Source organism: Pontibacter chinhatensis, from assembly GCF_900113285.1.
In the GTDB taxonomy this organism is placed as follows: Bacteria; Bacteroidota; Bacteroidia; order Cytophagales; family Hymenobacteraceae; genus Pontibacter; species Pontibacter chinhatensis.
This window is the reverse complement of record NZ_FOOT01000002.1, coordinates 115,343-230,685: the sequence shown is the minus strand read 5'-3', so window position 1 is coordinate 230,685 and position 115,343 is coordinate 115,343. Positions and strand designations below refer to the sequence as shown.

Sequence of the window (115,343 nt, the reverse complement as noted above, 5' to 3'; positions counted from 1 at the left end):
ACGCTGTGAAGCAGCTCACAGACCAGGGACACCGCATTCAGATCGAGGCGGGGGCCGGTAGCCCTTCCAAGTACTCCGACAACGAATACTCCGAGGCAGGAGCAAAGATTGTTTACTCCTGCGAGGAAGTATACCAGGCCGATATCATCCTGAAGATTGCTCCCCCGACCTACGACGAAATTGAATACCTCCGACCCGGGCAAACACTGATATCAGCCCTGCACTTCGGCAACCTGACCTCCGATTACATCAATGCGCTGCTAAGGAAGAAGATTAATGCTATTTCCTTTGAGCTGATCCGCGATAAGTCTGACTCCAAGCCTGTGGTACGTGCCATGAGCGAGATTGCTGGCAGTACCGTGATGATGGTGGCGGCCGAGTACCTGAGTAGCAGCAGCGAGGGAAAAGGGATTATCCTTGGGGGTATTACGGGGGTGGCCCCTACCAAGGTGGTTATACTAGGGGCTGGTTCCGTAGCTGAGTTTGCCGCCCGCGCCGCCTTGGGTTTAGGCGCCGAAGTACGGGTATTCGACAATCACATCTACAAACTCCGCCGCCTGAAGCACAATGTGGGGGCACAGATCTTCACCTCTACGCTTGATAAGGCCATCATGTACCAGGAAATCAAACAAGCCGATGTGGTGATTGGTGCCTTTGTAGCCGACGAGGGGCAAATTACTTGCGTGGTGGAGGAGAGCGTGGTGGCCCAGATGAATCCTGGCTCCATCATCATCGACGTCTGCATCGACCAGGGCGGCTGCTTCGAAACCTCGGAGATGACCACCCACTCGCGTCCAGTCTACCGCAAGTACGACATCATCCACTACTGCGTACCCAACATACCGTCCCGGGTACCACGCACAGCCTCCCAGGCGCTTTCTAATATTTTTACACCTATCTTTACGGAGTTCTCCAAGTATGGCGGCATCAACGAGGTGCTATTCATGAACGAGCACTACCGCAGCGGCGTCTACATCTACAAAGGCAGCCTTACTAACGCTCATATCGCCAAGCGGTTTGGAATGCGGTACAAGGAGTTGGGGCTGATGATTGCGGTGAGGAATTAGTATTAGCGTTGATAATTGCTAACTATATTTGCTCAAACTGATACAGTCCAGACAGAATCTAAGTATTTGGCGAAACTCATATTGCAACATTATAGAACTGCAATTTCAATTTACAGTTCTAATTGCTGTTTATGATGAGTATATAAAGCTATGATTTGAACATTAAGCTTTTCTTCGCCAGATATGACTCTTCATATTTGTATCTTTAAAGCATGACTTTATTTTAAGAAAGATTGAAATAGCACTAACTTGCATCGTGGATTATGTATCTATAATTGTTGAGGTTCCCAAGGCAATGGTTGGTTTGGGAAGCGTTTATTCAAAAGAAATAGAACGCTAAGAATAATAGCATAAGGGGCAGCTTACCGTTACTTTATAAAAATTACAAGTAGGTATATATAGCAATGGGATGATATGTTTTCTAGGTAAATGAAACTATTCAATCTCGAAGGAAGCTAAACTCCATATTGTACTAGAACAAGGCATGTTGCTTGAACTTCAGTAATACCGCAGCTATGGGGGATTACTGAGAGTGGAGAATGGTAGTTAGAAATAGTAGAGGCTAAAATAGGTCACAATAGTAATTAAAATTTGGGGTGGAATAACCTCATTATATTTTTTTAAAGGATGAATACTAAAACCCTTAAGGGTAAAGTAGTAAATGGCGTTTTCTGGAATGCTGTACAACTTATAATAAATAGAGGGTTTGATTTTATAATCAAACTAGTATTGGCAAAGCTTTTATTTCCTGAACAATTTGGTTTGGTTGGAATGGCAGCAGTATTTACGAGCTTTGTACAAGTATTCAATGAATTGGGGATGGGTGCCGCACTAGTGCAACGTAAAGAAGAGGATTTGCGTGAGGAGCACTTTCAAACAACTTTTTGGACGGGAGTTATTTGGTCTTCAGCTCTTTATTTAATTATAGTTTTTGTGGTTTCGCCATTAGCAGCTGGATTTTACAAGGAACCAATGCTTAAACAAATTATTCCTGTACTAAGCTTGGGTGTATTGTCTAGCCCAATAAACATTGTGCATAAGGCTCAATTAACAAAGGCAATGAACTTCAAAAAGCTTGCTTTTATTGGTAATGCATCTAAATTATTTTCGGGTACTATATCTTTGGGTTTAGCATTTTATGGGGCTGGAGTATGGTCATTAGTCTTCAGTTCAGTTGCCTCCTTTTTAGTTGCTATGCCTATGTATTTCAGAGCTACAGGTTGGAAACCCAAAATGATATGGGATAAACAAGCTTTCTATGAAATTTTTGGTTTTGGGGTATATACAACTGGAACAAATGTATTTAATAACCTAACATCTAAGATTGATTACCTTTTAATAGGTAAACTTATGAGTGCTTCTGCTCTCGGTTCTTACACCCTTGCATTTGTTTTGACGGATACCTTCAGAAGCCAATTGATGAGCTTGATGAATCAGGTGATGTATCCAGTTTATGGGCAGAAGCAAAATGACCCTGTCTCTTTAAAGAGATATTATCTAAATGTTGTAAAATATAATAGTCTCATTATTTATCCCATAATGGTTTCACTTTTTGTATTAGGGGAGCCATTTATTTTATCTTTCTTTGGTGAAAAGTGGGTAGATACAATAGAGCCTTTAAGAATTCTGTCACTATCAGTCATGGTACACATGATGGTTAATAGTAATACTTCATTAATAAGAGGACTAGGGAAACCAGGATTAGAAATGCGTATTCAACTTTTTAAAACATTGCTACTTTATGTGCCATCAATCTCATTGGGAATTTATTGGTATGGCGTTGTTGGTGCTGCATACGCGATTCTTTTTAATAAAATTATTAGTGTATTTATAGCTCAATATTTCTTGAAAAAGTTACTAGGTTTAAGTTTTATTGAATTATTTCAAGAACTTAAAGTCCCATTAATAGCATCTTTAACTTCTTTCATTGTGGTATATTTGTTGAACAGCTATGGAATCAATTTTATAATATGCGCTATGATCCAATTTGTCGTCTATGTACTGGTAACGTGGTTAATGATGGGAGATGAATTAATAGCACAAGTAAAAAGTGTAGGTTTACTCAAGTTAAATAAATGATAAAAAAATTGATAAGACGAATTCAAGCCTACAAAGTAAGGGCTATTGAAGACTATTTACCTAGATTATGCTACAAGTCTAGGTTACTCTCTAATCTATATTATATTTTGAATTCTAAATTCTCACGGGAGCATCAAGCAGTATTAGCAGGAAGAGTCAAACATATTAAGGAAGCTAAGGAAACCAAAGCTAATTATTATCTCCTTGTAAGAAATACCCATCGGATAGAAAAAGGACTACTAATGAAACCGAGAAGGGCAGTGTTTGGGAAAGAATATATTACAGAGACAATTGATTCTTTTGAAGGGGTATGGAGTGTTTCTAAGAAAGATAAGAGTAATTCGCAGATAAAGTGGTTCTATGATGTGCTGTCCGAGTATTTTGGTACATCTGGAGAAGATGAACTAATCAAGCATAATCACAAAAGGTTTGAAAAAATAATTAATGGAGCTCACACTAATTTTTGCACATCCACAGAAGTCAAGTCAATTCCGTATTACCGAAATACGATGAACAAAGTTAGTATTGACTTTGAATCATTTTTTAAGCTAACTAAGTATCGTAGGTCTGTACGCTGGTTTTTAGATGAGAGAGTACCAAGGGAATTAATTGATAAAGCAATCCTTGCAGCTAATCAGTCTCCTAGTGCCTGTAACAGGCAACCTTTTGAATTTAGAATCTTCGATGACCCAGAACTTGTAAAGAGGGTTGTAAAGATACCTATGGGCACCAAAGGTTATGGGCAATCAATTCCTGTAATGATTGTAGTGGTAGGGAATTTAGATGCTTATTTCGACGAGCGTGATCGCCATATTATTTATATTGATGCCTCTCTTGCCTGCATGTCATTTATGCTAGCTTTAGAGACGTTAGGTCTAGGTAGCTGCCCAATTAACTGGCCTGATATTGAAACTAAAGAAATTGAGATGGAAAAACTTCTTAACCTTAAGAAGCATCAGCGTCCAATTATGTGTATTGGGTTGGGTTATCCTGATCCGGAAGGTATGGTTGCATTTTCTGAGAAACGGCCATTAGATCAAATAAGGCAATATAATTAACAATATGATAATAGAATTAAGAGGCGTTGAGTTTGTAAACAAAGGCGCCGAACTTATGCTTTATTCAATTCTTTCGAAATTAAGGAAAGATTTACCTGAAGCCGAGTTTGCCATGGAAATTAGCTCGCGAGCACCTGAAGACAAACTCAGAGAGTTAAATATTATGAGAAAAGCTAAAGGGCGCAAACAAGCACTTCTTCTCTATATGATGCCCAAGGTATTAAGACAAAGACTAGGAAAAGTTCTAGAGAAAGATGTGGATGTCATTATGGATGGTTCTGGATTTGCCTTTGGAGATAAGTGGGGTGCAAAAAAAGCTGGTGTAAGATTAGCAGATCATATTACGAAATGGAAAAGTGCAGGCAAAAAGATATATGTTTTACCACAGGCTTTAGGTCCTTTTTCGGATCATGCACTGAGTAAGAAGATGCGGGTTATTTTAGATAATGCTGATCTTGTAATAGCTAGGGACCATATTTCTAAAAAGTTTATATCTGAGATAAAACCATCTGCGAAGAATATACGATTGGCGCCAGACTTTACAAATCTAGTAGATGCAATACATGATGAAAAATATAAAAGTTTGGATGGCCAAGTTGCTATAATACCGAACTTTAAGATGGTAGAAGGAAAAGCTGTGGGCGATAGAGAAAACTATTTCGAATTTCTCAGAAAGAGTATAGAAATAGTACAGAAAGGAGGGTTACAAGCTTTTTTCTTATTACACGAAGGAAAAGATGACGAAGACATTGCCTTACAAGTAAATACCAAACTTCAAGTGGGTCTGCCAATAATAAAAGAGAGTCATCCCTTAAAAGTGAAAGGTATTATAGGTAAATCAAGAGGAATAGTTAGTTCACGATTTCACGGTTTAGTTAGCGCTCTTAGTCAAGGAGTTCCATGCGTTGCTACAGGGTGGAGCCACAAATATGAGATGTTACTAGAAGATTACGATTTTCGCGACGGACTAGCTGATATTAATATCGATGAGACTTTATTAAAGGAAAAACTTAAATATCTGATAAACCCTGAAGAGAATACGATATTAGTTGCCAAGTTAAAAACAAGAGCAGAAGTGCTAAAACTTAAGAGTGTGTCTATGTGGGCTGAGGTAATAGAAGATATCAGAAAGAAGAATGTTTAAAGTATCTGTAATAATACCTGTATATAATGCTGCTGCTTACTTAGTTGAGTCAGTAGAATCTGCTGTTAATTTGGAAGAAGTTGGAGAAGTAATACTTATCGAGGATAAGTCACCTGATAATGCTTTAGAAATATGCTTGAAGTTAGCAGAGGAAAATAAGAAGGTTAAAGTATTACAACACCCTAATGGTGAAAATAGAGGCGCAGGAGCATCAAGAAATCTAGGTATAATCAATGCCAAATATGAATTTATTTCTTTTCTTGATGCAGATGACTGGTATTTAAAGAACAGGTTTCATGCAAGTAAAAAGATATTAATGAATAGCTCCGATATAGATGGTGTTTATGGGGCAACGGCTTTTTATAGTGAATATCAAAAAGAAATAATAAAGGAAAGACTGACCGCATTACGTAAAATAGTTGCTCCAGAAGATCTTTTATTTAATCTTCTTATGACTGCTCCAGGCAATTTCCATACTAATGCAATAACAGTGAGGAAAAAGTTGTTTGACAAAATTGGGCTCTTCAGTACAACGCTCAAGCTACATCAAGATACACATATGTGGCTGCGTATGGCTTATGCTGGAAGATTAGTGCCTGAAAGTCTCAATGAACCAATTGCAGTTAGAAGAATGCATGAAGACAATAGAATAGCAAATAAAAGTATTGAGTCAAGACAACAATTCTTCAAAGAAACATATGAATGGTTTAAGAATAAAAATGATGTAGATAAGAGAGCTTTAAAGATTATAGCGAATCGTTATTTTTTTAGTTATTCGAGCAGTAACAAGCTTAACTCTCTTAAACTCTTTACTAAGGAAATACTAAGTCAACCGAAATTGTTATTAAAATTAATCTAGTTAAAATATAGGTAATGAAAATATTAGTAACTGGTAGCGCTGGGTTCATAGGTTTTCACTTGGTAAAGAGATTGTTAGATAGAGGAGATGAGGTTCTTGGACTAGATAATATCAACGATTATTATGAAGTTGAGCTTAAATACGGGAGATTAAATGAAGTAGGTATTTTAAAGGAGGATATTGAAGAGGGAAAGCTAACACAGAGTAGAAAGTTTAGTAATTATAGGTTTGTTAAGGAAGATCTAACGAACAAGGATTTCTTGCTTTCTTTATTTAAAAGAGAAAGCTTTGATGCAGTTATAAATCTTGCAGCACAAGCTGGTGTTAGGTATTCTTTAGAGAAACCTGATGAATATATATCTTCAAATATACAGGGCTTTCTAAGTGTATTAGAATCATGCAGACATTACCCTGTAAAACATCTCGTATATGCGTCATCTAGTTCTGTATACGGGACTAACACAAAAGTTCCCTTTTCAATAAATGACAAAATAGATACCCCTATCTCACTGTACGCTGCCTCTAAGAAAGCGAATGAATTGATGGCTCACGCATACAGTCACCTATACAGTATTCCCACAACTGGAATTCGTTTTTTCACTGTTTATGGGCCTTGGGGCAGACCAGATATGGCCTTGTTTTTATTTACTAGGCAAATAATTGAAGGTAAACCCATACAGGTATTCAATAACGGTGAAATGAGGAGGGATTTTACTTATATAGATGATATTGTTGAAGGAATAGTGAGAATCCTTGACAAACCTGCAGTACCTAAAGTATTATTATCTGATTATGAAGAGAATACACTTGAAGCAAGGGCGCCTTATAAAATATATAATATTGGAAATTCATACCCTATTTTACTAACATCCTTTATTGATGCATTAGAAGAGGCAATTGGTATAGAAGCACAGAGACAATACTTACCACTGCAACCTGGTGATGTGTTATCAACTTGGGCTGACGTAGACGAGTTAATCAAAGACTTCGACTATCAGCCAAAGACTGATTTAAAGACAGGAATTGGTGAATTTGTAGCATGGTATAGATCTTTCTACAATATTTAAAATTAAAATAGCGTGACTTTGATTATTATAAAATGAGCGAGTTAAGAAACAAAACAGTTCTGGTAACTGGGGCTGATGGTTTTATAGGTAGCCATCTAGTAGAACGCCTTATAGAAGAAGGATGCCAAGTAAAGGCATTTGTATATTACAATTCTTTTAACAGCTGGGGCTGGCTGGATAATTTTCCAAAGGACAAACTTTCTCAAATAGAGATTTTCTCAGGTGATATACGCGACCCTAATGGAGTGCGAACAGCTATGAAGGATGTTGAAGTAGTGTTTCACCTAGCAGCACTTATAGCAATCCCTTTTAGCTACCACTCTCCGGATAGCTATATTGATACTAATGTGAAGGGAACGCTCAACATTGTTCAAGCAGCTAAAGAATTAGGTGTTGAAAGAGTGCTAGTTACTTCTACCTCTGAGGTCTATGGTACAGCGCAATACATCCCAATAGATGAGAAGCACCCGCGTCAGCCTCAATCTCCCTACTCTGCCTCTAAAATAGGAGCTGATTGTATAGCAGAGTCTTTCTATAGGAGCTTCAACCTGCCGCTTACCATTGTGCGGCCTTTTAATACTTATGGCCCTCGTCAATCTGCAAGAGCTGTTATTCCTACTATTATCACGCAACTTCTACAAGGTAAAACTGAGATCAAGCTAGGAGACCTGATTCCAACTAGGGATCTGCTCTTTGTTAAAGATACTGCCAATGGTTTTGTAGAGATTGCGAAAGCCGATAGTCTAATTGGAGAGGACTGCAATATTGCTACTGAATCAGAAATATCAGTTGGAGATCTGGCTCAAAGCATAATTAACCAGATTAACCCAGAGGCTAGAATAATTCAGGATGAGGTTCGTTTAAGGCCTGAGAAGAGCGAAGTATTCCGCCTATATGGAGCTAATGGAAAAATTAAGGAGCATACGAATTGGGAGAGGAAGTACTCGCTCGAAGAGGGGCTCGCAGAAACTATTGAATGGTTCCGCCATAAAGAGAACCTGCGTCAGTACAAAGCCGATATCTACAACATTTAAGCATCAGCACCTCTATGGGGCAGTCAAGTAAGTACAGCCATATTATAAAATACATTAAGTCTCTCTTTCCCCATCATGACTTTATCCCTCTGCATGAGCCGCGGTTTATTGGCAATGAGAAGAAGTATGTAGCTGACGCCATTAATTCTACATTTGTATCCTCAGTAGGTGCTTATGTTAACCAGTTTGAGGAAATGATGCAGCAGATAACCGGTGCAAAATATGCTGTGGCTACCGTAAATGGAACGGCTGCTTTACATATGGCACTACTAGTAGCAGGAGTTAAGCAGGGAGATGAAGTCTTGTCTCAGGATTTGACATTCATAGCCACTGCCAATGCTATAAGTTACATTGGAGCTTTACCAGTTTTTTTAGATATCGATAAAAAAACGCTTGGTTTATCTGCTGATAACCTTGAAGGCTTCCTGCAAGAGCATTGTAAAAAAGAGGGGGGAGCCACCATTAATAACAAAACTGGAAATCGCATAGCAGCCTGCGTACCTATGCATAGTTTTGGCTTTCCATGCGAAATAGATCGAATTTCTTCCATCTGTAAAAAGTGGGGCATTCCGCTTATAGAGGATGCTGCTGAATCATTGGGGAGTTATTTCAAAGGCAGACATACAGGTACTCTGGGCTTGCTTGGTACTTTTAGTTTTAATGGTAATAAAACTGTCACATGTGGCGGCGGTGGGGCAATTATTACTGATAATGAAGAATTGGCTAAGCTCGCTAAACATCTCACAACCCAAGCAAAGGTGCCTCATGCATGGGAGTTTAACCATGATCATATTGGGTATAATTACCGAATGCCTAACCTAAATGCAGCCTTAGCTTGTGCTCAACTGGAGCAACTAGAAGCTTTCGTCGAAAATAAGCGTGAGTTAGCTGCTCAATATAAGGCATTCTTTCAAGAGATAGAAGGCGTTGAATTTGTGACAGAAAGCTTGAATACAAGAGCGAACTATTGGCTAAATACCCTCTTGTTAAATGATAAGGAAGAACGCGATACTTTCTTGAAAGAGGCTAATAGCAGTGGTATTATGAGCCGACCAGCTTGGACGCTTATGCATAAGTTACCTATGTTTAGCACATTACCACATGGTGACCTTACTGTAAGTAAATGGGTGGAAGAGAGACTGGTAAATATTCCAAGTAGCGTAAGAATTTAAATATGAAAGGTATTGCGCTGTTTGGATATTCGGGTCATGCTTATGTAGTTGCAGATGCCATATTAGAGATAGGAGGTCAGATTATTGGTTATTTTGATCAGAATAAAGCAAGCTCAAATCCATTCAAGTTAAATTATTTGGGAAATGAACAGGACCAATTTTCACTAGATAAACTTAGTGTGCTGGAGGAGGCTTTCTTCGTTGCAATAGGAAATAACTTAATAAGAAGAAGGCTGACAGAACTACTTACAGGAAAGGGATATACCAGTATCTCAGTAATTCACCCAAGAAGTATAGTTTCAAAATTTGCTATCATCAATTGTGGCACTTTTGTAGCTGCCGGTGCTATGGTAAATGCAATGGCTAATGTTGGTCAAGGGGTTATAATTAATACAGGTGCGGTTGTTGAACACGAATGTGAGGTTGGTAATTATACGCATATAGCTCCAGGTGCTGTGCTTGCAGGAAATGTGCGGGTAGGCGAAGGAAGTTTTATAGGGGCAAATGCTGTGGTGAAGCAGGGGGTATCTATTGGCAGAAATGCAATAGTCGGAGCAGGAGCTGTTGTTTTAAAGGATATTGCAGATAACCTAGTATGGGTAGGAAACCCAGCCAAAAATATAAGAAATGAATAAAACTATCATTATAGCAGAAGCTGGTGTTAACCATAATGGTGATATAACATTAGCAAAACAGCTTATAGATGTTGCAGCTGAAGCTGGAGTGGATTATGTTAAATTTCAAACTTTTAAAGCTGAAAAACTTGTAAGCAAATCAGCTAAACAGGCAGAGTACCAAAAAAAGAATATAGGCAATATTAACGAAGCTTCTCAGTACACAATGCTGAAAAAAGTGGAGCTTTCAGAAGAGATGCATGAAGTACTGCTGAAATATGCGAATCAAAAAAAAGTCAAATTTTTGTCAACAGGCTTTGATGAAGAAAGCATAGATTTCCTAGAAAACCTTGGTATAGACCTTTTTAAAATTCCATCTGGAGAATTAACAAATTATTTATATCTAAAACATATTGGTTCTAAGGGAAAACCTATTATTCTCTCTACAGGAATGGCATCCTTAGGTGAAATTGAAGCTGCATTAAGTGTACTGAGAATAGGAGGAGCAAAGTTAGAAGATATAACAATATTGCATTGTAATACCGACTATCCAACAAAGTATGAAGATGTAAATTTAAATGCTATGCTAACTATACAACAGGCATTTAAAACAAACATTGGATATTCGGATCATACTTTAGGCATAGAAGTCCCCATTGCTGCTGTTGCACTTGGAGCAAAAGTTATTGAAAAGCACTTTACGCTAGACCGAAATTTGCCAGGCCCAGATCATAAGGCATCCTTAGAACCCAAAGAACTGAAAGAGATGGTTTCTGGGATTAGAAATATTGAGAAGGCTCTTAATGGGCATGGGCGTAAAGAACCAACTAAATCTGAATTATTGAATAAAGAGGTAGCCCGCAAAAGTATTCATATCAAACAGCCCGTTTTTTCTGGTCAAGTATTAGAAGCTTCAAACTTAGAAATGAAAAGGCCTGGTGATGGGGTATCTCCAATGGATTTACCTAAAGTCATTGGTAGGAAAGTAGATACTGACCTTGAAGCAGGTATGAAATTAGAATGGAAACATCTTCAGTAATGCGTATTGGGGTATTGACCAGCTCGCGAGCTGACTATGGTATCTATAAGCCACTCCTGAAAGCCCTACAAGAAGATACTAAATTTGATCTAAAAATTATTGCCTTTGGTACCCACTTATCTCCGTTTCACGGAAGTACGGTTGATACTATAATTGCAGATGGCTTTGGAGTAGATTACAAAGTAAGATCTCTGCTCCTAAATGATGATAAAAATGCTGTGTCTACAGCATGTGCGCTAACTTCGTTAAAGTTTGCTGATTTTTGGGAACAGCATACTAATGAATTTGATCTTGTATTTTGTCTAGGTGATAGATTTGAGATGTTTGGGGCAGTCTCGGCAGGTATACCTTATCATATCAAGTTTGCTCACATACATGGTGGAGAAACTACTTTAGGAGCTATAGATAATATTTACCGTCATGCAATAACTCTTTCTTCAACTCTACATTTTGTTTCTCAGGAAGTATTTGCTTCAAGAGTTGCAGAGATAAAAGGTGACAATGCAAATATTTATGTGACAGGAGCATTAAGTTTAGATAACTTAACGAATACCCAACTACTTTCTAAAGATGAGTTTGAAGACAAATGGAATATTAATTTAAATATACCTACAGTTTTAGTAACTGTTCATCCAGAAACTGTTGCTCCTGAAATGAACGAACGACATCTAACAGAAATTTTAGATGCGTTACGTTTTATAGCAAAAGAGTATCAGGTGGTAATAACTATGCCAAATGCTGATACAAATGGTAATATTTTTCGTGCAGGATTCTATAAACTTAAATCCGAACTATATGAAAAATTGCACTTGATAGAGAACTTCGGAACACAGAGTTATTTCACTTGTATGTTTTATTCTAAAATATTATTAGGAAATACTTCAAGTGGAATTATTGAGGCTGCTTCTTTTAAAAAGTACGTAATCAATATAGGAGATAGGCAAAAAGGAAGAGTTGCTGGTGGTAACGTTTTTCATGTTCCTTTTGATTCACAAAGCATAATAAATACTCTGAAAAACATAAGTACTCTCAGAGAATATAAAGGTGGAAATCCTTATTTCAAGAAAGGAGCAGCTCAAACTATTATTTCTATTCTAAAAGAATTTGACAGTGATAAGCTTTAGAAAACATATTATTGAGACAAAATCTCCCATCAAAATCGCGCTTGCTCAACTGAATGAACTCGCAGCAGATGCAATTCTTTTCGTTGTAGATGAAAAAGATAAGTTGATTGGTTCTTTAACAGATGGAGATGTAAGGAGGGGGTTTTTAAAGGGGCTTACACTTGATGATACAGTAGATAACTTTATTCAGCTCAATCCAAAGTTTTTACAAAGGGGAACTTATACCATCGATGAAGTAATAAGTTATAGAAATTATGACTATAAAATAATCCCTGTTTTATGTAAAGAAGGGAAAATAGTGAACGTAGTCAACTTTAGATTCCTTAAATCATACTTGCCAGTTGACGGTGTATTGATGGCAGGAGGAAGAGGTGAGCGTTTGCGTCCTCTAACAGATTCTACTCCAAAACCATTGCTGAAAATTGGTAATAAGCCTATCATCGAACATAACATTGATAGACTCAGAAATTTTGGAATTGATGATATATGGATAACAGTCCGATATTTAGGTAAGCAACTCCAAGATTATTTCCACGATGGAAGCTCAAAACACATAAATGTAAAATATGTGTGGGAAGATAAGCCTTTAGGAACATTAGGAGCATTAAGTAAAATTCAAGATTTCCAACACGATTACATATTAATTTCAAACTCTGATTTATTGACAAATCTTGATTATGAAGACTTTTTCTTAGACTTTATAAAAAATGATGCAGCACTTTCTGTCGTCACAATACCATACACAGTTGATGTACCTTATGCTGTACTAGAGACGGAAAATAATATAATCAAAAGTTTTAAGGAAAAGCCAACTTACACATATTATTCTAATGGAGGAATATATCTTGTAAAGAAGGAAATTCTTCAATACATACCGAATAACTCTTTCTTCAATGCAACCGATTTAATGGAGGTACTAATTGAAAAAGGGCATAAAGTAAATTCGTATCCATTAAGAGGTTACTGGTTAGACATAGGGAAACATGAAGACTTTAAAAAAGCGCAGGCAGATATACATCATATTAAATTCTAAATGAAGGTCCTGTACGTAATTCCTGCAAGAGGAGGTTCTAAAGGCTTACCTGGCAAAAATATAAGGCCATTGAATGGGAAGCCATTGATATATTATACTATAGATGCAGCTAGAGAGGTTAGTGATGATATAAACATATGTGTATCTACAGATGATAAAAAAATAATTGAGACTGTAGAGCAGTATGGATTAAAGATACCATTTGTTAGGCCTGCTGAATTAGCAACAGATTATGCAACATCTGAGCAAGTATTAAAGCATGCAATTAAATTTTATGAGAGCAACGGGCAATATTATGATTTCGTTGCTTTACTACAACCTACTTCACCATTGAGAACTGGACAACATCTTATTGAAGCTTTGCAGCTTCTTAAGGAAGAAACCGAGATGATTGTATCTGTAAAAGAAACAGACTCTAATCCATATTATGTTCTTTTTGAGGAAGGCCCAACTGGAGTTTTACAAAAAGCAATTAGTGGCAACTATAGTAGGAGGCAAGACTGCCCAAAGATTTATCAAATAAATGGCGCAATCTATATTATTAACATTAAAAAACTTCAATCTAGAGGGATTTCTGACTTAAAGAAAAAGAAATATTTAATGGAAAAGAGAGATTCTATTGACATTGATGACGAAGTTGATTGGAAATTAGCTTCAATTCTTATGTCCTAAGGGAGTAATTAGCATAATGCCTCAGATATTTCTATAAAATAATAATATGAACCTCCTGTATGAGTACCTTCTTGCTTAATCTTAACCCTATCCAAATTTTAAACGCTTTTGAGGCAATTCATCACTTTAGCATTGAAGATAAAGACTGTCAGTTCCTGTTTAAATCTCAAATTGGTAAAACTGAAGAATTAAGAAAAAGCAAGGCAATACAGTTGTTGCATGAAAGACCTGATATAAAATGGGAAGTAATAGAGACAGATGGTAGTTGGATTGGAAAAATAAAACAGTTTAATGCTTTCATTCAGCTAATCAAAAATCATAAATCTAAATACAAAGGTAATAATGAATATAGGATTTTTATAGGTAATTACTTCACATCATTATATAGGGCAGTCTCCAATAGGATAGGTGGCCAACTTATTGTTTTAGATGAAGGTACCACTACTCTTGTGGTAGATTTATATAGGAACAAACCAATTAGCTTATCTTCTAGGTTAAAGCTCTTATTTAATTATGATGAAAGATTTAGAAGTCAACTTACTTTTTTTACAGCCATGGGTAAAGTCAATGAAATAGACACTTGGCTAGAAAATACTTATTCTTACTTCAAGAAACATCTGTTGGTTCTTAACAAGAATGAAGAAATTTGGATAATTGGTACACCACTTGCAGAACTTGCTTATGTCTCTCATAAATACTACACAAGTTTGATTAGGAATGCAGTTGAACCATATATCAACTTATATAAAATAAAATATTTTCTACATGGGGGAGAAAATTCTCAACTCAAAAAGAAAGCTTTCGAGGGGTTCGGCTTTGATATTATAAATCTTAATTATCCCATTGAGTTATATTTACTAAAGGGTCGCAGTATTCCTTACCAAGTCGTTTCTCCTTTTTCATCAGTTAACTTTTATTTCTCAAAGATGCTTAGCGAGAAATCTAAACTTATTATACCAGAAATAGATGAGAAAGAGGTGTCTCCTCTTTTCATAGAGAAATTTAAGGTAATTAAAGAGCAGCAAGCTAGATTTCTGTGTTCGTAGATTCTGCTTTAATATTATACAAATTGTAATTATTAAGTTAAAGCTAATACGCCTTATAAGCTTCTATTAGCTGAGGTGTTTTTAATAAACTTTTATGAAGGTTAGCGTCATTATACCGACTTTTAACAGGAGCACTTTGATTGAGAAAGCTGTCAAGGATGTTATAAAGCAAAGTTATAAGGATTGGGAGCTTATTATTGTTGACGATGGATCTACCGATGATACTGAATGGGTAATTCGCAAGTATATTGATAGCGATAATCGGATAACTTACCTGAAGAAAGGGAAAACAGGTGCAGCTGATTCGAGAAATTATGGAGTAAAGCATGCAACTGGGGAAGTGGTAACATTTTATGACAGCGATGATGAACTTGCTGATAATTGGATGGAGTTGATGATCAGTGGATTCTCAAATCCAAATATTTGTCTAGTAAGCTGTGGAGTATCTACTAAGGATGTTATTAAAGACAAAGAGATTAACCGTGAATTACCACAAAAAGTATGGCATTGTAAACGGGGTACAACAGCCATGTTTATTGCAGCTGCTTTCTTCATTAAAAAAATAGTCTTTGAACAAATAGGAGGATATGATATTCAACTACATTCTGATCAGCATACTGAATTAGGATTCAGAATAATTAAGTACATGGGAGAAAATAATCTACAGGGAAATATAATTCCTCATGTACTAATGCAGATTAATGTACATGGAGGTGCACGGATTAGATCTAATGATAAAGCAGTCTTTTTAGGGACTAAAAGAATTCTTACTAAACATGAAAATATCTTAAGGACTAAAAAGAAGAAATATATTGAGTACTTAGAAATAAATGCCTATAGGGCAAGTAAATTAGGGCTAAAGTCAGAGGCTTTATCTAGTATTAAAAAAATTATTATTTATAAACCATATTATTGGAAAGCTTGGGTTAAGTACATATTATATAATTTTAGATAAAACCTATAACAGTTAATATAGCTGTTGTAAATAAATTTAATGATAATCCCCAATTTATATATTGCATTATGCAGCTTGAAGAACCATTGGTAAGTATTATAATTCCTGTATATAACAGAGCTGCAGTCATTGAAAGAGCCTTGCAAAGTGTGCATGAACAGACATATAAAACCCTTGAGGTTATAGTCATTGATGACTGTTCTACCGACGCAACACAGGAAATAGTTAAAGGATTTGCCGACAAAAGAATAGTATACTATAGGCTTAAAAAAAACAGCGGTGCCGCAACAGCAAGAAATAATGGAATTCGACTAGCAAGGGGAAGTTATATCTCTTTTTTAGATAGTGATGATGTACTAGAGCCTCAATTTGTCGAGAAATCATTAGCAAAAATAGAGAATTCGTCTCCTGATTGTGGTTTTGTTTGGACAGGATGTAGACGAGTTAAAAATGAGCATGGAGAGCTAAGTATTAAAGAAGAAATATGGAGGCCACAAATTATAGAAAGCCCATATATAACTTTTTTACATGGCTTACATATTGGTATAGGCTGTGGCCTAACATTTAAAAGTGAAGTATTTCATAGAAGCAAATTTTATTTTGACGAGGAATTAAAAGCAGCTGAAGACACAGACTTTTTTTTGAGGGTTTCACAGTCATATTCCTTTGATGTGGTACCTGATTGTCTTATAACTATTCATCAAGAAGCAGAAGATCGTTTATCATTAAGTTATGAGAAAAATGCGAAAGCTTATGAAAAAATAATATCAAAACATGGCCACAAAATTGAAAATTATAAAAGCCTTAGATTTAAATATAATTATAAAGGGATGTGGTACAATTTAGCTGCTGGATGTAGAAGCAGTGCATTAAAATATTTTTTTAAATTACTAAAAGTTGAACCATTTAATCCTAAAATTTGGCTTGTTTTGTTATCTTATTTTCTGCTTGGAAAAGAATTAGCAAAGAGGTTGCACCTAAAACATTCAAAATAAGTGAAGATTATTTTTGCCATTGATACTTTACAGACAGGAGGAGCTGAGAAGAGTACACTAGATATAGCTTCAAGACTTCCAAATGACATAGAACCTCTCATTGTTTCTTTCTACAATAATCTAGAACTTAAAAATGAATGTGATAAACTTGGATTAAGAAATATCAACTTTGCCATCAATAATAAATATGATTTTGGTAAAGCAATTAATCTCTTTAAAAGTTTATGCATTATAGAAAATCCAAATCTAGTAGTATCGACATTATTTAGAGCTGATATTATTACCAGAGTTGCTTGTCACCAATTAGGAATAAAGAACATTGGCACCTTTGTAAATGATACCTATTCCAGTCATGAGCTAGAGGATCTTTCATTTTCCATGAAGTTAAAGGTGGGCCTCTTCTGGATATTAAATAGGTGGACAGCTAGATACTGTTATAGGTTTTTAGCAAATTCTGAAAGTATAAAAATTAGTAATTCTCAAAGATTACTGATTGACAATTCCAAAATCGATGTTATTTATAGAGGAAGAAAAGTATCAAACTTTAATTTCAAAATAGCTAACAGATTTACAAATGAAGAAACTCATTTTTTAAATGTTGGGAGACTTCTGAAACGGAAAGGTCAAGCTGAGCTGATAGAAGCTTTTGCAAACTTCAACAAGATTTACCCTAATACTAAGTTATCAATAGCTGGAGAAGGAAAATATAGAGCACATTTAGAAGCACTAATTAAGAGGTTAAATATTGGACATAAAATTAAGTTGTTAGGGAATGTGAAAAATGTCCCAGAACTTCTTGCGGAATGTGATGTATTTGTCTTCCCTTCATATTATGAGGGGTTCAGTGGAGCTTTAGTTGAAGCTATGTTAGGTGGTGCACCGATTCTCGCCTCTGATATACCTATGAATAAAGAGGCTATAAATCACCTAGATACAGCATACCTTTTTAAGGTAAAAGATGTCGTTTCCTTGGAAGAAGCATTAGTATTCTCTATTGCTAATACTGACAAAATGAAGGAAATGGCCCAAAAGGCTAGAATGATTGCTGAACAAAAGTATGATATTGATCAGATTGCAAAACAACATGCAGCCATATATAGAAATTATATTGAATGAAGGTAATTCAACTTGTACAGAAGCCTCAACTTAGGGGAGCAGAAATATTTGCATCTCAACTTTCTAACCACTTGGAGGATGCTGGTTTAAATGTACACTTAGTTTCGATTTTTAGTGGACCCTCAGAGCTACCCTTTAAGGGTAAGATTACTCATTTAGATAGACCTTTGGCTAAGAGGCTTTGGGACTTTAATGCGTGGCGAAGATTAGCGTATATTATCAAAACTGAGAAGCCAGACTTAATTCAGGCGAATGCTGGAGATACATTAAAGTTTGCTATACTTAGCAAACTTTTTTATAAGTGGAATACTCCCGTTGTTTTTAGAAACGCAAATAAGATGGGAGATTTTATAAATTCAAAACCTAAGTACTTATTGAATAGCTTTTTTGTGAAATACGTTGATGCTGTCGTATCCGTAAGCCATTTATGTGAAAAAGATTTTGTCGAGACCTTCAAATTTCCTGCTTCAAAAATCAAAACTATACCAATTGGAGTTGAGAATCTGGAAATTCCTTCAGAGCCACCAGCAGATCTTCGAGAGGTTTTTGATAACTACAGAGTACTTGTAAATATTGGAAGCCTAGTTCCAGAGAAGAATCATGATGCCCTGCTAAAAATCTTTGAAGCTGTTGCACAAAATGATCCTTCAATCTTTCTGATCATTATTGGGGACGGCCACCTGCGCGCAGAGTTGGAAAGGAAGGTCGCAGAACTACCAAATAAAGAAAGAATACTATTTGCCGGCTACCGTAATGATGTATTGCAGGTAGTGAAACACGCTACAGCGTTTATCATGCCGAGTTTAATCGAAGGACTTCCAGGAGTTATTCTAGAGGCTATGTATTGCCAAACTCCTGTTATTGCTAATAATGTGGGGGGGATAAGTGAAGTTGTAAATAAGGATACTGGATGGCTAATTGAGAAGGATAACTTGGTGGAATTTATTAAGGCTGTAACTGAAGTTTTGGCAGGTGGTGTAGGTGTTAGTCTAAAAACTGCTAATGCACACAGATTAATTACTGAGGAGTATATGAATACTCAAATATCAATTAAGTTCAAGAAAGTATACGAGCGAGTTATCGCAGGAAATAATTTGTCTTGATTTATTATCGTTCGACCCTCTAAATCAACTTGAAAGTATAGAGGGTGGGTTTTAAGTAGAATTCTAATACCTCGTGTCAAGTAATAAAATCAAAATTCTTCATCTAATTAAATCGCTTGGGAGAGGCGGAGCTGAAATGCTCTTGCCAGAGACCTTAAAGGTGCATGATAGACAGCGGTTTGACTTCCATTTTGCTTATTTTCTTCCTTGGAAAGATGACATGGTTCCTGCCATTCAAGCTTTAGGATCTACAGTAATTTGCTTTAATGCTAGCAATAACCTTCAGATGTTTCAGCGGGTTAAAGATATTAGCCGTTATGTAAAGGAGAACAAAATAGATGTTATTCATAGTCATCTTCCTTGGGCTGGTGTAATTGCTCGAGTTGTTGGAAAGATAACAGGTGTACCAATAGTTTATACTGAGCATAATAAATGGGAGCGATATAATAAAATAACATATTGGATAAACAAAATTACTTTTAGCTGGCAAGATGCTGCTGTGGCCGTGTCAGATGATGTGCAACAATCAATTCGGAAAAACGCCAGTACTACCTTTTGTAGCCTTGATTTGAATAATGTAAGTAGACAAGGTACAATCGATAGGTCTAGCAATCATCCATACCTACTTAATATTTTAAATGGGGTTAATACTTCCCATTTTTTGCGAGATGAGCAAGCAGGCTTAAGGATAAAGCATGAATTGGGTATACCTGCTAGTGCTCCTGTGATAGGTACTGTTTCAGTTTTTAGGTTCCAAAAGCGACTAGACTTGTGGATGGAAATAGCGGCAGAAATTTTGAAAATGACGCCTGAGGCCCATTTTATCATTGTTGGCGATGGCCCCCTCAAAAAGGAATTAATGGAAAAGAGAAAATCTTTGGGGCTAGAAGAGCGTCTGCATATGACAGGTCTAAAAACGGATGTAAAACCATACTTCAGTGCTATGGATATCTATATGATGTCATCTGTTTTTGAAGGATTGCCTATCGCCTTACTAGAAGCTATGAGCTGCTCCTGCGCGATAATTAGTACCAAGGCCGGGGGAGTAGGTGAAGTAGTAGTAAATGGAAGTAGTGGCCTGATCTGCGAAGTAGATAACTATGATAAACTAGTTGAATTTGGAGTACAGTTGCTTAATAACTCCGACCAGTGTTCTGCTCTAGCTTTAGGTGCCCGTGCAAAGGTGCAGGCTGATTTTAGCATAAATAAAATGGCAGAGTGTCTGGAAAAGTTATATTTGTATTTAAAAAAATGATAATGGAGAGTTTGTTTAGTTCTTACTCTGCACTCCCAAGAAATCTGACTATATTTTCATATTCTTCGCCATCACTTCAAGAAAGATTTGACTCCCTTTTTGATAGGAGATAACATTGGTCCTTCACTTCTCATAATATAGGAAAATACTATTGTAATAAATACAAACTGCCGTTATTGCTAAATAGATAAATGATTTCTACCGTGGGGGAAGAAGCGTTTAAGAGTTTACAGTGCCGGTGAGCAGATCGAATAGCAGTAAAAAATTTAACCCCTTCCCAATAAGTTGAATGCTAGAGAGGGAAATTGAGAACAGATATAAACTATGCTAATAAGAAAGGGAACAATAGAGGATATTCCTGCGATTGTAGAACTACTGAAATCATCTTTGGGTGAGGGGCTGATACAAAAGTCTGAGCGTCTTTGGAGATGGAAGCATGTGGAAAATCCACATGGAGCTTCGCCTGTATTGGTGGCCGAAGAAGGTGGGCAAGTAGTTGGTGTAAGAGCTTTCCTGAGATGGCAATGGATATATAAAGGGCAGATACTGCAAGCAGTTCGAGCTGTGGATACAGCGACTCACCCAGACTATCAAGGGAGAGGAATATTTAAGAAACTGACTTTACAAGGTCTAGTTAATGCTGAAGAAGCTGGAATAAACTTAGTTTATAATACACCTAATGAGAGCAGCAAGCCTGGCTACCTTAAAATGGGGTGGACCGAAATGGGGCGAATGGCTTTGAAATTGAAGGTATCTCCTTTTGCATATAAACGAAAAGCTATGCCGAAATCTCCTCCACAAGATTGGCATAAGCTAGAAAGCCTAGTTTCAAGGTTCTCTAATCCAATTCTATCAATTGGGCGGGTACAGACCCTTTTAAGTCCTGCTTATATTAGGTGGCGCTACTTAGAGAACCCTATTTTTGATTACTACTTCCTTTCTGATTATCAATCTTATGCGTTATTCTACCGTATCAAACCACATAGATTTGGCTTAGAAATGCGTGTAGTTGATCTAATAATTGATGATAAATCTTTTAACGAAAAAGCGAAAAGCTCATTGACTGCTTCTTTTAAGAAAATAAGTTCTTCTTGTTTTCTGACCTCTGCTTCTGGCAAGCATTATCAATTGACAAGTAATGCGTATCCAGATATGGGTTGGTTACCTATCTTGGACAAAGGGCCAATCGTTACATTGCGGAATGTAAGTCTACAAGAAGAGATGTTTAATGAACTAAGTAAACAGGAGAGTTGGGGCTACTCCTTGGGTGATATGGAGCTTTTTTAATATGCTGGGAGCTATTTTTCTTATTTTACTTCTTTATGCAGTTAATCAGCCTCTGATAAGGGCGAAGAAAAAGTATTTTCCCTTTCTGAAAGTTAATTTACTAAATAATCTTTATTGGTGGCATATTTTATTCACTTTTGTTTACTATTTATACGCGACTTTTAATAATTCAGATTCTAAAGCATACTATACTCGAGTAGAGTCTGATTTTGCTTATCCTTCTTGGTTAAGCATTTACCAAACAGGTACACGTTTTATAGATTTCATAGCTTATCCATTTGTAAATACTTTAGGGTTTAGTTATGAAATGGCAATGGTACTTTTTGCTTGGTTCGGCTATTTAGGTTTCTTGTATTTTTATATCTTTTTTAAGGAAAATATTAGGGTAGATTTAAGATATAAAGGGTATGACCTATTTATGTTATTGCTTTTCCTCCCTAATATGCATTTTTGGACTTCTTCTTTAGGCAAAGGAGCCCTGATTTTCTTAGGAATAGCTATGTTCACTTATGCTTTGTCTGCTCCTCAGAGAAGATGGCTTTCATTACTTGTAGGTGCTCTGATTGTCTATCATATTCGCCCACACATGTTCCTTTTCCTAGGTGTTGGTGCAGTGGCAGGGTACATTACTGGCAGTGAGAAAGTGCCTATGTACCAAAAGGTGCTCATATATGTAGCATTTATTGGAGGGCTTGCAATAATGTATGAAAGTATTTTAGTTTTTGCTAATCTAAATGAGGAAGATGTTCTGGGAAGTTTTCAAGACTTATCTCAGGTTCAAGCTGGGCGCCTAAGTAGTGCTGGTTCTGGTTTAGATATAACAAGTTATCCGCTTCCTCTTAAGCTCTTTACTTTCTGGTTCAGACCTCTTTTTTTTGATGCACCAGGTGTTCTGGGATTGTATATATCGTTTGAGAATCTCTTTTATCTTTTGTTGACGTGGAAGCTGGTGGACAAAGACTTTATTCCGTTTATCAAACAGTCTACGTCCTTAGTTAAAATGAGCCTAGTAACTTTTGTCTCATCTTCAGTAGCCCTCTCCATGGTAATGTCGAACCTGGGCATTGTGATTCGGCAGAAGAGTATGGTTATGTATTTTTTCTTTTTTGTAATCCTAGCCTTTTTAGAATATAAGCAACAGAAAAAAAAGAGTTTAAAGGAAGAAGGAAAAGCTTCAGTTGCAATGCCAACCAAACGTTTACGTTTAATATAATGCAAAACATACCTGTATTTACTATCTCCCTAGATTTTGAATTATACTGGGGAATTTTTGATAAGACAGCTTTAGAGGGTAGGCTAGAGTATTTTAACAATACACTACAGGTAGTTCCTAAGCTATTATCTATATTCAAAAAAGAGCAAATTCACGTAACTTGGGCTACAGTGGGGATGTTATTTGCCGGAGACTGGCAGGAGTGGCGGCAATACAATCCGGCACAGCAACCAACATATATAAATAAGTATCTCTCAGCTTACCGACTTAAGGATCTATATGGTCAAAACAGTACACTAGATACTAACTTCTTTGCCCCTGAGCTAGTAATGCAAATAGCTACTACACCCTATCAGGAACTAGCCACCCATACTTACTGCCACTACTATTGTAAAGAGCAGGGACAAACTCTGGAGCAGTTTAAAGCGGACCTTAAAGCAGCCAAAAAGATTGCAATAAAGAAAGGATTTCCAGCTCCAGCTTCGCTAGTTTTCCCGCGTAATCAATTTAACCAAGTTTATCTGCAGGTGTGTTTAGAGGAGGGAATCACCAGTGTGAGGTCAAATCCCAAAGACTGGTTTTGGAAAGACACGGTTGGGGAAAACCTGTTGAACAAGATATTTAGAACTGGAGATGGATATCTACCATTAGGGCAGAGAACTTCATACCCGCTATCATCGCTACAACATGTAGAGGGAGTGCCTTTGGCGATACCAGCAAGTAGATTTCTTAGGCCGGTGAATGGTAGTAAGCCTCTTTTAAACAGACTTCGCCTGAAGCGTATTCTGAACGAAATGTCGGAAGCTGCTAAAAGGAATGAATGCTACCATTTGTGGTGGCACCCGCATAATTTTGGTGAATTTCCAGAACAAAGTTTAAAAGATCTTTTAGAAATCATTAACCATTTTGGTAACCTTCACCGACAGTATGGGATGGTAAGTATGACAATGAAGGAAGTTCAGGAGTATATTTGGAGTAGTACGCGTTAGGTTTACGGTGATAGATAAAGTAAATATCTTAGCATAAATATAAATGTTTTTTGCTTCTTTCAGAAGAGTTAAATCCCAATTGGGGTCAAAATTAATTTTAGCAATAACACACCCTACACCTTACCCTATTTATGAGCAGGTGAAAAGTAAGTAATATGCCAAAGCTTTTCAGAATCACTACAGTCCCCCTTTCTTTACAGAAGCTCATCACTGGGCAGCTACCTTACATGCGTTCCAAAGGTTTTGAGCCGCTGATGATATCTGCAAATGGACCTGAAGCTAAAGCAGTGGTAGAGGAGCAGGAGTGTGAGCATGTGCTGGTGCCCATGACACGCAAAATTACCCCTATCCAGGACTTAAAAGCGTTATGGCAGTTTTATAGGCTCTGTGTAAAGCACAAGCCAGAAATTGTCCATTCACACACACCCAAAGCCGGCATTATTGGCATGTTGGGCGGTATGCTGGCAAGAGTACCAGTGCGTTTGCATACAGTAGCTGGCTTGCCACTGATGGAAACCAGTGGTGTAACGCGCAGAATCTTAAACGCTGTGGAAAAACTGACGTATGCTTGTGCTACCAAAGTATACCCTAACTCAACAGTACTGAAAGATTTTATACTTCAGAGTGGCTTTTGCAGTCCTGAAAAGGTGAAGGTGATCGGCAATGGAAGTAGTAACGGCATCAATACACAGTTCTTCAGTACAGAGGCGCTGGAGCAAAGCCAGGTACAACAGCTCAGGCAGGAAGTGGGAATACAACCGGAAGACTTTGTCTTTTTGTTTATTGGCCGGCTGGTAAAGGATAAAGGTATTCGTGAGTTGGTATCAGCCTTCAAAGCGCTGCAAACCCGCCACAAGTATTTGAAATTATTGCTGGTTGGACCACTGGAGCAAGACTTGGATCCACTGCCCTTAGAAACTTTGCAGGAAATAGAGCAGAATGCTTCTATCCTGACAGTCGGATACCAGAATGAGGTGCGTCCATACCTGGCACTGAGCCATGCACTCGCTTTTCCATCCTACAGAGAAGGGTTTCCTAATGTACCAATGCAGGCGGGCTGTTTTGAGTTACCTAGTATTGTAACAGACATAAATGGCTGTAACGAGATTATCGTGGAGGGGGAAAATGGGCTGATCATCCCACCAAAGAACGAGCAGAAACTGCTGGAGGCCATGGAGCGGCTGCTAACAGACAAAGTATTATATTTGCACCTAAAGGCGAATGCTCGTCGCATGATAGTAGAGCGCTACGATCAGCAGCATTTCTGGGAATTACTCTACCAGGAGTATCAGGAGCATCTCCAAAAGAAGGGACTGTTCAATGTTAAGAAGCCCTCAACAACAGAGGCCTAGAAGAGAATATTTAATCATTTATACACAAGTTTGTTTGAAGGGCGCTTTTGCTAGGGTTATTTGCTTCAAACAGAAATGGTAAAACAAACAAACATATGAGAATAGCAGTAGTGGGCACGGGCTACGTGGGCCTGGTGACGGGCACGTGCTTTGCCGAGGTGGGCATCGACGTGACCTGCATCGACATTGACGAGCGGAAGATAGAGAACCTGCGGCAGGGCATTTTGCCCATCTACGAGCCGGGGCTGGAGGAGATGGTGGAGCGCAACGCCCAGAAGGGCCGCCTTAGCTTCTCCACTGACCTGTCGGAGGTGGTGGAGAGCTGCGGCTGCGAGGCCGTCTTCATCGCCGTGGGCACCCCGCCGGGCGAGGACGGCTCGGCCGACCTGAAGTACGTGCTCGCGGTGGCCCGCCATATAGGCCGCTCGCTCAAGGGCTACACGGTGGTGGTGACCAAGAGCACCGTGCCCGTGGGCACGGCCCGGAAGGTGCGCCAGGCCATCGCCGAGGAATTGGAGGCCAGGGGCGAGCAGATTGACTTCGACGTGGCCTCCAACCCCGAGTTTCTGAAGGAGGGCGCCGCCATCGACGACTTTTTGAAGCCCGACCGCATCGTGGTGGGCGTGGAGAGCGAGCGGGCCGAGCAGGTGATGAGCCGCCTCTACAAGCCCTTCCTGATGAACGGCCACCCGCTCATCTTCATGGACATCCCTTCGGCTGAAATGACCAAGTACGCGGCCAACGCCATGCTGGCCACCAAAATCAGCTTCATGAACGATGTGGCCAACCTGTGCGAAATCATGGGCGCTGATGTGAACATGGTGCGCCGCGGCATTGGAAGTGACGCCCGCATCGGCAACAAGTTCATCTACCCGGGCATCGGCTACGGCGGCTCTTGCTTTCCCAAGGACGTGAAAGCCCTTATCAAGACAGCTTCTGAGAACGGCTACGCTATGCAGGTGCTGCAGGCCGTGGAGCAGGTCAACGAGCGGCAGAAGTCGGTGCTCTTCGACAAGGTCGTGGCCCACTTCAACGGCGACCTCGCTGGCAGGACCTTTGCCGTGTGGGGCCTCTCCTTCAAGCCCAAGACCGACGACATGCGCGAGGCTCCCTCGCTGGTCATCATCGAGCGGCTGCTGGAGGCGGGCGCGAGGGTGAAGGCCTACGACCCGGTGGCCATGGCCGAGGCCCGTCACTCGCTCGGCGACAGGGTGGAGTACGGCAAGGACGAGTACGAGGCCCTCATTGACGCCGACGCGCTGCTCTTGGTGACCGAGTGGCCCGAGTTCCGCTCCCCTAACTTCAGTGTGGTGGGCAAGCTGATGAAGGAGAAGGTGGTCTTCGACGGAAGAAACATCTACGACGGAGCAGAACTGGCCGCCAAAGGATTCGCCTACCACGGCATCGGGGTGGCTCAACAAGTTCCTCAACTAGATTCAACGTCAGCAACCGAATAATCGGTTGCTGACATAATAACTTTACAACATAGTTGCCTCCCTCGGGATCAGCTAAGGATTTATGAACTGGTTTTACCGTAATTTTTTAAAGCGGCTATTCGATTTTATACTTAGCCTGATAGGTTTTACTATATTATTGCCGGTTTTTCTGGTAGTAACAGGCTTGCTATACTTTGCTAACCAAGGGAAACCCTTCTTCCTGCAGCCACGGCCAGGAAGAAATGGGAAGATCTTCCGGGTGATCAAGTATAAAACGATGAACGATCTGAAGGATGAACAAGGCAATCTGTTACCAGATGAAGTGCGCCTGACGTCAGTAGGAAAATTTGTGCGCAAGACGTCTTTGGATGAAATACCACAACTGCTGAACGTAATCAAGGGAGACATGAGCTTGATTGGACCTCGCCCTTTGCTGGTGGAATACCTGCCCCTATATAACGAAGAGCAGCAACGAAGGCATCAGGTAAGACCGGGAATAACAGGCTGGGCGCAGGTTAATGGACGTAATGCCATCAGTTGGAATCAGAAATTTCAGTATGATGTGTGGTATGTGGATAACATGACGCCCTGGCTGGACCTTAAGATTATCTTTCTGACTATCTTTAAGATATTTAAATCAGAGGGAATCAGTGCAGAGGGCGTGGCCACAATGCCTAAGTTCCAGGGGAATGATAATTGATTTTGGTGATTGTACAGGATTATTTGCTGGTCTGATTATTTGAGTTCGAAGCTCACATTATGATTAGTTCATATTAAAACCTTAGTTACTGGACAAAATATTAATCCTGTTAAACGTTGCTTTCAATCGAATTGCAGAAATCATACTTTGACTTTCTTCTCAACTCTCTAACTCCCAAACTCTCTAACTTACCATGTATCTTTACGGAGCCAGCGGACATGCAAAAGTCATCATAGACATCCTGCAAGAAGCAGGTGTTTTGGTAATTGGTCTGTTTGATGATAATCCGGACCTGAAAGACTTGTGTGGTATAAAGGTACTTGGAAAGTTGGGGCCGGAGCAGCATGTGGAAGAGCCGCTTATTATCAGCATTGGGAACAATAGCATCCGCGCCAGAATTGCACAGCAACTGCAGGTAAAGTATGGACAGGCCATTTCCACTACCGCTATCTTATCCCCGAGCGCTGAAGTAGGAGAGGGAACTGTAGTGATGCAGGGAGCTATCATTCAGACAGAAGCAAAGATTGGAAAACATGTCATCCTCAACACCGGGGCAAAAATAGACCATGAATGTGTGGTAGAAGATTTTGCACATGTGTCGCCAGGTGCCGTACTTTGCGGAAACGTCTCGGTAGGAGAGGGAACCTGGATAGGTGCGGGTGCTGTAGTAATTCCCGGTATCAAGATTGGCAAATGGTGTAAGATCGGGGCTGGCGCTGTGGTGATACGGGATGTTCCGGACAATGCTGTTGTAGTTGGCAACCCGGGTAAGATTATAAAATACTGTTAACATGAACGAGAAAATCTGGCTCTCCTCGCCACATATGGGCGAGCAGGAGTTTAAGTATGTACAGGAGGCTTTTGAAACAAACTGGATCGCCCCGCTTGGACCGCATGTAGATGGCTTTGAGCGTGATCTGGCTGCTTACCTGGGAGAAGGAGTACACGTGGCGGCCCTGAGCTCCGGAACGGCTGCATTGCACCTGGCACTCATCATACTTGGTGTGCAGGCGGGTGATGAGGTAATCTGCCAGTCGATGACCTTCTCAGCCTCGGCTAATCCTATAGTTTACCAAGGCGCTACCCCCGTTTTTGTAGACAGCGAGGAGCAGACCTGGAATATGTCGCCGGAGCATCTGGAAGCTGCAATTCAGGACAGAATTGCTAAAGGCAAAAAGCCAAAGGCTATTATCCTGGTACATCTTTATGGTATGCCTGCGCAGATGGACCGCATTATGGCCGTGGCCGACAAGTATGAAATTCCTGTGATAGAGGACGCGGCAGAAGCACTTGGCTCCTCCTATAAAGGGCAGAAACTTGGTACTTTCGGTGCGCTAAGTATACTTTCCTTTAACGGGAACAAGATCATTACGACCTCCGGTGGTGGCGCGCTAGTATCTAAGAACGAAGAGTGGATTAAAAAGTCGCGCTTTCTGGCGACGCAGGCCCGGGATGCTGCGCCGCACTACCAGCACTCGCACATCGGCTACAACTACCGCATGAGCAATGTATGCGCCGGTATAGGCCGTGGACAGATGGAGGTGTTGCCATTGCGCGTGGAAAAGCGCCGCAGCAATTACGAGTTCTATAAAGAAACATTTGCTGAGAATGAGGCTATACTTTTTGCAGAGGAGCCGACCGGTGAATATTACTCCAACAGATGGTTGAGTACCATCCTGGTAAATGAGCAGGAGGGAATCACAAGAGAGACAATCCGCCTGCACCTGGAGAAGGACAACATCGAAACGCGCCCGCTCTGGAAACCCATGCACCTGCAGCCTGTTTTCGCTGATGCTCCTTTTTACGGGGATGGCACCAGCGAACGCTTGTTCGAGCTAGGGCTTTGTCTTCCTTCCGGCTCAAACCTTACACAAGAGGATCTGGATAGGGTTGTAAAGCAGATTAAAGCTTTGTACCAGGAAGCTAAAGTATAACACAGGCAACAACTGATAAACCAAAAGGCGAAGGTTGAACCTCATAGGTTCAACCTTCGCCTTTTTACTGAATCAACTTATTTTCCTGTCGGATTGTTGGCACCTTGGCCACTACCTCCGCCGCCACTCTTGGTGCCGGTGCGGTTATCATCGTTGTTCTTCTTGTTCCAGGCACCTTGTCCTTGTTGCTGGGAGGCGGTTGCTTTCGTTCCTCCCTTTCCTTTATCTACGCCTCCCTTAATGTTCGCTTCGTTTGAATAATCTTCCGGATTAAGCTTTGCATTTGCATTGCTGGCCAGGTTACGTTTAGTCTCTTCGGTCTTATTTTTCTTGTCTGCCATATCTACATAGTTTGTTTGTTTTACATGCTTTGCTTTAGCTTACGCGCGATTAAGGCAGAGGTTAAACATCTCGTGCTTCAATTTCAGTGCAAAACTCCGGTAGGTGTTTCCAATAATCCTTAAAAAAAGAAGTAATGACTGACATAAATTTTATCCAAAATTAATGATAAGAAAGAAGCATCTGTGCAGGCTTTATACTATATTTGCACAGTTTTTAGGATAGTATGTATTTTGCTTTGCTAATATTTAGCAGTGCACTATTACAGTGTAATTTCCATTTTATAGCTATAAATAGTAAGGAAAAGGTTATACAACTTAGCTCAAAACTTTGCGTTCATACAATCGAATTACAGCCCGGGCAGCCGTGTGAAGTATTGAATATTTAGCATACCCTATGCTTTGTAGGTATTGTTATTTATATTTATGGGTTTTATCTGTGTGGTGTTGATTGAGTAGATTTTACAGAAAAATACAGTTTCGGTCTAATGCAGCGTTCCTACTGCAGAAGACTATGCTGTAATAATCATATATATGAAAATATTGATTAACAAGTCACTTCCTAAGTGGATAGTGCTTTTAATTGACCAGCTGATCATGAGCTGGTCTTTCGCTCTTTCTTTCTTCGTCATTAAGCAGTTCCACTTCGAGGAGATCATGCGTGGGCACTTCCTGGTATACATTGGGCTATTTGGGCTTGTGTCGCTGATCACGTTTTATACTATGCGCATCCATACTGGGCTTATCCGGTATTCGAGCATATACGATATCAATCGCATCTTTACAGCTGTGCTTATTGCCAGCCTTTCCTACGCCATTCTTATAGGCGCCTGGGTTGCTCCCGTGCATAAAATAGACTCGGTAAACATATACCTGGTATTGCTGATCTGTTTCTTCATCTCGTCTACTTTGCTAACGCTGGTAAGGATGGGAGCCAAAGCCCTGTTTATTTTCTTCAAGAACAGCAATGCCGGGGAGCGGGAGCGTGTGCTGATCTATGGTGCTAATGGCTTTGCCATACTTCTGAAGCAGGCACTGGAAACAAGTGGCATGGGACGCTTTGTTATCCTGGGTTTCCTGGACGAAAACTCGAATAAGGTGAATAAGCATATTCACCAAAAAAAAGTATACCACATTGATGACATCGAGCGGCTGCAGGAAAAGCTGAGAGTAGATAAGGTATTGGTATTTGCTGAAGATCTGACATCAGCCACTCAGAAGCGTTTTGCGGAGCGCTGTGTGGAACTGGGCATTAAGGTCCTAACCGTTCCTCCAACCGAGCAGTGGATGTCCGGTCAGCTGAGCATGAATCAGATCAAGGATTTGAAAATCGAAGATCTGCTGCAGCGTCCGCCAATCGTGATAGAGAACGAGCGCATCAGCAAGGATCTGCGCGGCAAACGCGTGCTGGTAACGGGTGGTGCGGGCTCCATAGGCTCTGAGATTGTTAGGCAGGTAATGGGCTATAAGCCAGAACTTCTGATTATCTGTGACCAGGCCGAGTCCCCTTTGCATGAGTTGCAGCTTGAAATGGAGGAAAAGTACCCAGGAAGTAAAGTTGCCATCTTCATCGGGGATATCACTAACTCCAGCAGGATGTACTCTATGTTTAAGGAGTATACCCCGGACATTGTCTACCATGCGGCTGCCTACAAGCATGTGCCGATGATGGAGAACAATCCTTGTGAGGCTATCCTAACCAATGTGCTGGGAACTAGAAACCTGGCAGATCTGTCGCTGACCTTTGATGTGGAGAAGTTCGTGATGATTTCTACGGATAAGGCTGTGAACCCGACTAACATTATGGGTACTTCAAAGCGTATTGCTGAGATTTACATTCAGTCGCTCAATAACCTGCACCATGGTAAGGTAAATGGGAACAAGCACCCTTACAAACAGGTTACGCAGACCAAGTTCATCACTACTCGTTTTGGAAATGTGCTTGGCTCAAACGGTTCTGTTATTCCGCGCTTCCGTCAGCAGATTGAAAAAGGCGGCCCAGTTACCGTAACGCACCCTGATATCACGCGCTACTTCATGACGATTCCGGAGGCAGTGCAGCTGGTGCTGGAGGCCGGTACCATGGGTAATGGCGGTGAAATCTTTATTTTTGATATGGGAGAGCCGGTGAAGATTGTGGATCTGGCCTACAAAATGATTCGATTGGCTGGTCTTACTCCGGATGTGGATATTAAGGTTTCGTTCACAGGCCTCAGGCCAGGGGAGAAGCTCTATGAGGAGCTACTTAACGAGGAGGAGTTAACGATACCTACCCACCACGAAAAGATTAAAATATCCAAGGTACGCAACTACATTTACGATGCAGTGGTAGCGGATATTGATGAACTTTTCCAGCTTAATAAAACGAAGGACGAGCTGCAGGTAGTGCGGAAGATGAAACAGATTGTGCCGGAATACATCAGCAAGAACTCCCGCTTTGAAGAACTGGACTTACAGATAAACTAAAATAATTCCCTTCTAAAAGAAAGAGGCCTGCTGTCTGAACAAGCAGGCCTCTTTCTTTTTAAGGTAGTTGTGACATGTATCATATGATGCGGGTGCATCTGATCATGAACATTAATGATCAGACTTTAGCTCAATTGGATCATAGACTCAGCTTTATTCTTTATCGCTTAACAACAGTATCTTCCAAGCCTTCTCTACCTGATTGTCCTCTAGGATTTTCTTGCCTAATAACTCCAACTCCTGGCGAAGCCTGTCTCTATCACTTTTATACTTGCTCGAGATAAAACTTACCAACGGGTCAGACTTTATATTTTCGACCTCCTCTAGTGAAGGAACGGTTTCTGAGTTAGCAAGGCGGGCCAGGTTGTTGCCTGTAAGGATGGGGCTGTTGCGGATAAAGTCAGGTAGTTGATCAAAACCGATGCCTTTGTTGCGCACCGGCTTCGGCAACTTGAAGATGCAGTCTCCGTTGGCTCTCAGGTAGTAGTCGCCACCCATACGGGCCACGGCATCGAGCTTGAAAGGATCTATCTTATCGTTTTCGTCCAGGATCTCCTCCTTTACATGTATAAGGAGCACTTCACATATCACAAGGTTTCCAGCCCCTCCCTCAGGACCTAAGCTAATCACTTCGTTTACCTTGCACTCGAATGCAACAGGCGCTTCCTTCACGCGCGGAGGCTGTACTAGAAAGGAAGGTTCTGGGGTGAGGCCAGATTTAATAAACTCGTTTATGCCGCGGTCATACTCGGTGCTGGCTAGCGACATTTGCTCCACGATATCAAAGCTGGCGATGTTGATGACCACCTCCTTTGTTTCCAGCACATTCTCAAACGTATGCTTGCCCGTGTTGTCGCGCACCCGGCGGGCAGGGGAAAACACCAGTATAGGAGGTTTGGCGCTAAACACGTTGAAGAAGCTGAACGGGCTTAGGTTCACGTTTCCCTCCCGGTCGGTGGTGCTGGCAAAAGCGATGGGGCGCGGGGCGATAGCACCCAGCAAAAGCGCGTGTACTTCCGCCGTTTTAACCTCCTGTGGGTTTATGGTCAACATGAAGTTAGAGAGTTTAAGAGTTGAGGATTTAAAGAGTTAGAAGGTTAAAAAGTTAGAAAGTTAAAGAGTATGAAAAGTAAAATTAACCTCTAGCAACTTCTAACTAACATCTAATAACTTTAGTTAAACAGCCGGTAACACCTTTGTTCTCACCTCGCCGAAGCCGATGCGGATGCTGTTTCGCTCGGCGTGTCCGCGCATGATAACCGTATCGCCATCGTTGATGAATTTGCGCTCGGTGCCGTCAGAGAGTATGAGGGGGTTAGAGCCGCGCCAGGTTAGCTCAAGCATAGAGCCGTAGGAGTCCTTCTCGGAGCCGCTGATCGTGCCTGAGGCATACATGTCACCTACCTGGATGTTGCAACCGTTGCTGCTCTGATGGGCCAGTTGCTGGTACATGTTCCAGTACACGTACCGGTAGTTGGAGTGGCAGATACTGTTTTCCTGACCGCCTTCCGGCTGCAACAGCACCTCCAGTTTAATATCGTAGTTGCGGTTGCCCGTAAACTCCAGATAAGGTAGTGGCCTGGGGTTCTGCACCGGCCCTTTAACCCGGAATGGCTCCAAAGCATCCAGCGTGACCACCCATGGCGAGACAGACGAGGCAAAGCTTTTAGCCAGAAAAGGTCCTAGCGGCACATACTCCCAGGTTTGAATATCGCGGGCCGACCAGTCGTTGAACAGGACCAGGCCGAAGATATAGTCATCCGCTTCGTTAGGGCTTATACTTTCTCCAAGCTCGGTTTCCCTGCCGGTGATGAAAGCCACCTCCAGCTCAAAGTCCAATAGCCGGGTAGGGCCAAAAGTTGGTGCTTCGGCATCCGGAGCCTTGGTTTGTCCTTTGGGACGGTAAATATCAGTACCCGACACAACGATGGAAGAGGCACGGCCATGGTAGCCTATCGGGATGTGCTTCCAGTTTGGCAGCAGGGCATTCTTCGGGTCTCGGAACATGGTGCCCACGTTGGTGGCATGCTCGATGCTGGAGTAGAAATCGGTATAGTTGCCAACCTTTACGGGCATCAGCATTTCGGCATCGCTTTGCTTTACCAGCACAGCACGGATCAGGTTGCTGTTGCCGCTGATCTCGTCATTGTCGTTGCGTAGCAGCTCGGAAACCCGGTTGCGGACAGCCCGCCAGATGGGTTTACCCAAAGCGATGAAGTCATTGAGGTAGGGGCGATGGAACACGTTAGGGTCCAGGTCGATAAGCTCAAAGAAGTCGCGGCGGCCCAGCTCACAAAGGTCCAGGATATACTCGCCTATGGCCACACCTACACGCGGGTCGCGGTTGGGGGCACGGAAAATGCCAAATGGCAGGTTCTGAATAGGGAAATCACTTTTAGCGTCTATCTCAATCCAGGAATGCAGCGAAGGGTCGTTGGCTCTTATCATGTGCAGGTCAGTTCTGGTTAGCTATAGTACAAATATAGCTTTTTTGCCCACCTGTATGCATGGGAACGGCCGATTTTATACTTGTCAGTAACAGAGGTGGCGCTGAGGCATATTTATACTTTGGCGCAGGGCAGGAGGTGGCGGCAAAGTATAAAAGAAGGGTAGTGGCTGAAAATAGAAGGGGTGTGACTGCTGCTACAGCCACACCCCTCATTATACTTTAATAAATTATGCGTTGCTCTCGTTACAGCTCGGTAGGAGCCACGTTAACGGCCTCCACGGCCTTGATTTCAGGAACCGCTCTGAGTACCGATTGCTCCACGCCTGCCTTCAGCGTCATGGTGGACATAGGACAGGTACCGCAGGCGCCCAATAACTCCAGGCGCAGCACCATCTCGTCTGTAACCTCCAGCACCTTCACGTTTCCTCCGTCAGCCTCCAGGTAAGGCCGGATCTGGTCGAGGGCCGATTCGATGCGAAGCAGGAAATCCTGATCTATGTTTGTGGCTGCCATATATTCTTAGCTTTTGATTTCTACTGGTTTAGTCTTGGCCAGGGTAGCGTTGCGTACCGATACCTGCTGGGCCACGGCCTGAGCCAACTCCTTGAAAACACCGCTGGCCGGAGAATCGTTCTGCATTACTACCGGGGTTCCGGCGTCGCCGCTCTCACGGATGCTCTGCACAATTGGCACCTGGCCCAGCAACGTGATGTCAAACTTCTCGGCAAGTGCCTTGCCACCGCCTTCCCCGAAGATATAGTATTTGTTCTCCGGAAGCTCAGCAGGTGTAAAATACGCCATATTTTCCACAACGCCCAATACTGGTACGTTTATCTGCGGTTGGCGGAACATCTGCAGGCCACGTACGGCATCAGCCAGGGCCACTTTCTGCGGCGTAGTCACGATCACAGCGCCGGTTACCGGCAGGGCCTGCACCATGGTCAGGTGAATGTCAGATGTTCCCGGAGGCAGGTCCAGCAGCAGGTAGTCCAGCTCACCCCACTCCACATCAGAGATAAACTGACGCAGCGCAGAACTGGCCATCGGGCCTCTCCATACCACAGCGCCATCGGCAGGCGTCAGGAAGCCGATGGACATCATTTTAACCCCATACTTCTCTACCGGCTGGATATAGTTCTTGCCGTGGTCACCCTGCACCATAAGCGGGCGATCCTGCTCGGCACCAAACATCGTAGGAATAGACGGACCGGAAATATCGGCGTCGATGAGGCCTACGCGGGCACCGCTTTGCGCCAGGGCAATGGCTAGGTTAGAGGTAACGGTAGACTTGCCCACGCCGCCTTTACCGGAGGCCACGGCAATAATATTCTTCACGCCGTTCAGCACTTCGGAGGTATCGCCACGGCCAGAGGTTACGCGCGAGGTCATGTTCACGGTTACGTTAGCCTCTTTGTCTACCATGGCATGAACAGCATTCACGCAGGCATTGCGGATTAGGTCCTTGAGCGGGCAGGCTGGGGTGGTAAGTATAACCGTGAAGCTCACGTTTTTGCCATCCACCTGCACGTCCTCAATCATGTTGAGCGTCACCAGGTCTTTGCCCAGATCCGGCTCCTCCACATAGCTAAGGGCTTTTAGTATATCTTCTTTTGTGATTGCCATAATTTTGATTGTATGCCTTGCAAAGATACGAACAAATCCTCCTCCTTAAAAGGCAAACTGTATACTTGCAACAAGCATAGAGGAGTAATAGTTTTAGAGTTAGGATAAAGCATGAGGTTATACCTGAACAAATGTATGAAATATGGGAAAAACGGTGATTGAGGTACAGAAAGGCGACATTACCAAATTAGCAGTCGATGCCATTGTGAACGCAGCAAACAACAGTCTCCTGGGTGGGGGCGGCGTGGATGGGGCCATCCATCGTGCTGGTGGCCCGGATATCCTGGAGGAGTGCCGGCAGATACGCGCCCGTCAGGGAGGCTGCCCCACTGGTGAGGCCGTGATCACAACGGCTGGCCGGCTACCGGCAAAATATGTGATCCATACAGTAGGACCCGTCTGGCAAGGAGGGCAGAAAGGGGAGCCTGAGTTGCTGGCCAGTTGTTACCGCAATTGCCTGAAACTGGCTAAGGAACATAATGTGGAAAGCATTGCTTTCCCCAACATCAGCACGGGCGTGTACGGCTATCCAAAGGATAAGGCCGCAATGGTGGCGGTGGAGACTGTGAAATTATACTTGCAGGAGCACGAGACTAGCGTAAAACAGGTGGTTTTTGTGTGCTTTGATGAGGAGAGCTACCGGCTCTACCAGCAGTTGCTTGGCAGATGAACTACCAGTGCATGCAGAAGCAGCCATTGACTGTTGTTTTGCTATATGAAGAAGAGGCTATATCTTTAGCCGATATTTTGCTTGCCTATGGTAGCGGGAGCACTAATTCAATTGTATTTTACAAGCTCTACAATTGTTAAATACAAGGAAAGTTTTCTTGCTTAAATAGGATTATTTTAGTATATTACTTCTATGGAAACAGCAGTTAGAAAAAGGCCCGTACACCTGGGCGACCACGTAAGAAGAATGAGAACCGCTTTGGGAGTGAAGCAGGCTTCTCTAGCCAGTGAACTGGGAACTACCCAGCAGAATATTTCCAGAATTGAACAGGAAGAAGATATGGATAAAGCCACGCTGGAGAAGATCGCCAAAGCTCTTGGCGTGACACCCGAAGCAATTGAAAACTTCCCGGAAGAGGGAGCAATGTTTAATGTGCAGACTTTGCATGATAACGCTTCTGGGAACTTTAACAATTACACCTTCAATCCTATCGAAAAAATCGTGGAGTTGTACGATGCGCTGCTAAAAGCCGAGCGGGAAAAGAACGAATTGCTGGAAAGAATGCTGAAGGGTCAAACACCTGAAAGATAGACTTTCTGCGGTTTCCCTTCAGAGCCTCCACCTGATCTGGTTGTCTAGAGCCACACTAGGTGTGTGCCCAGCACATGGGCGCCATAAATGTCATGCCTCACAGAGGCTGTAGAACTGTTGTCCAGCTGCAGGCCTGTTGCACCTGTAAAACGTAACTCCATTCCTAAAGCGGTAAAACGCCGTGATCCTTACCGAGTAATTGGGAGCCTGCAAGCACGCACCCAGCTCCTCTCTTCACAAGCAGATGGTCTTTTAAACTCCCTGCCTTAACAGCATTACCTGCCCTCCATGGCACAGTCGATCAGCGGTCTCCTCCCGAAGGTCAGTCACGGCTCTCTTAATATGAAAGCTGCTTTAGCATCTGTCTTATCTGCTGCGGATCCTGCAGGGTTTCCACCTCCTGTTTCATGAACTCAATATCGAGGATAATCTCATTCTTTTCGTGGTTGAACTTCTGATCCATTTGCTTGGGTGTGCCGTTCTCTGGCTCTGAACCCCAGGGGTTAGCCTTTGTTCTCTTCATTTGCATACTTTCTTTGTTGTTCTCAAACATAGAATATGAAAACAAACACACCCCTACTTTTCCTGATGGCCGCTTTTTCGCTTTTCGCCTGCGAGAAAGGAGAAGAGGTCGAAGCTGAAAAACTGCAGGTCCACCAGCCCAGCGTAGACTGGATCAGTAAGATGAAGATTCACAATGATCAGGTCCAGCTCGTATGGTCGGCCACGGCTACCATCACCACAGCCTTTGAACTTGAAAGAAAGGTCGGCGGTGCTGATTTCGAGGTCATATTCCGCCTGGATGGCGCCGATGTGAGCCCTTATGTCAGTTCTTATAGTTTCACGGATCATAACCTAGAGAAGTACCGCGTAATCCAGTACAGGATCAGAAGTTTCTCCGAAGATGATACGTCTGAATACACCAACATCCCATCGCTTGTAATAGGTGAAATAACCAAACAGGGCAACTACAGCAATGCCAGGTATGAAAGTCAGCTGTGCAGAACCCAGGACGGGGAGGTAGTGATGGTGGGAGGAGAAAAGTACCCGTCCACCATCTACACCGAGAAGTTCATACCGGCCACCGGTGAGTGGCTGACAGGCCCGGCACTGGCACAGGGGAGAAGGGGGCACAGGGCCCTGTTGCTTCAAAGCGGGAAGATACTCGTTACCGGAGGCACTGCCCGGGACAAGCATTTTGAGAGCACCGAACTGTATGACCCTGTGACGGGCACTTTCTCCCCAGGGGCCTCTATGAAGCACCCGCACACGAGCCACACCATGACGGCCCTGGAGGATGGCAGGGTACTGGTAGTGGGAGGATATAGGAGCAATGCTGTCTTTTCAGATAAGTGCGAACTATATGACCCGAATGAAGATATATGGAAAGAAATAGCGCCCTTGAACACAGCCAGGGCCGGACACAGGACCTTCCAGCTCACAAACGGTGATATCCTGGTCATAGGAGGTGTGACAAGGGATGTGGAAGGCCACCCTACGGCGTCCTGTGAGTTGTACAGCTTTAGCACGGGCACCTGGAAAGAGGTAAGTCCCCTGCAGTCCAAGAGAAAGGACTTCACGGCCTTCAAAGTAGCCGAGGATAAGATCCTGGTGGCTGCAGGAAGCTATTGGGGAACAGACACGCAGATAGAACTCTATGATGCCGGCAACCTGCGTTCTCTAAAACAACCCAATTCCTTGCTCAGCTACCATGCTACCGAGGCGGTAGACCTGGGGAGCGGGCTTGTCCTCCTGTATGGGCGGGTGAGCTATGGTCTGAAGCAGGATCACCCCCTTAGCCTGCAGGTTTATGACAAGGCCTCCGGGCAGTGGCTGCTGACGAACTTCCTGCCTTTTGAGAATAAGGAGATCTACGATGTAGGCGTTAACGGCGTATTGCTGGAACAAAGCAAGGCCCTGTTTACGAGCGTCGAGAATGAATCACTTACCTTTCAATTAAGATTGGAAAGATAGGAATGTCTAGGGGAGGTTATTGACACTCATATCTTTGAGGCCGTAGCTTAAGCCTTCGTAAGCTGCCGCTCATCCTTCACCTCTGAGTATAGCTTCTCCAGTATCATAGAGCCCTGCACCGACTTTACCACCATCTAACGCACAAATGCCTCATCCTTCAGCTTTGGGTAACGGTCGCTTAGTTTCAAGGGCATTTCTTTGATTGATTGACTGAAGCGAATGCTGTCATAGAATAAATTGTGGTCATCATTGACAATAAAAAAGATAGTTCTTTGTATACTACAAGCAATCAGGCGTAAGCTATTTCACCTTTTCTTTTAGCCTTTCCACCTTCCGGGCGGCTTCGGCGGCTTCCTCCTGCTTTTGCCTGGCAAGCTCCTCTGCCCGCCGGAGGAGCAGCTGTTTTTCCTCCAGGCGTCCGACGTGCAGCGCTACTTCTTCAGGGCCGCGGTGGTAGACCGTATCAGCCCAAAGGCTGACCTGCGGGTGATAGAGCCGGATAAGGCGATACTTCACATCATGCTCTGAGAACTTTGTGTTTTCCCTATAAAGGCTCAGGCAACCTCCGGCCGAAACGGCTGTGATGAGCACCAGCAGCAATCCCCCCAGCGCGAACCACCTGGCACTGTCTTCCACATGGTGGTGGTGTTCCACGGGAAGCACCCGGGGTATGGCCGAGACCGTGGCCCGGATAGCCTCCAGCTGCCCGGCCAGGCCTGCAGGGGTGTTGGAGACCGGCTGTTTGCTTAGCAGCTGCCTGAGCTCTTCAAATTGCGGGCTGTAGTCCGGCAGCGTGGCCTTGGCCTGCGTTGCCTCCAGTTCCTTTAGCTGGCGGGCCTGCAGGGCGATCAGGGCTTCGGCGTCATTGAGCCGGTCGGAAAGCTCTACTATTTCCATGAGTTTCTACGGTATGCCTGTTGGGTGGTGGGATGAAGGTCTTTCGCTCTTTCAGCCGGGCTCCGGCGGGCTTGGGGCTGCTGTAGGGGCTGGCGGTACGCCCGGAGCACCGCTCTTTTGTCTAGCAAGAGTCCATCCGGCTGCAGCTTGCCTGCCCGGGTCACGCTTAAAAGGGAAAAGGGCCGGTTGTGAGAGGAAAGCCGCTTCCCCGCCGCGCGTTTCTCCAACCTTTGCAGGCGCGAACGCAGGTTCTGTTCGAGTTGCCGTGTGATCCGGCCATAGCTCAGGCCAGGGTCCAGCGTGGATCCCTTAAAATTATAGGCACCATGCCTGAAGCTTACGCCCAGCACCTGTCCCGTACCGCCCTCGTGCTTAAAGCGCGCGGAGACTCCCTGCCGCTGTAGCCGTGCTTGGAGTTCCTCCCAGCTTTTTGCCTGCTCCAGCACCAATCGGATGATATCGTACAGGGCAAATCGCGCTGATTCCCTGGGGTTCAGGCGTTCCCGGCTTACCGCCTGCTTCCCTGTGTTGAGGTGGTAGCCGTGGCGGTCTATCATCTGGCTAATTACCCTCATGTTGCGCTGGTACTGAAAGTCAACCTCGATGCGCCGGCCTCCATAACTGACAGCGTTGTAAACTATATGCACATGCGGGTGTGGCGTATCCCGGTGCTCTGCGATCAGGTACTGTGTGTTTCGGATGCCCATCTTGTCCATGTATTCCCTGGCACGGGCCACCATCACTTCCCGGCTTAGCTTATCCCTATCCTGCCGGCTCCAACTCAGGGAAATGTGTCCTACCTTGTTTTCCAGCCCTGGGTTAAGCTTGCTAACCAGGCCAAAGTCCCGGATCATGTGGGGCACGCTGTCGGTTCTGATACCGTCTGCCGCCAGTATCCGTGCCGCGGGCTTTTGGGCCACATAGGCCACCGAGTCCGCGATGCTCTTACTCATGTGTACTTTGCCGATCATCACAGTCCAAGTATAAAAGCAAATGATTGATGTGTTTTTCAGCCCCTTGGCATGCCTCTTCCAGTACGGAGATTCCCTGGTGGCGCAGAAACTCCCGGATCCGGTACACATGCTGGTGGAGGCTGGTCAGGTGTCGCACGAAGTTGGCCTCCCCAGGGGTGAGCCTTGCTACCACCACGCGCTGGCGGATGGCAGCACGGAGCCATTCCGACTCAGACATGCCCGCTGCCCTGGCTTTTGCCTGCAGCAGCAGTTTTTCGGTTTCGGTCAGGCAGGTTTTGGCCAGCCTGCTGTGAACACGTGAGGCTTTCTTCCAGGGCTTGCCCTTCTTTTGGAGTACTTCTTTTTCCATTATCTAAAAGGGTTATAGTGAAGAAAAGTATGTTCGTCTCACTTGTGGCCCAGGGAAGGCATGCGAGCCTGAACCTAGAAAACTGTGGTCGTCGGTGCGGCGCAGGAGCCGTGTTTTGGCACTATTGAGCTGTTACTGGTATCTGTACAGGTGTTTGGATTAACCACCACCTGTCCATCGGACATGATTACGAAGAAGGTGATACCCAACATCCAGACCTGCCGCCTTGCTTGTTATTGGCAGTGGGGCTATCTCCACCTCACAGCACAGGACCATCTGGCAGCCATCTACATGCTTGACCACGCTGGGGGCTTCATTGCACCTTGTGCTGTCCGCAACTTACGGTAGGTGACTTTCCGATTCTGGGCAGCTGCATCCTGGAGATATTCTCGTGCAGCTTTACACCCTGTTTGTAGGAGAACGAGCGGTAAAGGCTGCGTTTGGCGAAACTGGGCAAGCCCTTGCCCTACTGGAAGAAGCCAACGTAGGGTCTGAAGAGCCTGTGGGTCACCTTCTGCAAGGTATAAAGAGTGCATGCACCCAATCCTCCCCGCTTCCTTTGCAATAGCAGAGCGTTCTCTATGCATCTGGTTCTTGCTGATGGATAGCTTATGGAGCGTGTACAGTTGTTTCTTGTAATCCAGGCACGGGTTATAGACATACCTGCAGGAACCAAGCCACTGGGCGGTTGCTTGCGCCTGCGACTTTGTCGGCTTGAGCTTGAAACGGTATATCCTAAGGGGATTCACTGCTTCTTCTGTCCTGTCGAGCAAAGATAGCAGGCGTCAGGCGCAGGAAGGGAGAACCTTTGTTACAATACCTCTGAACATAAGGTACATTCTCGCTGAACATAGCTGCATCATCACGGGATGAGAGTCTCGGCTGCTGAGGCCTTAGCCAGCAGGTAAGCCTGGTCAGACATCACTTCCATTTGCTCCACTTTCAATCCCAACGCACCGGCTTTCTCCAGCAGAAGTACACCAACATCCCCTGCCAGCACCTTGCGTCATGCTATAGCTGCTTGTAACCTATCTTGTATACTCCAGGTGGATGATGTTTTCCAGCATTTCGGTTTACCCTCCTACACATGCACGATGAAAGTTGTAAGAGGGCCAACAGTATATCGTTTTTCTTTTTCACTATGTCGAGTGGTTCAAAACAAAGCTAAAGTCATCCATTGGCTAAAGCCCCAGGTGCTATAGCTTTCGTTGACATTTCCTGTATGTTGCAACTTGGGTTGTATACTTGGCAGTACGCTAAACGAGCGCCGCTTTTCTCAGTTTATGGAACAGGCACTTTCAGGCGTCCGGGACAGCTGGCTATTTCCCAGACGCCCGGGACTCCTCATGGTCTTCCTCTTCCAGCACATACTTGTAAAAACCGCCGCCCTTGTCCCAGCTGCAGAAGATTAGCGTTTTGCCATCGGGCGATACACCCAGGCCGCGGGCTTCGGCGCCGTCTAACTCGGGCAACTCCAGCGTCCACATTTTCTTGTTTTGCTCGTCGCGGAAGTGGAAAGTGGCAGGCACTACGCCGCTGGCGCGTACCGCTGTCCAGAGGGTGTTGTTGGGACCTATTTCGATGGCGTTGCAGCCGGCGGCAATGCTGGTGATGTTCTCCTGATGCTTATACTTTACGCCATCCTGACTGGTATATACTTGTATATAAGGACTCCCAGAATTCGGGAAGTATAGCGTTTTGCCGTCGGACGTCATGGTGAATTCACGGGACAGAATGCGCTCCGGCAATTCAATAGTGCGAACCAGTTCAAAGGTATGCGGCTCCTTTTCGCTCTGCTTGATCACGTAATTCGGGTCCTCGCCAAACAGCGACATGGCGTAAATCTCCCCTTTGCCGTTGATGCGGGGTGTGAGGATGGCCCTGCTCCCAGCCGGTACCTCCCAGGCTGCGATGCCTGTGCCAGTAGAAGCATCAATCTTTAATATATGTCTGTTGCGCGCTACCAGGATGTTGCCGTCTGCATCTACGCTTATTCCGCTGGTGTTTCTGAGGTTATACTCCTGCCCGTTTACCGTTACCTTTTCCAGCGGTGAGAAAGGCGCATCAGAACCATCTGCGTTTATAATTTGCAGCGTGCCGCTATAGCTGGCCAGCCAGAGCTTGCCCTGCTTATCCCATTTGGCGCCATAGCCGGCACCGTCCGCTATTTTGCCCTCCAGTTTATAATTCGGAGCAGGAACCTCCACAAAATCCTCCAATGGTTCGTTGCTCTTCATGAGCCTGAAGGCCTGTGCCGTTCCATAGGTGACGTGCTTGCCATCGGAGGCGACGATGCGGTGGTAGAATGTGACAGCCTGGCCTTCCGCCGCGTTTTGCAGCAGCGCATACCAGTCTTGCTCGCGCAGTTTTATACTTGCCACGCGGCCGGTGCTCTTGTGCAACCGTATACTTCGGAATGCCGTGTCGGAAGCCAGCTGGTACGTATAGGATACAAAATCGCCATCGGGGTCAACGGCCTTTTCCCACTTCACGCTGTAGAGCGCTTCCGTATCACGCACCGCGTACACATTGCGCGCGTTGTGGGAGCCCACCTTCACGGCGGCCGGAGCCTGGTTAGTAGCCGGGTATAGCTGCGCTCTTAGCTCGCCGTCCGGGTTTTTATGTGTTTTAATACGGATGTGGAAGGCACCAACTGACAGCAGTTCTTCGAAGCCGGCTGGCACATCCATACTTCCGTTGAAGCTGCCTTCGCGCCCGTTTCTGGATTTTAGCTTCAGAGGCAGCACCTCTTCGCCCAGCTCGGTATGGCGACCACGGTGAAGGACAATGCCAGAAACTTTATCTTGCAACCCGCTGAAGTCACCGCTAAAGTATACTTTGCCGTTGCGCACCTGTACTTCGGCTATGCCCGTGCCACTTGTTGGAGCATCGTTGAGCTGATGGAAAGTGGAGAAAGCGCCAGATGCCATATTAGTTATACTTACATCGCGTCGGATGAGGTAGCCGTTCACGCTCTCGATAAACTGTGGCAGGACTTTCTCGTCAAACACCACCATATCCTCAGAGGCCTCTTTGCCAATATCATAGGTCGTGTATATGAGCGTGTCCTGGTCGTAGAAAATATCCACCAACGTGACAGTGTTCATAGGGGCCTTATCGAGCGTGAGCCAGGACCGCGGGCCGGAGCCGGCGGCACCTGCATTCAGTAACTCCAGGTTGCCACGCTTGCCAGGGTAGTAAGCGTGCTGGTGACCGCTGATGTAAGTATGCACTTTATACTTTTCGAGCAACTGCTGCAGCTTCTCGGGGTTGTTGAGCAGGTTGCCTTTGGAGTCGCGCTCCTGCGCCACGGCATAGAGCGGCATATGCCCCAGCACGAATCTATACTTTGCTTTTTGAGCTTCCGGCCTGGCAAACTGTGCCTCCATCCAGGCAAGGTTCTCCTCGGTTATCTCCGGCGAAGAAGCCTCCCACGACACAAAGAAGGCATCGCCGTGCACGAACGAGTAATAATATGGGAAGTGGCTTTTGTCGATGAATTTGAGGTTTGGCAGGTGCCCGGGTTTGGTCCAATAGGAGCCGGCGGCGTTTCGCTCCATAGCAAAAGAGCGGGATCCGTCGTGGTTGCCCAGCGTGAAGGCGAAGGGGATGTTGGCCTTGCGCAGCGGGGCAGCGATTTGGGTATCGAATCCGCGCCACATTTTCTCCAGTGTCTCTGCTTCCGACACACCTTGGCCAGCCACCATGTCGCCGCCGCATACTACTAAATCGGGTTGCCAGATGCGCGGGATGCGCTGCATGATGCTGTCTACCTGCCACTCGTAAGTAGCTGCACCGAGGCCGGAGTTCAGGTCGCTGATGACGGCCAGGCGCAGGTCGCCACGGCGCGCGGGCAGCTCGGGATACTTCTCGATGGCCACCAAGCGTATGGCATCGGCTACTACTTTTTTGCCCTTGCCTTGTCCCAAAAGCTCCAGGAAATCGCCGGGTCCAAGTATAAAATTGCCCAGCACGTTCCAGCGGCCGCTGGTAGCAAAGGTTTTCTGGTTTACATGCAGCGTGTCGGTTTTGCCATCGCGGTGAAGCACGTACGGCACATGCTGAGCGTTGGAAGAGGTATCTACCGTCCACCAGGCGGCGAGCTGGTATTTGCCTTTGGCTATACTTTTAAAATGATACTTGGCTTTGTTGTAGGCGCTTGTGGCAGCGGCCTGTCGTGAGAGGGAGGTGCCATAGTAGCTGGCGTGGTTGGTGTTGCGCCAAAGGCCGTACTCGGTGTATTGCTCGCTGTCGGTATCGATGTAGGTAATGTCGCGTTTGGGCCTTGCCTGCTGCTCAGTCAGCACCAATGCATTGGCGTTTTTGCGGAGGCTATTACGGTTGCCGTTGGGCACGTCTGTCGGGATGTTCACTACCTCACCGGCCGCTACCATCGCCGATGAGCCGCCGCCGTCGAGGTTCACGGCCTCCACACAACCCAGGTCCTGCATTATTTTAGCCAGCTCCAGGATAGTCGCCCCGGCGCTGGCTCCCTGGCGACCATCCACCACGACCATCACCAGGGTATGTTCATCGGGGTAGCCGATGGCCGTGCGCGGATGCCGGCCCAGGTGGCTGGCGCCAAATCCTTCTATAGGACCCACATCCACCAGTTTCCCCTCCTTCACAAGCATCGGACCGCCTCCAACGGCCTGCTCCGGCAGCCAGAGCCTGCCTGTCTTGGCTGTCGGGACTAGCTGCCCCGGCTGGTTGGGGAGGCTATACCTGTAAATCAGGTCCCCCAGAGGGCTATGCGTCCAGGCAATCTCAGGCTTGCCGTTGACCATGCCAAAGGCGCCACGCGTCAGCACCCCGCTCTTCGATTTAAAAACGCCCGGCTCAATGAGTTCTCCATCTGTAATATAAAGGCTCACCGACCGTGTCGCGGCAAAGTAACCGCCGTTGATGGCCAGAATTGCGTCATTATCCTGGTAATGTTCGAGCGTGGTCTGCCGGTTTGCCGGATCCCCCACCGCCCGTAGCTTCAGGTTCTTGTCGCGTAAGTCCACGCGGGCATACATGGCCCGTACAGGTGCTCCGTCGCTTAGTGTACCGTCGGTTTCATATACTTTAATGGAAGCCGGCAGCAGGATATTCAGGTCCTCGCGCGGCTCCCAGTTGAGTTTTTGTGCCTGGGCTTCTGAGGCAAGAAGTATAAGTATAAATGAGGTTAGCAGGGTAAAGCGTTTCTTCATAGGGAGTTGGATGGAAGTATGGGATCAAAAATAAGGGTTTCTCTATACTTTACATGCTAAACATTGATTTTGTGCTTGTAGAGCCGGGTCCAACCACCCCTAACCCCTCCTTAGCCAAGGCGGGGAACTCTGTGATTACTGGTACTAAAGTATGAATTCTATAGCCCCAGTTCTCGAGCGGACAGGTGGAGACCAGTCCCTACAAAGTATAAACCCACCTCTAACCCCTCCCAGGAGGGAATTTATATTTGCCATTTCCCTGTCATCTCGAGCAGGGCGAGAGATCTGGCTAGAATTCTCTTTAGATCTCTCCCGAAGGTCGAGATGACAGCAGTAGCTATCGAATGCTTCCCAGCCTTTGGGTGGAGCGCCTTCTAGATTTCCGGTTTCTCTTCAGCGAAATTGCGACCGAAGGGTAGCAAAGGAAATGTAGACAGCGCGATGCCCGAAGGCGAGGCCTCCCGGCCTGGGAGGGCACCAAAGTATAAATGCAACAAGCTGGTTGTAAGACTGGCGGATGAATGGCGGTTTGAAAGTATAGCTTAGCTCAAATGGAAGGATGCAGCAGCTATGGAATGTATATCCGAAGCATAAAGTATAGCCAAAGTATAAAGTATGGCTTTCCAAGCTACTCGGAGTGCAAATCCGGGAAGATAGGAGGATACGGGTTATAAACCCGCGCCAGCAATAATATAAAGTATAGTACAAGTATAAAAGTATAACCGAAGTATAAAGTATGGCATTGCAGGCCAGTCGGGACGCAAAAATCAGGTAACTAAAATCCAACAGAACCCTTATCTTTGTCATCCCCTAATACGTTTGCCCATGTCCCTCATCCCGAAAGAAATAGTTGACCAGGTTATTGCCCAGGCCGATATTACGGAGGTGGTGGGCGATTTTGTGTCGCTCAAGAAGAAGGGACAGAACATGTGGGCCTGCTGCCCCTTCCACCACGAGAAATCCCCGTCTTTCTCTGTTTCCCCGGCCAAGGGCATTTACAAGTGCTTCGGTTGCGGCAAGGCGGGTAACTCGGTGCAGTTCATTATGGACATCGAGGGCACTAGTTTCCCAGAGGCGATTAAGTACCTGGCCAAGAAGTATCAGATTGAGGTACCCGAGGAGCAGCACGACCCGGAGTATGCCAAGGAGCAGAGTGAGCGCGACAGCCTGTTTATTGTGTCGGATTTTGCCGCCAAGCATTACGTGCAGCGCCTGCACGGGCATGAGCAGGGGTCGATTGGCCAGTCCTATTTAAAGCAACGCGGCCTGAGCGCTGCCACGGTTAAAAAGTTCGAACTGGGTTATAGTTTGGATGAGTGGACCGATCTGACCGACACGGCGCTGAAGGCGGGCTATAAGCAGCAGTACCTCGAAGCCACGGGCCTGACGATTGCGCGGGAGGATGGCAAGAAGTATGACCGCTTCCGGGGCCGCGTGATGTTCCCGATCCACAACGTGTCTGGGCGTGTGGTGGGTTTTGGCGCCCGTACCCTCAAATCCAACGACAAGAAAAGCCCCAAATACCTTAACTCCCCTGAGTCTGAGATTTACCACAAGAGCAACGTGCTCTACGGTTTGTTTCAGGCAAAGCAGGCGATGCGCATGCAGGACATGTGCTACATGGTGGAGGGCTACTTGGACGTGCTTTCGCTGCACCAGGGCGGTATCGAGAACGTGGTGTCCTCTTCCGGAACTTCGCTCACCGAAGGACAGATAAAGCTCATCTCACGTTATACCCAGAACATCACCGTCCTCTACGACGGCGACGCGGCTGGTATAAAAGCCTCTTTGCGTGGTATCGATCTGATTCTGGAGCAGGGCCTGAACGTGAACGTGGTCACCTTTCCGGGGGGAGAAGACCCGGATTCCTACATTCAGAAAGTAGGCGACACGGCCTTTAAGGCCTACCTGCAGGAGCATGCCCAGGATTTTATCTCTTTTAAAACCAGCCTTTACGCCGAGGAAGCGGCTGGCAACCCGGTAAAAAAAGCCGAGGCCATCAAGGAGATCGTGGCCTCCATCTCTAAAATACCAGATGCAATCAAGCGCACGGTGTTTTTCCGCAGCTGCAGCCTTATTTTCGACATCGACGAGCAGGTGCTCATATCAGAGTATAACAAACTGCACCTGCAGGGGCGGCAGCAACAGCACAAAACCGGCAGCCCGGAGCTGGATTATGCGCCGCCAGCACCAGAAGAGGAGCCGGAAAAGCCTGCCTCCGATGCCGATGTGCTGCAGCGCTACGAGCGGGAGATTGTGCGCATGCTGCTCAACTACCCCGACCGACTGCTTGAAGATGGCCTGACAACCTGCCAGTACATGCTCGAGCAGCTCGAAGACATTGAGTTCCGCTCGCCGCTCTACAAGCGCTTCGTGGATGTGGTATCTGACAAGCTGAACCAGGGTGCCGTGCCGGTGGCAGAGGATTTTATCAACTATCCCGATGAGCAGATTCGCACGGAAGCCATTCACCTGCTCTCCGACCCCTATGAGCTGAGCCCGAACTGGGCCACGCACCAGATCTTTGTTCCCCATGAAACGGACCTGCTGCCCTACGGCACGGAGCGCGCCGTACTCCGCCTCAAGTTCGTGTACCTGAAACTGATGATAGACGAGGAGACCCAGAAACTGAAGCTGGTAACCGACCCGCAGGAACAGGTAAACCGCCTGGTGGCCGTCATGAACCTGAAGAAGCTGCACAAGCAGATCGGCGACATGCTGGGGATAGTGGTGTTTTAGCGCTGCCCAACCCCCGTGCCCGGCAGGATAACCTGCTGCCGGCACTTGCTGCCATTCCCGGTAGCATCTCAACCTGAAATCCCCACCGACCTCAACTAATTCCCACCCAAAACTGTTATCCATTAAAATAGCCGGATTGAAGGATAATCTTTATATTTTTGTACGGCTTTAAGACAGATTAACAGTCCTGCACCCTTTCGGGGCGGGCAATAAAGTAGAATATATGGAAACCAATACAACGGGTGATATCAGGCCCCTTGACAGCATCGAGTCTGCTATTGAGGACATACGCCAGGGCAAGGTGGTGATTGTGGTGGACGACGACGATCGCGAGAACGAGGGCGATTTTGTTTGCGCTGCGGAAAAGATTACCCCCGAGATCGTCAACTTTATGGCCACCCACGGCCGGGGTCTTATCTGCGCGCCGCTCACCGAAGAGCGCTGCGACGAACTGGGGCTGGAACTGATGGTAGGCCGCAACACGGCCCTGCATGCCACGCCTTTCACCGTGTCGGTAGACCTGATTGGGCATGGCTGTACCACAGGCATCTCCGCCTCTGACCGCGCCAAAACCATACAGGCACTTGTCGATCCGAATACCGATCCCGAATCGTTGGGTAAGCCGGGGCACATTTTCCCGCTCAAAGCTAAGAAAGAAGGCGTACTGCGCCGTGCCGGCCACACAGAGGCTGCCGTGGACCTGGCTCGCCTGGCCGGATTGGCGCCTGCCGGGGTGCTGGTCGAGATCATGAACGAGGACGGCTCCATGGCCCGCGTGCCGGACCTGGTAAAGGTGGCCGAGCGCTTCAACCTCAAGCTCATCTCCATTAAAGACCTCATCGCGTACCGCCTGAAGAAGGAAAGCCTGATTACCCGCGAGATTGTGGTGCAGATGCCGACGGACTATGGCCTGTTCGACCTGTATGCCTTTACCCAGCGCAGCAACGGCGCCAAGCACCTGGCCTTGGTAAAAGGAACCTGGGAAGAAGGCGAGCCTGTGCTCGTGCGCGTGCACTCTTCCTGCGTTACCGGCGATATCTTTGGCTCTTGCCGCTGCGATTGCGGACCACAGCTGCATGAGGCCATGCGCATGGTAGAGCGTGAGGGCAGGGGCGTGATTGTGTACATGAACCAGGAAGGCCGCGGCATCGGGCTCTTGAACAAGCTCAAAGCCTACAAGCTGCAGGAGCAGGGCCTGGACACCGTGGAGGCCAACCTGGAGCTTGGCTTTGGCATGGATGAGCGCGACTATGGGGTGGGGGCACAGATCCTGCGCGACCTGGGCGTTACCAAAATGCGCCTGATCTCGAATAACCCGCGTAAGCGCACCGGCCTGATGGGCTATGGCCTGGAAGTGGTGGAGCGCGTGCCGATTGAGGTAATGCCAAACGAGCACAACCAGAAGTACCTGACTACCAAGCGCGACAAGCTGGGCCACCTGATCCTGAAGAACATGACGATTGATAAATAAATTGTAGTATAGATTTATGCTTGATAAGAAACCTGCCCGGGTAGCACGAATGGCTGCCCGGGCAGGTTTTTTTAGTCTCGGGGTAGTTTGAGTAAGGCAATCCGGCAACCTTTCACTCTGAAAATCATACAAAAAGTATAAGTGATTGCTAGTGAGGGTGTAATCGTGATGTTGAATGCTGATTTTTGCATCTAAATGACTTTAAACTACTGCCTGAATCTATGAAAAACCATACTTTATTACTTGCCCTATTCTCTTTCCTTTTACTATTGTTTTGCTTACCGCCTACAGCAGCACATGCGCAGTACCGGCCAAGTATAGATGTGCAGGAATGGCCCTCGGGCAAAGTTGTACTCGTTTCGGGGGACACGATCTATGGGCCCATCACCTTTTACCGCACCGAAGATATTGTGAGCGTGCTTCATGACGACGGAAGCAAGAGCCTGTACGCTCCTGTAAACGTCCAATATTTTGTGGCCCAGGAAGAACCCAGTGGCCGGGCCTATACTTTCCTTTCGCTCATGTGGAACCTTGGCCGCGATTACACTGATTTTAAGAAGCCGACCTTCTTTGAGCAACTCAACCAGGGTACCCTTAAACTAATCATGCGGGAGGAGTACCTGCGGAAAGACATGTCCCCAACCTCACCCATGTACGCCAGTACCCATCTGTATACCTCGGAGAACTATGTGCCGGGCAGCGAATGGGTGGAGTACATTAAGCCGCTGTATTACATTGAGCTTCCGGACGGAGAGATTGTCACGCTGCGGAATGTGAAGCGGGACCTGAACAGGCTGTTCGGTAACAAAGCAAGAGAGGTGAGGAAGTATATAAACGAGAAACGCCTGACCTACGAGAAGCCGCATCACCTTATGGCCATCGTTAACTACTACAACTCGCTTAAATAAGGCTGCAAAGAAGTATAAAATAGGGCAGGGAAGTATAAACGCGCCATTTTAGAAGTGACTGGCTATACTTCCCTGGCAAAAGCCTTACCTTTGCCCTATACCCTTAGCTTTACGCATGCCATACACCCGCTACGACGGCCTTATTTTTGACCTGGACGGCACCCTCTGGGATTCTACCCAAACCATCGCCGATGCCTGGAACGATGCCTCCTCGCAATTTGATTTTGTAGACCTGCAACTCACCCGGCAGGACATCCGCAACATTGCCGGCATGCCCTACGATGAAATCTACCACAAACTTTTTCCGGACCTGAACCTGGAGCAGCGGGAGCAGCTGCAGCACACGGCGGCCAGGCTGGAACTGGCGTACCTGCAGGAACGGGGCGGTGAGCTATACCCGCAGCTGCAGGAAACGCTCGAGCTCCTGCAGCCAACATATAACCTCTTCATTGTGAGCAACTGCCAGAGTGGCTACATCGAAACCTTTCTGCAGTACTACGACTTGCAATCCTACTTCACCGACATTGCCTGCTACGGCGACCAAAGCCTGCCCAAGAGCGAGAACATCAGGGCCGTAGTGCAACGCCACAACCTGCAGCGGCCTGTGTACATCGGCGATACCCAAGGCGATTACGCAGCCAGCGTGCAGGCAGGAGTGCCTTTTATGCTTGCCCGCTATGGCTTTGGAAAAGTGCAGGCAGAGGTGCCAAGTATAGACGCCCTGACGGAACTACAGGAACTGGTATAGCATAGGAAGAAACACAGACTGATTTGCAGGAAAATATTTCTTTTAATGCCAGGGCTATACTATATTAAGAGCATAATCCGGTATACTTTTCTAACCTTCCCTGCAAGCCAGATGATAAAAACACTACTCAAACTCACTTTATGGGCCACCTTCTGCTGCTTAGCCACGACAACGGCTTATAGCCAAGGCTTTCTGAAAACACAAGGGACAAAAATTGTAAACGAGCGGGGAGAAGAGGTGCTCCTGCGCGGCATGGGCCTGGGCGGCTGGATGCTGCAGGAGGGCTACATGATGCGTACAGGCGATGTGGCCGGGCAGCAGCACGTGCTCAGGGCAAAGATACAGGAACTGATAGGGCCGGAGAAAACAGAGGAGTTTTACACTGCCTGGCTCGCCAACCATACCCGCAGGATAGATGTGGACTCCATGGCGGCCTGGGGCTTTAACTCCGTGCGCCTGGCCATGCACTACAACCTGTATACCCTGCCGGTGGAGCAGGAGCCCGTAAAGGGGCAAAACACCTGGCTGGAGAAGGGCTTTGCCATGACAGACAGCCTGCTGGCCTGGTGCAAGGCCAACAACATGTACCTCATCCTGGACCTGCACGCAGCCCCCGGCGGGCAGGGCAACGACCTCAACATCTCCGACCGCGACCCCAGCAAGCCTTCTTTGTGGGAGAGCGAGGAGAACCAGCAGAAAACAGTGGCGCTGTGGCGCAAACTGGCCGAGCGCTATGCCGATGAGCCCTGGCTGGGTGCCTACGACATCATCAATGAGCCAAACTGGGGATTCACCAACCCCGAAGATAAGAACGGCTGCAATGAAGAGCAGAACGCACCGCTCCGGAAGCTGATGATGGATATCACGAAAGCCATTCGGGAGGTAGACCAGAAACACATGATAGTGATAGAGGGCAACTGCTGGGGCAATAACTACAGAGGCGTGCTGCCCACCTGGGACGATAACACGGTGCTGAGTTTTCATAAGTACTGGAACTACAACGACCAGGCGGCCATACAGGGCTGGCTGGACCACCGCGACAAGTATAGTGTGCCGGTCTGGCTGGGCGAAACCGGCGAGAACTCCAATGTATGGTTCACGCAGGCCATCAGCCTGGTGGAGCGTAACGGCATTGGCTGGTGCTGGTGGCCCCTGAAAAAGATGGGCTTCAACAATCCGCTGGAGGTGAAAGTAGACCCGGGTTACCAGCGTATCCTGGATTACTGGAAAAACAAGGGGCCTAAACCGACCGCTACCGAAGCCTACCAGGCCCTGATGCAACAGGCCGAGAACACGAAGTTGGAGAACTGCCTCTATCATCAAGATGTGGTAGACGCCATGTTCCGCCAGGTGCAAACGACGGAAACGAAGCCTTTTAAAGCGCACCAGGTTGCTGCTGGCACTACCGTAAAAGCTGTTGATTACGACCTGGGCCGCAACGGTTTTGCCTACTTCGATAAGGACACGGCCAATTATTACATTTCTACCGGCGGCCCGCGCACCCCCTGGAACAAAGGGCATGTGTACCGCAACGACGGTGTAGATATTGAAGCAGGGGAAAGCGGCTTCTATGTGAGCAGTTTCGAGGCGGGGGAGTGGTTGCAGTATACGTTGGAGGTACCTGCAAAAGGTGCTTATAACCTTGTGCTGCAGGTGTCATCTGACACGGATGGTGGGAAAGTTTCTCTTTGGAATAACGGGGCTGTGGCTGCTGCCGCTGCAGTGGTGCCAAATACCGGCGGGGCTGAGAATTGGCAAGCCATCCGGCTAACCAAGGTGCCGCTGGTAAAGGGCCGGAATGTGCTCCGGGTACAGGCCGATGGCGGCAGCTTCAACCTCGACACCATCCGTTTTGAGAGCGCCGGCAAAGGGAAAAGCACCCGCCAGAAAACCAGAAGATAATAGGGAAGCGGTGGGAGTTTTCCTACTGCCGTAACATCAAAATAAAAAGTGAATTCAGAAGTATACTTACAGAACGGGGCCCAGTACGCGAAGTCGGAACTGACGATGACGGCCGCCGAGGCCAACGTAAAGGCGCTGGTGTTCATGCTGCCCATCCTGGTGCTGTACCTGGTGCCTTATGTGCTGCTGTGGCAGGAGCAGTTCAGCTTTCAGGCTATAGAAAACTTTGTACTAAAGCAGGGCACGCTGGTGCTGGTTTACCCTTTCCTGATGCTACTGGTGTTTGTGCTGGGCGCGGTGGTGCACGAGCTGCTGCACGGCCTTACCTGGGCGGTGTTCTGCCAGAACGGGGTCAAGTCGATTAAGTATGGCGTGCACTGGAAAGCACTTACACCCTACTGCCACTGCCAGGAAATGCTGCCGCTACGGGCTTACGTGTTAGGGGGAATTATGCCCGGACTGGTGATGGGGCTGCTGCCGGCCCTGGCGGGTATGGTTACGGGTAATTTGCTGCTGTTCCTCTTCGGGCTATTTTTCTCTATTGCCGCCTCCGGCGATTTGCTCGTGCTCTGGATGTTGCGCCGCGCCAAGGCTACGGACCTGGTGCAGGACCACCCGGAGAAAATCGGCTGCTTCCTCTACCTAAGGCAAGAGAAAGTATAGTTTATACTTTGATATCGGTTAGAGAGGTTATAACATCTATTTTTTTCTATATTGTAGATTCAACCTGCCGGGTAGCGACCTGGCGGGCTTTTTTTGAATCCATAGTATAAAAAGTAAAAGATGAGAAAGCTTCTGGCACTGGCCCTGCTTCTGGCCGTTATAGTGCTCCCGGCGGCGGCACAGCGCGCCATCCACCCTGATTCCACCGTTACAACCAAACATCAGGTAACTGTTAAAGGGCAGCGGGTACCCTATACCGCCACCACCGGCACCCAGCCCGTGTGGGACGAAAGCGGCAAAACCATCGCCGGCCTGTTTTATACCTATTACGAGCGCTCAGACGTGAAGGACCGCGCCACGCGGCCCCTTGTGATTTCCTTTAACGGCGGCCCTGGCTCCGCCTCGGTTTGGATGCATATTGCCTATACCGGCCCGCGCCTGCTCAACATTGATGACGAGGGCTACCCGGTGCAGCCTTACGGTTTCCGCGAAAATCCTGAGTCCATACTTGATGTGGCGGACATCGTGTTTGTGAACCCCGTGAACACCGGCTACTCGCGCATGGCCGAGGGCGTGGACAAAGACAAGCTGAAGGAAAAGTTCTTCGGTGTGCAGGCCGACGTGAAGTACCTGGCCGAGTGGATCAACACCTTCGTGACGCGCAAAAGCCGCTGGGCTTCGCCTAAATACCTGATCGGGGAGAGCTATGGCACTACGCGCGTGGCTGGCCTGGCCCATGAGCTGCAGAACTCGCACTGGATGTACCTGAACGGGGTTATCCTGGTATCGCCGACGGGGTTGGGCATTGAGCGCAACGGCCCGGTGGATGCGGCGCTGCGCCTGCCATACTTTGCGGCCACGGCCTGGTACCACCAAAAGCTGCCGCAAGACCTGCAGCAGAAAGACCTGACCGACCTGCTGCCTGAGGTAGAGGAATTCACCATCAACGAACTTATCCCGGCCATTGCCAGAGGCGGTTTCCTGGAGGAGGCGCAGAAAAAGCAGATTGCTGCTAAGATGGCCCGCTATGCCGGCATCTCAGAGCAAAGTATCCTGCAGCACAACCTCGACGTGCCCCCAAGCTTTTTCTGGAAAGAGCTGCTCCGCGACCAGGGGTACACCGTTGGTCGCCTCGACTCCCGCTACAAGGGACTGGACCGCCAGGATGCTGGTGTTCGTCCGGATTTTAACGCCGAGCTGACCTCTTGGCTGCACTCCTTTACGCCGGCCATCAACATGTACCTGCGCGACGAGCTCAAGTATAAGACCGATGTGAAGTATAACATGTTTGGTCCGGTGCACCCGTGGAACAGCAATAACAACAAAACCGGCGAAAACCTGCGCCAGGCCATGGCCCAGAACCCCTACCTGCACGTGCTGTTCCAGGCCGGCTACTACGACGGCGCCACCGATTACTTTAACGCCAAGTACAGCATGTGGCAACTCGACCCCAGCGGCCGCCTGAAAGACCGCCTCAGCTACAAAGGCTACCGCAGTGGCCACATGATGTACCTGCGCAAGGAAGACCTGGTAAAGGCCAACGAGGACATCCGCGAGTTTATCCGTGCCTCCACGCCAAAGAAAGGCCAGCCAGCGATGTATTAAATTACACTCTGTGGCATCGGCCCTAAGTATAAATTGTCGGTGATAACACCAACAATGGCAGGAAACGGACTATCTGTAACCTGCAGCAGCAAGAGGAAGTATAAGCACCTATCTCACCTTAAAACAACAAAAAGCCGCAAACACTCCCGGGTGTTTGCGGCTTTTGCTTTTTGCAGGAGCAAGTATAAACTTACTCTACCGGCATCAGCCTGTAAATCGTGCCAGGCGTTTCCACGGCAACGTACAGGTAACCATCGGGTCCCATTTTCACGTCGCGCACGCGGCCGATGTTCTTCAGTAGTTTTTCTTCGCCCAATACTTTTGTGCCATCCATTTTCAGGCGGCTCAGGAACTGGAAGCGCAGCGAGCCTACCATCAGGTCGCCCTCCCAGTTTTTATAGCGGCTGCCGGTTACAAAAGCCATCCCCGACGGACCGATAGAAGGTACCCAGTAGTGCAGTGGCTGCTCCATGCCTTCTTTCTTGGTAAGCTCAGTCAGTACGGTGCCGTTGTAATTGATGCCGTAGGAGATGACCGGCCAGCCATAATTTTTGGCTTTCTCGGCAATGTTCACCTCGTCGCCGCCCCGCGGGCCGTGTTCGTGCGTCCAAATCTGGCCGGTTTGTGGGTGCAGCACCATGCCCTGTATGTTGCGGTGGCCATAGGAGAAAGTGCTGGCCACAGTGCCTTGCTTGTTCACAAAGGGGTTATCCGCCGGAATGCTGCCATCGTCTTTTATGCGGTGCACTTTGCCGGCGTGGCGCGCCAGGTCCTGCGGGTTTTCGTCATGGTTGCCGCGGTCGCCTACCGAAATGTAGAGGTAACCATCGTTACCAAACTCCAGGCGGGAGCCGTAGTGGTGGCGGGTTCTGCTGTAGGGCAGGGCCTCGAAAATCACCTTCTGCTCCGAAAGCTTGTTGCCATTGAGTTTGGCGCGCATCACGGCGGTGGAGGAGAGGGTTTGGCCGCCTTCTTCCTTCACAGCAGAGTAGGAGAGGTAAATGATGTTGTTCCTGGCAAAATCAGGATGCAGCTCCACATCCAGCATGCCGCCCTGGCCCTGTGAGAGCACCTTCGGTACCCCTTCAACTTGCTGCAGTTTCCGGTCTTTGGAGAGGCGGTACAGTTTACCCGAGCGGTCCGTAATCAGCATTTCGCCGCCCGGCAGGAAGGCCATACCCCAGGGCACGTCCAGACCAGTGGCTACGGTGTCGAGGCGAAACTGCTGCTCTTCTGACTGCTGCACGGCATCCACAGTTTTCTCGTTGCCAAAATCATAGGCTTTGATTCCTTTGATACCCTGCTGAATGTAGGCCACCAGCCCGTTTATCTGCTCATCGGAGAACGTCTCGGCAAAGGCGGGCATGCCCTCGTCTGGGTAACCGTGCTTGATAGCTTTGAACAGGTCTTCGTCTGAGCTGCCGTGCTTCCATTTGCGGTCGGCAAAGGCCTCCAGCTCCTCGCCGTGGCAGCCCGAGCAGTAGCTGATGTAGGCGGCCTTGGCACCCGCCAGGTCAAGTTCCGGGGCAGCAGCGGCCTGGGTGGCTTCGGCTATGGCATCGGTGGTGGCGCTGGTGGAGGTAGAGGGAGAAGTGGTGCTGTTGCAGCCGCTAAAGCCCAGTAGGCCGGCAGCCAGCAAAGTATACAGATAGGGTGTTTTCTTCATGCGATTCTGTTTGCGTAGAATAGGCGTAAGTATAGTTCCTAACAAATATAGGAATCCTGGGCGTTTTTCAACTATAGGCTTAATGCTGGTGAGCTGATTTTACGGAAGTATAAATCTATACTTGCCCCTGTTTCCAGTGCTGTAGCAACGGCCCTTCATCCCCGAACACCGGATCGGCATTGGGCAAACTTACCTTTGCGATGCGCTTCTTCTTTTCTTCTGAGTTATCTTTTTTGGTGCAGATATCATAATCTTCCTGTCCGGCAGGGTAGGCGCCGACTACCTGAAAGCCGGCGGCGGAGGATTTCAGGCAATGGCCCGTGCCTGCGGGCAGCACCAGCATGTCGCCGGCTTTTACTTTTATCTCTTCGCCGCCCGGGCCGCCAAGTATAAGTATGGCCGAACCTGCCGCCACGCCCAATACCTCATGCGACGTGCTGTGATAGTGGTGGTAACTAAACACGCCGTTTACCCAGCTGCCGCGCCAGTTATTGTTTTTGAAGGCTTCTTTGAACCGATTTGCCAGGTCATTCTTTTCAGGAAACACCTGCTCATACACCAGCAAAGGAAGTTTTGGGTTATTGGGAATGTTGCTGTGGGGCTGCAGGAAGTACGGGGTTATTGTTTGTTTCGGCATAATTCCTATATTTATACGTATAAGTACGATTTTCACCCTAAAGGTTAAACATACCATAACGATTTATACTATGCCCCACGGAACAGCGCCCTTGCGCATACTGGTAGTAGGCTGTGGTAACATGGGCGCCTCGCACGCGCTGGCTTACCATACGATGGATGGCTTCGAAATCTGCGGACTGGTTTCTACCGGTGCAAGCAAGGAAGCCCTGAACGAGCAGCTTGGCGGCGGTTATACTTTGTATAACAACTATGAAGAAGCCTTGCATGAAACCAGTCCGGACGCAGTCTGCATCTCCACCTACCCCGATACCCACGAAGCTTATGCCATTACAGCCCTGGAGCAAGGGTGCCATGTGTTCGTGGAGAAACCGCTGGCAGACACCGTGGCGGGTGCCGAGCGCGTAGTAGAAGCAGCCCGGCGCGCAAACAAAAAAGTAGTAGTAGGTTATATCCTGCGGCACCATCCTTCCTGGGAGCGCTTTATCTCACTAAGCCAGGAGCTGGGTAAGCCCCTGGTGATGCGCATGAACCTGAACCAGCAAAGCCACGGCCGCATGTGGGACGTGCACCGTAACCTGATGAAGAGCCTGAGCCCGATTGTAGACTGCGGCGTGCACTACATCGACGTGATGTGCCAGATGACCCGCTCCAAGCCGGTGCAGGTGAGCGCCATCGGGGCACGGCTGACCGACGACATCCCGGAGGACAACTACAACTATGGCCAGTTGCAAATCCGCTTCGAAGATGGCTCGGTGGGCTGGTACGAGGCTGGCTGGGGACCGATGATGAGCGAGACGGCCTTTTTCATCAAAGACGTGATTGGGCCGAAAGGTTGTGTGTCGATAGTAGCGAGAGACGCTGGCGGAGCCGGAAAGTCAGATTCGGTGGCGGCGCATACCCAGACCGAGGCACTGCGCTTTCATCATGCTGACGTGGACAAGCATAATCAGTTCCTGAGAGAGGACACCTGGATAAACCTGGAGGACGAGCCGGACCATCAGGAACTATGCAACCGCGAGCAGCGCTATTTCCTCAAAGCCATACAGGAAGATTTGGACCTGGCAGAGCATCTGGAGGACGCGGTGAACAGCCTGCGCATCGCCTTTGCCTGCGATGAGTCGGTACGGACGGGGCAGGTGGTGCGGCTTGCCTAATTTTATACTTATATAAATGCTCCACTTAAGCTCCTAAGCGGGAAAAGTGGCCCTGACATACTTTAAAAGTTGCCTATGCACGCATCTACAGACCGTCGTACGTTTCTTAAAACAGCTACCGTTGCCGGCATCGGGCTTGGCCTGACGGGCAGCAGCCTCGTTGCCTTTGGCCAAGGCAAGACTTCCAAGGAAATTAAAGTGGGCATTATCGGCCTGGACACCGAACACAGCGTCAAGTTCACCGAAATCTTCCACGACCCGAAGGCTGCCGCCGATGTAGCCGGTTTTAAAGTAGTGGCCGCCTACCCGTATGGCAGCCGCGATATCGAGTTCAGTGTGAATACCATACCCGGAGCCACGGAGAAAATGCGTAGCATGGGGGTGGAGATTGTGGATTCCATCAAGGCTCTGCTGCGCAAAGTGGATGTGGTGCTGCTGGAAACAAACGACGGACGCCTGCACCTGGAGCAGGCCCTGCTGGTGCTGAAGGCAGGAAAACCGGTGTTTATTGATAAGCCCATCGCGGCCTCCCTGGCCGATGCGGTCGCCATTTTTCAGGCGGCGGAAAAGTATAAAGTGCCCGTGTTCTCGGCTTCCTCCTTAAGGTACATGGACAGCGCGCAGCAAATCCGGAATGGAAAAATCGGGAAAGTGCTTGGGGCTGATGCCTTCAGTCCGGCGGTTATCGAAAAAACGCACCCTGATCTGTTCTGGTATGGCGTGCATGGCGTGGAAGCGCTTTTCACGGTGCTGGGAACCGGCTGCAAGAGCGTGCAGCGTACCTACACCGAAGGGGCAGATGTGGTGGTGGGAGTGTGGGAGGACAACAGGCTCGGCACTTTCAGGGGCCTGCGTGCCGGCGCGCACGATTTCGGCGGAACTGCATTCGGAGAGAAGGGGGTTGCTACGTTTGGGCCCTGGGAAGGGTACCGTCCGCTGGTAGTGCAGATTGCTGAATTTTTCCGCACAGGCAAGGCGCCCATTAGTCCGGAGGAAACGCTGGAGATTTTCGCCTTTATGGAGGCCGCAGACGAGAGCAAGGCCCAAGGAGGAGCTGTGGTGAGCCTGGAGAGCGTGATGCAGAAGGCCCGCGCAGCCACCGATAAACAGCTAGGCGCTGTGAAAGGGTAGACCCATACTTTTAGAAGTACTTTATACAGACCTGAAATTTAGCTATACATACTTGAACACGATGAAAAAACTATCCAGAAGATCCTTCCTCGGAAACACGACCTTTCTTTCCTTTGCCGGCGCGCTGGGCCTGATGCCCCTGTTTGCCAGTGCTCAGAAAAAGCCCAAAAACAGCTTTGTACACCACGTATACTTCTGGCTCAACAACCCTGACTCCGAAGCGGACAAAGCCAAACTGATAGAAGGGCTGAACACGCTGAAGGCCATCAAGGAGATACGGCTGGCTAAGATAGGCGTGCCTGCCAGCACTAACCGCGATGTGATTGAGCGGGGCTACGCCGTGTCGTGGCTGCTGTTCTTCGACAACCTGGAGCAGCAGGAAGTCTACCAAAAACACCCTGTGCACCTGCAGTTCGTGGAGAACTACTCGCACCTATGGTCGAAGGTGATTGTGTATGACTCGGTGGATGTGTAGAGAAATTGAAAATTTATACTTTAAAGGCGCAGGCGTTTGCTTGTGCCTTTGCTTTTCATCCAGTCGGGCAGCTTTATACAAAGCCTCTGTATACTTGTGAAGAACCTCCTATTATACTTTTTGCCGCTCCTGTTAATTGCCTGCCATCCCAAACAGGATGAGCCAACAGAGCAGGAGAGACAGTTACAGGCGCAACTGATCGGAGATTGGGTGCCGGCTGGTTTTGTTAGGAACGCTTATCCTACTAATCCGCCTCCGCCTCCAGCAATTATCGAAAGAGGCTATACTTTTCTTCCTAATGGTGAAGTGGATTTGAAGCAAGGGTACTACAGAAGATCTGAAGTGGGAGAAGATGAGTATAATAACAGGCGATACTATTTTCTGGGAAGCAAAACCAAGTATAAGATAGCTGGTGATTCGCTCCTGATCTTCATGCCTTATGACTCGGTATGGACTCATTTTCCAATTGCCCGGCTAACCAAAGATACGTTATCGTTTAAGGGGGAGCAGGGAGTTAGTAATTACAGGAGAGCCACCTATCACCTGGAAAAAGCCCCAACCTTCGATGCCATCGTGCTGTCTACCTCAGGTTGTTACGGCACTTGCCCTATTTCCAACACCCTTATCTCAGCTGATGGGCAAGTGGTATTCGTTGGTGAGGAGTATACCACAAACGAAGGGGTTTATATTAGCACCATCACCGGAGATATATACAAGGAATTGCAGGACAACTACCGCAAGGCTGGCATTGATACGATTTCCACAAATTTCTCTGAAGCAACTATGCATCAGGAAAAGATGTCCGTGACCTTTCTGAAAGATGGCAAGATTTTCAAAACCGTCAGTGACTATGGGAATGCAGGCCCTGTGGAGTTAGTGTGGGCAAATATCCCTTTGCGCTATCTGTATCAAAGTATAAACCTGAAAAAACTACAGCAAGAGGAGTTGCCGGTTTATGTAAAACATCACTTTTTGTCCTTCGCAAAGGGAGAAAAAACGCTGGATTTGACACAGTCAGAAGGGTTTCTTTTATGGAACTACCTGCGCCTGGGGAAAAGAAGCCAGGAAAAGTTTACTCCCCGGTTTCAGGTATCCTTCATAGATAACAACTTCTGGGGAAGGCGTGGTAAATACGGATATGCTCCTCTTACTAACGAACATATCAAATCCATAGAAACTGACGGGCAATTCTATATTTTTTACCTGGAAGGGCAGGAGCCTTTTACCATTAACATTGGCTTCAACTTCTTTGACTTGAACTTCAACGAAGCTGATTTCACGAAGAAGGATAAGTATGGATTACCTATTCAATAAGCCAGAAAGTATAACCTGGCAGCTGCTCTGATTAACCACATTATACATTAGTTACTATTCAAATACTGCACAAAACAGTATATATACTATTTCAAATACTGCACTCCCTGTTTCATGGTTTTAGTTTGGCTATTATTGCCATAGATTCGATGAAAATCAAACTTAACTCTTATGAAAAAGATAATCTTCATCCTGCTCAGCTGCATTGTTGCGGCATCTACAGTAAATGCACAAAAAGGCATCAACTTTTTCAGAACGTACCCTGCTGGAGGAAACTACTCATGTGTGTGGATAGCTCGGCCAAAAACGTTTTTTATAACGAAATATTCCCCAACCAACCTCGTACTTCCTTTAATTATTTGCCTGAAGTCAACAATGTAAGCATCCAGATTTATTTTAGAAAGACAGACAGTGTACAGCATTATCGCTACACAATTTTGGAGGATGACAAACCACTAGTGGTAAACCAGTCTATCGACCAAGCACAATTAAAAGATGTTGACAGGCCAGACGAAGTGTTTCGTTCTACAACGCTCGGTATCTTCCCTATAAAAGGCAAAATCATTACAACCTTAATTTACAGCATCGAAAAACCTCTTGATATTGAAAAAGCTGTTTTTTATGGGAAGCCGATACCGAAAGCAAAAATCAGAAGTTTTGCAACGCGTTTTGCAGTTCAAAAGGGTGTTGACTACCGCTACATTTCCGACCCAAAAGAAAGAACGGACCTCACTTTCACCGAAAAAGACGAGGAATTAACCATCGTAAAAGACAAATCAGCTATTGACTATCTCTACTACACCACCATAAAAGACAAGCAAACAAATAAAACTATTTTCGAATCCACTGCCTGGCAATATGGCGGCTATGTTGAGGAAGGAGAGCTTTTACCTTATATATATATCGATAAAAACGTATTTAAAAAATCGGGAGAGTATGAAGTCATTATTCAGCCGTTGATTAAATGGACTGGATGCCTTAATTACGATATTTCACAAAAAGAAATAGAAAAGTACATAATGAGACATACGCTCTCTATCACTCTAGATAAAGAAAACTACACCAAAAAAGACTTGTGAATATATACGCTCACCGCCGCATTTTCTATTGGGTTAGCCTTTCTTACTATTCTTTACTTCACCAAAAAAAGAGACAAAAAAAGGCTTGCAGAAAAAGAGCAGCAAAAAAACACGGCAAAACTTCAACTTAACTCAATTCGGTCTCAGTTAAACCCTCATTTTCTGTTCAATGCACTCGCTGGCATTCAGAATTTAATGAACAAAAACGAAATAGATAATGCCAATAAATACCTTTCTAAATTTGCCCGCTTAACCCGTAATGTGCTTGACGGTCAGGAACTGATTAGTTTAGCACAGGAAAAAACGTTGCTGGACGATTACCTGCAAATGGAGCAATTGCGGTTCGGCTTTCAGTACGAAATTAATCACGCCGAGGCCTTAGATTTGGAGAACATAGAAATACCAAGTATGCTGCTACAACCATTTGTAGAAAATGCGGTGAAGCATGGTATATCTCAAAAAGCTACTGCTGGAAAAATTAACATCACATTTAGTAAGCAGGCAAATGATTTGGTGTTAACCGTTACTGATAATGGAAATGGGTTTGACACTGAAAAGAAAAGCAATGGCTTGAATAACACTGTTAAACAGCATTTACAAAGAAAATCGCTTTACGCTGGCTATACAATCAGCCACTAACGGCACTACAGTAAGCTTAACCTTATCCGATTGGCTATAACATCATGAGGGCAATTTTAATAGATGACGAAATTTCCAATTTAGAAAACCTGCGGACGCTGCTGGAAAAGCACTGTCCGCAGGTAACTATCATGGCAACAGCGCAAAGTGTACGTGCGGCGGTTGAGGCCATTGAAAAGTTTTTACCTGACTTGGTATTTCTGGATATCCAGATGGGCGAGCAAACAGGTTTTGATGTACTGAAGCTCCTTCCAAGGCGAAATTTCGAGGTTATTTTTGTCACCGCTTACGACCAATATGGCATACAAGCTGTAAAGTTTGCCGCCTTAGATTATCTTTTAAAGCCTATTGATATTGAAGAATTGATTAATGCGGTACATAAAGCGGAAAATAAACTGGCAACACAAATCAAGACTTCTCAGCTCGATTTTTTACTGCAACAATTGAAAAAGCCGGATACAAACGCCAGCACAATTGCCCTGCAGATGCAGAGCGAAATACGATATGTTACTCTATCAGAAATCATACGTTGCGAAGCAGATAATACGTACACCTATTTCTTTTTGGCCAATAGCGAAAAAATATTGGTTTCTAAATCGCTTAAAGAATATGCAGACTTACTGCGCCCTAACGGGTTTCTAAGAACGCATCAAAGTCATTTAGTAAATCCAAAGTATGTAAAAAGCTGGTTAAAAGAAGATGGTGGTATCCTACTCCTAACGTCTGGTGAAAAAATACCCGTCTCTAAACCCAACAAAGAAACAGTGAAACAAGCCTTGCATCGGCAATAAGTAATAAAGGCTATCGCGATGAAGCTGTCTAGGGTTTTAGAACTTTCTTTGGATTAGATTGGGAATGTTGTCGCAAACATTGTTACCTACCCAATTCTTTGGAAGCTTTAAAGCCCTAAACGGCTTCTTTATTTAAAACACAATCTTCCTTCCCTAACCAAACCAACACATACCACCCTCTATGAAAAAAGCACTTTTGCTCTTGCTGGCCGTAGCTTGCGGGGCCTGCACTTCCACCCAAACCGAAACTGAAGCCACGCAGGCAGTCCCCATGGACCAACTGGCCGAGCGCTACGTGAAAGCGCTGCTCCAACTGGGCCAGTACGACAGCGATATCGTGGATGCCTATTACGGCCCGGAGGAATGGAAGCCAACGGAGCCCGCGGCAGACTCGCTTCCGGCCGCAAAATTCCTGAGTGAGTTTAAAGCGATACAGGAGCAGCTGCAGGCACAGGATACTACAGGCTTGTCTGCAGACGAGCAGCGCCGCCTGGCGATGTTCCAAAAGCAGGTGCTGGCCGCTATTACGAAAGTAGAGATGATGCAGGGCAAAAAGTATAGCTTTGACGAAGAAGCCAAACTGCTTTACGACGCCGAGCCGCCACACTACCAGCTCGCCCACCTCGATTCTATCCTTGCCAACATAGACCGCCAACTGCCGGGTAAGGGAAGTATAAGCGAGCGCTGGGAGGCCTACCGTGCACAATTTGAGATTCCCAAAGCCAGGCTGGACACCGTGTTCAAAGCGGCCATTGCCGAGGCGCGCAAGCGCACTAAAGCCCATTACAAGCTGCCGGAACAGGAGAACTTTACGCTGGAGTTCGTGACAGACAAAGCCTGGTCGGGTTACAATTACTACCAGGGAAAAGGCTATAGCCTCATCCAAATCAACACCGATTTCCCGATTTACATCGAGCGCGCCATCGACCTGGCCTCGCATGAGGGCTATCCGGGGCACCATGTGTTTAACGTGCTGCTGGAGCAGAACCTGGTAGACAAAAAAGGCTGGAAAGAGTACTCGATTTACCCGCTCTTCAGTCCGCAGAGCCTGATTGCCGAGGGCAGCGCCAACTACGGCATCGAGGTGGCTTTTCCGGCTGAGGAGCGCCTGAAATTCGAAAAGGAGGTGCTGTTTCCCCTGGCCGGCCTGAACGCTGCGGAGGCAGACAGGTACTATGGCATACTTGCCAGTATCGGGCAAATCGATTTCGCCGGAAACGAAGCGGCCAGGCGCTACCTGAACGGCGAAATCAGCCGCGAGGAGGCTGCCGATATGCTCGTAAAGTATAACCTCTACCCAAAAGACCGCGCCCTGCAGCGCACCCGCTTCATGGACAAGTACCGCAGCTATGTGATAAACTATAACCTGGGCAGGGAACTGGTGCGCCAGTACATAGAGCGTAACGGCGGCACTGACAGTAACCCGCAGAAGCGTTGGGAGCTGTTTGAGGAGCTTCTTTCTAACCCTTATACCGCCTCCATGCTGAAGTAAGAGCAGCAAACATTCCCCGGGAACCGTAGTTGTATATAAAGAGGCCTGTCTGCAAAAGATGCGTAGGCAAGTATGATTTTTGTCATTGACCGCGCTTTGCAGATTGGCTACCTTAACCGGATACTATGTTTCATATATAAAAGCATTCAAAACTATGGCTAATAAAAACCTAATTGGAATTGACGCCGACAAGGCGAAACAACTTGCTGACAAACTAAATATACTGCTGGCCAACTACCAGCTTTTTTACATCAATGCGCGGGGCTTTCACTGGAACATCTCGGGCGATAAGTTCTTTGAGCTGCACGCCAAGTTCGAGGAGCTTTATAGTGACGCCATCGTGAAGGTAGATGAGATTGCCGAGCGTATACTTACCTTGGGCCACACGCCTTTCCACTCTTTTTCGTCCTACCTGGAGAATGCTACTATAAAGGAAGTTTCGAACGTGTCGGATGGCAATGAGGCAGTACGTGAGGTGCTTGAGGGGTTTAAGGTGCTGATTCTGACAGAACGCGAGCTGCTGGCGCTTTCTGCCGAGGCCGACGACGAAGGTACCAACGCCCTAATGAGCGACTACATTCGCGAGCAGGAAAAACTGGTGTGGATGTACTCGGCCTACCTGCGCGACTAAGCATTTATACTTTGGTAAAGAACAAGACAGCCACCCCAACCAGGGTGGCTGTCTTGTTTATTAGCCCGTTGGCCTTATTTGTTTCTCACAAACCTTACCGGAATGTGCGGCGGGTTATAGCCAACCGGCTGGCCAGAGAAGGAGGAGTACGTGTCGCTTGGCAGCTGAATGATTTTGAAAACCACCGGGTTGTCTTCCTCATCGATGTTGGACGTCCAGAGCAGGCAGTTAGTGCCTTTGCCGTGCGGGTTGCCGTTGGTTACCATCAGGTTGGCGGGCACCGCGTTAAAGCCGGACTTGTTGTTGGCATAACCATCCTGTTTCAGCCAGCCTGTAGCAGCCATCAACTGGCCCAGCAGCCGTTTAGATTGTACATCAGACCCATCGGTGCTCTCCCATACTTCATCGTACACAATGCCTTGCGACTTTAAAAGCGCCAGGTAATCCTGTTTTGTTGGAAGCCGCCAGCCAGAAGGTACCTGAATATCCTTTACATCCTGGTGTTTGAGGAAAGTACCATACTCCGGATTCTCGGAGTCACTTAAACCACCCGGACCGGCGTAGTTAACCGACATCCACTCCAGGTTTCCGATAGTGACGGTAGGATAGTATTTATCGCCGATCTGCACATAAGTGCCGGTAGCTGGCGGCTGTGAGTATAGTCCACCTGGATTGGTGGGCGTGCTGGTTCCGCCCTCCACTTTCTTAAACCGCACCGACTGGTTCATTTCGCCATCTATCCGTTTGGCCGTCATAAAATTTTGAGAATTAGAATAGGTGGAGGCTTCGGGGTTTATGAGAACCGTTCTGTATGCCTTTACATCCTTGGCGATGATATCAAATTCCTTATAGCCAGTGTATTGGGTGCTGAATACCCGCATCTTGCCTGATGTAGCATGAAAGGTGATGGAGTTGGGATTCGTTTTATACTCCAGCGTGCCCGTCATTTTGTAGAGGCGCTGCTTTACTTCGGTTCCCGCGTTCGTTACATCAGAGGAGTACTCCACCGCATTCTTTCCGTCTGCCGTCATCACCATCGTCCTGAACTCCCGGAAGCCCTGCTCGCCCTGAAACGTGCCCTGTTCCCAATTGACAGAAAGCGGGCCCTGGTTGTGGTCGATATACCAGGTGCCAACATACTGCGCCGGGATAGCGGTGAAAGGTGTTTCTATTCCCCCGCCATCTGTGGGAGTGGCCGGGTCAGTGGGATCGGCTGGTTTGGCCTCGTCTTTATCGCAGCCGCTGCATGTAAGCACAACCATAGCAGCCAGCAGCAAGCTGGGCAACATACTTTTTAACTTCTTCATGATTAATAGTTTTATTTTGTGTGGTAAAAGAATGAGTGGTGGTTTTTTGAGCGGTAAGTAAAAATTAAGTTTGTCTCATAGGTTTAGTTTTAATTAAATTAAAGTATGTTTTTGTTGTATTTCGACAATTGGTGTGCCAGGAAATAAGGAAGCGCTTAAATAGCTTGTTTTTGAGGTTTGCCTGAGTTGCCTTTGTTCATTATTGAACAATTCCTGTTCAGTTGCGGACGCTGTTGGGGAAAGAGTATGGATGCAATCTGGCTATCTGTAGGGCGTGGCCCTTCTACTTTATGAATAGTTGCTGATAATTTATTTACTTAGCTTTATATAGTATATTCGTTATCCCGGCTCTGCTTGGCTGTGTAGAAGGAGTAGGAATTCTGTACATTTCTTTAGTATAAAAGAATTAGCAGGAATAAAGTATGCCGATAAATATCTACATCCGGGAAACATTTGAAAAAGTGGATTGGCTATGTGATGGAGTTTGGGACTTACCTATGCAAATTGATTCTCTTGCAACTTGGTTGGTTAAGAAAGGCAAAGATTTAGCGCCAAATCAATATGTTGCTGACATTGGTTTTAATATAAGAAAAGATGCATCAGGCGGAGGTGGTGTTTTGAGTTCCAAATCAATGGCTATAATGGGAACAATAGGGATGGACATCTATTTTTCAGAGTATCCATCTGCGGAATAGCATTTATAATAACGGACAAAGTGAAGTTAAAATGGCAACGAAAGAGCTATCAGCAAAACAACACGAAGCACTACTCAGCACCTTAAAAAGCCGCTTTGAGAAGCACATGAACCGCCACAAAAGTATAGAGTGGGCAGATGTGCAGGCAAGACTGGAAACCAGGCCGGACAGGCTGTGGTCGCTGCAGGAGATGGAGAGGACCGGCGGCGAACCCGATGTGGTGGGTTTTGATGATAAAACAGGGGAGTACATCTTCTGCGATTGCGCGGCGGAGAGCCCCAAAGGCCGCAGAAGCGTTTGTTACGATCGCGAGGCGCAGGAATCCAGAAAAGAGCACAAGCCAGCGGATAACGCGGTGGATATGGCTGCTGCTATGGGTATTGAGCTATTAACGGAAGACGAGTACCGGGAACTGCAGCAACTCGGCAATTTTGATTTGAAAACCTCCAGCTGGGTGAAAACACCTGACGCGATAAGAAAGCTAGGCGGCGCCCTTTTCTGTGACCGCCGCTACGACCACGTTTTTGTATACCACAATGGTGCGCAATCCTATTATAGCGCCAGAGCATTCCGCGGTTTGCTAAGGGTCTGATAGGCACTAACAGCTAACCTAATCCGTAGCTATACTTCGCCTGGATACATGAACAGGCATTTATACTTTGGTTAAGGTGAAACCCACCCCTAACCCCTCCCAAGAGGGGAATTATACCACGACTAAGTCGGTATTGCGTATAGCAGTGCCCTCGCTCGCCTCTAGCTAGTGTGAGCACAATCTAATGCGCACAACTTGTTCAATATTGGTATTATATTACACTTGCAGAGATTCCCCTCCTCCGGACTACCAAAACGTGAGTTTTGAGTTAGCGAGCGTAGCTCTAAGGGGTGGGTTAGTCGCAACGTAAGTTTATACTTTATACTTTGCGCAAACGCCTACTCTTTCGGGATGATGGTGATCTTGCCGTCTTTCTCCAGAATGGCATACCGGATCTGGTCCAGCCGCTGCAGGCCCTGCATTTCGCGCGCCGACTCCAGAATGTCTGCCTCGTCTATGCGCTCCTTCTTCATGCGGTCGTAGAGCAACCTGCCGTTGTCCAGAAGTATAAGCGGTCCCCCGTCCACTACCTTTTCAAAGATGCTGAACTTCTGCTTCAGCAGCGACATGATGACATCGAGCATGATGAGCGTCATGATGAGCAGCAGGCTGCCCGTCATGGAAATGTCTTCCCCCAGGAACGCCTGCTCCGTGGTTTCAGCAATGATCAGAAGCAGGACAAAGTCAAACACCGTCGCTTCTGTTAGGGCGCGCTTACCATTTATCCTGAAGATGATGAGCAGGAAAATATATACTATAATCCCTCTGACGATAGTTTCCATAGAGTAAATCAGGTTAAGGATATACAAACTGCGTGACAGCGACCGGCTCCTTGTCTGAGCCTGTGACCGTATAGTTCAGGCTACCTGCTTTCAAGGGGGTTACATAAAAGATGATAAGGCTGGGCGATTTTACTCCGTGGAAAGTATAAGTTATCCCTTCGGAGCCTACTTCTTCTTTTTGGGGCTCGGGCACAACCTGCTCTATCCGCTGGGTTTCGTAAAACCCGTTGCTGAACAGGATGGAAGTGTTTTCCTGGCGCAGACTCACCTTTATCTCCCTGGTAACTCCCTGGCGCAGGAAGCGTTCATACTCCAGGTCCACCGAATGGGAAGAGTTAAACGCAACACCTTTGCCCACATCTAATAAGCCGCCCCGCCCTGTGAAGCCAAGCAGGGCCGCCAGGATGATCAGCAGCAACAGCACCCAGCTAATGCGCTGAACGGTCCAGGTCCTGCGCTCCAGCTCCAGATCTTCGTCAATTTCAAGATCCTGGTATTTCTTTTCCATAGCTCCTTTATACTTTCAGATGCCTATATAACGCAACATTTATTTTATAGTTAGGTGATGGCATACAGGCGGGTGTCGGGAGGGTCAATGCCAGTTGGCCATATGGTCGGCGTGCGTTTTTAAGTAGGAGCCCGGCTTGTAGAACGTGTCGTAAAAGTCCAGGTCAAGGTGGTGGGCCTGCAGGTAGGTAATCACAAAAATGGAAGGCACTGTGCCGGGGAATTTGCCAAAGGTATCGTAGATATACTGCGCCTGCAGCGCCACGCACTCCCTGAATTCTTCGGAGTGTACCTCCGCCGCGCCCCTTACCTTTCCGGATTCTTTCCAGGGACCAGGCGTGTTTGTGTTAAAGGGCCCTCCCTGGCCGAACTTACGGTTGCAAACAGCCTCTACGGCGGCGCGCATGTCGGGGTAGTGCGGTGGGCAAAAACCTTCCATCACGCCCTTCAGCCCAGTGGGGTTGGGGTAAGGCCAGCGTTCGTCGGTGTCATACCGGAAGCCAAGGCCCGGCACGGCCGGGTTGCCGCTCGCGCCCAGCATACTGAACGGGTCCACCCCATTGAACATCCAGCCACCCAGGCCCATGGCCTGCAACATCAGTGCGCCGGCGTAGCAACTGGTGCTCAACTCTGCCGTCAGTTCGGCCATCGACCATTGTTCCAGAAACGTGATCGGCCAGACGCTGCTGGGGTCGGCCAGGCGGCTATACTTTTCGATGCCGGGGATGGGGCGCTTGTGGATGTCGTCGGTGAGCACCATGCCGTTCTGCAGCATGTAGCAAATGGCCAGCAGCACGTGCTGCGACAAATCGCCCACAGGGATAACCAGCAGCGTGCCCGGCTTGTTAACTACCCAGGTATTGTGTGCCTCCACATAGGGCACCTGGCAAGGCACGCCCGCCCGGCTGTCCTGCAGCTTTCTTACCTGGCCCTTCAGCGCATTTACCACCGCATCCAGGTTCAGTTTTCCTTCGCTGCTTCGGTCAGCGCTGGCGGGGGCATCGCGGTTATCGAGCACATATACGCCCTCATCGTCTGTAAAAAAAGTCATGCTGGTATGAAAGCCCGCAGCGGAAGGAAAAGTACGGCCTCCGGCGGCCCCGGCGTAGTTGGAGAGGTGCGGGGCGTAGCGCTCGGCCCGGAAAATCATATGGTGCCAACTGGTGTTGCCAGCACAGGCCGCTACCACCAGCAGCTTCTCCAGCTCCGAGAGTGGCACGGGCGCATGCTTCGATTTGTAGGCAAAGACTCCATCCGGCATCTCGGCACCCATAAAGAAACGGCGCGAGCGTCGGCCCAGCAGTGCCTCCACCAGCCCGAAATCCATCATCCGCTCAAATCCCCTGGGTAAGTCCATCGCTGTATTTTATACTTTGTTTTACTAAAAGTATAGGCTGATGTTGAGCTGTTGGCTAAGTATAAACTTGGCAGCTACTAAGTTTTCAGAAGTATACTTTATGCTGATGGCGTAGCGCGGGAAGTATGGAAGATATCGCTTTTTTTCTACCTTGGCGGGAAAGATTTTTACCAGAGATTCAATCAGCATGAAAAAGATACAACTATACCAGATCGACGCCTTTACCGACAAAGTGTTTGGTGGAAACCCAGCGGCCGTATGTGTGCTGGATGCCTGGCTGCCTAACGAAACCATGCAGCAGATTGCCGCTGAAAACAACCTGGCCGAAACTGCTTTTGTGGTGCCGAAAGGGGAGGAGTATGAACTGACCTGGTTTACACCCACAGTGGAGGTGGACTTGTGCGGACATGCCACTTTGGCTGCCGCGCATGCGCTGTTCACCTACTATGGTCATTCGTCAGAAGAGATCCGGTTCCATTCGCGCAAAAGCGGCTTGCTGACGGTGACGCGAAACAACGATGCCCTGACCTTGGACTTCCCGGTGGATGTGCTGGAGCCAGCCGAAACCCCGGAAGCCTTAGTTACCGCGCTGTGCAAAGCCCCACAGGAAACCTACAAAGGCAAGACTGATTACCTGCTTGTGTATACTTCGCAGGCAGATGTGGAAGGCTTTGACCCGGATATTGCACTCATCAACACCGTGCCTGCCAGGGGCATCATCGTGACTGCACCAGGCAATGAGGTGGATTTCGTGTCCCGCTTCTTCTGCCCGCAGGTAGGCATCCCGGAAGATCCTGTGACCGGCTCTGCGCATACTTCACTGACGCCTTATTGGAGCGAAAGGATTGGGAAAAAGGTGATGACCGCCCGGCAGCTGTCTAAGAGACAGGGAGCCCTGCAGTGCGAAATCGCTGGCGACAGGGTAAAGATTACGGGCAAGGCTGTAACCTACCTGAAAGGGGAGATAGAAGTATAAAACTTAAGTTGCGATGAACCCATCCTTAACCTTACCTCTGAGCAGGGCTATTTCTTTTTATTTTGTCATCCTGAAAGGATCTTGGTAGCAAGAAGCAGAAGCTTCCTTCCACCAAGTTTCTTAACAGAATGACAGATAAATTAAGGCATTGTGAGTAGAATAAAATGGCCCTATTCTTGGCATGAGTTACACCTTCAAATCAAAGTCTTAAATAGCAACATAAAGTATAAATTCCATCAAAAACACAAAAGGCCACCGATGAGGTGGCCTTTTATACTTTAAGATGATCTTGTTATACTTCGTCCAGCGCTACGAAAAGCTGCTCCTTGTCGCGGCGCACTTTCTTGGCTGTGGCCAGGAAATCCGCCTCGGTATGGCGGTAGCCGAGTGCCAGAAGGGCAACACTGCGCAGGCCTTTTTCTTTCAGGTTAAGCAGCTCATCCAGGCCGGCCGGGTCAAAGCCTTCCATAGGGGTGCCATCCACGGCTTGTTCGGCAGCGGCGGCAAGAGCAGTACCCAAAGCAATATACGCCTGGCGGGCGGCCCACTCATACTTCTGCTCCTGTGGGCGGCTCACCACTCCATTCATCAGGCTAGCTTTAAAGTCAGCAAGTGATTCTACAGGAATGCCACGCACCTCGGCGATATTCTGCATATACGCATCTACCTCTGTTTCTGTCACATCGCTCCAGGCGGCGAAAATAAGCAGGTGCGATGCCTCCGCAATCTGAGGCTGGTTTAAGGCCACTTTCTGGATTTGCTTGCGCAACTCCGGGTTTTCCACTACCAGGATAGTATAAGGCTGCAAGCCCATAGAGGAAGCCGACAGGCGAGTGGCCTCCAGTATATAGTCAACTTTTTCTTGTGGCACGCGCTCTCCCGTCATGCGTTTGGTAGCGTAGCGCCAGTTCAAATGCTGTAATAGACTCATTAGAGTGATATTTGTTTTGATAATTAATGTATGTACATGCAAATTTAATGTCAAAACATGTTATCTGCTACATAAGTTTCATCTTTTTTCTGCTGCTCTTGTCGCAGATTTATACTTTGGAGCTGCTTGGAATGCAAAAAGCCACTCTCACAGAGTGGCTTCTATACTTCGAATTAGGGTACTGTACGGGATTAAACTATAGAACCTGTCATTCTAAAAGAATCCTGGTAGAAAGGAGCTTAAGCTTATACTGTGTGCTAACAAGATCCTTTCAGGATGACAAAATAAAAGTATAAAACCGCCTCGTCTTTATAATGGCTTCTATACTTTATACTCAGTTTATATTTTAGAGCGGCAGTTTCACGTCCTGCATCAGGCGGCCTACGGGGTATAGCTGGTGGGTATACTCGTAGTGCGGCGTGTTTTTGTACACAAAATCCAGCTGAGCACGGGCGCTTTTGGCAAACTCGGGGTCCTGCTTTTTGCGCGCCTCCAGTTGCTTGCGCAGCTCGGGGTTCTGCTTCAGGTACTGGGCAGCCAGGTCCTCAAACACGTAGCTCGAGAAATACTCCTTCTGCATCAGAATGGAGTCGAAGAAATTCCAGTTGAAGTAGGAATCCACGGCCTGCGGCTCCAGCACCTCCACCAGAAAGCGGTTGGCCTCCTGGTTGAGGTATACCACGTAATCGCCTTTAAAGAACTGGCGCGGCATGCGCTTAGTCTCCACCTGCACATCGTAGTGCAGGTAGTGGCCTTCGTAAGGGCGCTGGCTGGTTTTGTAATCGCTGATGTAGTAGGAGTCCAGCGTCAGGGTGGTGTCGCGCTGTAGCTGCTGCATTTGCACTTTGTTCAGTTTCAGGCGCTCAATCACTTCGTGCCAGGCCTGCGGGATAATGTAGGCAACCGGCTTCTCCACCGTCACGGTCGGCACAAACTCATCATAGTAATTTATCTTCCTGCTGTAAGGCGACTTGCGATCGTAGTAGAGGCGATCGTGGCCGCTCACTTCGCTGGGTTTATACTTTGCCTCGTAGCCCAGGAAAGGAATCTGCGTTACTTTGGTGGTGTCGAGCTGCCAGTTAAGCGCAAACTGCTTTTGAGTGAGGGTCTGCTGCTTGGCCTGCTGGCGCAGTTTGCCGATCTCGTCGGCGTCGCGGTGGATGGTCTCAATCATGTTCTCCATCAGTTTGTAGGTAGCCTTCACGCGCTGGTCGAAGGGCTTGAGCATGTGCGTCTCGGGCACAAAGCCAATCGTGTTGTAGAGCGTAGTATAGCCCGTGGCATAGCGCGGCGACTCCATGAAGCCGATAATGCCCTGGTCCGGTGTCTCGCCGGCGTGGTTCATGTATGGCACCATCGGGAACTTGTCCTGCTTCATGCCTTCGTACAGCGTGGGCACCATTTTACCGCTCAGGTACTTGGCCAGCGTGGGGTTCAGTTTGTTGTGCTGTGTGGCGATGAGCGTCATCACGTGCTGGTAATCGGCCCCGTTGGAAGTATGGTTGTCCATGAACACATCCGGATCCCATTCGCGGAAGATCTGGTGGAAAGTCTGGGCGTTACGCGAGTCGGTTTTGATATAGTCGCGGTTCAGGTCCAGGTTGCGGGCGTTGCCCCGGAAGCCATACTCCTCCGGTCCGTTTTGGTTGGTGCGGGTATGGCTGTTGCGGTTCAGGGCGCCGCCGATGTTGTATACCGGGATGATGGCCAGCACCACGTTATCGAGTTGTTTGCGCAGCTTCTTGTTCTGCAGGTAATCGCGGGCCAAAAGCATGGTAGCATCAATACCCTCCGGCTCGCCCGGGTGGATGCCATTCTGTATCAGTAGGATGCACTTGTTCTTCTGGCGGATGGAAGCGGGGTCAAAGTCCTTGTCCGTGGATACGATGACCAGGTGCAGCGGGCGCCCCGCGTCGGTCATTCCGTAAGGGACCATCTTCACCTCGTCATAGGCCTGGTCGAGTTTCTGGTACCATTCGATAGCCTCCTCGTAGGTGGCAGTCTGGTTACCGTTGCCTTGCTCGTAGGGCGTTTTCAGGTCGGGTTTGCCTTGTGCGGGCGTGCCCGTGCTGAGTAGGGTGGCAAGTAGTAAAGTGGTGAGCATAGTATGGTTTAGCAGTTTTAATCAAGGAGCAATGATAAGAAAAGTTGGGGAGTTAGAAGGTTAAAAAGTTAGAAAGTTGGAAGAGTTGGGGAGTTAGAGAGTGGGAGAGTTAGAAGGCTAGGGGGAGGGTTGTAGAGACGCTATGCATTTCAGCTTTCCTTGCAATAGACTACACGACGCCTTATATACTAGAGAGATCCTGCTATACTGCAAAACAAAAAAGACGCATGGTGTTGCGTCTTTGTAGGGTATAGGTGTGCTTTCTTTTAAGTTGCTAGGCGTAGTACTTACGGCTGCGCTTCTTTTCGTTCTGGAAAAGGTGGTGGTCTAGGCTATACTTGCCCGGGCCGATGAGCAGGAGCGCAAAAAACAGTATGGCCGCTTCCAGGGAGTGGGAGTAGCCGCCAAATCCGTCGCCGGCAGCTACGTGGCGCAGGGTGGCTACCACCATGGTAAAAAACAATAGTGCTGTCGCAGGCCTGAACAGAAAACCCAGTATCAACAGGCCTCCTCCAAATACCTCTGCAACGGCCGCCATAAAACCCCAGAACACAGGCATAAAATCAATCCCCAGTAGCCCCATGTTCTGCCCAATTACCTCCCAACGAGCCATGCCGCCCGCCAATTTAGGCCAGCCATGAAGTATAAACATCACCCCGATGCCCACCCGGAGCAACAGCAATCCGAAATTCTTTGTTTTGTAGCCCGCGCGAAGTATAGCCATAGGGGCAAGTATAGGAATTTACCTCGAATATAGCAACAGCTTAATATACTAAGATTCGCTCAATTGGGAGATTTTTTGGCGCAGTGGCCGCGTTAAGCCGGGAAAGTTCCTCAGCCGGCAGGCTGCTGTGGTCTAGCATAAAACTCATACCTGCGTCCGGAGCCTGTGCTACTACGTTGCCTTCCTCAAACGTGACAGCACGTATTTTGTACACCTGTTGCAGCTCACCATAGGTGGTACCTACGCGTATGTCTTTAGCTGTTTTATACTTCGGACTGAGCACGCTGATGCGCCATACTTTACATTCGCCGTCGCAGGACTGCTCTATCAGCAGGCCTTTTGCCTCTTTCTCAGGGCGCAGCACATAGGCGGTGCTTGGTGCGCCCTCCAAGTTCAGGGTGGTGTCGGTGAGGCGGAGCCCGCCGCTTACCTGTTGCCGCATCCGAGCTATGGGCATGCCGATGCGGGTGTTGCCCACGCGCTGCTCGGCTACCAGAAAAAGGGTAGAATCGGAAAGGGCAGTGGCGTCTTCGGTGGTCTCCGGAAGTATAAATTCTTCGGGTTCGCCGGCTGTTTCATCGTCCGGGTTGTCCTGTTGCGAGAGGCAAGCTGCCATGCCAACTCCCAGCAAGACCGCATATAAAATATTCTTTAACATGGTAGTTCGGCCTCTGTGTATTTAATTGTATAAACCTTGATGTGCAGCTACGGGTTGTAGTATATTAGCAACTAGTACAAGTTCGTTTTTATTATCATACATCAACATAGAAAAGTTAAAATGGCTAAACCATTAATCTTAGTTTCCAACGACGACGGCATTACGGCCCCGGGCATCCGAACACTGGTGCGGGTGGCCATGAAAGTAGGGGAGGTAGTTGTAGTGGCTCCAGATTCGCCTCAATCGGGCATGGGGCACGCCATCACGATTGGAAATACGCTTCGCTTAGATAAATCCATCGCTTTAGAGGATCTCGGCGTGGAGGCGTATGAGTGCTCCGGCACCCCGGCCGACTGCGTGAAGTTGGCCAAGTTCCACGTGCTAAAGGACCGCCAGCCCGACCTGGTAGTAAGCGGCATCAATCACGGCTCCAACTCCAGCATCAGCGTTTTGTACTCCGGCACGATGTCGGCGGCCATTGAGGCAGCTATCGAGGGGCTGCCTGCCATTGGCTTCTCGCTCTGCGACTACGGCCACGGCGCTGACTTCAGCCATACCGAGGAGTTTGTAGAGAAGATCATCCGCGAGGCGATAGAGCACGGCATTCCGGAGAACACGGCCCTGAACGTGAACTTCCCAAAAAAGAGCGAAGAGCCGATAAAAGGGATTAAAGTATGCCGCCAGGCCCGCGCCAAGTGGCAGGAGGAGTTCGACGAGCGCCTGGACCCGCACAACCGCAAGTACTACTGGATGACGGGCAGTTTCGTGAACCACGACAAAGGAGAGGATACCGACGAATGGGCGCTGGTGAACAATTATGTCTCCATCGTACCCTGCCAGTTCGACATGACGGCCCACCACGCGATGGCCATCATTAACGAGGACTGGAATTTTTAATTTTATACTTCCTCATTAAAGCCGCCGCCCCTGCTGACTTCGTTCGGCAGGGGCGGCGGCTTTATGGTATAAGTTTACTACTTCTTCTTTTTGGTGAGGGCAGGCGCAATGTCGACGGGAATGGTAAAGCGCACCGGCACCAGTTTGTTGTTCTCCTTAACTGAAAAAATCAAACCGGTGGCTTTGCAATGGTTATTTTACCTTTAGCTCAAACTTTCGGGCTTCTTCCGATCTGTTTATTACTACAATTTCATACTTCCCTTTCGGCAGCGCAAGTATAGGCAAACTGGTTTTGTCCGATACCTCTAGTATGTCCACGGGAACAGCTTCATCTATTTTCTCTCCTTTTTTAAAGGCCATAACTAAAACAGGAAAGGTAATCCCCACCTTATTTAAGTTAATGTTTACGGATTTATTCTCATTCTCAAAAAGCCAGCTGGGTCGCTCATGGGTGTAGGAGGTGAACGGGTGAAGCACGGCTATGTCAGCCCAGGTTTTGCCACGCTCGAAACGGAAAGGGCGGCTCTCCTGATCAAGCAGAACAGAGGGTTGAGTGATGTTAAAAGCTCGAAGTAGAGGATGGCTCCATTCCGGTTGGCTCTTTTCACTATAAGGCACCTGATTTATTGTTAGCGGATCAATACCCGTGAACTCCGCCAGCCTGCCGGCCATGGCTTTCTCCCACGTGTCATGTTCTCCTTCTTCCACATGTCCAAACCCACAATGAATCAGAAACTTTTCGTTAGGGCGCCTCTCCATTACCTCCTGAATGTTTCTTGCCTGATCTATTTCCCGGGGTTTGCCGTTGCTGCGCTCGGTCGTTTCATACGGAAAGACATTGTACCCGATTTCCAGCGCCGTCCTGATGAAGTTTCCGAACTGCGGGTCCTTGGTGTAGTGACCCGTGTCCATAATTGGGTACTTTCTGCTCTGTAGAAGACTGTCTTTTAACTTACCATTGGTTAAGGCTTCTAGGCCAAGATTTCTATATCCGTTGTCGTAGAGCTGCTGGAGAAGCGATTTGGTAAATACCCGATGTAGAGGACTATGGTGGGCCTCATTTATAATGATAACCCGGTTTGATTTTGCCTGTTCCACAATGTAAGCAGCGGCCGGAACTACCTTATATTGTAAGCGAATAGAATCTATCTCTTGCTCGGTGTAGGGCTTAAACTTTTGGGGGATGGCAATATCCCATTGTTCCAGTGCTTTCCTGTAGTCGCCTTTCGTGGCAAAATCTGCTGCTGCTAATTGATACTTCCAGGGAATGGTATCTTTCTCCGTTCTTTCTGTTATGTCAGCGCTGAATTTGTAGTTATTCTTAAAACTGATGGCTTCTAAAGGTGTTGCACTTTTACATCCTGCTAAAAGGAGTAGCGAGGAAAATATAAAATAAAATACCCTACCAAGCATCTTCTGATATTTAGCGTACATCATCATGTTTTGTAAAGGAGTTTGTAGCGAGTGTAGAACCTATCATGCTTTAGTTTTTTATCACAATCACAACTGCATGGGTTTGCGGCTATTTATACTTTGTCACCACTACATCCGGCTTTTCGTTACCCTCCACAGTTTGTTTAGTACTGCCATCATCAATTACATATTGTACAGTGATGTTTTTTGTGACAGCTACTGGTTGTCCATCTACTTTGCCCGGAATCCATTTGTTCTCCATCAAACCAGCAACGCGTTTAATCTCCTCTAAAAAGAACGCTCCTTCTTCTTTGGGCATGTCGGGTCCTGTGTAGTACCAGCCGCCCACAGATTTGCCATTCTTATAGATGGTGATACTGAATTTAACGGTCCCTTGATAGTCAAAGCCGGCAGGGTAGCGCAGGTTCTTGGCCAGAAACTTGTTAAAGTCACCCTCCTTAAATTGCGGCTTCACCTCAACGTCTTCCCAGCTATAGAAGTTCTGGGTATACTTTGTCATAACAGGGGTATGGTTTGCTGCTGCTTGTTGCATGGCTTTTTCACCTAAGAACTGTACAGGCAGCACTAATTCGGATGAGGCAGGCTGCCCATCTTTCAGGGCTGGCTGCCAGTTGCCGGAGGTGGCTTTTACTGCCTCAACAGCCGCCTCTGTTAGCTTAGCAAGTACTGCTTTGTTCTGGATATTAAAGGTAGAGGCATCCATGTAGTCAAGCTCTGAGCCAGGACCAATTGTTTTCTTGAACTTAGTATCCTCCACCCTAATATTAGACACCTTACCGGACGCATCTACATAAAATCTCACTGTTACTCGTGCGTTTAGGTTTTCCTGGTTGGCTTCGGCAGGCAGTTGTAAGTATGGCTTCATAGTGTTCAGCATCGCCTCCTGGCCGCCCTTGTAGGTAGGTGTTTGGTTCGCAATGTGTGCTGTGGAGGCCCTATCTTCTTCAGTTAGAGCAAAGCGCACAGGCAGCGTATACCTTACCCGAACCGGTTCGCCATTCTGAGTACCAGCTTTCCATTTACCACTTGTGAGTTTTAGTACTCTGGCCGCCTCTTCGTCGGTACCGTTACCCAATTTTTTTACAATTGTAACATTGCTTATACTTCCATCTGTTTCTACAATAAACTGCAGCACAACCAAACCTTCTACCCCCCTGGCTTTGGCCTCGGCAGGATACTGGATGTTGCTGCCCAGGAACTTCATCATTTCTGCGTCACCGCCTTTAAATACAGGCATCTGTTCCACATAGGTATAAGGTTTGTCTGCTGTTTGGGCAAAAGCAGCAGGGGCAGCGGCCAGCATGGCCATACTGAACAGCGCCGTCGCGGCCAGGTTAGAGAGGGTACGTTTCTTTTTCATGGTTAGAGGGGTTTGTTTTTATACTTGGAAAAGGCAATAGCTATCCTGTGTCAGCCCGTAAGGAACTGAAAATATAATTTCAAAAAGGGTAATTTATACTTTATTTGATGGCGAAGCGTACTGGCAAAGTATAGCGCACGGGTACAGGTACGCCGTTTTGCCTACCGGGCTGCCAACTGCCGTTCATACTTTCCACCACACGCAGGGCCTCCTCATCTGTACCCTGGCCCAGGGATTTTACTACCTGGAAATTGGATAAGGAGCCATCCCGGTCAACAACAAAACTTAAAACTACCAAGCCTTCCACGCCGGCCTCCTGTGCTGCCTCCGGATAGCGGATATTTTTGCCCAGGAACTTCATCATCTCCACGTCTCCGCCTTTAAAAGTGGGCATCTGCTCCACGTAAGTATAAGGCCGTTCTCCGGATGGTGTAGTTGCTTCAAAATCTGAAATAGACACAGCCGGAAGCGCGTCAATACTGGTGCCTGAATCTGCGGTTATACTTTGGTTTTCGGCGGTGGCTTGCTGGCGTGCGAGTAGAAAGGCTAAAGCCAATAGGAGCGGGGCGGCGAGCAGCGGACGCACCCAGCCTGGTTTGTGACCCTGTAGTTGCAGCATCTGCAGCCGCTTAAGCACCTGTGGTTTGGTGAAGTAACTGCCCACCGGCAAACCCATACTTAGCAATGCTTCTCTGGATAGGAGCGAAGTATACTTTTGCGTTTGGTGCCTGGTCACCACGGCGGCGTCGGCCTGGTATTCGTGCACATCGCGCAGCTCCTGCTTTAAGAGCCACACGGCAGGGTGGAACCAAAGGATGGCTGAGAGCAGCTCGTACAGGATCACGTCCCAGGTATGGCCATACTTTACGTGGGCCAGTTCATGGGCCAGCACCTGCTCCCGTTCCTGCGGGTGTAGCTGCTCCTGCTGCTGGCTCAGAAAAATACTTTTCCCAAAAGCGAAGGCCGGATAGGGGCTGTTCAGGTGGTATACTTTTATCCCCTCGGCCTGCCTGGCAAGTATAGCCTGTGCCTTCAGTTGCCGGATTTGCCACAGTTGTCGCACCAGCTTAAAAAGCACAAAGGCCACGCCCAGCAAGTAGAAAGCCGTCAGCAGCGAAAGCCAGGTAGCTGTTGCTGCTGTTGCCGCGGCAGCTTCGGGCTGGTAAGCGGTTACCACCACCTCGCCGAGCTGCACTGCCTGCAGCATTTCAGAGACGGCGGCATCCGGGGAAAGTATGGCAGGCCATTGGATGAAGGGGAGTCGCAGCGCGATGATGGGGGCCAGCAGCAGGTAAGCCCGGTTAAAGCGAAAGCTGTTCTGCCCCCGCAGTATTAGGAAGTAAAACAGGTGCAGTGCCAGCAGGGCGATGCTTACCTTCAGCGTATAATTAAGTAGTGCTTCCATCGCTGTCTTCGTTATCGTTTAGGTCTTGCTTTACGTGTTTTAGCAGCTGGTCCAGTTCCTGCACGTCCAGGTTGTTGTCCTTGGCAAAGAAGGAAACCAGTTTCTCAAAAGAGCCGCCGAAGTAGCCGCTCATGAAGTTTTTCAGGAAGAAGCTTTTATACTTGTCCTGCTCCACCAGCGGGAAGTACTGGTGCGATTTTCCGAAGGCCTCGTGCCCCACAAAGCCCTTTGTCTCGAGTATACGCACGATGGTGGACACGGTATTGTAGGCAGGTTTCGGCTCGGGCAGTTCCTCCAGAATGTCGCGCACAAAGGCACGCTCCAGCTTCCAGAGTACCTGCATAATCTCTTCCTCGGCCTTGGTCAGTTCTTTCATGGAAGTATAAAGTATGGGTGCTGAGGTAAATATATAACTATATACTTAGTTTCAAAACTAAAAGTTTAGTTGATATAAAGAAAAATAAAAAAAGCGGCTCTGAAAAGTATAAGAGCCGCTTTTATTTGAAATATTTTATCCGGAGTAACCAGGGTTCTGCGTCAGCTCGCCCTGGCTGGCATCAATTTCCCTTCTCGGGATAGGCATTACCAGATCTGGTGAATCCCAAGGGATGGTGTAGTTGCCACCGTCCAGGGTTTCTTCGTTACGTTTCACATCGTGTATCCTGAAACCCTCGAAAGCCAGCTCCAGGCGCCGCTCCAGCAGCACATCCTCCAAGGTAACGCTACTCAGCGGCGTAGCGCCCGCCCTTGCCCGGATGAGGTTCACGTCCTCCAGCGGGGTGGCGCCCACTGCCGAGCCAAGCCTTAAATTAGCCTCTGCCCGGATCAGGTACATCTCGGCGAGCCGCACCACGGGTATGTTCTGCCCAAAGTTTGTCCACTTACCGGACTGAATGTCGCCGTACAGGAAGCCTTCATAAATAAGCTCAGTAAGGCGCGTGTCCTGTTCTTCGTAGAGGTCATAGGAAAGCACGGCAATGTCCCCGCGGCCTATACCTTCCAGGTCGGCATAAAAAGTGGTGAGGCCGTCGTTGGCGGTACCGGCGTTGTTCTGGTCGTTCTGCTGTATCTCCCAGATAGACTCGGCCGTGTTATCGTTGCGGAAGATGGCAGTCACGCTCGGGTTCAAATTAAACGGCCCCTCCTCAATCACGCGGTTGGCTTCCTGCAGGGCGGCCGCATAATCCTGGCGCTGCAGGTGCATACGGGCCAGAAAGGCGCTGGCAGCGTAGGTATTGGCACGCTCCTCGTTCAGCTCGGGCAGTAGTTCCCTGGCGCGCTCCAAATCCTGCTGGGCCTGGGCGTATACTTCGGCCACGGTGTTGCGGCGGGCAAAGGTCCTGGCCTGCTCCTCGGTGGTAACGGCGGTGGTGCGGATCGGCACGCCCAGGTTGGTGTTCGGGTCGCCATCGTTCCAGGCTTTGCCATACAACCGTACCAGCTCAAAGTGCATGATACCACGCACAAAAAGCGCTTCTCCCTCTATCCTGTCGCGGGTAGCGGGGTCGCTCACCACATCAAGCTTGTCCAGAATGATGTTTGCCTGATTGATAGCCGCATAGCCAGCCACCCAGGTGCGCTGCACGTCGGCATTGTCGGAGGTCATGGTTTTGTTGGCCACCTGGCGGTAGCTCACGAAAGTACCATACCAGGCTATGTTCTCCTCCGCGCCGAGCAGTTCGGGCAATAGCAGGAGGTTGGTGCCATAGAGTGCACCCCCTCCGAGTATGGCGTACATCCCGATTACGGCTCCCTGCAAATCATCGGCTGTAGTGATGGCATCCCTGGCGTCAATTGACTGTTTGGGGTCTATGTCCAATGACTCTTCGCAGGCAGTGGAGCCGAGGCAAAGTATGGCTAGTAGGGCAAATATTTTATGTCTCAGTTTCATGTCTTCTCAGGTTTAGGGTTACAGACCAATGCTCACACCAAAGGTAATTGTCTTGGCAAGCGGCGGGGTGTAGAAGTCGTGGCCAAGGTTCACGTTGCTGCGCCCGAAGTAGGTGGTGTTTACCTCAGGGTCATAGCCGTCGTAGTCTGTAAAGGTGGCCAGGTTGGTTGCCTGCACATAGATTCTGGCCGACTCAAGCCCGATCCTTTCAGTGAAGGTGGCCGGCAGCCGGTAACCCAGGTTCACGTTGTTTATCCTTAGGAAGGAGCCATCCTGCATCCAGCGCGACGACCTGCCGCCGCCGTTGCTGGCTAGGTAGCGGGCCTGCGGCACATCGGTGATATCGCCAGGCTGCTGCCACCGGTTAAGCTGGTCTTTTGTCTGGTTATCGAAATAGTCGCCGTTTACCGACTGGAAGAAGCCTGCCATGTTGAAGATATCATTTCCGGAAACGAACTGCATCAGCACGTTCAGGTCGAAGCCCTTGAAGGAGAAGTTGTTGGTGAAGCCACCGGTAAATTTAGGGTTCGGATTGCCCAACCGCTGGTCCTGCGCCAGGCTGTAGTTGCTGGTCGTCTCATCGCTGCCGGCCTCAATGTAGTACAGCGCATCACCACTCTGCGGATCCACACCGGCATACTTTGGTCCCCAGAACACGCCCATCGGCTCTCCCTCGCGTATCTGGCCCAAGCCCCTGGAGTTGCCGAAAATCGTATTGCCGCCCAGGTCGGTTACCTTGTTGCGGTTAAAGGCAATGTTAAAGTTGGTGTTCCACGTAAAGGCGCCCACCAGGTTCTGCGTGTTCAGCACAAACTCAAAGCCCTTGTTTTCCAGCTTACCGATGTTCTTGGTGATAACAGTATAACCGTTGTAGCCCGGGATGGGCAGGTTCAGCAGGAGGTCCTCGGTATCCTTAATGTAGTAATCCACCTCACCCGTGATCCTGTCGTTGAACAAGCCGAAGTCGATGCCCACATCCAACTGCTTGGTCTTCTCCCAACGCAGGTCGTCGCTCGGAAGGCTGGTAGGCACCAGGCCGGCCAATTCCTCATAGGCAGCGGCACTATAGAGTGCCAGCGGGGCAAAGTTGCTGATTTCAGCGTTACCTGTCAGGCCATAGCTGGCCCTCAGCTTCAGGAAGCTAAACAGGTTCGACCCATCCAGAAAAGGCTCCTGGGTCAGGATCCAACCGGCAGAAGCCGCCGGGAAAGCACCAAAGCGGTTGCCAGACCCGAACCTGGAAGACCCATCCACACGCACGCTGCCGCTGAACAGGTACCTGTCGCGGAACACGTAGTTGGCGCGGGCATAATAAGAGGCAAACACATAGCCCGTTTCAGAGGAGGAGCCACTGGTGATACGGGCAGCGCTGGCAATCTTCTGGAATCTGTCGCTCGGGAAGCCGCGCCCCTCCACGGAGGCAGAACTGGTGTTGGCGCGCTGGTAGCTGATACCTAAAAGGCCCTCCAGTTTGTGCGCATCGGCGAAGGTGCTGTTATAGGTCAGCGTGTTGTTAGTGTTATAGTTGGAGGATGTCAGCTGCGAGTTGTAGCCATAGCCGGAAGGGCCGCCATCCTGTGTTTGCCTGCCCAGGTACAACTCCTCCTGCAGGTTCAGGAAATCGATGCCATGCTCGGTTCTGAAGCGCAGGTTCCGCAGCACATCCACCTCCAGGAAGGCCGTGCTGATGGTGCGGTAGGTCAGGGCATCGTTAAAGCCGTCACGCTGGTCTATCAGGTTGTTATAGTATAAGGTCCTGCGGTTGAGCTCCCCGGTCTCCGGATCAATCTTGGGCTGGATAGGGGGGAGCGCGTTGAGCTGAATAACGTTAGAAAAGGCGTTGTCGTCAGACACACGCTGGTTTAGCGTGCGGATAAGCGAGACGTTGGTGCCGATCCGTACCCGGTCGTTAATGCTGTGGTCGATGTTGAAGCGGCCTGAAGCTCTGTCAAACTCGTTTCCTAACAGGATGCCGTCGGTGGTGTTGAAGTTGCCGTTGATGTAGAAGCGCGTTTTCTCGTTGCCGCCGCTCAGCGCAATCTCATACTGCGACACGCTGCCGGTTCTGAATGGCTCCTCGCCCCAGTTCTGGTCGTAGGGGGAGTTGATGTCCAGCCCGTTCCTGGCAAACACGGTGGCAGGATCGCCGCCCACGTTCTCAATGGCCTCCGAGAAAAGCTCAATATACTCCTCGGCGTTCAGGAACTCCCTTATCTTGGTGGGGCGGCTGAAACCGGTGTAGTAGTTGAAGGTGATGTTGGTCTTGCCGGCCTTGCCCCGCTTGGTGGTGATGATCACCACACCATTGGAAGCCCTGGAACCGTAAATGGCTGCAGCCGAGGCGTCTTTCAGGATCTCTATGGAGGCGATATCATTGGGGTTAATGTCGGCAATGGGGTTCAGGGGTTCTAAGTTGGAGGTACCCAGGTCGGCAGAGGTGACGGGTATGCCATCCACCACATAGAGCGGCTGGTTGCTGGCCGAAACGGAGGCGGCACCACGGATACGGATATTGATGCCCTGGCCCAATTTGCCGCTGCCCTGGTTAATGTACACGCCGGCTGCCCGGCCCTGCAACGCCGACTCCAGCGAGGGCGTGGGAATGTTGGCGATCTCCTCACCGGATACCTGTGCGATGTTGCCGGTCAGCTCTTGCTTTAGCTGGGTACCGTAGCCAACCACCACCACCTCGCCCAGCTGCTGCTGGTCAGAGCCGAGGGCTACGTTTATTGTCGTCCTTCCCTCCACGGCAATCTCCTGCGTGGCCATGCCGATAAACCTGAAAACGAGGGTGGCATTTGGCTGCACCGTTAGTGTATACTCGCCGTTGGCGCCGGTTGTAACGCCGTTTGAGGTGCCCCGCTCAAGCACGGTAACACCGGGCAGGGCAGCGCCGTCGGTAGCAGAGGTTACCCTGCCGGATACCGTCTGCGTCTGTGCCCAGGCAAGTGGCAGCACCAGCAGGAGCAGCAGGAATTGGAGCAGTACATGTTTCTTCATAGGATTTGGGTTAAAATGAGAAGTATAATACGAGGCCTCTCCCGTTATCAGAGAAAGCAAAGCCACTTGCTCTGCCAAGGCCTGGTTCAAGTTGATGGTGTAGCGGTTGGGAGCATCCTGGGTTTATACTTGCCGCCGCCCTGTTATCTTGACTATAGTTATATTGCGTGAGTAAATTATACTATATATCTAGGTTGAAGTTGCCCGTAGCTAAGTATAAATTTACTTAGGAAGGATTAGCATATCTACAGAGAGGAAGTCACTGCCGCCTTTTATACTTTCCTGCCAGCCCAGGCGCTTTAACTCGCGCCGGATAAAGCTGTTGAGCAGGCCATGGGCAACCAGCACGGTGGTATGGTTCTGGCGGGCGTCCTGGTCGAGAAGGTCGGCGGCTTTTCTGGCGCGGGTGCGGGCCTGCCGGAAGGTTTCGATGTCGCGGTTGTTGAAGCCCAGAAACCAGAGCAGGCGGGCGCTCAGCAGCCATACTTTGATGGGCAGGTGCAGCCACGGCAGCGTGAAAATGCGGCGCTCAAACTCCCGGAAAGTCTCGTTAATGCGCAGTTCCACACCCTCCCCAAAAATGGCGCGCGCTGTTAGCTGCGAGCGAACGAGCGTGCTGCAGTATACTTTCCTTATCTCCTTATAAGGTATCGCCTCGTGCTGGAGTACAAAGGTTTCTACCTGGGCCGTGTCGTAGTCAGAAATATACTTTCGGGCAGCCGTCGCGTTAAAAAAGCCCTTTCGTTCCACCTTGGGCTTGGCGTGGCGGATGAGGAAAATGCGGTAGGGGGTATCGTTCAATGGTAAGCCCTGTTGGTCCTACCCCTTGCATACCACTTGGCGGATGCTTTGGTTCTAAGAAATGTTGGCTGGAGCTAAATCTGCAAATACCTGCTGTTTTATACCTGGCCACTCCAACCGGAGGATACTATAGTAAATGGTGTCGCGGCGGCGCCCGTCGTGCATCTGGGTATGGCTGCGCAGGGTGCCCTCCTCCGTGGCGCCAATCTTCAGCATCGCTCGGCGGGAGCGCAGGTTCAGCACATCTGTTTTCAGTTCTACCCGCTCCATGCGTAGCTCCTCGAAGGCATGCTGCAGCAGCAGGAACTTACAATGGCGGTTGAGGCCGGTGCCACGGTGTTCCTTGCTCAGCCAGGTCCAGCCAATTTCCAGCCGCTTGTCGGGCAGCGATATGTTGCCGTAACTGGTGCTGCCAGCTAGCTTGCCAGTGGCTCTGTCCACGATGAGGAACGTGTAGCGGGTGCCGGAGGCATAGCCCTGCTCCACCGTGGCGGCCCAACCCTGTAGCTCCGCCTCGTTGCTGATACGGGTAGGCATAAAGCGCCAGATATCCTCATCCAACGCTATCTGAGCCAGTTCGGGTAAGTCTGAGGGCAGGTAGCGGCGCAGCAGCACGCGCTGGTTCTGAAGCAGAATGCCTTGGGAAAAGTTCATAGGACAAATATTAGCTGGAGATGAGTGCAAAGTAAACAGTTTTTTTGATTGCGAACAGACGCCTACCACCTGTTATCAGTGCAATGGAAAAGGTGTAAAATGCTGTGGTTTCGAAAGTCTTACCCCTCTATAAGCCCAATAAAACAACAATTAGGCTGTTTTTATATAGCCTTGCGACAGCATCTACAACCCTATTTCCGTCTGCTACGTTCTACCTAACAATTTTCAGCACCCACATAAATTTCTAGTAGGAGGACAAAAATTAACGGAAGACGTGCAGCAACTTAAGGGTAAGAGAGCGATAGTGAGTGGAGGAGGATCAGGCATTGGAAAAGCTATTGCCGCGCAGCTCACTGAAGACGGAGTTCAAACTGCCATTGCCGATCTGCACCTGACCGATAACCTACCCCAAGGAAGCATCTGCCTCACCTGTGATGTTTCCGATGCCGCAGCCATAGACAACCTTTTCGAAGCAGTGCAGCAACAGCTGGGCACACCAGACATACTTGTGTGCAGCGCCGGCCTGGGCGTGCACGAGAAGCTTACGGAGGGAGACCCGGCAAAGTGGCAGCAGGTGATCAACACCAACCTGATGGGCACCCTGCGCCTGATCCGGGCTTTTGTACCGGGCATGCAGGAGGCAGGCACCGGCGATGTAGTGATCGTGTCGTCGGTAGCGGCAGGACAGGCCTACGCTTACGGAGGCGTGTATGCTGCGACCAAAACTGCCTTGCAGGTAGTTGCCGAAACGCTGCGGCAGGAGGTCTTGCCCGGTATCCGGGTTACGGTAGTGGCACCGGGAGTGACCGACACTGCCTTTTTCGAAAACACCTTATCCGGCAGCCAGACGGTGGAAAGTATAGGATATGGTGCCCTCACCCCCGAAGAAGTAGCAGATGCCGTCTTATATGCCCTACGTCAGCCACCGGGAGTATCCATCAACAACATCACCCTTAGGCCCACGGCGCAGGTATTTTAACACCGGTCAGAGCCTATCTAACCATATCAGCACCCGAAATAAAAGTACAAACTAAACAGAAAGTAAACTTAATACTATGAAAGACAAGGTATTGATTACCGGCGGCGCCGGCTTTATCGGTTCTCACCTGGCCGATGAACTGCTGCAGCAGGGGTATGCCGTAAGAGCATTGGACAATTTGAGCGAGCAGGTACATGGCAAAGACTGCCAGCGGCCGGCGTATCTGCATGAAGATGTGGAGCTGCTGATTGGGGATGTACGCAACCCGGAGGATGTGGCGCGCGCGCTGGAGGGGGTGGACTACGTGTTCCACTTTGCAGCGATGGTAGGGGTAGGGCAGAGCATGTACGAGCTGCGCGAGTATACCGATGTGAATAACATTGGCACTACGGTGTTGCTGGAGGCACTGATCAAGAAGCCTGTGAAGAAGCTGGTGGTGGCCAGCAGCATGAGCATCTACGGGGAGGGGCTCTACAAAACCGCCGCAGGTGAACTGTCCACTGTGCAGGAGCGGCCACTGGAGCAGCTGAAAGCAGCCGATTGGGAACTCTACAATGCACAAGGCGAGCAGCTGCAGCCGGTACCCACCCCGGAGTCGAAAGCCCCTAGCTTATCCTCGGTGTACGCCCTCTCTAAGTATGACCAGGAGCGCCTCTGCCTGATGGTGGGTCGTGCCTACAACATCCCAACCGTAGCGATGCGCTTCTTTAACGTGTACGGTACCCGGCAGGCACTTTCCAACCCTTATACCGGGGTACTGGCCATTTTCGCTTCGCGCCTGCTGAACAATAACTCTCCGATGATTTTCGAGGATGGCTACCAGCAGCGGGACTTTGTGCATGTGCGTGATGTGGCATTGGCATGTCGTCTGGCCATGGAGAAGGAGGAGGCGAACGGGCGCGTGTTTAACGTGGGCAGCGGCAACAACTACACCATCCGCGAGATTGGGGAGCGCCTGGCGGCGGTGATGGGCAAGTCAGGCCTCCTTCCGGAGATAACGGGCAAGTATAGGGTGGGGGATATCCGCCACTGCTACGCCGATATCTCGCTGGCCAAGGAAGTGCTGGGCTTTTACCCGCAGGTGGAGTTTAACGCCGGCCTGGAAGAGCTGGCTGGCTGGCTTGAGGGCCAGATCGCCTATGACCGCGTCAGCGAGGCAAGCGCCGAATTGGCTTCCCGCGGCCTCACCGTTTAATCACCCGTTCGTGTACATCAATTAAAGGATTCAAATCAGTATGAAAATAGACGACAAGACTTTGAACAGCAAGCCAACGCTCCCCGTGGTGGGCCTGGTGGAGTGGTTCAGACCCGGTGAGTATGAGCATGTAAAAGAAACCCTGGCAAGCCTGAGGGAACTAGGGGTAACAGAGCTGCGCACTGGCGTTTCGTGGGCCGACTACTATACTCCCGAAGGGCAGGAATGGTACGATTGGCTCATCCCGACGCTGGCCAGGGAGGTACGTATACTTCCCTGCTTTCTGTATACCCCGCCAAGTATAGGCGAGAAACCCCGCACCTCCTCCCCACCCAGGGACAAGAAAGCGTATGCCGATTTTCTGGATGTGTTTATCGCCAGGCATGGGGAGCACTTTGAGTGGGTGGAGCTCTGGAACGAGCCGAACAACATCACAGAGTATGATTTTACCCACGACTACGGCTGGAACAAGTTTGCCGAGATGGTAGGAGGCGCTGCCTACTGGTGCAAGCAACTGGGCAAGAAAACCCTGCTCGGCGGCATGAGCCCGATAGACCCGAACTGGCTGCAGACCATGTACGACCATGGCGTGATGCAATACATCGATGCAGTGGGTGTCCATGGGTTCCCTTATGTGTTCGACCAGCTATGGGACGGCTGGGAGGACAAGATACAGGCCGTGCGCGAGGTAATGGAGCGCAACAACTGCAAAGCCGAGCTCTGGATTACAGAGGCCGGGTTCTCTACCTGGCAGCATGATGAGTTTAAGCAGCTGCAGGAGTTTAAAGAGGTGCTAAAAGCCGATGTCGCCCGCATCTACTGGTACGCTGTAAAAGACCTGAGCCTGGAGCTGCCCACTGTTGGCGGTTTTCACCTGGACGAGCGGGAGTACTATTTTGGGTTAAAACGCGAGGACGGAAGCAGCAAATTGCTCTACCGCCTCTGGGCGCGCCACGGCATCGAGAAGCTTAGCGAGCTCCACTACCTGAAGCGCACCCTGGATGATAACACCGAACCCTACATCCTTATCACGGGTGGGGCCGGCTTTGTAGGCACGAACCTGGCCAAGCGATTGCTGGAGCAAGGAAAGCGCGTGCTGGTGTTCGATAACCTTAGCCGCGACGGGGTGGAGGAGAACCTGCGTTGGCTCCACGACACCTATGGCGACAGGCTGGAAGTATACGTGGGCGATATCCGCGATCTGCAGTCCGTGCGCCACGTCATGAAGCGTGCCGAGCAGGTCTTTCACTTTGCAGCCCAGGTGGCCGTTACCACTTCCCTGGATTTTCCTATCAACGATTTTGAGATAAACGCGCGCGGTATCATTAACGTGCTGGAGGCGATCCGGCAACAGAAAAACCCGCCACCGCTGGTGTTTACCTCCACAAACAAAGTATACGGAGGGCTGGAGGACATGGAGTTTGTCTCCAACGGCTCGCGCTACTACCCGGCCGATGCCGGCACCAAGCAGCATGGCATTTCCGAAAAGCGCCACCTCGATTTCCACAGCCCCTACGGCTGCTCGAAGGGTGCCGCTGACCAGTACGTGATAGACTACGCCCGCACCTACAACCTGCCGATGACGGTGTTCCGGATGAGCTGCATCTACGGCCCGCACCAGTACGGCAACGAAGACCAGGGCTGGGTGGCGCACTTCGCCATTAAGGCCATCGAGGGCGAGCCGGTCAACATCTACGGTGACGGCAAGCAGGTGCGGGATATCCTGTTCGTGGAGGATCTGGTGGATGCCTTCCTGCTGGCGCAGGAGCACATGGATAGTATAAAAGGGCAGGCCTTTAACATTGGCGGAGGACCTGCGAACACCGTGAGTTTGCTGGAGCTGCTCAAAACCATCGGCAAGTTTCGGGGAGCGAAAGTCCCGCTTCAGTTCGGCGCCTGGCGTCCGGGCGACCAGCACTATTATGTATCCGACATCCGCAAGTTCAGGGAGGCCACGGGTTGGTATCCGAAGCATGACGTGCAGGAAGGGGTGGCCAGGCTTTACCAGTGGCTGTGCGAGCACCGCGGCCTCAAAGTACCGATTGCGCTTTCCTCCCTCTTGGAAAAAGAAGAAGAACCGGTAAACAAAGCCGCAGTAGCTTAACATGATGCAAGAAACGCTTACAACACATAACCCAGCAGTGGCCAGCACCCACGCCACCACCATGAAAGCCGCCGTGCTGGCAGCGCCACAAAGTATAAAATTAGAGGAAACCGCCCTGCCCGAGCCAAAAGCCGGGCAGGTGCGCATCCGGCTGCAGGGCTGCGGCCTTTGTGCCTCCAACATCCCGGTGTGGGAGGGGCGCGAGTGGTTCAGCTACCCGGTAGCGGCCGGCAACCCGGGCCACGAGGGTTGGGGTGTGGTAGACGCCGTAGGGGAAGGGGTAGACCAGGTGCAGCCCGGTGATCGCGTGGCCGCTTTGTCTTACAACGCCTATGCCGAGTACGATGTGGCCGATGCCGATAAGGTGGTGAAACTGCCCGATTCTTTGCAGGGTAAACCCTTCCCCGGCGAGCCGCTGGGCTGCTCCATGAACATCTTCCGCCGCAGCGACCTGCAGGCCGGGCAGACGGTGGCCATCCTGGGCATCGGTTTCCTGGGAGCGCTCCTGATTCAACTGGCCAAGGATGCCGGGGCTCGGGTTATTGCCGTGTCGCAGCGGGAGTTCTCTTTGGAAGTTGCAAAGGCATGTGGCGCAGACGAGGTAATTAAAATGGATGATCACTATAAAATTATAGAAAAAGTAAAGGAACTAACAAACGGAAACTTCTGCGAACGCGTAATAGAGTGCACCGGAAAGGAGTGGCCGCTGAACCTGGCCGGTGAGCTTACTGCCGAGCGCGGCAAGCTGGTGATCGCCGGTTTCCATCAGGACGGCATGCGGCAGGTGAACATCCAGCTCTGGAACTGGCGCGGCCTGGACGTGATCAATGCCCACGAGCGCGACCCGAAAGAGTACATCAAAGGCATAAGAGAAGCTGTAGCGGCTGTGGAGTCGGGCCGGATGAACCCGGAAAAGCTCTACACTCACACCTATACGTTACAAGAAATTGCAAAAGCATTCGAACACCTCACAAGCCGCCCCGACGGTTTTGTGAAAGCCCTTATAACCTACTGAACATGACGGAAACTATACTTGACAAGGCGGAAGCCCCTTCAGCATCTTCTTCTACTACCTCTGGTCAACCACCAAGGCTCGGTTTCCTGGGCGTTGGCTGGATCGGGCGTAACCGGATGGAAGCAATCTCAAAGTATAAAGCCGGAGAGGTAGCCTATATCGCCGATACAGCACCCCAAAATGCTGAAGAGGCACTGAAAAGTGAGCCTGGGGCAAAGCAGGTGTCCTCGCTGGAGGCCATGCTGCAGCAGCCTGAGGTGAACGGAGTCGTTATCGCCACGCCAAGCGCCTTTCATGCCGAGCAAAGTACCCTAGCCCTGAAGGCAGGCAAGCATGTGTTCTGCCAGAAGCCGCTGGGGCGCAACGTGGAGGAGACCAAGCGCGTGGTAGAGGCTGCGCGATCGCAGAACAAACTCCTAGGGGTAGACTTATCCTATCGCCATACCAAGGCCATGCAGGAAGTTTACAAGGTGGTGCAGAGTGGCGAGTTGGGCCAGATTTATGCCATCGAGCTGGTGTTCCACAACGCCTATGGCCCCGACAAGGCCTGGTTCTATGAGCCAAAGCTTTCGGGTGGCGGCTGCGTGATAGACCTGGGTGTGCACCTGGTGGATCTGGCCCTGTGGAGCATGAATTTCCCGGAGGTAAAGCAGGTGCAGAGTCACCTCTACGCCAAAGGCAAACCGATAAGTATGGCAGAAGGCAAAGTAGAGGACTATGCCGCCGCGCACATCGAACTGGAGGGCAACACGCTCCTGCAGCTGAGCTGCTCCTGGAACCTGCCGGCCGGTCAGGAGGCCATTATCAGCGCCACTTTTTACGGCACAAACGGGGGCGTGGCGTTTAAAAACGTGAAAGGCTCCTTCTACGACTTTGTGGCCGAGCGATACCACGGTACCAAGACCGAGCAACTCTGCGCCCCGCCTGACGAGTGGATGGGCCGTGCCGGCGTGGCCTGGGCAGCGCGAGTAGCCAAGGGCGAAGGCTTTAGCGAGGAAGCCGAAGAGTATGTAAAAGTAGCAGAAGTATTAGATAAAATTTACGGAAGATAGGAGTATGGAGGCACAACATCCTGCAAAGATTTTGATGACGGCGGACACCGTAGGTGGTGTCTGGACCTATGCGCTGGAGCTGATTAGGGCTTTGGCTCCTTTTAAAACACACGTGGCCCTGGCTACCATGGGCGCACCGCTCACCGAGGAGCAGCGCCAGCAGGTGGAGGACATCGACAACATGACCCTCTACGAAAGCCACTATAAACTGGAGTGGATGGATGATCCCTGGCAGGACGTGGATCAGGCGGGCCAGTGGCTGCTCAAACTCAAAGAGGAGGTACAGCCAGACCTGGTACACCTGAACGGGCTGGTGCATGGCGCCCTTAATTTTGGCGTGCCTACAGTCGTGGTGGTGCACTCTTGTGTACTGTCGTGGTGGAGAGCCGTGAAGGACGAGGAGGCGCCGAAAGCCTGGGAAAAGTACAAGGAAATGGTGACCAAAGGCCTTCAAAATGCAACGATGGTGGTGGCGCCAACACAGGCCATGCTGCACCAGGCGGAGGCTTTGTACGGACCTTTTCAAAACAGCACGGTAGTGTACAACGGCCGCGGACAGCACAGCTTCCAGTTTGGTAGAAAAGAGCCCTTCGTGTTTAGCATGGGCCGCGTGTGGGATGAAGCCAAAAACATCTCCATGCTCGCGCACATCGCCTCCGACCTGCCCTGGCCGGTATACATTGCAGGTGACGCGCGCCATCCGGCTACCGGAAAAGAGGTAGAGCTGGAGAACGTGCATTTCCTGGGCCAACTGACTGAGAAAGAAGTGTCGGACTGGCTATCCAGAGCATCGATTTATACCTTGCCTGCCAAGTATGAGCCTTTCGGGCTGACTATCCTGGAGGCGGCCATGTCGGGTTGCGCGCTGGTAGTGGGCAAAACCGACAGCTTGGCAGAAGTATGGGGCAACGCGGCCAAGTATGTGAACCCGAACGATGCCGACGAGCTGCGCGACACGATCAAGAACCTGATCGAAGACGAGTTTGGCCGCAACATCATGGCCTGTCGCGCCGTGAAGCGCTCCCATGGTTACACCGCCGACCCTATGGGCCAGGATTACGACCATGTGTACCGCCAGCTGCTCAAGCAAACAGTAACAGTATAATTCTAAATGAGTGATTGAGGGAATACGTGAATTTTTTACGTCGACCTTTTTCCATGTCATCCTGAAAGGGTCTTGTTAGCCCGTAGCGACTGCTTTGAGACCTGGCCACTAAGACCGTTACAAGATGACAGCACTGAAAGACGTACTTTTTCACTCAGTTTCTCATTCAAATACCTGAAATCCAAAAACGAACTTACAAAAACGAAATGCATATAGTCCTTTTCTACCACTCTATACTTTCTGACTGGAACCATGGCAACGCGCATTTCCTGCGTGGCATTGTGCGGGAGCTGGAGGGGCGGGGGCATCGGGTGCAGGTATATGAGCCGGAGAACGGTTGGAGCCTGCAAAATCTGGTAGAAGGTTACGGAAAGGAGAAGCTCGACGAGCTGCAGGCTTACTACCCTGGCCTCAGCACCAACTTTTATAGGTTGGAAAGTATAAACCTGGATGAAGTGCTATCTGAAGCCGACCTGGTGCTGGTGCATGAGTGGAACGAGCACGAGCTGGTAAAACGCATCGGGGAGCACCGCGCCAACGGCGGCAAGTATAAACTGCTCTTCCACGACACCCACCACCGCGCCGTGACTGAGCGCGAAAGTATGGCAAAGTATGATTTGCGCCATTACGACGGTGTGCTGGCCTTTGGGCAGAAAATACGCGATTTATACTTGCAGGAAAGCTGGACCCGGAAAGCCTGGACCTGGCATGAGGCCGCCGATACCTCGGTTTTTTACCCACGCGAACAAAAGGCGTATGAAGGCGACCTAATCTGGATTGGCAACTGGGGCGATGAGGAGCGTACCGCCGAGCTGCACGAGTTCCTGATAAACCCGGTGAAGGAGCTGGGGCTGAAAGCCAAAATCTACGGCGTGCGCTACCCGGAGCATGCCCGCAAAGCCCTGGCGGATGCCGGTATAACATATGGTGGCTGGTTGCCGAACTACAAAGCGGCGGAAGAATTTGCCAAGTATAAGGTAACCGTGCACGTACCGCGCCGGCCCTACGTGGAGGCGCTGCCAGGCATCCCGACCATCCGCCCCTTCGAGGCCATGGCTTGCGGCATTCCGCTTATCTCCTCGCCCTGGGACGATGCCGAGGGGCTGTTCACGCCCGGACAGGATTTTCTGGTAGCTCGAAACGGTGAGGAGATGAAGCAGCACCTGCAAGCCATACTTCGTAACCCTGAAAAAGCAAATGCCTTGGCCGCACGTGGCCTGGAAACTATCCGCAAACGCCATACGTGTGCCCACCGTGTAAACGAGCTGGAGAAAGTATGCGAGGAGCTGGGCATAGCCGAATCAAATATCTATCTCACCCCCAAAGCGCAAGTTTTACATGAACAATAACAAACTCAAAATAGCATTTTTCGGCTCCAGCCTGGTGTCTGCCTATTGGAACGGCGCGGCTACCTACTACAGGGGCATTATCCGGGCGCTGAGCGAGCGTGGCCATAAGGTTACCTTCTACGAGCCGGACGCTTACGATCGCCAGCAGAACCGCGACATGGACGACCCGGAGTGGGCCAAAGTAGTGGTGTACAAAGCCACGGAGGAGTGCGTTTACGAGTGCCTGGAGGACGCCCAGCATGCCGATATGGTGGTGAAAGCCAGCGGTGTGGGCGTGTTCGACGAGCTGCTGGAGCGCGAAGTGCTCAAGCTGCAGACCGACGACCGGTTGGTGGTGTTCTGGGATGTGGACGCACCAGCTACCTTAGACCGTGTGCATAACAACCCAAGCGACCCGTTCCTGCCGCTGATACCGCGCTACGACATGGTGCTTACCTATGGTGGGGGCGACCCCGTGGTGAATGCCTACGAGGCGCTGGGCGCAAAAAAATGCGTGCCTGTTTACAACGCCCTGGATACGGCCACGCACTTCCCCGTGGACCCCGACCCGCGCTTTGCCTGCGATTTGGCCTTTCTGGGCAACCGCCTGCCCGACCGCGAGGCCCGTGTGGACGAGTTCTTCCTAAAGCCGGCAGCCCTGGAGCTGAACAAGAAATTCATTATCGGCGGCAGCGGCTGGGGAGACAAGCAGATGACGGATAACGTGCATTACACAGGCCACGTATACACCAACGACCACAATGCCTTTAATTGCACGCCCATGGCCGTGCTAAACATCAGCCGCGAAAGTATGGCCCGCTACGGGTTCTCGCCGGCCACACGCGTTTTTGAGGCGGCGGGGGCAGGTGCCTGCATTATCACTGACTACTGGGAGGGTATTGAGTTTTTCTTCGAACCCGGAAAAGAAATACTCGTGGCCCGCAACGGAGCCGACGTGGCTAAGATAATAGCAGAATTATCTAAAGAAAAAGCAAAAGCAATCGGAGAAGCTGCGTATAAGAAAGTACTGGCTGCGCACACCTATCAGCATCGTGCAGAGCAACTGGAAAAACTGCTGTACGCGAAAGTTACATTTAAAAATAAAGCATTAGCATGAATATCGTAATTCTTGGCTTATCCATCACCTCCAGCTGGGGCAACGGCCATGCCACCACGTTCAGAGGTCTGGTAAGAGAGCTAAACAAGCAGGGCCATCAGGTTACTTTTCTGGAGCGGGATGTTCCTTGGTATGCCGGAAACCGCGATTTACCCAACCCGGAGTTCTGCCGCACCGAGCTTTATAGCTCCCTGGAAGAGCTGAAGAGCGGTTTTGCCGAGGAAGTGCGCGAAGCTGACATGGTAATCGTCGGATCGTATGTGCCGGAAGGGGTGCCGGTAGGGGAGTGGGTCATCAAGACGGCCCGCGGTATTAAGGCTTTTTATGACATCGACACACCGGTAACACTAGCTAAACTGGATCGCGGCGATTACGAGTACCTGCACCCAAACCTCATCCCCAAGTATGATTTATACTTATCCTTTACAGGAGGGCCTACCCTGGATGTGCTGGAGCAAAAGTATGGCTCGCCTATGGCCAGGCCGCTCTACTGCTCTATCGATCCAAAGCTATACTATCCAGAGCTGTTGGAGAGCAAGTGGGACATGGGCTACCTGGGCACCTACTCCGACGACCGCCAGCCGCCGCTCGACAAGCTGATGCTGGAGACTGCCCGCCAGTGGCCGCTCGGGCGCTTTGTGGTGGCCGGACCACAGTACCCGGCGAGTATAAAATGGCCGAAGAATGTAGAGCACATCCAGCACCTGCCACCTTCCGCCCACCGCAACTTTTACAACAGCCAGCGCTTTACACTCAACATCACCCGGGCCGACATGGTGAAAGCAGGGTACTCGCCGAGTGTGCGCCTTTTTGAGGCAGCGGCCTGCGCTACCCCGATAATCTCCGACTACTGGGAGGGGCTGGATACCATCTTTAAACCCGATGAAGAGATTCTGATCTCCAACGACGCCAAGGACACGCTCCGCTACCTGCGCGAGATCTGCAAGTCAGAGCGCAAGCTGATTGGGGAGCGGGCCCGTAAGAAAGTGCTGGCGCACCACACGGCCGCCCACCGCGCCAAGGAGCTAATCAGTTATGCCGAGGAACTGATGACCCTGGAGAATCCTTTCGCGAATGCGGAAGTAGGGCAGGAAGTATAAATGCCGCTTATAGCACTGATAAACAGCCGCCTCTGCCAAGTGCCGGGGCGGCTGTTTTGTTTTATGCATCATTAGCTGCTGCAGCTGCGTAAGCTCTCACATATAAATCATAAAAAAATTGAATGTATGTCGGAGATAGAAGCGCTGGCACCCTGGTTTCACAACCTGCACCTGCCTAACGGGGAGCAGACCGCCCCTCAGCATTTCCTGGGCGATTTCCCCAGGTTTAAGTGGCTGGAACTGGAGCCTTTTATCCCGCAGGACCTGACGGGCCAGGAGGTACTGGACATTGGCTGCAACGCCGGCTTTTATAGTATAGAATTGGCTAAGCGCGGCGCCAACGTGCTGGCCATCGACGTGGACCCACACTACCTGCGGCAGGCGGAGTGGGCGGCCAGGCAATTTGGCTTAGAGGATAAAATAGAATTCAGGCAGATGCAGGTGTATGATGTAGCGCGCCTCGACCGGCAGTTCGACCTGATCTGGTACATGGGCGTGCTCTACCACTTGCGTTATCCGTTGCTTTCGCTTGATATTCTCTCCCGTAAATGCCGCGGTCAGATGGTGTTCCAGACCCTGACCATGCCCGGCCAGGAACAGGCCGAGGTGCCTGAGGACATGGAGCTAAACGATCGCAAGCGCATGCTGGAGGGGGGCTGGCCCAAAATGGCCTTCATCGAAAAACGGATGGCCGGCGATGTAACCAACTGGTGGGCTCCTAACCATGCCGCCATACTGGCGATGATGCGCTCCTGCGGCTTCCGACTGAAGGCACAGCCAGGCCATGAGCTTTACATACTTGAAGCGGATGAGCAACTGAAGCAAAGCCAGCTGTGGAACGAGTCAGAATACCTCTCGGCCACCGGCCAGGACTGGCAGGAGGCTGTGCAGCAAAAAGTAGCTGGCAAAAACGAGTACATGGTGCGGCGGAACGGGAAGAAGGAGTAGCACAGTAGCCATTACAAAGTATAAACCAAGGCCATGCTCTCAGCGTGGCTTTTTTACGTGGATAAAGTATAACTTGCAAGTATGAGTGATAAGAGTAAAGCACCCCAGCCCTGGAAGATTCGGAAATCGGACATGGTGGTGGATGAGAAATGGTATAAACTGCGCCGCGATGAGGTGGAGCTGCCAAACGGCCATGTGATGGATGACTACTACGTGAGCGTGCGCCCGAACGTGGTGCTGGTGTTTCCGCTTACCGAGGATGGCCATGTGATTTTTGTGCGGCAGTATAAGCATGCCGCTGGCAACATATTTATCGAATTACCCGGTGGCGTGATTGACGACCATGAAACAGAGCCCCTGGAAGCCGCCCACCGCGAGCTGCTGGAGGAAACCGGGTATACCTGCGAACACCTGGAGCCACTGCTGGAGGTAATCGACAACCCTACCAAGGATACGAACAAGATTTACTACTTTATGGCCCGTAACGCCTGCCAAGTAGCCGAACAAGACCTGGATATCAGCGAGCACATCGAGGTGTTGAAAGTACCCCTGCAGGAAGTAGAAAGTATGGTGACGAGCGGACAAATCAATGTGGCTGGTTCCATCGCCCTCTGCCTGCTGGCGCTGCGGAAATTGGGGGTGTAAAAGTATAAACCCTCCAGATATTGGCTCCCGTCTGCTATGCACTTCTGTAGCCACTCCCTTAGCAACAGGGAAGGGAGTACTGCAACGCCGGGCCCAACCACCCCTTACCCCTCCTTAGCTAAGGAGGGGAATTATACTTGCTACTCACTATGTCATCTCGAGCAGAGCGAGAGAGCTATCGGAAATTCTATTTACAAGTCTTCGTCTCAGCATGCGATTACACCCCTATTGAGCTTCGCTCGCAAGTTTCGACTCTCGTCTCACTTGTCCTCAAGGGGACAGTTCTATACTTACTATTTTATACTTTACTTTCCAGTAGCAGAGGCTATGGCTATTGAATCTGTTCCCAGCCTTTGGGTTGAGCGCCTTGTAGATTTCTAGTGCCCGCTAAGGGCATTGCGACGAAGGGTAGCAAAGGAAATGTACACAGCGCGATGCCCGAAGGCGAGGCCTCCCGGCCTGGGAGGGCAGAAAGTATGTTATGCAACGTTAGGTTAGTGGGAACTAGAGGATGAACGGTAGCCAGCAAGAATAGCTTGGTTCAAGTTAAAGGAAGCGGCGGCTCGGGAAAGTATAAACCAACAAGTACATAAAGTATAGCCCAAGTATAAGTATGGCTTTTCAAGCCAGTCAAGTTGCAAACTTGACACCATCGTAGGACACAAGTCTGAAGACTTGCGCCATAAATTGGCGGTAGCTAAAGTATAACGGCACAAACGGACGCTTGCGCCATATAAAGCCAGCGCTCAGCAGCCCGCTATACTTTAGCAAAAGGATTCTCCGGCTTTACCAGCAGCACCTTCTCCCGCTCCACCACCACAGAACCGGGGGGAGATCCCTTCGGTTTACGTACCCATTTCTTCGGCGTGTAGATAACCGGACACAGCGAATCGGTTTTGCGTTTGCTGTAGTAGGCCGCCAGTTGCGCCGCCTTCTCCAGTACCGTGTTGGGGATGGTTTTGCCTGCCTGGTACTTGATCACCACATGCGAGCCTGACACGTCCTTGGCGTGCAGCCACATGTCCTCCTTGTAAGTATGGCGCTGGGTGAGCTCGTCGTTGTTCTGGGAGCTTTTGCCTACTAGTATCTTAAATCCTTCGCTTTCAAATACCCGGAATGGAATCTGTACCTGCTCCTGCTGTTTGCTGCCGAGTAGGTGGTTGTACTCCCGCAGGAAAACTTTCAGTTGCTTGTAATTTTCCACCTCGCTCAGTGCCTGCAGCGCATCCTCCAGCACAATGAGTTCCTCCAACTTGCGTTCGGTTTTCTCCTCCAGCTGCTTTACCTCCAGGTGCTGGTTCTTGGCTTTGCGGTAGAGACGCTCGGCATGCTTCTGGGGTGTCTCGTGCTGCTTTAAAGTATAAATGCGGGTCCGGTCGGTGTAAAAATCGTAGAGTTCTACCTCAGTGGCGCGCGGCGGAATATTGGTGAGGTTGGCCATGAGCACGTCGGCGGTCTGGGAGTAGGATCGGTTGTGGCGCAGCTCCTGCAGCTTCTCCTCGCTTTGTTCCAGCACCGTTTGGGTTATGTACCGCTTGCGCTCCAACTGCTGCTTTGCCTGCTCGTACTGCTGCTTGAAACCTGTTTCGGATAAGTATAAACGAGTAAACTGACTGGCCGCTTCCAAAGGCTCCTGAAAAGTATAGACCACCTCACCGAGCGGCAACAGCGACAGGCGCAACTTGTCCTGCAAGCGGATGATGTAATAAGCTTCCGGCGCCTCCAGGATATCCAGCATACTTTGCACCAGCTCCCATTTCTCCTCCAGCTTGGCCTGGCTGTAGCCGCGTTCTTCCAGGTATAAAGCGGGCACATCGCCGAAGGTGGGGTATACTTTGCGCAGGTTGCCCTCGGCAGCCGCAAAGGCAGCAAAGTTCTGCTGCAGCGGCCTGTCCATCTGCAGCGGGTTTAGCTCAGCATCAGCCGGGAATTTCTTCAGAAACAGCTTAATGGCCTCCCCGTTCTGGTAGAGCACGATGTTAGAGCGGTTACCGAACATCTTGAACAGCAAAGTATAGCCGCCGGAAAGTATAAAATAGAAGCTGCGCTCATTCTGGTGCGGCACCACGCCCTCCACTGTCTGCCCCTGCATCTCCTGCATCAGCTCGATGGTGTTGGCGCGGGCTCTCTTAAACTCGGTGGGGAAGGAGAGGGAAGTGAAGTGCGGCCCCAGCTGCGCTCGGATGTATAGTTCCTCGTGCCCGCGGGCAAAGCCAAGTATAAGCTCGGCCTTGTTCTGGCTGAAAGCCGTGACCACCTGCATGCCCACCACTTTGGATCGCAGGGCCTGTGCCAGTTGCCGTAAAAAGTAAAAGTTCAGGTGCATTTTTTCTTGACAAAGGACTCCATGACAAAAGACAAAGGATATTTATACTTGATTTACACTCTATGGCAAACTAACAAAAGTCTTTTGTCCTCTGTCACAAAGTCCTTTGTCAAAGAATTATACTTCGATCTGCAGGCCGTCGTAGCCGAGGCGGATGAAGTCGGGGAGTTGCAGTTCTACTTCGCGGTGCAGTCCCATCAGGTGGCTGATGTGGGTGAGGTAGGCCTGTTCCGGTTGCAGGTCCTCCAGCACGGCAACGGCTTCTTTCAGGGAAAAGTGCGAGATGTGGTGCTCGTGGCGCAAAGCGTTTAGTACAATCACCTTAGAGCCGCGTATCTTTTCCTTTTCCTCCTCCGCGATATAGTTGGCGTCGGTGATGTACGTGAAATCGCCAACACGGAAACCCAGCACAGGTAGCTTGTAGTGCATCACCCGGATAGGTATGAACGGCACCCCCTCCACCTCAAAAGGCTCCACCGTAATGGGGTACAACTCCACCCGCGGTATGCCCGGGTATTTATAGTCCGCAAAGATATAGGAGTACTCCCGCTTCAGCTGCTCCAGCACGCGTTGCTCGGCGTAAACAGGCATGTCTTTGTGCTGCGAGAAATTGTAGGCGCGGATGTCGTCGAGACCGGCGGTGTGGTCTTTGTGCTCGTGGGTAAATACCAGGGCATCCAGTGTTCTGATGCGCTCGCGCAGCACCTGCTGCCGGAAGTCTGGGCCGGAGTCGATGACAATGCTCTTCTCACCGACCTGCAGGTGCACCGACACGCGCAGGCGCTTGTCGCGGTAGTCCACAGATCGGCAAACCTCGCAAGTGCACCCGATAACCGGTACGCCCTGCGAGGTGCCAGTGCCTAACAATGTTACTTTCAATTGGCGTTTTCTCCGTTTCGGATTTCCAGGTAAAGCTGCCTGTTTTTCTCGCTCAGGCGGCTCTCGTCCACAGAAATGGTGCGAAGGATATCGTAAAGGCAGTTTATCTTCCCCTCCAGGCTGTAGTACTTGTTCACCACAGCCACCTTCATATCTTTAAGCACACAGTAGCCGGCTTTAAAATTGCCCTTTTCGTAGCGCAGCACAAAATCCGACTCTGCAAAAATATCCTCCAGCTTGTTTAAAAAAGGCCGTGTGTACTTTAAGTGCATTAACGTGCTACGGTATACTTTTTCACGGTTTCCACCAGCATGTCGAAATCCAGCGGCTTAGGCAGGTAGTCGTTAATACCCACAGCCTTAAAGTCTTCCATGCTATAGTTGTTGGCGTTGCCTGTAACGGCAATAATCGGAATGTTGGCTATTTCCGGGTTCTTGCTGGCGCGGATCTCCTTGGTGCACTCCATGCCGTTCTTCACCGGGATGTTCAGGTCCATCAGGATAGCATCAATCTTGTTAGATTCTACTTGTTTAAGAACCTCGCCACCGTTCTTGGCTGTCAGGATCTTATACTTCTGCAGCTCCAGGATCTTTTTAGTCAGGTTCAGGATAACAGAGCTATCCTCAGCGATCAAAATAGTTTTATTTTCTGCCATTTTTAGCTGAATATAATGTCCTTATAAGTTTTTTTATAGTTTTCGTACTGCATTTGCAACGCAGAGAAGTCTTTGTCTACCCCCTCCAGGTTGTCGTTTTTGATGTCGTGCTCTATTTTTTTGGCCAGTTCCGCCAGCGGATTAATGCCCAGGGTAAAACCGGTGCCTTTAAGCTGATGCAATGTACTTAAAATACCTTTGTAATGTTGTATATCGAGTTCTTTTTTGGCTTCCTGGAGCAGCCCGGCGGCCTCTTCCTCAAACTCAGAATATAATTGCTTGGTAAAATCCTCTCCGCCTATCTCCTTCAGCTGCTCCACCACGGATAAATCTATAATTGGCTCCTGCAGTTGCGGTGCCTCTTCAGCAACAGCCTCCTCTTCCATACCTGCGCCTTTGGCCATCCACTTGCTTATCACAGCATGCAAATCGGAGCTTTTAACCGGTTTGGATACATAATCGTCCATCCCCTGGTTCATAAACTTCTCGGCATCATCCTTCATCGAGTAGGCCGTCATGGCAACAATGGGCGGGCAGGCACTGCCGAGCTGCTCCTTGATATGGTTTGTAGCGGTAACCCCATCCATCTCAGGCATTTGGATGTCCATGAAAATGATGTCGTACTGGTGCTGGGTAGCGTGGGCTATCGCCTCGAAGCCGTTGGAGGCAATGTCGGTGCGGCAGCCCAGGCGCTCGAGCTGCTTCTGCGCCACCTTCTGGTTTATCTGGTTATCGTCCACCAGCAGCACGTAAGGCTCATCCTCAAAGGTGTCCACTTCCTGGTGCTGCTGCAGCTGGCGCAGTTGCTGTGCTTCTACCTCCTTGGCGCTGGCCGCACGCACTTTTATGTTGAACCAGAACACGCTGCCGTCGCCCTCCCTGGATTCCACACCGATGTCACCGCCCAGCAACTGCGTGAGCTGTTTGGAGATGGCAAGGCCAAGGCCGGTGCCGCCAAAGGTTTTAGTGGAGGAGTTGTCGAGCTGGGTGAAATCGTTAAACAGCAGTTCCTGCCCTTCCGGCGAGATGCCTATACCGGAGTCCTTCACACGCACATGCAGCCTGTAATGCTGCCCCGCCAGTTTGTCTGCACCCACTGTTATACTAACAGAACCGGCGTTGGTAAACTTGATGGCGTTGGAGGTAAGGTTAGACAAAATCTGCAGCAACCTGGTCTCGTCGGTAACGATATGGCGCGGCACACTTGGATCGATGCTGTAGGTAAACTGCAGGTCCTTTTGCTGGGCCCGGTTCACGAACAGAGAGTGTATTTTTCCCAGTGTCTCGTGCAGGTCCACGCCGCTTTCGTGCAGCACCAGTTTGCCCGCCTGTATTTTGCTCAGGTCCAGGATGTCGTTCAAAATGGCCAGTAGGGCGTCGGATGACTTGCGCAGCGTATCGATATACTCCCGTTGCTCCGGATCGGTGTTTATCTGGCTCATCAGGTCTATCATGCCAATGATGCCGTTCATCGGGGTGCGCAGCTCGTGGCTCATGTTGGCCAGGAACTGTGTCTTCACCTTCAGCAGGTTCTCGGCCTCTTCCTTGGCGCGGAGCAAGGCCATCTGCGTACGCTTCAGCTCCGACACGTCACGGATTACACCTTCCAGGCCCATGGGCTCCCCCGCATCGTCGTATATCAGCCTGGCATCCAGCACGACTGTTTTACGGGTGCCATCCTTGCAAACCATCTCAACCTCTATATCCCGCACGTTTTGCTGCTCCAAAACCTTGTTAATAAGGAGGATCCGTTGTTCAGGGTTTGCGTAGAAGTCTGTTGTTCTCATGCCAAGTGCCTCCTGCTCACTGTAGCCCAGCAGCTGTGTGACGGAAGGGCTTACAAGCAGGAGGTTTCCGGAGAGGTCGGTGCGGTAGTACACGTCCTGGAACGACTCGAAGATGGTGCGGAACTTCTCCTCGCTCTCCGCCAGGGCCAGCTCCGATTTTTTCTTGTCTGTTATATCCAGGGCAATACCTGATATTTCCTCAAACGAGCCATCCTCCATGTAGATGGGGTGCAGGTATACCTCGCGCCAGCTTTTGCCGTTTTGCAGCGCAATTTCAAAGTGCTGCGGATGCCCGGCAAACACCTGCTTATACTTGTCCTCCCAGAAGGCCCATGAGCCTTCGTGCACCATAGTGCCGTTGCTGATTTGGGAGAAAGGCGAAATCTCAAGTCCGTTTCGCTCGTTAAACTCCTGCGCAAAGTTCCGGTTAAAGGAGGTCAGTTCGTAGTTGCGGTTGATGGACCACATGTGGTGCGTACCCGACTCGAAGATGGCGTTGAGGCGCGCGTTTTGCGTGTTAATCTGCTCCTCGTTGCGCTTACGCTCGATGGCCAGGGCCACCTGGTTCGAGATAAAATGCAGAATCTCGATGTCGGTGCTGACATAGGCCTCCGGGTTTTGGTAATCCTGCAGCGTGATTACCCCGATGATGCGCTCGCCGATAGCCAGCGGGGAGCAAAGTATAACTTCCGGCACTGCCCCGAACAGGACAAGCCCTTCGCGCTCGGCCAGCTCCAGCAGCTCCTGTTTCTGCATGTACAGCGGCTTGCCCGTATGGATGATATACTCTGAAAGTCCCTTGGAGAACGGCCGCTTCATCTGTGCCTTCGAGGCCCTGTCCACAAACTGGTCTACCAGGTACACAAAGCTCAGGTCCTTTTGATCCGGGTCGCAGAGGGCGATGTAGATGTTGCGCGTCTCGATTATTTTGCTCAGCTCCCGGTGGATGGCCGAGTAAAGCGAGTTAAGGTCCTTGCTGCTGATGGCCAGGTTGGCGATACTATAGTATACTTTCTGCAGCCGCTCGGCCTTGATGCGGTCTGTGATGTCGTGCAGAATAGCTCGCGTGGCTACTGGCCGGTTATCCTGCCAGCTGCAGGTGATACTGCCAATCAGGTGCACCGGCTTTCCGCTCTTGGTCAGGAACACCGTTTCGATCTTGTTCACATTCTCGCCCTTGTACAGGTTGCGCAGCTGGTAAATCAGCTTGGCCTTGTAGTAGGGGTGCACAATATCGTTCAGCGTCAGCGACTCTATATCCTGGTCGGTATAACCGAGGCGGTCTTTCCAGGCCTTGTTTACGAAGATGAACTTATTGTCTACCGAGATATTCTGGATCAGGTCATGGGCATTGTCGAAGAGGTCCTGCAGGCGGATTTTGTTGTCCTTCAGGGCCTCCATGGCAATGCGCTTATCGGTCATGTCCTTGCCTACATGCGTGATGCCCGTTATCTGGCCTTCCGTGTCGTAGTCAAACATAGCATTCCAGCGCATGGTCTTCAACTGACCCGACTTTGTGATCACATCACGCTCATAGTAGGTGCTTATCTGCTTTGTCTGCAGGGCCTTCCTGAAATCCTGTACCCGCTGCGCGCGCTCCTGCTTGGGCACAAGCAGCTCGTAAAAATTCTGGCCAATCAGCTCTTCCTCCGGGTACTCGACATACTTCATGAAATAGTCGTTGGCCACGGTGATGTGCCCCTCTGTGTCGAGGCTGTAGTAGATCAGGTTTACCTTATCCAGGAAGCTGCGGAACTGGTTCATCGACTCGTGCAGCACCTCCTCGCGGCGCTTGTTTTGCTGCACCAGCTTGCGTTGCGTAATGTCGCGCTTAAACACCTGGATGTAGGACTGGCCGTCCAGCAGGAGGCGGTTCACATTTATCTCTGAGTCGAAGTGGGTGCCATCCTTGCGGATGTTTTTCCACTCAAACGTGACAGAGCGGCCTGTTTCCAGCACCTCCTTCATCAGGCGGGCTGTTTTGTCCGAGGAACGTTCCCCGTCCGGCTGAAACTCAGGCGAGAAGTCTACAGGCGATTTGCCGATAAGGTCTTCGCGGGTGCAACGGAAGAACTCAATGGCCTTGTCGTTGCACTCCACCACCAGGCCATCCTTAAACAAAAGGATAGCATCGTAGGAGGACTCGAAGAGCAGCTTATACTTGTCCTCGGAGCTGATGAGCTGCTGCTGCAGCCGGTGCCGATCGATATAATTACCAATGGCCGAGCCGATAAAATCAAGCAGCGAGACGAACGACTGCGTCATGCGTGGCTCGTTGTTAGGCCAGATCAGGATGAGGGCCAGCACCTTGTTATCCGATATTATCGGTACAAGGGTAAACGTGCGGTACAGCTTTTTCTGCAGGTAATCCTGAAGAGCCGTTACCGCGTGGCGCCTGTTTTCCGAGTGTAGCTGCTTTACCTGTTCCAGCGGAAGTTGCAGCGCTTCGGGAAGGGCGGGGTTGCCTACCTCACCGGCAGAGTAGGAGAGACGCACCACGTCTGCCTCGTACGCGTCAAAAGTATAAACACAGCCCCCTTTCACGTCGCTCTTCTCCAGCAGCTCGTCCAGGGTGTTGTGCAGGATGTCGTGCGGGCTGTCGGTGGAGGAGAGGTTGGTGATGATCTGGTTTACAAACTCTAACTGATGGTTTCTGAAACGCACATCCTGCTCCGTCTCTATAACCTCGTTCAGGTTGTTGACGGTGCCGTAAAGTATATCCTGGGCCTTAAACTTGCCTCGTTGCAGGGTTATCTCCACAGGAAGCAGGTTCTGGCTGTCCTCATGGAGCCACCACTCAAACTTCTGCTTGCCCTCCTCAAGCGCTTTTTTCAGCTGCCCCTTCAGGGCCACCCGCTCAAACAGGTTCAGTTTAAAAGCCTTGAAAATAGACTTGCCCTCCAATTGGTCTTTGTCCTGGCTTACCAGTTGCAGTGCCGCCTGGTTAATGTCAATAAAATGCCCGTCGCAGTCGAGCAGGAACATGGGCTCGGCGTTTTCCTCAAACACGTCGTGGTAGCTGTCGCCGTCGTAGGGCAGCAGGGCGGTAGCCTGGCCCACGTTAGCCAGCTCCACGCACACAAATGCCTCCTCCTGGAAGTGCACCATGCGGCAGCTGTACGTATAAGCGCTGCAGTACTGGTCATCCTCCTCGTCGTGTTCCACTGCGCCCGTATACTTTCGCTGTAGCTTTAGCTCCTCCATGGTTATGGCAAACTGCTCCTGCGTGAGGCCAAACAAGCTGCGCAGGTCGCGGGTAACATCAAAATCGGAGTTAAGGGGCTTGTAATTCCTGATTTGTGCGTTGGCCGCCAGTATCTGCCCGTTCGGTAGGGCCACTATTACGCCATGGGTTGGTTTGGCCAGCTGCACCAGCACCTGCAACAGGTTAGATGCTGCCTGCACGGTTTTATCTTCAGGTTGCCTGTTTAAAGTATAGGGCATGTTCTGGATTTAAAGTATAACAGCAAACGAAAGGCACCGCAGCCAGTCGAAACGCCTATGCTAATTTCATAAATAAAGCGATAATTTAGCAAAAAATATACATGCAGGCTTTCGCTTTCGCAAGCTATAACAAAACGCCAGCGTGGTTTGTGCCTTTTTGTAAGGCAGGCTGCAAGATTTTGAACGGTGTCCTGTAGCGTTAACAGTATCAGATAAATGGGAAGTATAAATAAGTATAACAGGCACCTGGTGGTCGTGGTGGGGCCGACGGCGGTGGGCAAAACCGACCTGTGCGTGCAGCTGGCAAAGCATTTCGACACTGAGATTATCTCGGCCGACTCCCGGCAGTTTTTCAGGGAAATGCAAATCGGCACGGCCAAGCCCACACCCGAGGAGCAGCAGGGGGTAAAGCACCACTTCGTAGACTCGCATAGGATAACGGAGGAGTACAGCGCCGGCGCCTTTGAGCAGGATGTGCTGACGTTGCTGGAACAGCTTTTTAGGCAGCAAAACGTGGTGCTGATGACCGGCGGCTCGGGGCTGTATGTGCGGGCGGTGCTGGAGGGCATGGACGAGATGCCGGAGGTGGACCCACAGGTGCGGGAGGAGCTCACAGAAAAGTATGAACAAGAGGGCTTAGAGCCTCTGCTAGACCAGCTGCAGCAACTGGATCCTTTATACTTTGCGCAGGTAGACAAGGCCAACCCCCAACGGGTCATTCGGGCGCTGGAAGTATGCCAGAGCAGCGGGCATCCATATTCCTCGTTTAGAAAGAGCGAGCGGACAGAGCGACCCTTCAACATCATCAAAATTGCCCTTACCCGCGATCGCGCTGAACTGTACAGCCGCATCGATCAGCGCATGGACCTGATGCTGGAACAGGGGCTATTAGAGGAGGCCAAAGCCTTATACCCTTACCGCGAGCATAACGCGTTGCAGACGGTAGGCTATAAGGAAATCTTCGATTTTATGGAGGGCAAGTATGAGTGGGAGGAAGCTGTGCGCCTGCTGAAGCGCGACAGCCGTCGCTATGCCAAGCGCCAGCTCACCTGGTTCAGTAAGCATCCGGAGGAGTATACTTGGTTTCACCCGGAGCAGTGGCAGGAGATAGTAGCGTATATCAATGAGCGAATGAGTGATTGAGTGGATGGTGGACATCTTTTGTTACTGCTGCCACCTTACTGATTGGATCTACAGTTATTTGAGTTGTTGGTGAAAACACACAACAACGGCGGAGGCAATCGACTCACTTTACTTCACTCAGTCACTCATTCGCTCATCCACTCATTCAAAATTAAAATGGATAGCCGATGGCGATGTTAAGCACCATGCCGTAATCGCCGCTGAAGCTGCCATTGAACTTATTCAGCACAAACCTATCTCCTTTGGGCAGGTAAGGTACACGCACCGGAATACCCAAATCCAGGCGGATAACGAAGAATTCCACGTCTATGCGCAGGCCGACTCCAGTGCCCACCGCCAGCTCGCTCAGAAAGTTCTTGGCTTCGAATTTGGCCCCTTCTTTATCGGTTTCCCGCAGGTTCCAGATATTGCCGGCATCGGCAAAAACAGCGCCCTTAAAGAAACCTGCTATCGGGAAACGGTACTCCAGGTTGGTCTCCAGGCGGATATCGCCTACCTGGTCAAAAAAGGAGAAAGCAACAGTATCCGGAACATCGTAGGTGCCCGGGCCAACGCTGCGTGCCCGGAATGCCCGTACACTGTTAGGACCGCCCACCGAGAATTGCTTGACATAAGGCATTGTTCTGGAGTTGCCGTAAGAATAGCCCACACCCGTTGCCAGGCGCCACACCAGTTGGCTCTCAGTGCCCAGGTTCAGGTAATGCCGGAAATCGTTATCCACCATAAGATATTGGGCAAAACGGTCTTTGTACAGCACGCGCGGCTCTTCCGGAGTAGGCTTGGGTTTACCCAGCAGCGACTGAAAACCGCTCACTACGTTGCCCGACAAATCCAACGTGAGCTTGTTGAAGATGTTGCTGGTGCGATCCTTAAACATCTGGTTGCTGTAAGTCATCTGGTAAATGCCGCCTATAATAAACTGGTTCTCAAAGCTGCTTTTTAAGTAGGGATTTTCAACTAGCACCGTGTCGAAAGCAGGAGTGGTTTTAGTTAGGCGCACATATTGCAAGTTGATGGGGGTAGCATCAAACGTTAGTGTCTCCTTTGGTCGCCAGGTATAGCCGTAGGTGGCGTTGTAGGAGTTGAGGGTGTAAAAGTCTGAGCGGCTCAGAAAGTTAAAGCCAAGGCCGATACGGGTTTGCGGTACAAACTCGGTGCGGAGGTTGCGCAGGTTAAACGGAGATACAATCCGGGGGATGGCCAGCGTTGTCTGCACGCCCAGTTCATAGGAAGGGATGCCGCTTTTCTTAGGCGCCTCCACGCCCTCCGGCACCGTGCCTGTACCACGGCCACCCACCTGCGACTCAAAGCTGCCCGTAAATTCTACGCTCAGCACCTCAGAACCCCGGAAAGCGTTCCGGTTTTGGAAGGAAACCTTGAGGCCAGGACCAGCAAAGTTGTTCGACTTAGTGACCATCTGCGCCTCGGCCCTGAGCGACTTCTTCATCGCAGGGGTGAGGTATATAAAAGCATCCAGCTTACCCGGGTTCAGGGTATCGGGGCTGTAGTCGATGTTCACAAACTTATAAGCGGCCAAACCCGAGAGACGCTTGATGGTAAGCAGGTGGTTTTCGCGGGTATAAGTGCTGTCCTGCGCTAGGAAAACGCCATCCAGAAGATGCTTGGCCTTCAAATACTCTTCGTTGGGGATGTAGTGATAGCCTAAAATGCTGATGGTGTCGTTCACAGCCATGCTATCGCCAATGAAATAATTGGCAAAGATGTAGATATCATCCAGGGTATAGGGCTGCAGGGCAGGGGAGGGAGTAACCTCTTTTACGCGCATCAGCACATCAGCCTGCCGGTTGCCAACGGTGGTGTCCACGCTGAAGATGAGCATGTCCGGGCTGAAATAATAATAGCCTTTGTTCTTTAGCTCGCCGTCTATCCGGAGGCGCTCATCGGTCATCAGCCCCAGGTCGTACGGCTCACCGGTTTTAAGTACGGACTCCGGCTGTGTTTGCCGGATAGCCTGGTGTATGGCCAGGGAGTCGTTCAAAGTATACTTGATGTTGCGCAGGCGGTAGGGCTCACCCATGCGGGCAGTCCAGTTTATTGTCGCTGTCTTTTTGGCTGTATCTACCTCCGTGGCGCTGCTGACCTGGTTATTAAAGTAGCCCCGGTTGTGCAGGCGGTTGCTCATCACCGTGCTCACGCTGCCGGTATCCACCTGCGAAATGAGCACTGGCGGCTCCCCGAGCTTGGTCATGATCCAGTGCTTGAGCCCCTTCTCCTTTTCGGTATAAAAAGCGTTGTAGATGGCCAGCTTGGGCCGCAGGCCAAGTATGGAGGCATTGGGCTCGGGCCTGACGGCAGCACCCAGCTCAGCCTGAAGTTGTTTGCCGCGGTTGCTGCTGTCATTCTTCCCCTCCACTTTCACTTCAAAGCCTGTAAAGAGCGCATCACCCTTAGGAACCGTTTTGGTTACGCTACAACCGGATAGCAGCAGGCAGATGAGCAGCAGCGTGCGCATGCCAACCATTTTCATCCGGGGCAGGGGGTAGGTATTTAGCATAGTTTTATTGTGTAC

General features: G+C 49.2%; 102 protein-coding genes (2 of these 102 running past the window's edge). 64 read left to right on the top strand and 38 right to left on the bottom strand.

The window, feature by feature from the left end:
- The 27 genes from BM040_RS06320 to BM040_RS06190 form a co-directional block, all read left to right on the top strand.
- On the top strand, positions 1-1,067 hold the 3' portion of the coding sequence (locus BM040_RS06320) for an alanine dehydrogenase (protein WP_092099669.1). 160 nt of this gene lie to the left of the window's left edge; 1,067 of the gene's 1,227 nt are visible here — the last part of the coding sequence; the start codon falls outside the window, past its left edge; it ends in the stop codon at positions 1,065-1,067.
- A 627-nt stretch (positions 1,068-1,694) separates the two neighbouring features.
- The gene (locus BM040_RS06315; RefSeq protein WP_092099668.1) at positions 1,695-3,146 is read left to right on the top strand and encodes a lipopolysaccharide biosynthesis protein; all 1,452 of its coding nucleotides are present in this window, start codon (positions 1,695-1,697) and stop codon (positions 3,144-3,146) included.
- Positions 3,143-4,204, top strand: coding sequence for a nitroreductase family protein (locus tag BM040_RS06310; RefSeq protein ID WP_092099667.1), 1,062 nt, complete (start codon positions 3,143-3,145; stop codon positions 4,202-4,204). The genes BM040_RS06315 and BM040_RS06310 overlap by 4 nt, the downstream gene beginning before the upstream one ends.
- 4 nt (positions 4,205-4,208) lie before the next feature.
- Positions 4,209-5,348: a polysaccharide pyruvyl transferase family protein gene (locus tag BM040_RS06305; protein ID WP_092099666.1), complete on the top strand. Its 1,140-nt coding sequence runs from the start codon at positions 4,209-4,211 to the stop codon at positions 5,346-5,348.
- The gene (locus BM040_RS06300) at positions 5,341-6,207 is read left to right on the top strand and encodes a glycosyltransferase family 2 protein (protein WP_092099665.1); all 867 of its coding nucleotides are present in this window, start codon (positions 5,341-5,343) and stop codon (positions 6,205-6,207) included. The genes BM040_RS06305 and BM040_RS06300 overlap by 8 nt, the downstream gene beginning before the upstream one ends.
- Before the next feature lie 14 nt (positions 6,208-6,221).
- Positions 6,222-7,274: an NAD-dependent epimerase gene (locus tag BM040_RS06295; protein WP_092099664.1), complete on the top strand. Its 1,053-nt coding sequence runs from the start codon at positions 6,222-6,224 to the stop codon at positions 7,272-7,274.
- A 32-nt stretch (positions 7,275-7,306) separates the two neighbouring features.
- Positions 7,307-8,308 carry an NAD-dependent 4,6-dehydratase LegB gene (locus BM040_RS06290; protein ID WP_092099663.1) on the top strand — a complete coding sequence of 334 codons (1,002 nt, stop codon included), beginning with the start codon at positions 7,307-7,309 and terminating at the stop codon, positions 8,306-8,308.
- A 14-nt stretch (positions 8,309-8,322) separates the two neighbouring features.
- A complete protein-coding gene (locus tag BM040_RS06285) occupies positions 8,323-9,480 on the top strand; it encodes a LegC family aminotransferase (RefSeq protein WP_092099662.1) in 1,158 nt (385 codons plus the stop codon).
- A gap of 2 nt (positions 9,481-9,482) precedes the next feature.
- A complete protein-coding gene (locus BM040_RS06280; RefSeq protein WP_092099661.1) occupies positions 9,483-10,115 on the top strand; it encodes an acetyltransferase in 633 nt (210 codons plus the stop codon).
- Positions 10,108-11,133 (top strand): N-acetylneuraminate synthase, encoded by a 1,026-nt coding sequence (gene neuB, locus BM040_RS06275; protein ID WP_092099660.1) that lies wholly within the window; start codon positions 10,108-10,110, stop codon positions 11,131-11,133. Before BM040_RS06280 ends, neuB begins: the two co-directional genes overlap by 8 nt.
- Positions 11,115-12,257 carry a UDP-N-acetylglucosamine 2-epimerase gene (neuC, locus tag BM040_RS06270; protein WP_217646716.1) on the top strand — a complete coding sequence of 381 codons (1,143 nt, stop codon included), beginning with the start codon at positions 11,115-11,117 and terminating at the stop codon, positions 12,255-12,257. Before neuB ends, neuC begins: the two co-directional genes overlap by 19 nt.
- Entirely contained in the window at positions 12,244-13,290 is a 1,047-nt protein-coding gene (locus tag BM040_RS06265) for a nucleotidyltransferase family protein (RefSeq protein WP_092099658.1), read from the top strand. The genes neuC and BM040_RS06265 overlap by 14 nt, the downstream gene beginning before the upstream one ends.
- Complete coding sequence (locus BM040_RS06260; RefSeq protein ID WP_092099657.1) at positions 13,291-13,962, top strand: acylneuraminate cytidylyltransferase family protein; 672 nt, start codon at positions 13,291-13,293, stop codon at positions 13,960-13,962.
- 59 nt (positions 13,963-14,021) lie between these two features.
- Positions 14,022-15,008, top strand: coding sequence for a hypothetical protein (locus tag BM040_RS06255; protein WP_092099656.1), 987 nt, complete (start codon positions 14,022-14,024; stop codon positions 15,006-15,008).
- Between the two features lie 94 nt (positions 15,009-15,102).
- The gene (locus BM040_RS06250) at positions 15,103-15,963 is read left to right on the top strand and encodes a glycosyltransferase family 2 protein (RefSeq protein ID WP_092099655.1); all 861 of its coding nucleotides are present in this window, start codon (positions 15,103-15,105) and stop codon (positions 15,961-15,963) included.
- 68 nt (positions 15,964-16,031) lie between these two features.
- Positions 16,032-16,958, top strand: coding sequence for a glycosyltransferase family 2 protein (locus BM040_RS06245; RefSeq protein WP_092099654.1), 927 nt, complete (start codon positions 16,032-16,034; stop codon positions 16,956-16,958).
- A complete protein-coding gene (locus BM040_RS06240) occupies positions 16,959-18,074 on the top strand; it encodes a glycosyltransferase family 4 protein (protein ID WP_092099653.1) in 1,116 nt (371 codons plus the stop codon). It abuts the gene before it with no gap.
- The gene (locus BM040_RS06235; RefSeq protein ID WP_092099652.1) at positions 18,071-19,177 is read left to right on the top strand and encodes a glycosyltransferase; all 1,107 of its coding nucleotides are present in this window, start codon (positions 18,071-18,073) and stop codon (positions 19,175-19,177) included. The genes BM040_RS06240 and BM040_RS06235 overlap by 4 nt, the downstream gene beginning before the upstream one ends.
- A 73-nt stretch (positions 19,178-19,250) precedes the next feature.
- On the top strand, positions 19,251-20,432 hold the full coding sequence (locus tag BM040_RS06230; protein WP_245756119.1) for a glycosyltransferase: 1,182 nt from the start codon (positions 19,251-19,253) through the stop codon (positions 20,430-20,432).
- 324 nt (positions 20,433-20,756) lie between these two features.
- On the top strand, positions 20,757-21,719 hold the full coding sequence (locus BM040_RS06225; RefSeq protein WP_092099651.1) for a GNAT family N-acetyltransferase: 963 nt from the start codon (positions 20,757-20,759) through the stop codon (positions 21,717-21,719).
- 1 nt (position 21,720) lies between these two features.
- The gene (locus BM040_RS06220) at positions 21,721-22,932 is read left to right on the top strand and encodes a hypothetical protein (RefSeq protein WP_175491000.1); all 1,212 of its coding nucleotides are present in this window, start codon (positions 21,721-21,723) and stop codon (positions 22,930-22,932) included.
- Positions 22,932-23,921: a polysaccharide deacetylase family protein gene (locus BM040_RS06215; protein ID WP_175490999.1), complete on the top strand. Its 990-nt coding sequence runs from the start codon at positions 22,932-22,934 to the stop codon at positions 23,919-23,921. The genes BM040_RS06220 and BM040_RS06215 overlap by 1 nt, the downstream gene beginning before the upstream one ends.
- 155 nt (positions 23,922-24,076) lie before the next feature.
- Positions 24,077-25,273 carry a glycosyltransferase family 4 protein gene (locus BM040_RS06210; protein ID WP_092099649.1) on the top strand — a complete coding sequence of 399 codons (1,197 nt, stop codon included), beginning with the start codon at positions 24,077-24,079 and terminating at the stop codon, positions 25,271-25,273.
- Between the two features lie 95 nt (positions 25,274-25,368).
- Entirely contained in the window at positions 25,369-26,730 is a 1,362-nt protein-coding gene (locus BM040_RS06205; RefSeq protein WP_092099648.1) for a UDP-glucose dehydrogenase family protein, read from the top strand.
- A 61-nt stretch (positions 26,731-26,791) separates the two neighbouring features.
- Entirely contained in the window at positions 26,792-27,409 is a 618-nt protein-coding gene (locus BM040_RS06200; RefSeq protein ID WP_092099647.1) for a sugar transferase, read from the top strand.
- 193 nt (positions 27,410-27,602) lie between these two features.
- Entirely contained in the window at positions 27,603-28,199 is a 597-nt protein-coding gene (locus BM040_RS06195) for an acetyltransferase (protein WP_092099646.1), read from the top strand.
- A gap of 1 nt (position 28,200) precedes the next feature.
- Positions 28,201-29,343 (top strand): DegT/DnrJ/EryC1/StrS family aminotransferase, encoded by a 1,143-nt coding sequence (locus BM040_RS06190; protein ID WP_092099645.1) that lies wholly within the window; start codon positions 28,201-28,203, stop codon positions 29,341-29,343.
- A 77-nt stretch (positions 29,344-29,420) separates the two neighbouring features.
- On the opposite strand, the gene BM040_RS06185 is transcribed toward BM040_RS06190, so the two are convergent.
- Positions 29,421-29,684 carry a hypothetical protein gene (locus BM040_RS06185; RefSeq protein ID WP_092099644.1) on the bottom strand — a complete coding sequence of 88 codons (264 nt, stop codon included), beginning with the start codon at positions 29,682-29,684 and terminating at the stop codon, positions 29,421-29,423.
- 531 nt (positions 29,685-30,215) lie between these two features.
- Between BM040_RS06185 and BM040_RS06180 the strand changes: the two genes are divergently transcribed.
- Complete coding sequence (locus BM040_RS06180) at positions 30,216-32,147, top strand: polysaccharide biosynthesis protein (protein ID WP_092099643.1); 1,932 nt, start codon at positions 30,216-30,218, stop codon at positions 32,145-32,147.
- A gap of 153 nt (positions 32,148-32,300) precedes the next feature.
- Here BM040_RS06180 and BM040_RS06175 read toward each other — a convergent pair whose 3' ends face one another.
- Both BM040_RS06175 and fahA read right to left on the bottom strand, forming a co-directional pair.
- On the bottom strand, positions 32,301-33,200 hold the full coding sequence (locus BM040_RS06175) for a flavin reductase family protein (RefSeq protein WP_092099642.1): 900 nt from the start codon (positions 33,198-33,200) through the stop codon (positions 32,301-32,303).
- Between the two features lie 123 nt (positions 33,201-33,323).
- Positions 33,324-34,595 (bottom strand): fumarylacetoacetase, encoded by a 1,272-nt coding sequence (gene fahA / locus BM040_RS06170; protein ID WP_175490998.1) that lies wholly within the window; start codon positions 34,593-34,595, stop codon positions 33,324-33,326.
- Between the two features lie 59 nt (positions 34,596-34,654).
- Between fahA and BM040_RS21685 the strand changes: the two genes are divergently transcribed.
- Positions 34,655-34,819 carry a hypothetical protein gene (locus BM040_RS21685; protein WP_175490997.1) on the top strand — a complete coding sequence of 55 codons (165 nt, stop codon included), beginning with the start codon at positions 34,655-34,657 and terminating at the stop codon, positions 34,817-34,819.
- A 20-nt stretch (positions 34,820-34,839) separates the two neighbouring features.
- On the opposite strand, the gene BM040_RS06165 is transcribed toward BM040_RS21685, so the two are convergent.
- Positions 34,840-35,109 (bottom strand): NifU family protein, encoded by a 270-nt coding sequence (locus BM040_RS06165; protein ID WP_092099641.1) that lies wholly within the window; start codon positions 35,107-35,109, stop codon positions 34,840-34,842.
- Positions 35,110-35,115: 6 nt separating this feature from the next.
- Entirely contained in the window at positions 35,116-36,219 is a 1,104-nt protein-coding gene (locus BM040_RS06160) for an Mrp/NBP35 family ATP-binding protein (RefSeq protein WP_092099640.1), read from the bottom strand.
- 142 nt (positions 36,220-36,361) lie between these two features.
- Here BM040_RS06160 and BM040_RS06155 point away from each other — a divergent pair, with 142 nt between their 5' ends.
- Complete coding sequence (locus BM040_RS06155; protein WP_092099639.1) at positions 36,362-36,889, top strand: O-acetyl-ADP-ribose deacetylase; 528 nt, start codon at positions 36,362-36,364, stop codon at positions 36,887-36,889.
- A gap of 192 nt (positions 36,890-37,081) precedes the next feature.
- Positions 37,082-37,480 carry a helix-turn-helix domain-containing protein gene (locus tag BM040_RS06150; RefSeq protein ID WP_092099638.1) on the top strand — a complete coding sequence of 133 codons (399 nt, stop codon included), beginning with the start codon at positions 37,082-37,084 and terminating at the stop codon, positions 37,478-37,480.
- A 337-nt stretch (positions 37,481-37,817) separates the two neighbouring features.
- Here BM040_RS06150 and BM040_RS06145 read toward each other — a convergent pair whose 3' ends face one another.
- Positions 37,818-38,003 (bottom strand): hypothetical protein, encoded by a 186-nt coding sequence (locus BM040_RS06145; RefSeq protein WP_139217776.1) that lies wholly within the window; start codon positions 38,001-38,003, stop codon positions 37,818-37,820.
- Between the two features lie 35 nt (positions 38,004-38,038).
- On the opposite strand from BM040_RS06145, the gene BM040_RS06140 reads away from it, so the two are divergent.
- Positions 38,039-39,454 (top strand): Kelch repeat-containing protein, encoded by a 1,416-nt coding sequence (locus BM040_RS06140; RefSeq protein ID WP_092099636.1) that lies wholly within the window; start codon positions 38,039-38,041, stop codon positions 39,452-39,454.
- Positions 39,455-39,754: 300 nt separating this feature from the next.
- Here the strand turns inward: BM040_RS06140 and BM040_RS06135 are convergent, their stop codons facing one another.
- From BM040_RS06135 to BM040_RS06115, 6 genes are all read right to left on the bottom strand, one after another.
- On the bottom strand, positions 39,755-40,351 hold the full coding sequence (locus BM040_RS06135; RefSeq protein ID WP_092099635.1) for a hypothetical protein: 597 nt from the start codon (positions 40,349-40,351) through the stop codon (positions 39,755-39,757).
- Positions 40,342-41,304: a relaxase/mobilization nuclease domain-containing protein gene (locus BM040_RS06130; protein WP_175490996.1), complete on the bottom strand. Its 963-nt coding sequence runs from the start codon at positions 41,302-41,304 to the stop codon at positions 40,342-40,344. The genes BM040_RS06135 and BM040_RS06130 overlap by 10 nt, the downstream gene beginning before the upstream one ends.
- On the bottom strand, positions 41,297-41,674 hold the full coding sequence (locus BM040_RS21680; protein ID WP_175490995.1) for a plasmid mobilization protein: 378 nt from the start codon (positions 41,672-41,674) through the stop codon (positions 41,297-41,299). Before BM040_RS21680 ends, BM040_RS06130 begins: the two co-directional genes overlap by 8 nt.
- Positions 41,675-41,961: 287 nt before the next feature.
- Positions 41,962-42,423: a helix-turn-helix domain-containing protein gene (locus BM040_RS22155; RefSeq protein WP_394333078.1), complete on the bottom strand. Its 462-nt coding sequence runs from the start codon at positions 42,421-42,423 to the stop codon at positions 41,962-41,964.
- A 113-nt stretch (positions 42,424-42,536) separates the two neighbouring features.
- Positions 42,537-42,674, bottom strand: coding sequence for a hypothetical protein (locus tag BM040_RS21675; protein WP_175490993.1), 138 nt, complete (start codon positions 42,672-42,674; stop codon positions 42,537-42,539).
- A gap of 319 nt (positions 42,675-42,993) precedes the next feature.
- On the bottom strand, positions 42,994-46,869 hold the full coding sequence (locus BM040_RS06115; RefSeq protein ID WP_092099631.1) for a phosphodiester glycosidase family protein: 3,876 nt from the start codon (positions 46,867-46,869) through the stop codon (positions 42,994-42,996).
- Between the two features lie 825 nt (positions 46,870-47,694).
- Between BM040_RS06115 and dnaG the strand changes: the two genes are divergently transcribed.
- From dnaG to BM040_RS06080, 7 genes are all read left to right on the top strand, one after another.
- A complete protein-coding gene (gene dnaG / locus BM040_RS06110; protein ID WP_092099630.1) occupies positions 47,695-49,608 on the top strand; it encodes a DNA primase in 1,914 nt (637 codons plus the stop codon).
- A gap of 223 nt (positions 49,609-49,831) precedes the next feature.
- The gene (locus BM040_RS06105) at positions 49,832-51,079 is read left to right on the top strand and encodes a bifunctional 3,4-dihydroxy-2-butanone-4-phosphate synthase/GTP cyclohydrolase II (protein ID WP_092099629.1); all 1,248 of its coding nucleotides are present in this window, start codon (positions 49,832-49,834) and stop codon (positions 51,077-51,079) included.
- Positions 51,080-51,300: 221 nt separating this feature from the next.
- Positions 51,301-51,987 carry a hypothetical protein gene (locus tag BM040_RS06100; RefSeq protein WP_139217775.1) on the top strand — a complete coding sequence of 229 codons (687 nt, stop codon included), beginning with the start codon at positions 51,301-51,303 and terminating at the stop codon, positions 51,985-51,987.
- Positions 51,988-52,102: 115 nt separating this feature from the next.
- Positions 52,103-52,735: an HAD family hydrolase gene (locus BM040_RS06095; protein WP_092099627.1), complete on the top strand. Its 633-nt coding sequence runs from the start codon at positions 52,103-52,105 to the stop codon at positions 52,733-52,735.
- 111 nt (positions 52,736-52,846) lie between these two features.
- Complete coding sequence (locus BM040_RS06090) at positions 52,847-54,637, top strand: cellulase family glycosylhydrolase (RefSeq protein ID WP_092099626.1); 1,791 nt, start codon at positions 52,847-52,849, stop codon at positions 54,635-54,637.
- A 48-nt stretch (positions 54,638-54,685) separates the two neighbouring features.
- Positions 54,686-55,300: a DUF3267 domain-containing protein gene (locus tag BM040_RS06085; RefSeq protein ID WP_245756118.1), complete on the top strand. Its 615-nt coding sequence runs from the start codon at positions 54,686-54,688 to the stop codon at positions 55,298-55,300.
- Positions 55,301-55,420: 120 nt separating this feature from the next.
- Positions 55,421-56,905 carry a S10 family peptidase gene (locus BM040_RS06080; protein ID WP_092099625.1) on the top strand — a complete coding sequence of 495 codons (1,485 nt, stop codon included), beginning with the start codon at positions 55,421-55,423 and terminating at the stop codon, positions 56,903-56,905.
- Between the two features lie 190 nt (positions 56,906-57,095).
- On the opposite strand, the gene BM040_RS06075 is transcribed toward BM040_RS06080, so the two are convergent.
- Together BM040_RS06075 and BM040_RS06070 are read right to left on the bottom strand one after the other, a co-directional pair.
- Positions 57,096-58,571, bottom strand: a complete 1,476-nt coding sequence (locus BM040_RS06075) for a PQQ-dependent sugar dehydrogenase (RefSeq protein WP_092099624.1) — start codon at positions 58,569-58,571, stop codon at positions 57,096-57,098.
- A 115-nt stretch (positions 58,572-58,686) separates the two neighbouring features.
- Entirely contained in the window at positions 58,687-59,208 is a 522-nt protein-coding gene (locus BM040_RS06070; RefSeq protein ID WP_092099623.1) for a cupin domain-containing protein, read from the bottom strand.
- Between the two features lie 70 nt (positions 59,209-59,278).
- On the opposite strand from BM040_RS06070, the gene BM040_RS06065 reads away from it, so the two are divergent.
- The 9 genes from BM040_RS06065 to BM040_RS06030 all read left to right on the top strand — a co-directional run bounded on the left by BM040_RS06065 (position 59,279) and on the right by BM040_RS06030 (position 67,916).
- Complete coding sequence (locus BM040_RS06065; RefSeq protein ID WP_092099622.1) at positions 59,279-60,364, top strand: Gfo/Idh/MocA family protein; 1,086 nt, start codon at positions 59,279-59,281, stop codon at positions 60,362-60,364.
- Between the two features lie 75 nt (positions 60,365-60,439).
- Positions 60,440-61,495, top strand: coding sequence for a Gfo/Idh/MocA family protein (locus BM040_RS06060; RefSeq protein WP_092099621.1), 1,056 nt, complete (start codon positions 60,440-60,442; stop codon positions 61,493-61,495).
- Between the two features lie 61 nt (positions 61,496-61,556).
- The gene (locus BM040_RS06055; RefSeq protein ID WP_092099620.1) at positions 61,557-61,970 is read left to right on the top strand and encodes a Dabb family protein; all 414 of its coding nucleotides are present in this window, start codon (positions 61,557-61,559) and stop codon (positions 61,968-61,970) included.
- A gap of 96 nt (positions 61,971-62,066) precedes the next feature.
- On the top strand, positions 62,067-63,284 hold the full coding sequence (locus BM040_RS06050) for a DUF6438 domain-containing protein (RefSeq protein ID WP_139217774.1): 1,218 nt from the start codon (positions 62,067-62,069) through the stop codon (positions 63,282-63,284).
- Between the two features lie 149 nt (positions 63,285-63,433).
- Entirely contained in the window at positions 63,434-64,363 is a 930-nt protein-coding gene (locus tag BM040_RS21910; RefSeq protein ID WP_217646714.1) for a hypothetical protein, read from the top strand.
- Positions 64,364-65,002, top strand: coding sequence for a sensor histidine kinase (locus BM040_RS21905; RefSeq protein WP_217646752.1), 639 nt, complete (start codon positions 64,364-64,366; stop codon positions 65,000-65,002).
- 44 nt (positions 65,003-65,046) lie between these two features.
- Entirely contained in the window at positions 65,047-65,793 is a 747-nt protein-coding gene (locus BM040_RS06040; RefSeq protein WP_092099618.1) for a LytR/AlgR family response regulator transcription factor, read from the top strand.
- A gap of 181 nt (positions 65,794-65,974) precedes the next feature.
- Positions 65,975-67,285: a DUF885 domain-containing protein gene (locus BM040_RS06035; RefSeq protein WP_092099617.1), complete on the top strand. Its 1,311-nt coding sequence runs from the start codon at positions 65,975-65,977 to the stop codon at positions 67,283-67,285.
- Positions 67,286-67,439: 154 nt separating this feature from the next.
- A complete protein-coding gene (locus BM040_RS06030) occupies positions 67,440-67,916 on the top strand; it encodes a Dps family protein (protein ID WP_092099616.1) in 477 nt (158 codons plus the stop codon).
- Between the two features lie 74 nt (positions 67,917-67,990).
- Here the strand turns inward: BM040_RS06030 and BM040_RS06025 are convergent, their stop codons facing one another.
- Positions 67,991-69,223, bottom strand: a complete 1,233-nt coding sequence (locus tag BM040_RS06025; RefSeq protein ID WP_092099615.1) for an FISUMP domain-containing protein — start codon at positions 69,221-69,223, stop codon at positions 67,991-67,993.
- Positions 69,224-69,645: 422 nt separating this feature from the next.
- On the opposite strand from BM040_RS06025, the gene BM040_RS06020 reads away from it, so the two are divergent.
- Together BM040_RS06020 and BM040_RS06015 are read left to right on the top strand one after the other, a co-directional pair.
- Positions 69,646-69,918, top strand: coding sequence for a hypothetical protein (locus BM040_RS06020; protein WP_092099614.1), 273 nt, complete (start codon positions 69,646-69,648; stop codon positions 69,916-69,918).
- Positions 69,919-69,949: 31 nt separating this feature from the next.
- A complete protein-coding gene (locus BM040_RS06015) occupies positions 69,950-70,510 on the top strand; it encodes a DUF4256 domain-containing protein (protein ID WP_092099613.1) in 561 nt (186 codons plus the stop codon).
- Positions 70,511-70,848: 338 nt separating this feature from the next.
- Here BM040_RS06015 and BM040_RS06010 read toward each other — a convergent pair whose 3' ends face one another.
- The 4 genes from BM040_RS06010 to BM040_RS21670 all read right to left on the bottom strand — a co-directional run bounded on the left by BM040_RS06010 (position 70,849) and on the right by BM040_RS21670 (position 73,345).
- A complete protein-coding gene (locus BM040_RS06010) occupies positions 70,849-71,292 on the bottom strand; it encodes a DUF421 domain-containing protein (RefSeq protein WP_092099612.1) in 444 nt (147 codons plus the stop codon).
- Positions 71,293-71,305: 13 nt separating this feature from the next.
- Positions 71,306-71,800, bottom strand: a complete 495-nt coding sequence (locus BM040_RS06005) for a hypothetical protein (RefSeq protein ID WP_092099611.1) — start codon at positions 71,798-71,800, stop codon at positions 71,306-71,308.
- Between the two features lie 84 nt (positions 71,801-71,884).
- Positions 71,885-73,156 (bottom strand): hypothetical protein, encoded by a 1,272-nt coding sequence (locus BM040_RS06000; protein WP_092099610.1) that lies wholly within the window; start codon positions 73,154-73,156, stop codon positions 71,885-71,887.
- A 24-nt stretch (positions 73,157-73,180) separates the two neighbouring features.
- Complete coding sequence (locus tag BM040_RS21670) at positions 73,181-73,345, bottom strand: hypothetical protein (RefSeq protein WP_175490992.1); 165 nt, start codon at positions 73,343-73,345, stop codon at positions 73,181-73,183.
- Between BM040_RS21670 and BM040_RS05995 the strand changes: the two genes are divergently transcribed.
- Positions 73,344-74,132, top strand: coding sequence for a PhzF family phenazine biosynthesis protein (locus tag BM040_RS05995; protein WP_092099609.1), 789 nt, complete (start codon positions 73,344-73,346; stop codon positions 74,130-74,132). The two genes, BM040_RS21670 and BM040_RS05995, sit on opposite strands and share 2 nt — an antisense overlap.
- A gap of 292 nt (positions 74,133-74,424) precedes the next feature.
- Here the strand turns inward: BM040_RS05995 and BM040_RS05990 are convergent, their stop codons facing one another.
- The 4 genes from BM040_RS05990 to BM040_RS05975 form a co-directional block, all read right to left on the bottom strand.
- Entirely contained in the window at positions 74,425-75,063 is a 639-nt protein-coding gene (locus BM040_RS05990; protein ID WP_092099608.1) for a nitroreductase family protein, read from the bottom strand.
- Between the two features lie 346 nt (positions 75,064-75,409).
- Entirely contained in the window at positions 75,410-77,167 is a 1,758-nt protein-coding gene (locus tag BM040_RS05985; RefSeq protein WP_092099607.1) for a M14 family zinc carboxypeptidase, read from the bottom strand.
- Between the two features lie 274 nt (positions 77,168-77,441).
- Positions 77,442-77,891, bottom strand: coding sequence for a DoxX family protein (locus BM040_RS05980; protein WP_092099606.1), 450 nt, complete (start codon positions 77,889-77,891; stop codon positions 77,442-77,444).
- 40 nt (positions 77,892-77,931) lie between these two features.
- The gene (locus BM040_RS05975) at positions 77,932-78,549 is read right to left on the bottom strand and encodes a hypothetical protein (RefSeq protein WP_092099605.1); all 618 of its coding nucleotides are present in this window, start codon (positions 78,547-78,549) and stop codon (positions 77,932-77,934) included.
- A gap of 120 nt (positions 78,550-78,669) precedes the next feature.
- Between BM040_RS05975 and surE the strand changes: the two genes are divergently transcribed.
- Complete coding sequence (gene surE / locus BM040_RS05970) at positions 78,670-79,446, top strand: 5'/3'-nucleotidase SurE (RefSeq protein WP_092099604.1); 777 nt, start codon at positions 78,670-78,672, stop codon at positions 79,444-79,446.
- Positions 79,447-79,638: 192 nt separating this feature from the next.
- Here surE and BM040_RS05965 read toward each other — a convergent pair whose 3' ends face one another.
- The 8 genes from BM040_RS05965 to BM040_RS05930 all read right to left on the bottom strand — a co-directional run bounded on the left by BM040_RS05965 (position 79,639) and on the right by BM040_RS05930 (position 89,991).
- The gene (locus BM040_RS05965; RefSeq protein ID WP_092099603.1) at positions 79,639-80,886 is read right to left on the bottom strand and encodes a hypothetical protein; all 1,248 of its coding nucleotides are present in this window, start codon (positions 80,884-80,886) and stop codon (positions 79,639-79,641) included.
- Positions 80,887-80,968: 82 nt separating this feature from the next.
- On the bottom strand, positions 80,969-82,240 hold the full coding sequence (locus BM040_RS05960; protein WP_092099602.1) for a TonB family protein: 1,272 nt from the start codon (positions 82,238-82,240) through the stop codon (positions 80,969-80,971).
- A 100-nt stretch (positions 82,241-82,340) separates the two neighbouring features.
- Positions 82,341-83,645, bottom strand: coding sequence for a M56 family metallopeptidase (locus BM040_RS05955; protein ID WP_092099601.1), 1,305 nt, complete (start codon positions 83,643-83,645; stop codon positions 82,341-82,343).
- Positions 83,629-84,021, bottom strand: a complete 393-nt coding sequence (locus tag BM040_RS05950; RefSeq protein WP_092099600.1) for a BlaI/MecI/CopY family transcriptional regulator — start codon at positions 84,019-84,021, stop codon at positions 83,629-83,631. The genes BM040_RS05955 and BM040_RS05950 overlap by 17 nt, the downstream gene beginning before the upstream one ends.
- Positions 84,022-84,156: 135 nt before the next feature.
- Positions 84,157-85,536 carry a RagB/SusD family nutrient uptake outer membrane protein gene (locus tag BM040_RS05945; RefSeq protein ID WP_092099599.1) on the bottom strand — a complete coding sequence of 460 codons (1,380 nt, stop codon included), beginning with the start codon at positions 85,534-85,536 and terminating at the stop codon, positions 84,157-84,159.
- Between the two features lie 18 nt (positions 85,537-85,554).
- Positions 85,555-88,536, bottom strand: coding sequence for a SusC/RagA family TonB-linked outer membrane protein (locus BM040_RS05940; protein ID WP_092099598.1), 2,982 nt, complete (start codon positions 88,534-88,536; stop codon positions 85,555-85,557).
- A 222-nt stretch (positions 88,537-88,758) separates the two neighbouring features.
- Positions 88,759-89,337, bottom strand: a complete 579-nt coding sequence (locus BM040_RS05935; protein ID WP_092099597.1) for a histidine phosphatase family protein — start codon at positions 89,335-89,337, stop codon at positions 88,759-88,761.
- Positions 89,338-89,391: 54 nt separating this feature from the next.
- Positions 89,392-89,991 (bottom strand): GNAT family N-acetyltransferase, encoded by a 600-nt coding sequence (locus tag BM040_RS05930; RefSeq protein ID WP_092099596.1) that lies wholly within the window; start codon positions 89,989-89,991, stop codon positions 89,392-89,394.
- 274 nt (positions 89,992-90,265) lie between these two features.
- On the opposite strand from BM040_RS05930, the gene BM040_RS05925 reads away from it, so the two are divergent.
- The 11 genes from BM040_RS05925 to BM040_RS05875 all read left to right on the top strand — a co-directional run bounded on the left by BM040_RS05925 (position 90,266) and on the right by BM040_RS05875 (position 102,579).
- Positions 90,266-90,970: an SDR family oxidoreductase gene (locus BM040_RS05925; protein WP_175490991.1), complete on the top strand. Its 705-nt coding sequence runs from the start codon at positions 90,266-90,268 to the stop codon at positions 90,968-90,970.
- A gap of 76 nt (positions 90,971-91,046) precedes the next feature.
- Positions 91,047-92,165, top strand: a complete 1,119-nt coding sequence (locus tag BM040_RS05920; protein ID WP_092099594.1) for an NAD-dependent epimerase/dehydratase family protein — start codon at positions 91,047-91,049, stop codon at positions 92,163-92,165.
- 40 nt (positions 92,166-92,205) lie between these two features.
- Positions 92,206-94,269, top strand: coding sequence for an SDR family NAD(P)-dependent oxidoreductase (locus tag BM040_RS05915; protein WP_092099593.1), 2,064 nt, complete (start codon positions 92,206-92,208; stop codon positions 94,267-94,269).
- 1 nt (position 94,270) lies between these two features.
- Complete coding sequence (locus BM040_RS05910; RefSeq protein ID WP_217646712.1) at positions 94,271-95,284, top strand: MDR/zinc-dependent alcohol dehydrogenase-like family protein; 1,014 nt, start codon at positions 94,271-94,273, stop codon at positions 95,282-95,284.
- 2 nt (positions 95,285-95,286) lie between these two features.
- On the top strand, positions 95,287-96,336 hold the full coding sequence (locus tag BM040_RS05905) for a Gfo/Idh/MocA family protein (RefSeq protein ID WP_092099592.1): 1,050 nt from the start codon (positions 95,287-95,289) through the stop codon (positions 96,334-96,336).
- A gap of 4 nt (positions 96,337-96,340) precedes the next feature.
- Positions 96,341-97,441 (top strand): glycosyltransferase, encoded by a 1,101-nt coding sequence (locus tag BM040_RS05900; RefSeq protein ID WP_245756117.1) that lies wholly within the window; start codon positions 96,341-96,343, stop codon positions 97,439-97,441.
- Between the two features lie 206 nt (positions 97,442-97,647).
- Complete coding sequence (locus tag BM040_RS05895) at positions 97,648-98,790, top strand: CgeB family protein (RefSeq protein ID WP_092099590.1); 1,143 nt, start codon at positions 97,648-97,650, stop codon at positions 98,788-98,790.
- A complete protein-coding gene (locus BM040_RS05890) occupies positions 98,780-99,886 on the top strand; it encodes a CgeB family protein (RefSeq protein ID WP_092099589.1) in 1,107 nt (368 codons plus the stop codon). The genes BM040_RS05895 and BM040_RS05890 overlap by 11 nt, the downstream gene beginning before the upstream one ends.
- Positions 99,883-100,986, top strand: coding sequence for a CgeB family protein (locus tag BM040_RS05885; protein ID WP_092099588.1), 1,104 nt, complete (start codon positions 99,883-99,885; stop codon positions 100,984-100,986). The genes BM040_RS05890 and BM040_RS05885 overlap by 4 nt, the downstream gene beginning before the upstream one ends.
- Positions 100,987-101,112: 126 nt before the next feature.
- Positions 101,113-101,934 (top strand): TIGR04290 family methyltransferase, encoded by an 822-nt coding sequence (locus BM040_RS05880; RefSeq protein WP_092099587.1) that lies wholly within the window; start codon positions 101,113-101,115, stop codon positions 101,932-101,934.
- 81 nt (positions 101,935-102,015) lie between these two features.
- Complete coding sequence (locus BM040_RS05875; RefSeq protein WP_092099586.1) at positions 102,016-102,579, top strand: NUDIX hydrolase; 564 nt, start codon at positions 102,016-102,018, stop codon at positions 102,577-102,579.
- Positions 102,580-103,336: 757 nt separating this feature from the next.
- Here the strand turns inward: BM040_RS05875 and BM040_RS05870 are convergent.
- The 5 genes from BM040_RS05870 to BM040_RS05850 all read right to left on the bottom strand — a co-directional run bounded on the left by BM040_RS05870 (position 103,337) and on the right by BM040_RS05850 (position 111,670).
- The gene (locus BM040_RS05870; protein WP_092099585.1) at positions 103,337-104,905 is read right to left on the bottom strand and encodes an NFACT RNA binding domain-containing protein; all 1,569 of its coding nucleotides are present in this window, start codon (positions 104,903-104,905) and stop codon (positions 103,337-103,339) included.
- 117 nt (positions 104,906-105,022) lie between these two features.
- Positions 105,023-105,784: an MBL fold metallo-hydrolase gene (locus BM040_RS05865; RefSeq protein ID WP_092099584.1), complete on the bottom strand. Its 762-nt coding sequence runs from the start codon at positions 105,782-105,784 to the stop codon at positions 105,023-105,025.
- Entirely contained in the window at positions 105,781-106,056 is a 276-nt protein-coding gene (locus tag BM040_RS05860) for a hypothetical protein (protein WP_092099583.1), read from the bottom strand. Before BM040_RS05860 ends, BM040_RS05865 begins: the two co-directional genes overlap by 4 nt.
- Complete coding sequence (locus BM040_RS05855) at positions 106,056-106,439, bottom strand: response regulator (protein WP_092099582.1); 384 nt, start codon at positions 106,437-106,439, stop codon at positions 106,056-106,058. The genes BM040_RS05860 and BM040_RS05855 overlap by 1 nt, the downstream gene beginning before the upstream one ends.
- A gap of 2 nt (positions 106,440-106,441) precedes the next feature.
- Positions 106,442-111,670: a PAS domain S-box protein gene (locus tag BM040_RS05850; protein WP_092099581.1), complete on the bottom strand. Its 5,229-nt coding sequence runs from the start codon at positions 111,668-111,670 to the stop codon at positions 106,442-106,444.
- Between the two features lie 216 nt (positions 111,671-111,886).
- On the opposite strand from BM040_RS05850, the gene miaA reads away from it, so the two are divergent.
- Entirely contained in the window at positions 111,887-112,813 is a 927-nt protein-coding gene (gene miaA, locus BM040_RS05845) for a tRNA (adenosine(37)-N6)-dimethylallyltransferase MiaA (protein WP_092099580.1), read from the top strand.
- Positions 112,814-112,964: 151 nt separating this feature from the next.
- Here miaA and tamL read toward each other — a convergent pair whose 3' ends face one another.
- Entirely contained in the window at positions 112,965-115,328 is a 2,364-nt protein-coding gene (tamL, locus tag BM040_RS05840; protein WP_245756116.1) for a translocation and assembly module lipoprotein TamL, read from the bottom strand.
- Between the two features lie 4 nt (positions 115,329-115,332).
- Positions 115,333-115,343, bottom strand: the end of a protein-coding gene (locus tag BM040_RS05835) for a translocation/assembly module TamB domain-containing protein (protein WP_262502448.1). The gene runs 5,056 nt beyond the window's last position; 11 of the gene's 5,067 nt are visible here — the last part of the coding sequence; its start codon lies off the right edge, out of view; its stop codon occupies positions 115,333-115,335.

Excerpts from the sequence above, each read along its gene's own strand:
- BM040_RS06315 (WP_092099668.1), top strand. The coding sequence starts at position 1,695 with ATGAATACTAAAACCCTTAAGGGTAAAGTAGTAAATGGCGTTTTCTGG.
- BM040_RS06310 (WP_092099667.1), top strand. The coding sequence starts at position 3,143 with ATGATAAAAAAATTGATAAGACGAATTCAAGCCTACAAAGTAAGGGCT.
- BM040_RS06305 (WP_092099666.1), top strand. The coding sequence starts at position 4,209 with ATGATAATAGAATTAAGAGGCGTTGAGTTTGTAAACAAAGGCGCCGAA.
- BM040_RS06300 (WP_092099665.1), top strand. The coding sequence starts at position 5,341 with ATGTTTAAAGTATCTGTAATAATACCTGTATATAATGCTGCTGCTTAC.
- BM040_RS06295 (WP_092099664.1), top strand. The coding sequence starts at position 6,222 with ATGAAAATATTAGTAACTGGTAGCGCTGGGTTCATAGGTTTTCACTTG.
- BM040_RS06290 (WP_092099663.1), top strand. The coding sequence starts at position 7,307 with ATGAGCGAGTTAAGAAACAAAACAGTTCTGGTAACTGGGGCTGATGGT.
- BM040_RS06285 (WP_092099662.1), top strand. The coding sequence starts at position 8,323 with ATGGGGCAGTCAAGTAAGTACAGCCATATTATAAAATACATTAAGTCT.
- BM040_RS06280 (WP_092099661.1), top strand. The coding sequence starts at position 9,483 with ATGAAAGGTATTGCGCTGTTTGGATATTCGGGTCATGCTTATGTAGTT.
- neuB (WP_092099660.1), top strand. The coding sequence starts at position 10,108 with ATGAATAAAACTATCATTATAGCAGAAGCTGGTGTTAACCATAATGGT.
- neuC (WP_217646716.1), top strand. The coding sequence starts at position 11,115 with ATGGAAACATCTTCAGTAATGCGTATTGGGGTATTGACCAGCTCGCGA.
- BM040_RS06260 (WP_092099657.1), top strand. The coding sequence starts at position 13,291 with ATGAAGGTCCTGTACGTAATTCCTGCAAGAGGAGGTTCTAAAGGCTTA.
- BM040_RS06255 (WP_092099656.1), top strand. The coding sequence starts at position 14,022 with ATGAGTACCTTCTTGCTTAATCTTAACCCTATCCAAATTTTAAACGCT.
- BM040_RS06250 (WP_092099655.1), top strand. The coding sequence starts at position 15,103 with ATGAAGGTTAGCGTCATTATACCGACTTTTAACAGGAGCACTTTGATT.
- BM040_RS06245 (WP_092099654.1), top strand. The coding sequence starts at position 16,032 with ATGCAGCTTGAAGAACCATTGGTAAGTATTATAATTCCTGTATATAAC.
- BM040_RS06235 (WP_092099652.1), top strand. The coding sequence starts at position 18,071 with ATGAAGGTAATTCAACTTGTACAGAAGCCTCAACTTAGGGGAGCAGAA.
- BM040_RS06225 (WP_092099651.1), top strand. The coding sequence starts at position 20,757 with ATGCTAATAAGAAAGGGAACAATAGAGGATATTCCTGCGATTGTAGAA.
- BM040_RS06220 (WP_175491000.1), top strand. The coding sequence starts at position 21,721 with ATGCTGGGAGCTATTTTTCTTATTTTACTTCTTTATGCAGTTAATCAG.
- BM040_RS06215 (WP_175490999.1), top strand. The coding sequence starts at position 22,932 with ATGCAAAACATACCTGTATTTACTATCTCCCTAGATTTTGAATTATAC.
- BM040_RS06210 (WP_092099649.1), top strand. The coding sequence starts at position 24,077 with ATGCCAAAGCTTTTCAGAATCACTACAGTCCCCCTTTCTTTACAGAAG.
- BM040_RS06205 (WP_092099648.1), top strand. The coding sequence starts at position 25,369 with ATGAGAATAGCAGTAGTGGGCACGGGCTACGTGGGCCTGGTGACGGGC.
- BM040_RS06200 (WP_092099647.1), top strand. The coding sequence starts at position 26,792 with ATGAACTGGTTTTACCGTAATTTTTTAAAGCGGCTATTCGATTTTATA.
- BM040_RS06195 (WP_092099646.1), top strand. The coding sequence starts at position 27,603 with ATGTATCTTTACGGAGCCAGCGGACATGCAAAAGTCATCATAGACATC.
- BM040_RS06190 (WP_092099645.1), top strand. The coding sequence starts at position 28,201 with ATGAACGAGAAAATCTGGCTCTCCTCGCCACATATGGGCGAGCAGGAG.
- BM040_RS06185 (WP_092099644.1), bottom strand. The coding sequence starts at position 29,684 with ATGGCAGACAAGAAAAATAAGACCGAAGAGACTAAACGTAACCTGGCC.
- BM040_RS06180 (WP_092099643.1), top strand. The coding sequence starts at position 30,216 with ATGAAAATATTGATTAACAAGTCACTTCCTAAGTGGATAGTGCTTTTA.
- BM040_RS06175 (WP_092099642.1), bottom strand. The coding sequence starts at position 33,200 with ATGTTGACCATAAACCCACAGGAGGTTAAAACGGCGGAAGTACACGCG.
- fahA (WP_175490998.1), bottom strand. The coding sequence starts at position 34,595 with ATGATAAGAGCCAACGACCCTTCGCTGCATTCCTGGATTGAGATAGAC.
- BM040_RS21685 (WP_175490997.1), top strand. The coding sequence starts at position 34,655 with ATGGGAACGGCCGATTTTATACTTGTCAGTAACAGAGGTGGCGCTGAG.
- BM040_RS06165 (WP_092099641.1), bottom strand. The coding sequence starts at position 35,109 with ATGGCAGCCACAAACATAGATCAGGATTTCCTGCTTCGCATCGAATCG.
- BM040_RS06160 (WP_092099640.1), bottom strand. The coding sequence starts at position 36,219 with ATGGCAATCACAAAAGAAGATATACTAAAAGCCCTTAGCTATGTGGAG.
- BM040_RS06155 (WP_092099639.1), top strand. The coding sequence starts at position 36,362 with ATGGGAAAAACGGTGATTGAGGTACAGAAAGGCGACATTACCAAATTA.
- BM040_RS06150 (WP_092099638.1), top strand. The coding sequence starts at position 37,082 with ATGGAAACAGCAGTTAGAAAAAGGCCCGTACACCTGGGCGACCACGTA.
- BM040_RS06145 (WP_139217776.1), bottom strand. The coding sequence starts at position 38,003 with ATGAAGAGAACAAAGGCTAACCCCTGGGGTTCAGAGCCAGAGAACGGC.
- BM040_RS06140 (WP_092099636.1), top strand. The coding sequence starts at position 38,039 with ATGAAAACAAACACACCCCTACTTTTCCTGATGGCCGCTTTTTCGCTT.
- BM040_RS06135 (WP_092099635.1), bottom strand. The coding sequence starts at position 40,351 with ATGGAAATAGTAGAGCTTTCCGACCGGCTCAATGACGCCGAAGCCCTG.
- BM040_RS06130 (WP_175490996.1), bottom strand. The coding sequence starts at position 41,304 with ATGAGTAAGAGCATCGCGGACTCGGTGGCCTATGTGGCCCAAAAGCCC.
- BM040_RS21680 (WP_175490995.1), bottom strand. The coding sequence starts at position 41,674 with ATGGAAAAAGAAGTACTCCAAAAGAAGGGCAAGCCCTGGAAGAAAGCC.
- BM040_RS06115 (WP_092099631.1), bottom strand. The coding sequence starts at position 46,869 with ATGAAGAAACGCTTTACCCTGCTAACCTCATTTATACTTATACTTCTT.
- dnaG (WP_092099630.1), top strand. The coding sequence starts at position 47,695 with ATGTCCCTCATCCCGAAAGAAATAGTTGACCAGGTTATTGCCCAGGCC.
- BM040_RS06105 (WP_092099629.1), top strand. The coding sequence starts at position 49,832 with ATGGAAACCAATACAACGGGTGATATCAGGCCCCTTGACAGCATCGAG.
- BM040_RS06100 (WP_139217775.1), top strand. The coding sequence starts at position 51,301 with ATGAAAAACCATACTTTATTACTTGCCCTATTCTCTTTCCTTTTACTA.
- BM040_RS06095 (WP_092099627.1), top strand. The coding sequence starts at position 52,103 with ATGCCATACACCCGCTACGACGGCCTTATTTTTGACCTGGACGGCACC.
- BM040_RS06090 (WP_092099626.1), top strand. The coding sequence starts at position 52,847 with ATGATAAAAACACTACTCAAACTCACTTTATGGGCCACCTTCTGCTGC.
- BM040_RS06080 (WP_092099625.1), top strand. The coding sequence starts at position 55,421 with ATGAGAAAGCTTCTGGCACTGGCCCTGCTTCTGGCCGTTATAGTGCTC.
- BM040_RS06075 (WP_092099624.1), bottom strand. The coding sequence starts at position 58,571 with ATGAAGAAAACACCCTATCTGTATACTTTGCTGGCTGCCGGCCTACTG.
- BM040_RS06070 (WP_092099623.1), bottom strand. The coding sequence starts at position 59,208 with ATGCCGAAACAAACAATAACCCCGTACTTCCTGCAGCCCCACAGCAAC.
- BM040_RS06065 (WP_092099622.1), top strand. The coding sequence starts at position 59,279 with ATGCCCCACGGAACAGCGCCCTTGCGCATACTGGTAGTAGGCTGTGGT.
- BM040_RS06060 (WP_092099621.1), top strand. The coding sequence starts at position 60,440 with ATGCACGCATCTACAGACCGTCGTACGTTTCTTAAAACAGCTACCGTT.
- BM040_RS06055 (WP_092099620.1), top strand. The coding sequence starts at position 61,557 with ATGAAAAAACTATCCAGAAGATCCTTCCTCGGAAACACGACCTTTCTT.
- BM040_RS21910 (WP_217646714.1), top strand. The coding sequence starts at position 63,434 with ATGAAAATCAAACTTAACTCTTATGAAAAAGATAATCTTCATCCTGCT.
- BM040_RS06040 (WP_092099618.1), top strand. The coding sequence starts at position 65,047 with ATGAGGGCAATTTTAATAGATGACGAAATTTCCAATTTAGAAAACCTG.
- BM040_RS06035 (WP_092099617.1), top strand. The coding sequence starts at position 65,975 with ATGAAAAAAGCACTTTTGCTCTTGCTGGCCGTAGCTTGCGGGGCCTGC.
- BM040_RS06030 (WP_092099616.1), top strand. The coding sequence starts at position 67,440 with ATGGCTAATAAAAACCTAATTGGAATTGACGCCGACAAGGCGAAACAA.
- BM040_RS06025 (WP_092099615.1), bottom strand. The coding sequence starts at position 69,223 with ATGAAGAAGTTAAAAAGTATGTTGCCCAGCTTGCTGCTGGCTGCTATG.
- BM040_RS06020 (WP_092099614.1), top strand. The coding sequence starts at position 69,646 with ATGCCGATAAATATCTACATCCGGGAAACATTTGAAAAAGTGGATTGG.
- BM040_RS06015 (WP_092099613.1), top strand. The coding sequence starts at position 69,950 with ATGGCAACGAAAGAGCTATCAGCAAAACAACACGAAGCACTACTCAGC.
- BM040_RS06010 (WP_092099612.1), bottom strand. The coding sequence starts at position 71,292 with ATGGAAACTATCGTCAGAGGGATTATAGTATATATTTTCCTGCTCATC.
- BM040_RS06005 (WP_092099611.1), bottom strand. The coding sequence starts at position 71,800 with ATGGAAAAGAAATACCAGGATCTTGAAATTGACGAAGATCTGGAGCTG.
- BM040_RS06000 (WP_092099610.1), bottom strand. The coding sequence starts at position 73,156 with ATGGACTTACCCAGGGGATTTGAGCGGATGATGGATTTCGGGCTGGTG.
- BM040_RS05995 (WP_092099609.1), top strand. The coding sequence starts at position 73,344 with ATGAAAAAGATACAACTATACCAGATCGACGCCTTTACCGACAAAGTG.
- BM040_RS21670 (WP_175490992.1), bottom strand. The coding sequence starts at position 73,345 with ATGCTGATTGAATCTCTGGTAAAAATCTTTCCCGCCAAGGTAGAAAAA.
- BM040_RS05990 (WP_092099608.1), bottom strand. The coding sequence starts at position 75,063 with ATGAGTCTATTACAGCATTTGAACTGGCGCTACGCTACCAAACGCATG.
- BM040_RS05985 (WP_092099607.1), bottom strand. The coding sequence starts at position 77,167 with ATGCTCACCACTTTACTACTTGCCACCCTACTCAGCACGGGCACGCCC.
- BM040_RS05980 (WP_092099606.1), bottom strand. The coding sequence starts at position 77,891 with ATGGCTATACTTCGCGCGGGCTACAAAACAAAGAATTTCGGATTGCTG.
- BM040_RS05975 (WP_092099605.1), bottom strand. The coding sequence starts at position 78,549 with ATGTTAAAGAATATTTTATATGCGGTCTTGCTGGGAGTTGGCATGGCA.
- surE (WP_092099604.1), top strand. The coding sequence starts at position 78,670 with ATGGCTAAACCATTAATCTTAGTTTCCAACGACGACGGCATTACGGCC.
- BM040_RS05965 (WP_092099603.1), bottom strand. The coding sequence starts at position 80,886 with ATGATGATGTACGCTAAATATCAGAAGATGCTTGGTAGGGTATTTTAT.
- BM040_RS05960 (WP_092099602.1), bottom strand. The coding sequence starts at position 82,240 with ATGAAAAAGAAACGTACCCTCTCTAACCTGGCCGCGACGGCGCTGTTC.
- BM040_RS05955 (WP_092099601.1), bottom strand. The coding sequence starts at position 83,645 with ATGGAAGCACTACTTAATTATACGCTGAAGGTAAGCATCGCCCTGCTG.
- BM040_RS05950 (WP_092099600.1), bottom strand. The coding sequence starts at position 84,021 with ATGAAAGAACTGACCAAGGCCGAGGAAGAGATTATGCAGGTACTCTGG.
- BM040_RS05945 (WP_092099599.1), bottom strand. The coding sequence starts at position 85,536 with ATGAAACTGAGACATAAAATATTTGCCCTACTAGCCATACTTTGCCTC.
- BM040_RS05940 (WP_092099598.1), bottom strand. The coding sequence starts at position 88,536 with ATGAAGAAACATGTACTGCTCCAATTCCTGCTGCTCCTGCTGGTGCTG.
- BM040_RS05930 (WP_092099596.1), bottom strand. The coding sequence starts at position 89,991 with ATGAACTTTTCCCAAGGCATTCTGCTTCAGAACCAGCGCGTGCTGCTG.
- BM040_RS05920 (WP_092099594.1), top strand. The coding sequence starts at position 91,047 with ATGAAAGACAAGGTATTGATTACCGGCGGCGCCGGCTTTATCGGTTCT.
- BM040_RS05915 (WP_092099593.1), top strand. The coding sequence starts at position 92,206 with ATGAAAATAGACGACAAGACTTTGAACAGCAAGCCAACGCTCCCCGTG.
- BM040_RS05910 (WP_217646712.1), top strand. The coding sequence starts at position 94,271 with ATGATGCAAGAAACGCTTACAACACATAACCCAGCAGTGGCCAGCACC.
- BM040_RS05905 (WP_092099592.1), top strand. The coding sequence starts at position 95,287 with ATGACGGAAACTATACTTGACAAGGCGGAAGCCCCTTCAGCATCTTCT.
- BM040_RS05900 (WP_245756117.1), top strand. The coding sequence starts at position 96,341 with ATGGAGGCACAACATCCTGCAAAGATTTTGATGACGGCGGACACCGTA.
- BM040_RS05895 (WP_092099590.1), top strand. The coding sequence starts at position 97,648 with ATGCATATAGTCCTTTTCTACCACTCTATACTTTCTGACTGGAACCAT.
- BM040_RS05890 (WP_092099589.1), top strand. The coding sequence starts at position 98,780 with ATGAACAATAACAAACTCAAAATAGCATTTTTCGGCTCCAGCCTGGTG.
- BM040_RS05885 (WP_092099588.1), top strand. The coding sequence starts at position 99,883 with ATGAATATCGTAATTCTTGGCTTATCCATCACCTCCAGCTGGGGCAAC.
- BM040_RS05880 (WP_092099587.1), top strand. The coding sequence starts at position 101,113 with ATGTCGGAGATAGAAGCGCTGGCACCCTGGTTTCACAACCTGCACCTG.
- BM040_RS05875 (WP_092099586.1), top strand. The coding sequence starts at position 102,016 with ATGAGTGATAAGAGTAAAGCACCCCAGCCCTGGAAGATTCGGAAATCG.
- BM040_RS05870 (WP_092099585.1), bottom strand. The coding sequence starts at position 104,905 with ATGCACCTGAACTTTTACTTTTTACGGCAACTGGCACAGGCCCTGCGA.
- BM040_RS05860 (WP_092099583.1), bottom strand. The coding sequence starts at position 106,056 with ATGCACTTAAAGTACACACGGCCTTTTTTAAACAAGCTGGAGGATATT.
- BM040_RS05855 (WP_092099582.1), bottom strand. The coding sequence starts at position 106,439 with ATGGCAGAAAATAAAACTATTTTGATCGCTGAGGATAGCTCTGTTATC.
- BM040_RS05850 (WP_092099581.1), bottom strand. The coding sequence starts at position 111,670 with ATGCCCTATACTTTAAACAGGCAACCTGAAGATAAAACCGTGCAGGCA.
- miaA (WP_092099580.1), top strand. The coding sequence starts at position 111,887 with ATGGGAAGTATAAATAAGTATAACAGGCACCTGGTGGTCGTGGTGGGG.
- tamL (WP_245756116.1), bottom strand. The coding sequence starts at position 115,328 with ATGCTAAATACCTACCCCCTGCCCCGGATGAAAATGGTTGGCATGCGC.